Annotated in this window: 101 protein-coding genes (2 of these 101 only partly in view); 42 read left to right on the top strand and 59 right to left on the bottom strand. The window is 72.9% G+C overall.

The genetic code is table 11. The annotated features are described in order from the left end of the window. Window positions 1-32, bottom strand: the beginning of a protein-coding gene (locus tag C6W10_RS12440; protein ID WP_107258206.1) for an MOSC domain-containing protein. Its footprint begins 811 nt before the window's first position; the window shows 32 of its 843 coding nt (coding positions 1-32); it begins with the start codon at window positions 30-32; its stop codon lies beyond the left edge, outside the window. A 73-nt stretch (window positions 33-105) separates the two neighbouring features. Beyond that, a complete protein-coding gene (locus C6W10_RS12435) occupies window positions 106-939 on the bottom strand; it encodes a class I SAM-dependent methyltransferase (RefSeq protein ID WP_107258205.1) in 834 nt (277 codons plus the stop codon). 67 nt (window positions 940-1,006) lie between these two features. Here C6W10_RS12435 and C6W10_RS12430 point away from each other — a divergent pair, with 67 nt between their 5' ends. From C6W10_RS12430 to C6W10_RS12390, 8 genes are all read left to right on the top strand, one after another. After that, the gene (locus tag C6W10_RS12430; protein WP_107258204.1) at window positions 1,007-1,873 is read left to right on the top strand and encodes a MurR/RpiR family transcriptional regulator; all 867 of its coding nucleotides are present in this window, start codon (window positions 1,007-1,009) and stop codon (window positions 1,871-1,873) included. 82 nt (window positions 1,874-1,955) lie between these two features. After that, complete coding sequence (gene hutU / locus C6W10_RS12425) at window positions 1,956-3,605, top strand: urocanate hydratase (protein ID WP_107258203.1); 1,650 nt, start codon at window positions 1,956-1,958, stop codon at window positions 3,603-3,605. Between the two features lie 6 nt (window positions 3,606-3,611). Next, the gene (locus C6W10_RS12420; RefSeq protein WP_234361724.1) at window positions 3,612-4,829 is read left to right on the top strand and encodes an allantoate amidohydrolase; all 1,218 of its coding nucleotides are present in this window, start codon (window positions 3,612-3,614) and stop codon (window positions 4,827-4,829) included. Next, complete coding sequence (locus C6W10_RS12415) at window positions 4,826-6,169, top strand: formimidoylglutamate deiminase (RefSeq protein ID WP_107258201.1); 1,344 nt, start codon at window positions 4,826-4,828, stop codon at window positions 6,167-6,169. The genes C6W10_RS12420 and C6W10_RS12415 overlap by 4 nt, the downstream gene beginning before the upstream one ends. Beyond that, window positions 6,166-7,338, top strand: a complete 1,173-nt coding sequence (hutI, locus tag C6W10_RS12410; protein ID WP_107258200.1) for an imidazolonepropionase — start codon at window positions 6,166-6,168, stop codon at window positions 7,336-7,338. The genes C6W10_RS12415 and hutI overlap by 4 nt, the downstream gene beginning before the upstream one ends. After that, a complete protein-coding gene (gene hutH / locus C6W10_RS12405; RefSeq protein ID WP_107258199.1) occupies window positions 7,326-8,879 on the top strand; it encodes a histidine ammonia-lyase in 1,554 nt (517 codons plus the stop codon). The genes hutI and hutH overlap by 13 nt, the downstream gene beginning before the upstream one ends. 86 nt (window positions 8,880-8,965) lie before the next feature. Further along, window positions 8,966-9,241 (top strand): DUF4190 domain-containing protein, encoded by a 276-nt coding sequence (locus tag C6W10_RS12400; RefSeq protein WP_107267904.1) that lies wholly within the window; start codon window positions 8,966-8,968, stop codon window positions 9,239-9,241. Window positions 9,242-9,504: 263 nt separating this feature from the next. Continuing rightward, entirely contained in the window at window positions 9,505-10,020 is a 516-nt protein-coding gene (locus C6W10_RS12390; protein ID WP_107258196.1) for a CGNR zinc finger domain-containing protein, read from the top strand. A 70-nt stretch (window positions 10,021-10,090) separates the two neighbouring features. Here the strand turns inward: C6W10_RS12390 and C6W10_RS12385 are convergent, their stop codons facing one another. Both C6W10_RS12385 and C6W10_RS12380 read right to left on the bottom strand, forming a co-directional pair. Further along, entirely contained in the window at window positions 10,091-11,116 is a 1,026-nt protein-coding gene (locus C6W10_RS12385; protein WP_107258195.1) for a DUF6346 domain-containing protein, read from the bottom strand. Between the two features lie 10 nt (window positions 11,117-11,126). Further along, window positions 11,127-17,513, bottom strand: coding sequence for an RHS repeat-associated core domain-containing protein (locus C6W10_RS12380; protein WP_159104562.1), 6,387 nt, complete (start codon window positions 17,511-17,513; stop codon window positions 11,127-11,129). A gap of 337 nt (window positions 17,514-17,850) precedes the next feature. On the opposite strand from C6W10_RS12380, the gene C6W10_RS12370 reads away from it, so the two are divergent. After that, window positions 17,851-21,624 carry a ricin-type beta-trefoil lectin domain protein gene (locus C6W10_RS12370; RefSeq protein WP_159104561.1) on the top strand — a complete coding sequence of 1,258 codons (3,774 nt, stop codon included), beginning with the start codon at window positions 17,851-17,853 and terminating at the stop codon, window positions 21,622-21,624. 92 nt (window positions 21,625-21,716) lie between these two features. Here the strand turns inward: C6W10_RS12370 and C6W10_RS12365 are convergent, their stop codons facing one another. After that, complete coding sequence (locus tag C6W10_RS12365) at window positions 21,717-22,460, bottom strand: helix-turn-helix domain-containing protein (RefSeq protein WP_107258191.1); 744 nt, start codon at window positions 22,458-22,460, stop codon at window positions 21,717-21,719. A 63-nt stretch (window positions 22,461-22,523) separates the two neighbouring features. Here C6W10_RS12365 and C6W10_RS12360 point away from each other — a divergent pair, with 63 nt between their 5' ends. Continuing rightward, the gene (locus C6W10_RS12360; RefSeq protein ID WP_107258190.1) at window positions 22,524-23,105 is read left to right on the top strand and encodes a TIGR03086 family metal-binding protein; all 582 of its coding nucleotides are present in this window, start codon (window positions 22,524-22,526) and stop codon (window positions 23,103-23,105) included. A 304-nt stretch (window positions 23,106-23,409) separates the two neighbouring features. Continuing rightward, complete coding sequence (locus C6W10_RS12355) at window positions 23,410-25,017, top strand: ABC-F family ATP-binding cassette domain-containing protein (protein WP_107258189.1); 1,608 nt, start codon at window positions 23,410-23,412, stop codon at window positions 25,015-25,017. A 37-nt stretch (window positions 25,018-25,054) separates the two neighbouring features. Here the strand turns inward: C6W10_RS12355 and rdgB are convergent, their stop codons facing one another. The 7 genes from rdgB to C6W10_RS12320 all read right to left on the bottom strand — a co-directional run bounded on the left by rdgB (window position 25,055) and on the right by C6W10_RS12320 (window position 30,296). Continuing rightward, window positions 25,055-25,681 (bottom strand): RdgB/HAM1 family non-canonical purine NTP pyrophosphatase, encoded by a 627-nt coding sequence (rdgB, locus tag C6W10_RS12350; protein WP_107258188.1) that lies wholly within the window; start codon window positions 25,679-25,681, stop codon window positions 25,055-25,057. Next, window positions 25,678-26,406, bottom strand: coding sequence for a ribonuclease PH (gene rph, locus C6W10_RS12345; protein ID WP_107258187.1), 729 nt, complete (start codon window positions 26,404-26,406; stop codon window positions 25,678-25,680). The genes rdgB and rph overlap by 4 nt, the downstream gene beginning before the upstream one ends. Window positions 26,407-26,493: 87 nt before the next feature. Beyond that, window positions 26,494-26,940: a hypothetical protein gene (locus tag C6W10_RS12340; protein ID WP_107258186.1), complete on the bottom strand. Its 447-nt coding sequence runs from the start codon at window positions 26,938-26,940 to the stop codon at window positions 26,494-26,496. A gap of 321 nt (window positions 26,941-27,261) precedes the next feature. After that, on the bottom strand, window positions 27,262-28,008 hold the full coding sequence (locus C6W10_RS12335) for an MBL fold metallo-hydrolase (protein ID WP_107258185.1): 747 nt from the start codon (window positions 28,006-28,008) through the stop codon (window positions 27,262-27,264). Between the two features lie 407 nt (window positions 28,009-28,415). After that, window positions 28,416-29,381: a PLP-dependent cysteine synthase family protein gene (locus C6W10_RS12330; protein ID WP_107258184.1), complete on the bottom strand. Its 966-nt coding sequence runs from the start codon at window positions 29,379-29,381 to the stop codon at window positions 28,416-28,418. Between the two features lie 10 nt (window positions 29,382-29,391). Beyond that, window positions 29,392-29,739, bottom strand: coding sequence for a MoaD/ThiS family protein (locus tag C6W10_RS12325; RefSeq protein ID WP_107258183.1), 348 nt, complete (start codon window positions 29,737-29,739; stop codon window positions 29,392-29,394). Window positions 29,740-29,807: 68 nt separating this feature from the next. Continuing rightward, entirely contained in the window at window positions 29,808-30,296 is a 489-nt protein-coding gene (locus C6W10_RS12320) for a Mov34/MPN/PAD-1 family protein (protein ID WP_107258182.1), read from the bottom strand. Between the two features lie 215 nt (window positions 30,297-30,511). On the opposite strand from C6W10_RS12320, the gene C6W10_RS12315 reads away from it, so the two are divergent. After that, on the top strand, window positions 30,512-31,372 hold the full coding sequence (locus C6W10_RS12315) for an aldo/keto reductase (protein WP_107258181.1): 861 nt from the start codon (window positions 30,512-30,514) through the stop codon (window positions 31,370-31,372). 110 nt (window positions 31,373-31,482) lie between these two features. Here C6W10_RS12315 and C6W10_RS12310 read toward each other — a convergent pair whose 3' ends face one another. From C6W10_RS12310 to C6W10_RS12300, 3 genes are all read right to left on the bottom strand, one after another. Continuing rightward, window positions 31,483-32,019, bottom strand: coding sequence for a DUF2017 domain-containing protein (locus tag C6W10_RS12310; protein WP_199853341.1), 537 nt, complete (start codon window positions 32,017-32,019; stop codon window positions 31,483-31,485). Continuing rightward, the gene (gene clpS / locus C6W10_RS12305) at window positions 31,995-32,285 is read right to left on the bottom strand and encodes an ATP-dependent Clp protease adapter ClpS (protein WP_107258180.1); all 291 of its coding nucleotides are present in this window, start codon (window positions 32,283-32,285) and stop codon (window positions 31,995-31,997) included. The genes C6W10_RS12310 and clpS overlap by 25 nt, the downstream gene beginning before the upstream one ends. A 70-nt stretch (window positions 32,286-32,355) precedes the next feature. After that, window positions 32,356-33,912 carry a hypothetical protein gene (locus C6W10_RS12300; protein WP_159104560.1) on the bottom strand — a complete coding sequence of 519 codons (1,557 nt, stop codon included), beginning with the start codon at window positions 33,910-33,912 and terminating at the stop codon, window positions 32,356-32,358. A 225-nt stretch (window positions 33,913-34,137) separates the two neighbouring features. On the opposite strand from C6W10_RS12300, the gene C6W10_RS12295 reads away from it, so the two are divergent. Genes C6W10_RS12295 through C6W10_RS12285 form a run of 3 tightly spaced genes read left to right on the top strand, consistent with a single transcriptional unit; the run spans window position 34,138 to window position 38,733 of the window. Next, window positions 34,138-36,816, top strand: a complete 2,679-nt coding sequence (locus C6W10_RS12295) for a LuxR C-terminal-related transcriptional regulator (protein ID WP_107258178.1) — start codon at window positions 34,138-34,140, stop codon at window positions 36,814-36,816. A 40-nt stretch (window positions 36,817-36,856) separates the two neighbouring features. Next, the gene (locus tag C6W10_RS12290; protein WP_107263889.1) at window positions 36,857-38,155 is read left to right on the top strand and encodes a nicotinate phosphoribosyltransferase; all 1,299 of its coding nucleotides are present in this window, start codon (window positions 36,857-36,859) and stop codon (window positions 38,153-38,155) included. A 2-nt stretch (window positions 38,156-38,157) separates the two neighbouring features. Continuing rightward, a complete protein-coding gene (locus tag C6W10_RS12285; RefSeq protein ID WP_107258177.1) occupies window positions 38,158-38,733 on the top strand; it encodes an isochorismatase family protein in 576 nt (191 codons plus the stop codon). 157 nt (window positions 38,734-38,890) lie between these two features. Here the strand turns inward: C6W10_RS12285 and ctaD are convergent, their stop codons facing one another. The 4 genes from ctaD to eda form a co-directional block, all read right to left on the bottom strand. Continuing rightward, window positions 38,891-40,651 (bottom strand): cytochrome c oxidase subunit I, encoded by a 1,761-nt coding sequence (gene ctaD / locus C6W10_RS12280; RefSeq protein ID WP_107258176.1) that lies wholly within the window; start codon window positions 40,649-40,651, stop codon window positions 38,891-38,893. Window positions 40,652-40,842: 191 nt separating this feature from the next. Next, a complete protein-coding gene (locus tag C6W10_RS12275) occupies window positions 40,843-41,949 on the bottom strand; it encodes an FAD-dependent monooxygenase (RefSeq protein WP_107258175.1) in 1,107 nt (368 codons plus the stop codon). 223 nt (window positions 41,950-42,172) lie between these two features. Continuing rightward, the gene (locus C6W10_RS12270; RefSeq protein ID WP_107258174.1) at window positions 42,173-43,270 is read right to left on the bottom strand and encodes a sugar kinase; all 1,098 of its coding nucleotides are present in this window, start codon (window positions 43,268-43,270) and stop codon (window positions 42,173-42,175) included. A gap of 68 nt (window positions 43,271-43,338) precedes the next feature. Beyond that, window positions 43,339-43,998, bottom strand: coding sequence for a bifunctional 4-hydroxy-2-oxoglutarate aldolase/2-dehydro-3-deoxy-phosphogluconate aldolase (eda, locus tag C6W10_RS12265; RefSeq protein ID WP_107258173.1), 660 nt, complete (start codon window positions 43,996-43,998; stop codon window positions 43,339-43,341). A 54-nt stretch (window positions 43,999-44,052) separates the two neighbouring features. On the opposite strand from eda, the gene C6W10_RS12260 reads away from it, so the two are divergent. Then, window positions 44,053-44,859, top strand: coding sequence for an IclR family transcriptional regulator (locus tag C6W10_RS12260; RefSeq protein ID WP_107258172.1), 807 nt, complete (start codon window positions 44,053-44,055; stop codon window positions 44,857-44,859). A gap of 219 nt (window positions 44,860-45,078) precedes the next feature. Further along, window positions 45,079-46,227, top strand: coding sequence for a cellulose binding domain-containing protein (locus C6W10_RS12255; RefSeq protein ID WP_107258171.1), 1,149 nt, complete (start codon window positions 45,079-45,081; stop codon window positions 46,225-46,227). 118 nt (window positions 46,228-46,345) lie between these two features. On the opposite strand, the gene C6W10_RS12250 is transcribed toward C6W10_RS12255, so the two are convergent. Both C6W10_RS12250 and C6W10_RS12245 read right to left on the bottom strand, forming a co-directional pair. Then, the gene (locus C6W10_RS12250; protein ID WP_107258170.1) at window positions 46,346-47,347 is read right to left on the bottom strand and encodes a hypothetical protein; all 1,002 of its coding nucleotides are present in this window, start codon (window positions 47,345-47,347) and stop codon (window positions 46,346-46,348) included. A gap of 199 nt (window positions 47,348-47,546) precedes the next feature. Next, window positions 47,547-48,335 (bottom strand): aldo/keto reductase, encoded by a 789-nt coding sequence (locus C6W10_RS12245; RefSeq protein ID WP_107258169.1) that lies wholly within the window; start codon window positions 48,333-48,335, stop codon window positions 47,547-47,549. 76 nt (window positions 48,336-48,411) lie between these two features. Here C6W10_RS12245 and C6W10_RS12240 point away from each other — a divergent pair, with 76 nt between their 5' ends. From C6W10_RS12240 to C6W10_RS12230, 3 genes are all read left to right on the top strand, one after another. Beyond that, window positions 48,412-49,521 carry a DNA polymerase ligase N-terminal domain-containing protein gene (locus C6W10_RS12240; RefSeq protein WP_107263888.1) on the top strand — a complete coding sequence of 370 codons (1,110 nt, stop codon included), beginning with the start codon at window positions 48,412-48,414 and terminating at the stop codon, window positions 49,519-49,521. Between the two features lie 71 nt (window positions 49,522-49,592). Next, complete coding sequence (locus tag C6W10_RS12235; RefSeq protein ID WP_107258168.1) at window positions 49,593-50,795, top strand: threonine synthase; 1,203 nt, start codon at window positions 49,593-49,595, stop codon at window positions 50,793-50,795. A 92-nt stretch (window positions 50,796-50,887) separates the two neighbouring features. After that, on the top strand, window positions 50,888-52,309 hold the full coding sequence (locus tag C6W10_RS12230) for a hypothetical protein (RefSeq protein WP_369938680.1): 1,422 nt from the start codon (window positions 50,888-50,890) through the stop codon (window positions 52,307-52,309). A gap of 16 nt (window positions 52,310-52,325) precedes the next feature. On the opposite strand, the gene C6W10_RS12225 is transcribed toward C6W10_RS12230, so the two are convergent. Together C6W10_RS12225 and C6W10_RS12220 are read right to left on the bottom strand one after the other, a co-directional pair. Continuing rightward, entirely contained in the window at window positions 52,326-52,718 is a 393-nt protein-coding gene (locus tag C6W10_RS12225; protein WP_107258167.1) for a cupin domain-containing protein, read from the bottom strand. Window positions 52,719-53,214: 496 nt separating this feature from the next. Then, window positions 53,215-53,652: a hypothetical protein gene (locus C6W10_RS12220; protein ID WP_107258166.1), complete on the bottom strand. Its 438-nt coding sequence runs from the start codon at window positions 53,650-53,652 to the stop codon at window positions 53,215-53,217. A gap of 258 nt (window positions 53,653-53,910) precedes the next feature. Between C6W10_RS12220 and C6W10_RS12215 the strand changes: the two genes are divergently transcribed. After that, a complete protein-coding gene (locus C6W10_RS12215) occupies window positions 53,911-54,366 on the top strand; it encodes a fibronectin type III domain-containing protein (RefSeq protein WP_159104559.1) in 456 nt (151 codons plus the stop codon). A gap of 76 nt (window positions 54,367-54,442) precedes the next feature. Continuing rightward, window positions 54,443-55,414, top strand: coding sequence for an NAD-dependent protein deacetylase (locus C6W10_RS12210; protein ID WP_107258164.1), 972 nt, complete (start codon window positions 54,443-54,445; stop codon window positions 55,412-55,414). Here the strand turns inward: C6W10_RS12210 and C6W10_RS12205 are convergent. The 4 genes from C6W10_RS12205 to C6W10_RS12190 form a co-directional block, all read right to left on the bottom strand. Continuing rightward, the gene (locus tag C6W10_RS12205) at window positions 55,324-55,926 is read right to left on the bottom strand and encodes a GNAT family N-acetyltransferase (RefSeq protein WP_107258163.1); all 603 of its coding nucleotides are present in this window, start codon (window positions 55,924-55,926) and stop codon (window positions 55,324-55,326) included. The genes C6W10_RS12210 and C6W10_RS12205 overlap by 91 nt on opposite strands. A gap of 79 nt (window positions 55,927-56,005) precedes the next feature. Further along, entirely contained in the window at window positions 56,006-56,929 is a 924-nt protein-coding gene (locus C6W10_RS12200; RefSeq protein ID WP_107258162.1) for a DMT family transporter, read from the bottom strand. 250 nt (window positions 56,930-57,179) lie between these two features. Then, window positions 57,180-57,470, bottom strand: coding sequence for an iron-sulfur cluster assembly accessory protein (locus tag C6W10_RS12195; RefSeq protein WP_101370005.1), 291 nt, complete (start codon window positions 57,468-57,470; stop codon window positions 57,180-57,182). 325 nt (window positions 57,471-57,795) lie between these two features. Beyond that, complete coding sequence (locus tag C6W10_RS12190) at window positions 57,796-58,881, bottom strand: NAD(P)-binding domain-containing protein (protein WP_107263886.1); 1,086 nt, start codon at window positions 58,879-58,881, stop codon at window positions 57,796-57,798. 82 nt (window positions 58,882-58,963) lie between these two features. Between C6W10_RS12190 and C6W10_RS12185 the strand changes: the two genes are divergently transcribed. From C6W10_RS12185 to C6W10_RS12165, 5 genes are all read left to right on the top strand, one after another. Further along, window positions 58,964-60,268, top strand: a complete 1,305-nt coding sequence (locus tag C6W10_RS12185) for a phospholipase D-like domain-containing protein (RefSeq protein ID WP_234361722.1) — start codon at window positions 58,964-58,966, stop codon at window positions 60,266-60,268. A gap of 106 nt (window positions 60,269-60,374) precedes the next feature. Next, complete coding sequence (gene aceB / locus C6W10_RS12180) at window positions 60,375-61,955, top strand: malate synthase A (protein ID WP_107258161.1); 1,581 nt, start codon at window positions 60,375-60,377, stop codon at window positions 61,953-61,955. A 49-nt stretch (window positions 61,956-62,004) separates the two neighbouring features. After that, window positions 62,005-63,471 (top strand): FAD-linked oxidase C-terminal domain-containing protein, encoded by a 1,467-nt coding sequence (locus tag C6W10_RS12175; protein ID WP_107258160.1) that lies wholly within the window; start codon window positions 62,005-62,007, stop codon window positions 63,469-63,471. A 3-nt stretch (window positions 63,472-63,474) separates the two neighbouring features. Continuing rightward, window positions 63,475-64,797, top strand: coding sequence for an FAD-binding oxidoreductase (locus C6W10_RS12170; protein WP_234361721.1), 1,323 nt, complete (start codon window positions 63,475-63,477; stop codon window positions 64,795-64,797). Further along, window positions 64,797-66,305: a (Fe-S)-binding protein gene (locus C6W10_RS12165; protein WP_159104558.1), complete on the top strand. Its 1,509-nt coding sequence runs from the start codon at window positions 64,797-64,799 to the stop codon at window positions 66,303-66,305. Before C6W10_RS12170 ends, C6W10_RS12165 begins: the two co-directional genes overlap by 1 nt. 263 nt (window positions 66,306-66,568) lie before the next feature. On the opposite strand, the gene C6W10_RS12160 is transcribed toward C6W10_RS12165, so the two are convergent. The 3 genes from C6W10_RS12160 to C6W10_RS12150 all read right to left on the bottom strand — a co-directional run bounded on the left by C6W10_RS12160 (window position 66,569) and on the right by C6W10_RS12150 (window position 71,026). After that, window positions 66,569-68,503, bottom strand: coding sequence for a hypothetical protein (locus tag C6W10_RS12160; RefSeq protein ID WP_107258159.1), 1,935 nt, complete (start codon window positions 68,501-68,503; stop codon window positions 66,569-66,571). Window positions 68,504-68,753: 250 nt separating this feature from the next. After that, window positions 68,754-69,389 carry a pyridoxamine 5'-phosphate oxidase family protein gene (locus C6W10_RS12155; RefSeq protein WP_107258158.1) on the bottom strand — a complete coding sequence of 212 codons (636 nt, stop codon included), beginning with the start codon at window positions 69,387-69,389 and terminating at the stop codon, window positions 68,754-68,756. 128 nt (window positions 69,390-69,517) lie between these two features. Beyond that, window positions 69,518-71,026 carry an Nramp family divalent metal transporter gene (locus C6W10_RS12150; RefSeq protein WP_107258157.1) on the bottom strand — a complete coding sequence of 503 codons (1,509 nt, stop codon included), beginning with the start codon at window positions 71,024-71,026 and terminating at the stop codon, window positions 69,518-69,520. 306 nt (window positions 71,027-71,332) lie between these two features. Here C6W10_RS12150 and C6W10_RS12145 point away from each other — a divergent pair, with 306 nt between their 5' ends. Further along, complete coding sequence (locus C6W10_RS12145) at window positions 71,333-73,780, top strand: hypothetical protein (protein ID WP_107258156.1); 2,448 nt, start codon at window positions 71,333-71,335, stop codon at window positions 73,778-73,780. A 35-nt stretch (window positions 73,781-73,815) separates the two neighbouring features. Here the strand turns inward: C6W10_RS12145 and C6W10_RS12140 are convergent, their stop codons facing one another. Beyond that, window positions 73,816-74,148 carry a nuclear transport factor 2 family protein gene (locus tag C6W10_RS12140; protein ID WP_107258155.1) on the bottom strand — a complete coding sequence of 111 codons (333 nt, stop codon included), beginning with the start codon at window positions 74,146-74,148 and terminating at the stop codon, window positions 73,816-73,818. 107 nt (window positions 74,149-74,255) lie between these two features. Then, window positions 74,256-75,218, bottom strand: coding sequence for a hypothetical protein (locus C6W10_RS12135; protein ID WP_159104557.1), 963 nt, complete (start codon window positions 75,216-75,218; stop codon window positions 74,256-74,258). A 234-nt stretch (window positions 75,219-75,452) separates the two neighbouring features. On the opposite strand from C6W10_RS12135, the gene C6W10_RS12130 reads away from it, so the two are divergent. After that, on the top strand, window positions 75,453-78,392 hold the full coding sequence (locus C6W10_RS12130; RefSeq protein WP_159104556.1) for a tetratricopeptide repeat protein: 2,940 nt from the start codon (window positions 75,453-75,455) through the stop codon (window positions 78,390-78,392). 16 nt (window positions 78,393-78,408) lie between these two features. Here C6W10_RS12130 and C6W10_RS12125 read toward each other — a convergent pair whose 3' ends face one another. Next, the gene (locus C6W10_RS12125) at window positions 78,409-79,119 is read right to left on the bottom strand and encodes a response regulator (protein ID WP_369931426.1); all 711 of its coding nucleotides are present in this window, start codon (window positions 79,117-79,119) and stop codon (window positions 78,409-78,411) included. Continuing rightward, a complete protein-coding gene (locus C6W10_RS38485; protein WP_234361720.1) occupies window positions 79,098-80,564 on the bottom strand; it encodes a sensor histidine kinase in 1,467 nt (488 codons plus the stop codon). Before C6W10_RS38485 ends, C6W10_RS12125 begins: the two co-directional genes overlap by 22 nt. A 130-nt stretch (window positions 80,565-80,694) precedes the next feature. On the opposite strand from C6W10_RS38485, the gene C6W10_RS12115 reads away from it, so the two are divergent. From C6W10_RS12115 to C6W10_RS12095, 5 genes are all read left to right on the top strand, one after another. Beyond that, window positions 80,695-81,594, top strand: coding sequence for an ABC transporter ATP-binding protein (locus tag C6W10_RS12115; protein ID WP_107258152.1), 900 nt, complete (start codon window positions 80,695-80,697; stop codon window positions 81,592-81,594). Beyond that, a complete protein-coding gene (locus C6W10_RS12110) occupies window positions 81,591-82,415 on the top strand; it encodes an ABC transporter permease (RefSeq protein ID WP_107258151.1) in 825 nt (274 codons plus the stop codon). Before C6W10_RS12115 ends, C6W10_RS12110 begins: the two co-directional genes overlap by 4 nt. Before the next feature lies 1 nt (window position 82,416). Next, a complete protein-coding gene (locus C6W10_RS12105; protein ID WP_234359473.1) occupies window positions 82,417-83,190 on the top strand; it encodes a hypothetical protein in 774 nt (257 codons plus the stop codon). Between the two features lie 98 nt (window positions 83,191-83,288). Beyond that, on the top strand, window positions 83,289-84,521 hold the full coding sequence (locus C6W10_RS12100) for a serine hydrolase (protein WP_107258150.1): 1,233 nt from the start codon (window positions 83,289-83,291) through the stop codon (window positions 84,519-84,521). Between the two features lie 94 nt (window positions 84,522-84,615). Beyond that, on the top strand, window positions 84,616-85,248 hold the full coding sequence (locus C6W10_RS12095) for a hypothetical protein (RefSeq protein ID WP_234359474.1): 633 nt from the start codon (window positions 84,616-84,618) through the stop codon (window positions 85,246-85,248). A 62-nt stretch (window positions 85,249-85,310) separates the two neighbouring features. Here the strand turns inward: C6W10_RS12095 and C6W10_RS12090 are convergent, their stop codons facing one another. From C6W10_RS12090 to C6W10_RS12075, 3 genes are all read right to left on the bottom strand, one after another. Continuing rightward, complete coding sequence (locus tag C6W10_RS12090; RefSeq protein WP_107258149.1) at window positions 85,311-86,483, bottom strand: hypothetical protein; 1,173 nt, start codon at window positions 86,481-86,483, stop codon at window positions 85,311-85,313. A 1,037-nt stretch (window positions 86,484-87,520) separates the two neighbouring features. Further along, complete coding sequence (locus tag C6W10_RS12080; protein WP_107258147.1) at window positions 87,521-87,877, bottom strand: MazG-like family protein; 357 nt, start codon at window positions 87,875-87,877, stop codon at window positions 87,521-87,523. A gap of 92 nt (window positions 87,878-87,969) precedes the next feature. After that, window positions 87,970-88,452 (bottom strand): hypothetical protein, encoded by a 483-nt coding sequence (locus tag C6W10_RS12075; protein WP_159079312.1) that lies wholly within the window; start codon window positions 88,450-88,452, stop codon window positions 87,970-87,972. Window positions 88,453-89,093: 641 nt separating this feature from the next. Between C6W10_RS12075 and C6W10_RS12070 the strand changes: the two genes are divergently transcribed. Next, window positions 89,094-89,630 carry a roadblock/LC7 domain-containing protein gene (locus C6W10_RS12070; protein WP_107258145.1) on the top strand — a complete coding sequence of 179 codons (537 nt, stop codon included), beginning with the start codon at window positions 89,094-89,096 and terminating at the stop codon, window positions 89,628-89,630. Window positions 89,631-89,742: 112 nt separating this feature from the next. Here the strand turns inward: C6W10_RS12070 and groEL are convergent, their stop codons facing one another. The 3 genes from groEL to C6W10_RS12055 are packed head-to-tail and all read right to left on the bottom strand — an operon-like array spanning window position 89,743 to window position 93,958. Continuing rightward, entirely contained in the window at window positions 89,743-92,103 is a 2,361-nt protein-coding gene (gene groEL / locus C6W10_RS12065) for a chaperonin GroEL (RefSeq protein WP_107258144.1), read from the bottom strand. Next, window positions 92,093-92,584: a hypothetical protein gene (locus tag C6W10_RS12060; protein WP_159104555.1), complete on the bottom strand. Its 492-nt coding sequence runs from the start codon at window positions 92,582-92,584 to the stop codon at window positions 92,093-92,095. The genes groEL and C6W10_RS12060 overlap by 11 nt, the downstream gene beginning before the upstream one ends. Window positions 92,585-92,641: 57 nt before the next feature. After that, window positions 92,642-93,958, bottom strand: coding sequence for an MFS transporter (locus C6W10_RS12055; protein ID WP_107258142.1), 1,317 nt, complete (start codon window positions 93,956-93,958; stop codon window positions 92,642-92,644). 200 nt (window positions 93,959-94,158) lie between these two features. Between C6W10_RS12055 and C6W10_RS12050 the strand changes: the two genes are divergently transcribed. Continuing rightward, entirely contained in the window at window positions 94,159-95,115 is a 957-nt protein-coding gene (locus C6W10_RS12050; RefSeq protein ID WP_234361897.1) for a GlxA family transcriptional regulator, read from the top strand. Between the two features lie 55 nt (window positions 95,116-95,170). Here C6W10_RS12050 and C6W10_RS12045 read toward each other — a convergent pair whose 3' ends face one another. The 4 genes from C6W10_RS12045 to C6W10_RS12030 form a co-directional block, all read right to left on the bottom strand. Next, window positions 95,171-96,742 carry a PQQ-dependent sugar dehydrogenase gene (locus C6W10_RS12045; RefSeq protein ID WP_159104554.1) on the bottom strand — a complete coding sequence of 524 codons (1,572 nt, stop codon included), beginning with the start codon at window positions 96,740-96,742 and terminating at the stop codon, window positions 95,171-95,173. 89 nt (window positions 96,743-96,831) lie between these two features. Continuing rightward, the gene (locus C6W10_RS12040) at window positions 96,832-97,302 is read right to left on the bottom strand and encodes a hypothetical protein (protein WP_107258140.1); all 471 of its coding nucleotides are present in this window, start codon (window positions 97,300-97,302) and stop codon (window positions 96,832-96,834) included. A gap of 89 nt (window positions 97,303-97,391) precedes the next feature. After that, window positions 97,392-99,353 carry a VWA domain-containing protein gene (locus C6W10_RS12035; RefSeq protein ID WP_107258139.1) on the bottom strand — a complete coding sequence of 654 codons (1,962 nt, stop codon included), beginning with the start codon at window positions 99,351-99,353 and terminating at the stop codon, window positions 97,392-97,394. 2 nt (window positions 99,354-99,355) lie between these two features. Further along, on the bottom strand, window positions 99,356-100,873 hold the full coding sequence (locus tag C6W10_RS12030; RefSeq protein ID WP_107258138.1) for a sigma 54-interacting transcriptional regulator: 1,518 nt from the start codon (window positions 100,871-100,873) through the stop codon (window positions 99,356-99,358). Window positions 100,874-100,991: 118 nt separating this feature from the next. On the opposite strand from C6W10_RS12030, the gene C6W10_RS37970 reads away from it, so the two are divergent. Further along, window positions 100,992-101,159 (top strand): hypothetical protein, encoded by a 168-nt coding sequence (locus tag C6W10_RS37970; RefSeq protein WP_199853342.1) that lies wholly within the window; start codon window positions 100,992-100,994, stop codon window positions 101,157-101,159. A gap of 30 nt (window positions 101,160-101,189) precedes the next feature. On the opposite strand, the gene C6W10_RS12025 is transcribed toward C6W10_RS37970, so the two are convergent. The 5 genes from C6W10_RS12025 to C6W10_RS12010 all read right to left on the bottom strand — a co-directional run bounded on the left by C6W10_RS12025 (window position 101,190) and on the right by C6W10_RS12010 (window position 104,238). Then, a complete protein-coding gene (locus C6W10_RS12025) occupies window positions 101,190-102,275 on the bottom strand; it encodes a hypothetical protein (RefSeq protein ID WP_107258137.1) in 1,086 nt (361 codons plus the stop codon). 251 nt (window positions 102,276-102,526) lie between these two features. Next, window positions 102,527-102,700 (bottom strand): hypothetical protein, encoded by a 174-nt coding sequence (locus tag C6W10_RS37250; RefSeq protein WP_159104553.1) that lies wholly within the window; start codon window positions 102,698-102,700, stop codon window positions 102,527-102,529. Continuing rightward, complete coding sequence (locus C6W10_RS12020; protein WP_107258136.1) at window positions 102,697-103,056, bottom strand: DUF6036 family nucleotidyltransferase; 360 nt, start codon at window positions 103,054-103,056, stop codon at window positions 102,697-102,699. The genes C6W10_RS37250 and C6W10_RS12020 overlap by 4 nt, the downstream gene beginning before the upstream one ends. Then, complete coding sequence (locus C6W10_RS12015) at window positions 103,053-103,445, bottom strand: hypothetical protein (RefSeq protein WP_107258135.1); 393 nt, start codon at window positions 103,443-103,445, stop codon at window positions 103,053-103,055. The genes C6W10_RS12020 and C6W10_RS12015 overlap by 4 nt, the downstream gene beginning before the upstream one ends. A gap of 91 nt (window positions 103,446-103,536) precedes the next feature. Continuing rightward, complete coding sequence (locus tag C6W10_RS12010; protein ID WP_107258134.1) at window positions 103,537-104,238, bottom strand: class I SAM-dependent methyltransferase; 702 nt, start codon at window positions 104,236-104,238, stop codon at window positions 103,537-103,539. A 158-nt stretch (window positions 104,239-104,396) separates the two neighbouring features. Between C6W10_RS12010 and C6W10_RS12005 the strand changes: the two genes are divergently transcribed. Then, window positions 104,397-104,939: an AAA family ATPase gene (locus C6W10_RS12005; protein WP_107258133.1), complete on the top strand. Its 543-nt coding sequence runs from the start codon at window positions 104,397-104,399 to the stop codon at window positions 104,937-104,939. Window positions 104,940-105,043: 104 nt separating this feature from the next. On the opposite strand, the gene C6W10_RS12000 is transcribed toward C6W10_RS12005, so the two are convergent. Beyond that, a complete protein-coding gene (locus C6W10_RS12000; RefSeq protein WP_159104552.1) occupies window positions 105,044-105,262 on the bottom strand; it encodes a hypothetical protein in 219 nt (72 codons plus the stop codon). A gap of 154 nt (window positions 105,263-105,416) precedes the next feature. After that, window positions 105,417-105,656: a hypothetical protein gene (locus C6W10_RS37245; RefSeq protein ID WP_159079315.1), complete on the bottom strand. Its 240-nt coding sequence runs from the start codon at window positions 105,654-105,656 to the stop codon at window positions 105,417-105,419. A gap of 222 nt (window positions 105,657-105,878) precedes the next feature. Between C6W10_RS37245 and C6W10_RS11995 the strand changes: the two genes are divergently transcribed. Together C6W10_RS11995 and C6W10_RS11990 are read left to right on the top strand one after the other, a co-directional pair. Then, window positions 105,879-106,682, top strand: a complete 804-nt coding sequence (locus tag C6W10_RS11995) for a helix-turn-helix transcriptional regulator (RefSeq protein WP_107258131.1) — start codon at window positions 105,879-105,881, stop codon at window positions 106,680-106,682. Then, window positions 106,673-106,861 carry a DUF397 domain-containing protein gene (locus C6W10_RS11990; protein WP_107258130.1) on the top strand — a complete coding sequence of 63 codons (189 nt, stop codon included), beginning with the start codon at window positions 106,673-106,675 and terminating at the stop codon, window positions 106,859-106,861. The genes C6W10_RS11995 and C6W10_RS11990 overlap by 10 nt, the downstream gene beginning before the upstream one ends. A gap of 1 nt (window position 106,862) precedes the next feature. On the opposite strand, the gene C6W10_RS11985 is transcribed toward C6W10_RS11990, so the two are convergent. Continuing rightward, window positions 106,863-107,615: an N-acetyltransferase gene (locus C6W10_RS11985; protein WP_199853916.1), complete on the bottom strand. Its 753-nt coding sequence runs from the start codon at window positions 107,613-107,615 to the stop codon at window positions 106,863-106,865. 121 nt (window positions 107,616-107,736) lie between these two features. Between C6W10_RS11985 and C6W10_RS37965 the strand changes: the two genes are divergently transcribed. Continuing rightward, window positions 107,737-108,657, top strand: coding sequence for a peptidylprolyl isomerase (locus C6W10_RS37965; protein WP_234361719.1), 921 nt, complete (start codon window positions 107,737-107,739; stop codon window positions 108,655-108,657). Window positions 108,658-108,731: 74 nt separating this feature from the next. Here C6W10_RS37965 and C6W10_RS11975 read toward each other — a convergent pair whose 3' ends face one another. From C6W10_RS11975 to C6W10_RS11960, 4 genes are all read right to left on the bottom strand, one after another. Beyond that, entirely contained in the window at window positions 108,732-110,015 is a 1,284-nt protein-coding gene (locus C6W10_RS11975) for a sialidase family protein (RefSeq protein ID WP_107258128.1), read from the bottom strand. A 26-nt stretch (window positions 110,016-110,041) separates the two neighbouring features. Continuing rightward, window positions 110,042-110,599 (bottom strand): SigE family RNA polymerase sigma factor, encoded by a 558-nt coding sequence (locus tag C6W10_RS11970; protein WP_107258127.1) that lies wholly within the window; start codon window positions 110,597-110,599, stop codon window positions 110,042-110,044. Between the two features lie 67 nt (window positions 110,600-110,666). Further along, a complete protein-coding gene (locus tag C6W10_RS11965) occupies window positions 110,667-111,329 on the bottom strand; it encodes a response regulator transcription factor (RefSeq protein ID WP_107258126.1) in 663 nt (220 codons plus the stop codon). Beyond that, window positions 111,326-112,693 (bottom strand): sensor histidine kinase, encoded by a 1,368-nt coding sequence (locus C6W10_RS11960; RefSeq protein ID WP_107263879.1) that lies wholly within the window; start codon window positions 112,691-112,693, stop codon window positions 111,326-111,328. The genes C6W10_RS11965 and C6W10_RS11960 overlap by 4 nt, the downstream gene beginning before the upstream one ends. A 120-nt stretch (window positions 112,694-112,813) precedes the next feature. Here C6W10_RS11960 and C6W10_RS11955 point away from each other — a divergent pair, with 120 nt between their 5' ends. Further along, window positions 112,814-113,680, top strand: a complete 867-nt coding sequence (locus C6W10_RS11955; protein ID WP_107258125.1) for a class I SAM-dependent methyltransferase — start codon at window positions 112,814-112,816, stop codon at window positions 113,678-113,680. Between the two features lie 10 nt (window positions 113,681-113,690). On the opposite strand, the gene C6W10_RS11950 is transcribed toward C6W10_RS11955, so the two are convergent. The 3 genes from C6W10_RS11950 to C6W10_RS11940 form a co-directional block, all read right to left on the bottom strand. Next, window positions 113,691-114,563, bottom strand: coding sequence for a metallophosphoesterase (locus tag C6W10_RS11950; protein WP_107258124.1), 873 nt, complete (start codon window positions 114,561-114,563; stop codon window positions 113,691-113,693). A gap of 44 nt (window positions 114,564-114,607) precedes the next feature. Beyond that, entirely contained in the window at window positions 114,608-115,006 is a 399-nt protein-coding gene (locus tag C6W10_RS11945) for a cold-shock protein (RefSeq protein ID WP_107263878.1), read from the bottom strand. 158 nt (window positions 115,007-115,164) lie between these two features. Further along, a protein-coding gene (locus C6W10_RS11940; protein ID WP_107258123.1) for an ABC transporter permease crosses the window boundary here: on the bottom strand, window positions 115,165-115,343 show its end. Its footprint extends 610 nt past the window's final position; the window shows 179 of its 789 coding nt (coding positions 611-789); its start codon lies beyond the right edge, outside the window — the gene reads right to left on this strand; it ends in the stop codon at window positions 115,165-115,167.

The following is a 115,343-nucleotide window of genomic DNA, read 5'->3' as shown; positions in this document are numbered from 1 at the left end:
ACCGGGTACGTGTGCACGGAGACCAGCCGCATGGCGTTCACCCTGCCACAGCGCTCCCGGCGGCCGGTGTCTCGGGCCGTCCGCCCGGAGGGCGGGAGCCGGCCGTCACCAGGCGATGCCGATCCCGTCGCCCGGGTACCAGTGCTGGGCCGGGGTCTCCCGGTAGGCGAGGAACCGGCGGCCGGTCTTCTCGGCGTGTTCGGCGAGCACGTTGGTCACCGTGACGTTGTCGGTGAGCAGCCGGGCCCCGGGGGCCAGCTTCGCGGAGACGGCCTGGAACTCCCGGCGTTCGTGCCCGGTGCTGTGGTTGCTGTCGTGCAGGAAGAGGTCGACCGGGCGGTCCAGGGCCCTGATCGAGGCGAGCGAGTCGCCGATCACCAGGTCGACCACGCTGGCCCACGGCTCGGCCCTGGCCAGGTAACCGGCCTCCGGGTTGATGTCCAGCGAGGTGACCCGGCCGGGCTCGCCGTCGGCGGCGTTGCGCAGCAGGGCCGAGGCGAGCACGCAGGTGCCGAGCCCCTTGTCGACCCCGGTCTCGACGATGTGCCTCGGTCGGGTGGCCCGGACGATCGCGTACCAGCCGATCCGGCGGGCGTACCGGACGCGCCGGTCGGCCAGGCCGCGCCGGCCCGCGGCGGCGGTGGCCTGCTGGATGTGCCGCCGCAGCGGCTCGTCCTGCTCGATCTCGGTGAGGTACGTCCGCACCTGCTTGACCGGCACGTCGCAGGTCACGCTGACGAACCAGGCGAGGTGTTCCCGGCTGAGCTTGGTCAGGTCGTAGGTGTAGTTGTGGTGCTCGCGGGAGGTGAGCAGCCACCTGGCCGAGACGCTGATCACCCGGGCGTCGTGCCTGGCCACCCGCATGAGCCGCTTGGGGAACGCCGCAACCGGGGCGAGGCGGGTGCGGGCGATCGCACGCCGGAAATTCGTACCGTCCACCCGGCGGGTTTCCCCACTTCGGGGTCTCCCATTGCCCTCTGAATTGTTTTATGCATAGAGTCTTCCTGTGAATGACAGTGCTGTCATCGGGGCGTCGCCGACGGACCGCGTGCTCGACCTCTTCCAGGGCATCCGGCTCACCCCGACGCAGCGCCGGATCGCGCACAGCCTGGTCCAACACGCCGCCTCCGCCGCCTATCTCTCCGCGGCCGAGGTCGCCGAACTGGCCAAGGTCAGCCAGCCCTCGGTGACCCGGTTCGCCATGGCGCTGGGCTACGACGGCTACCCGGCGCTGCGCCGCCGACTCCGGGAGATCGCCGCCGTCGGCACCGGCCGGCTCGATCCCGGAGTCCCGGCCGGCAACGAGGCGCAGCGGGCGATCCGCGCCGAGGCCGACAACCTGGACCGGCTCGCCGAGCAGCTCGCCGACCGGGACGCGGTGACCGCCGCCGGTACGCTGCTGGCCGGCAGCCGCCCGCTGGTCGTACTCGGGCTGCGCGCCGCCGCCCCGCTCGCCGGCTACTTCGCGTACTTCGCGGCGAAGGTGCATCCGGACGTACGGGTCCTCGACTCCGGCGGGACGCTGCTCACCGACCGGCTGGAGCAGGCCCGGGCGGCCGGGGCGGGCGCACTGCTCGGCATCGTGCTGCCCCGCTACCCCCGGGAGTCGCTGGAGGCGCTCCGGGAGGCCCGCGCGGCCGGGATGTCGGTGGTGGTGATCACCGATTCGGCGGTCAGCCCGGCCGCCGAGTACGCCGACATCGTGCTGCCGGCCGCGGTCGGCGCCCAGCTCGTCTTCGACCTGCACACCGCCCCGATGGCGCTGTCGATGGTGTTGCTCCAGGCGATCTGCGACGCCGCACCCGCCGACGCGCAGCGCCGGCTGGAGGAGTTCGAGCAGTCCGCCGCCCGCCGCCAGTTGTTCGTCGGATAGCCACCGACAGTTCACCAATCCGACCCCACCGCCCCGCACCGCAGAGCAGCATCGAACCGTTCCCACCGCAGGAGGAGTTGCCATGCCCGAGCCGATCCGCGCCGCCCGCGGCACCACCCGGACCGCCGTCGGGTGGCCGCAGGAGGCGGCGCTGCGGATGCTGATGAACAACCTCGACCCGGAGGTGGCCGAACGCCCCGACGACCTGGTCGTCTACGGCGGGACCGGCCGGGCGGCCCGGGACTGGCCGTCGTACCACGCGCTGGTCCGCACGCTCGGCTCGCTCGCCGACGACGAGACCATGCTGGTGCAGTCGGGCCGGCCGGTCGGGGTGCTCCGGACCCACGAGTGGGCGCCCCGGGTGCTGATCGCCAACTCGAACCTGGTCGGCGACTGGGCGAACTGGCCCGAGTTCCGCCGCCTCGAAGAGCTCGGCCTGACCATGTACGGCCAGATGACCGCCGGCTCCTGGATCTACATCGGCACCCAGGGCATCCTCCAGGGCACCTACGAGACCTTCGCCGCCGTGGCGACCAAGCGGTTCGGGGGCACGCTGGCCGGCACCCTGACCCTGACCGCCGGCTGTGGCGGGATGGGCGGCGCGCAGCCGCTCGCGGTCACCATGAACGGCGGCGCCTGCCTGGTCGTCGACGTCGACCCGGAGCGACTGGCCCGCCGGGTCGCCACCCGCTATCTCGACACCGTGGCCGGCTCGCTCGACGAGGCGGTCGACCAGGTGCTCGCCGCCAAGCGGGAGCGGCGGGCGCTCTCGGTCGGGGTGGTCGGCAACGCCGCGACCGTCTTCCCCGAGCTGCTCCGCCGGGGCGTCGAGATCGACGTCGTCACCGACCAGACCAGCGCGCACGACCCGCTCTCGTACGTCCCGGACGGGGTGGAGCTGGCCGACGCCGCCGAACTGGCCCGGACGAAGCCGGCCGAGTACACCGAGCGGGCCCGGGCCGCCATGGTCAAGCACGTCGCCGCGATGGTCGGCTTCCTCGACGGCGGCGCCGAGGTCTTCGACTACGGCAACTCGATCCGGGGCGAGGCGCAGCTCGGCGGGTACGACCGGGCGTTCGCGTTCCCCGGCTTCGTGCCGGCGTACATCCGGCCGCTCTTCAGCGAGGGCAGGGGGCCGTTCCGCTGGGCGGCGCTCAGCGGCGACCCGGCCGACATCGCCGCCACCGACCGGGCGGTGCTCGACCTCTTCCCCGAGAACGAGTCGCTGGCCCGGTGGATCCGGCTGGCCGGCGAGCGGGTCGCCTTCCAGGGCCTGCCGGCCCGGATCTGCTGGCTCGGCCACGGCGAGCGGGACCGGGCCGGGGTCCGGTTCAACGAGATGGTGGCCAGCGGCGAGCTGACCGCCCCGGTGGTGATCGGCCGGGACCACCTGGACGCCGGCTCGGTCGCCTCCCCCTACCGGGAGACCGAGGCGATGGCCGACGGCTCCGACGCGATCGCCGACTGGCCGCTGCTGAACGCGCTGGTCAACACCGCCAGCGGCGCCTCCTGGGTGAGCATCCACCACGGCGGCGGGGTCGGCATCGGCCGCTCCATCCACGCCGGGCAGGTCTGCGTCGCCGACGGCAGCCCGCTGGCCGGGCAGAAGATCGAGCGGGTGTTGCGCAACGACCCGGCGATGGGCGTACTCCGGCACGTCGACGCCGGCTATCCGGAGGCGGCTGCGGCCGCCGCCCGGGGCGATCTGCGCATCCCGATGGCCGAAGGGTAGGCGGCGTTGACGTCGAACCCGTTCCCCGTGCACACCTGGTTTCCCCGGCTCTGGGCGGAGATCGCCCCGATCGGCCGCGACCCGGGCACCGGCGGCTACCTCCGGTACGGCTTCACCGACCCGGTACGCGAGCTGGAGCGGTGGTTCCGCGGCGTCGCCGAGGCCGACGGGGCGCACGCGATCGAGCCGGACGGCAACGGCAACCTGATCGCCTGGTACGGGCCGCCGCCCGAGCGGGGCGACGCCGTCCTGCTCGGCAGCCACTTCGACTCCGTCCCGTACGGCGGTGGCTACGACGGCCCGCTCGGCATCGTCAGCGCCCTGCTGGCGATCCGGGCACTCCGACACGAGGGCCGGGAGTTCCGCCGGCCGGTCGGGGTGGTGGCGTTCGCCGAGGAGGAGGGCTCGCGATTCGGCGTACCCTGTCTCGGCTCCCGGCTGCTCACCGGGGCGCTCGACCCGGCGCGGGCGGCGGCGCTGACCGACTCCGCCGGGGTCAGCCTGGCCGAGGCGATGGGCGGCCGGCCGGCGGGGGCCCGGCCGGAGCTGCTGGGCCGGATCGGCGCCTTCGTCGAGCTGCACGTCGAGCAGGGCCGGGCGCTGGTCGACCTCGGCGCGCCGGTCGGGGTGGCCAGCGGGATCTGGCCGCACGGCCGCTGGCGGCTCGACTTCGACGGCGAGGCCAACCACGCCGGCACCACCCGGATGGCCGACCGGCGCGACCCGATGCTCACCTACGCCTTCACGGTGCTGGCCGCCAACAAGGAGGCCCGGCTGCGCGGCGCGCACGCCACGGTCGGCCGGGTCGAGGTGGAGCCGAACGCCACCAACGCGATCCCGGCCCGGGTCCGCGGTTGGCTGGACGCCCGGGCCGCCGACGCCGGCACCCTGGAGGCACTGGTCGAGGGGGTACGCGCCAAGGCCGCCGACCGGGCCAGCCGGGACGGTACGAACCTGACGGTCACCCGGGAGTCGCTCAGCCCGCCGGTCGAGTTCGACGGCGGACTGGTCAAGGCGTTCCGGCTCGCCGAGGGCGTACCGGTGCTGCCGACCGCCGCCGGGCACGACGCCGGGATCCTGGCCGAGCACGTGCCGACCGCGATGCTCTTCGTGCGGAACCCGACCGGGGTGTCGCACTCCCCCGCCGAGGCGGCCGAGGACGACGACTGCGCCGAGGGCGTACGCCGGCTGGCCGACCTGCTCGCCCAGTTGGCCGCCGGATGACCGGCTCCGATCCGGCGCGCTACCACGCCGAGTACGCCTGGTTGCCGGACCGCCCCGAGCCCGACGCCGAGGTGCTGATCGAGGTGCTCGACGGCCGGTTCGGCGCGGTCACGCCCGGGGTGCCGGTGCCGCCGCCGGACGCCCGCCGGCTGCCCGGGCTGACCCTGCCGGGGCTGGCCAACGCGCACTCGCACGCCTTCCACCGGGCGCTGCGCGGGCGCGGCCACGGCGGCCGGGGCGACTTCTGGACCTGGCGGGACACCATGTACGCGGTCGCCGACCGGCTCGACCCGGAGCGCTACCTCGCACTGGCCCGGGCCACGTACGCCGAGATGGCGCTCGCCGGCATCACCTGCGTCGGCGAGTTCCACTACCTGCACCACGCCCCGGGCGGCGTCCCGTACGCCGACCCGAACGTGCTGGGCGCGGCGCTGGTCGAGGCCGCCGCCCAGGCGGGGGTCCGGCTCACCCTGCTGGACACCTGCTATCTGACCGCCACAGTGGACGGTCAGCCGCTGGCCGGGCCGCAACGGCGGTTCGGCGACGGCGACGCGGCGCGCTGGGCCGGGCGGGTCGCCGAGTTCACCCCGGCCGGCGGGCACGCCCGGCTCGGTGCGGCGATCCACTCGGTCCGGGCGGTCCCGGCCGACCAGCTCGCCGAGGTGGCCGGCTGGGCCCGGGACCGGGCCGCCCCGCTGCACCTGCACCTCTCGGAGCAGCCGGCCGAGAACGAGGCGTGCCTGGCGTACCACGGGAAGAGCCCGACCGCGCTGCTGGCCGAGGCCGGCGTGCTCGGCCCGGCCACCACGGCGGTGCACGCCACCCACCTGTCCGAACCGGACGTCGGGGTGCTCGGGTCCAGCGGTACCGGGGTCTGCGCCTGCCCGACCACCGAGCGGGAGCTGGCCGACGGGGTGGGGCCGTTCCGGAGGCTGGCCGACGAGGGAGTCGCGATCAGCCTCGGCAGCGACAGCCACGCCGTGCTGGATCTCTTCGAGGAGGCCCGGGCGGTGGAGCTGAACCTGCGGCTGGCCACCCTGACCCGGGGCCACTTCACCCCGGCCGAGCTGCTGCGCGCCGCGACCGAGACCGGGCACGCCGCGCTGGGCTGGCCGGACGCCGGCACCCTGGCGACCGGCGACCGGGCCGACCTGGTCACCGTCCGGCTGGACAGTGCCCGGACCGCCGGGGTGCCGCCGGTCGGGGTCTTCTTCGCGGCCGGCGCGGCCGACGTGACCGACGTGCTGACCGACGGCCGGCCGGTGGTGCGGGAGAGCCGGCACGTCCGGCTCGACGTGCCGGCCGAACTGTCGGCGGCGATCGCGGCGGTGACGCCGTGAACCTGCTGATCGACAACATCGGGGAACTGGTCACCAACACCGGGATCGGCGAGGGCGGGCCGCTCTGCATCCGCCGCAAGGCGGCGCTGCTGGTCGAGGAGGGCGAGGTGGCCTGGATCGGCCCGGCCCGCTACGCCCCGGCCGCCGACCGGCGGATCGACGCCGACGGCCGGGCTGTGCTGCCGGGGTTCGTGGACAGCCACGCCCACCTGGTCTTCGCCGGGGACCGGGCCACCGAGTTCGCCGCCCGGATGGCCGGCGAGCCGTACACCGGGGGCGGGATCCGGACCACCGTCGCCGCCACCCGGGCCGCCGACGACGGCCGGCTCCGGGAGACCGTCGGGCGGCTGCGCGCCGAGGCGGTCCGGCAGGGCACCACCACGATCGAGATCAAGAGCGGGTACGGCCTCACCGTCGCCGACGAGGCCCGCTCGCTGCGGATCGCCGCCGAGTTCACCGCCGAGACGACGTTCCTCGGTGCGCACGTGGTGCCGCCGGAGTACGCCGACCGCCCGGACGACTACGTCGGACTGGTCTGTGGGCCGATGCTCCGGGCCGCGCTGCCGTACGCGAAGTGGATCGACGTCTTCTGCGAGCGGGGTGCCTTCGACGCCGACCACGCGCGGGCGATCCTCACCGTCGGGCAGGCCGCCGGGCTGGGGGTGCGGGTGCACGCCAACCAGCTCGGTCCCGGGCCGGGGGTGCAGCTCGGGGTGGAGCTGGGCGCGGCCAGCGTCGACCACTGCACCCATTTGTCCGATGTGGACGTGGAGATGCTGGCGATGTCGGAGACGGTGGCGACGCTGCTGCCCGGCGCCGAGTTCTCCACCCGGTCGCCGTACCCGGACGCGCGGCGGCTGCTCGACGCGGGGGTGACGGTGGCGCTGGCGACGGACTGCAACCCGGGGTCGTCGTACACCTCGTCGATGCCGTTCTGCGTGGCGCTCGCGGTCCGGGAGATGGGCATGACCCCGGCGGAGGCGGTCTGGGCGGCCACCGCCGGTGGCGCGCGGGCCCTGCGCCGCGCGGACGCCGGGGTGCTCCGGCCGGGGGTACCGGCCGACCTGAGCATCCTCGACGCGCCTTCCTATCTGCACCTGGCCTACCGGCCCGGTGTTCCACTGATCAGCCAGGTCCTGCACAACGGAGTACCGCAATGTCAACAGTGACCCGACCCGTCGTCACCGTCCAGCCCACCGGGATATCCCCGGCCGACGTGCTGGCGGTGGCCCGCGGGACCGCCACGGTCGTCCTCGGTCCCTCCACACTGGACGCCATGGCGGCCAGCCGGGCGATCGTGGACCGGATCGAGCAGACCGGCCGCCCGGTCTACGGCGTCTCGACCGGGTTCGGCGCGCTCGCCAACACCTTCGTCACGCCGGATCGGCGGGCCGAGTTGCAGCACGCGCTGATCCGCTCGCACGCCGCCGGGGTGGGCGCCCCGATGCCCCGCGAGGTGGTCCGGGCGATGATGCTGCTGCGGATCCGCTCGCTCGCGCTCGGCCACTCCGGGGTACGCCCCGAGCTGGCGCAGGCGCTCGCGGACCTGCTCAACGCCGACATCACCCCGTGGGTGCCGGAACACGGCTCGCTCGGCGCCTCCGGCGACCTCGCCCCGCTGGCGCACTGCGCGCTGGTGCTGCTCGGCGAGGGCTGGGTTGTCGGCCCGGACGGCAGCCGGCAGGACGCGGCGGCGGCGCTGCGTGCCGCCGGGCTGCGCCCGGTGACGCTCGCCGCCAAGGAGGGGTTGGCGCTGGTCAACGGCACCGACGGAATGCTCGGGATGCTGCTGTTGGCGGTCGCCGACGCCGGTCACCTCTTCACCATGGCGGACGTGACGGCGGCACTCGCCATCGAGGCGATGCTCGGCTCGGAGCGCCCGTTCCTGCCGGAGCTGCACGCGATCCGCCCGCATCCGGGGCAGGCGCTCTCGGCGGCCAACATCCACCGGCTGCTCCAGGGCTCGTCCATTATGGACTCGCATCGGGACGACCTGTCGCACGCCGTGCAGGACGCGTACTCGATGCGCTGTGCCCCGCAGGTCGCCGGGGCGGCCCGGGACACCCTCGCCTTCGTCGACCAGGTCGCCGGCCGGGAACTGCGCTCGGTGGTGGACAACCCGGTGGTACTGCCGGACGGCCGGGTCGAGTCGACCGGCAACTTCCACGGCGCCCCGCTCGGCTTCGCCGCCGACTTCCTGGCCATCGCCGCCGCCGAGGTCGGGGCGATCGCCGAACGCCGGGTCGACCGGCTGCTCGACGTCACCCGGTCCCGGGAACTGCCGGCATTCCTCTCCCCCGACGCCGGGGTCAACTCCGGGCTGATGATCGCCCAGTACACCGCCGCCGGCATCGTGGCGGAGAACCGGCGGCTCGCCGCGCCCGCCTCGGTCGACTCGCTGCCGACCAGCGGCATGCAGGAGGACCACGTCTCGATGGGCTGGGCGGCGGCCAAGAAGCTGCGTACGGTGCTGGAGAACCTGACCAGCCTGCTCGCGGTGGAGCTGATCGCCGGGGTACGCGGATTGCAGTTGCGGGCCCCGCTCACCCCGTCCCCGGCCGGCCGGGCGGCGCTGGCGGCGTTGCGGGAGGCCGTCGGCGAGCCGGGGCCGGACATCTTCCTCGCCCCGGCGATGGAGGCGGCCCGTGCGGTGGTCGCCGGTCCCGAGCTGCGGGCGGCGATCGAGGCGGAGGTCGGACCCCTGGGGTAGAAGAGCGGCATCCGCCGGCCGCCGGGCGTTATCGATCGCACCGTCCTGGGTAAGTCCGGTGTGGACATCCACATCGAGGAGGAGAGATGGCAGCGCAAACCACGGGCGGGGCGGCCGAGCAGGCCGGCGGGGCGGTTCGCGGCACCAATGTGATGGCGATCCTCTCCCTGGTCTTCGCCTTCATCTTCGCACCACTGGGCATCGTCTTCGGCGTCGTCGCGAAGCGGCAGATCCAGCAGACCGGCGAGCAGGGCAGCGGACTCGCGAAGGCGGGCTTCTGGCTCGGCATCGTCTTCACCGCACTCACCGTGCTCTGGTTCGTCCTCATCGTCGTCGTCGCGGGAGCCTCGAACGGAAGTTGAGCACAGCGCGGAGAACGCGGGGTGGTTCGTCCGGTCCGGTCGCGGGTCGGAGGACCACCCCGCTCCTTCGGCCCACCGCGAAGGTACGGCCGGCTGCCCGGGTCGCCAGCGCCGACGGTCGTGCCGTCCCGGGCAGCAGGCGCCACATCCCGCAGTGGCACGACTGGTAGCTCACGATCCCGTCACTGGTCCGGTGACGTGACCGGGTCTGCCAGTGGTGCCCGTTCTCGTCGCTCATGGTCCGAGCCTGCTGTAATGGCGTTGTGCATCTCAACCCTTACGGGCAGGACGCGGTACGACTCGCCGCCGACCTGGCCAACCAGCGCCCCCACTCCCTGCCCGACCTGGTACGCCGGTGCGCCGCCGCCGGGCTGGTGCTCGACATGCCGGTCGGGGAAGCGGACCTGGCCGTGGCGCTGGAACTGGTCGACCAGTGGACCGAGATCGTCGACGCCACCGATCCGACGCAGCGGGCCGCCCTGGTCAACCGGCTGCTGGCGGCCGCTTCGGCGTACCCCCGACTCACCGACCACGGCGGCACCGGATGGCACCTGCACTACCGCGACGACGGCGTACCGCTCGGCACGGTGCTGCGGGCCCTGGTCAGCGTCGGTACCGCCCTGCACCTCGCCGGGCGCGGCATGTCCCGGCTCGGCCGCTGCGCCGCCGACGACTGCCGGACCATCTACGTCGACACCTCCCGGGGCGGCCGGCAGCGCTACTGCTCGCCCCGCTGCGCCAACCGGGACGCCGTCCGCCGGCACCGGAGCAGCCGATAGGTCGGGCCGGTCGGGGAGCACCGGCTCGACGCCGTCCGGGACCGCACGCTTGCGCTGGCGCTGCCGGGCGTCAGAGGAACGTCGAGAGCAGCCAGCACAGCCCGACATTGAGTGCGACCACCGCGAGCAGAAACCGCCAGCCGGACCTCGGGAACGAGTCCTCCGCCGCGTCGGTGCCGGCGGGGTCCGCTGCCTCGACCCGTAGCACGCCGGAGGCGGTGGCGTCGGCCGGGGCTTCGTACTCGGCGACCGTCTCGATGCCGTCGAGTACGGTCACCGTCGCGGTGACCCCGCCGATCACGGCGCCGTCCGGGAGCAGAGCGGACACCGCCACCCGGTGCTGTCCCGGCGCCACCGGAAAGCGGTGGGTGGACCAGTTGAGGACGTCGAGGTCGGTGCCGTCGACCGACAGCCTCGGGCGGCTCTGTTCGTAGATTGGAGCGAGCGGATCCGGGTACCAGAAACGGATCAGCAGCGAACCGGTTCCCGGGGCCATCCTGGCCAACGGCTCGTACGGCGAGTCGACGGGTGACGGTTCAGGCGGCGGCGACTGCGGAGTCTGCGACTGCGGAGTCCGCTCCGCGCCGGGTGACCGCCTGCCGAACCAGCGCAGGGCACGGGTCGGGCCGAGCAGACCGATCAACAGGGCGGTGCCGCCGACAAACGCGGTGATCGCCAGCACCGCCAGCGACAGCAGTGTGGCGGCCCAGGCGAGAAGGCCGAGGAGCAGGTTACGGCCTTCCTGGGTGAACGAGCAGTCGTCCGGCTCCGTCCGGGAGCAGTAGCCGACCAGGGTGGGGGGCCGGTCCCGGTCCTCGGGGGTGACGATCGACGGGCCGACGACCGACGACACGGTACGCCCGTCCGACAGGGTGACGGTGACCTCGCAGTCCCACCAGTAGCCGAGTCCAGCGGTGCTGACCGGACCGACCCGGTCGCACGCGCCGACCTGGGCGGTGCCGGTCACCCGCTCGCCGGAGACACGGGGAGGCTCCCCGGCGTACAGGTTTCGTACGCCGAGGAGCATCCCGCAGACGACCAGACCGACGACGTAGACGACGATCGCGGCGAGGAGCGCCTGCCCGCGTGTCCGCACCGGACCGACGTTACCCTCGGGCGTTTCCGAGGAACCCGTTGAGCCCGTTCCACGGGTTGAACTCGCCCAACTTTCCGAAGTCGTCGGCGTTTCCGGGCAGATAGCCACCGACCACACCACCGACGACCATGGAGTTCGGATCCGACGAGAGCACGTTCCTGGTGAATCCGGGAGACTTCCTGGTCGGAGCGAGCTTCGCCGATAGTTTGTTCAGGTCCCTCCGCATGGTGACAGCACGCTTCAGCTCGGACGGAGTGAACTGTTGCTTGACCTCCTTGAGCATGGCCCTCCCGGAGGGCAGGACCTTTCCTCGGCCGGCCTTCTCCCAACTACCGCTGACGACGCGTGACGCCCCGAGTTTGCCTGCCGTCTTGGCGACACCCGCCTTCACGATTCCGCCTACCAGGCTGGTGGCTCCCGCACCGACCGCGCCCATGATGGCCCCGACACCCGTGTTCAACAGAACCTTTCCGAGGCTGTCGCCCTTGAGATAGGAGGACAGGCCCGAGCCGACCGCACCCGCGGCGGCGCCGCAGGCCAGCGTCGCCGTTCCGAGCGTCACCGCCGTGCAGGTCAGGCCGACGGCGACACCGGCGATGACCCCGACGAGGTCCGGGTGCTTCTTCGCCCAGCGGACGCTTGCGTCCCAGCCGCCCTTGGCCTTGCAGAGAAGGTTGCACTTCTTCTTCTTCGGCGGCGAGCCCTTGTCGTCGCCACCGCCACCACCGCTCCGCTTCGGCGGACGAGGCGGAGCCTTCCAACCGTTGGCCGCGTTGTTGGTGGCGTTCTTGGTGGCGGTCGGCGACCTGTCGATGTTCTTCGGACCGCAGTTGTACTTCGCACACGGCGTCTGGCTGTCGTACGCGTTGGTGCCGCCGGGATCGGACCGGTTCACCGGATCGTCGCCCGCGTACGTGTAGCCGCCGATCTGGTTCGGGTCCTCCGTGTTCAACAGCGGGTCGACGCTGACGAACCGCCCCGCCGCCGGATCGTAGTGCCGGGCACCGAGCACGGTCAGCCCGGTCGTCGAGTCGGTCGGCTTGCCGAGGAAGCCCCGGCTGTTCGGCCAACTGGTCGGGGCCGTCCCGCGCGGTGCGCCGTACGGGGTGAACGCCCGCCACCTCGGGTTGGTGCCGTTGTTGTCCAGGGTCAGCGTGGCGGTACCCAGCCGGTCGTTGATCAGATAGCTGTACGCCCCGGCGGTCGTGCCGCTGCGGACGCAGGTGGTGCCGTCCGCCCCGGAGTAGTAGCGCCGGCCGCTGACCGTGCCGTTGGCCGTGTTGAGCGTCAGCTCCTGGCCGGGCAGGTAGAGGACGGCGTTCTTCTCCTTCAGGTTGCGCTGGATCAGCAGTTCGCCGTCGGCGTCGTAGACGTAGCTGGCATCGACGGTGCTTCCGGTGCGGACCTGGGCGAGCCGGCCGTCGATGCTCCAGTCGAGGGTCTGCGTGCCGCGCTCCGGCGTGGTCCGGCCGATGGTGTTGCCGAGGACGTCGTACTGGAAGGTCCGGGTGGTGGTGCCGGCCGGGCCGGTGGTCTGCTCGGAGCGGAGGGCGTGCGGCTGGCTGCCGCCGGCCGCCGGGTAGCTGTACGTCGTGGTGGTGTCGCCACCGCCGGCCAGCCCGTGCTGGACCTGACCGGTCCGGTCACCGACGTCGTTGTACGTCCAGCTCGTCCAGTACGGGTTGATCCCGCCGACGGTGGCGTTGCTGCCGCCGCCGGAGAGGTCGACCGCGCAGGCGTCGGTCGCCGTCCACGCGGTGCTGAGCCGGCCGAGCAGGTCGTAGCGGAAGCACTGGGTCTCCTGCTGTGCCCCGGAGTTGCGGGCGTCGGTGACCCGGGTGACCTTGCCGGCCGCGTTGTGCTTGTAGACGACGTCGTTCATCCGCGAGTTGCCGGTGCCGTTGCGGTCGACGTACGTGTTGACCAGGCGCTTGCTGTGCTCGTCGTAGACGTAGGTCGTCCAGGCGGTGTTGGTGGTGCCGAAGCCGAACTTGCTCTGCGACACCTGCCCGAACGCGTTGTACCTGGTGGAGTCGACGTAGTTGCCGAGCGAGCTGCCGACTCCCGAGGGCAGGTCGAGGGCGGTGTAGGTGTGGTTCACCGTCTCCGCCGGCAGGCCACCACCGGCCGGGAAGATCGACTTCTTCAGCAGCCCGTTGGTCGGGCTGTACTCCCGGCCGAAGCTGTAGGTGCCGGCCAGGGTGCCGTTGGCCGGATCGGCCGGGATGGTGACGTTGACCCCGACCTCCTCGCCCCAGACGTTGTAGCCGGTCGGGGCGGTGACGTACGCCTTTCCGTTGTCGTAGCTGGTCGAGCTGGCCACCTCGCCGATGCCGTTGGTGATGGTGGTCGAGTCGTAGGTCCAGGTCGCTATGGGTGGGGCCGCCGCGCTGGTGCCGTCGTACTCGCCGGTCTGCCGGTCCAGCGCGTCGTAGGTGGTGGTGACGGTCCGGCCGAGCGGGTTCTTCGCCGAGGTGACGTTGCCGTTCGCGTCGTAGCCCAGCTCACTGGTGCCGGAGTCCGGGTCCGTCTTCCGTACCGCCCGGCCCCGCAGGTCGAAGGTCGTGGTCCAGGAGTTGCCGTCGTCGTCGGTGACCCGGTCCTGGTTGCCCCGGCGGTCGTACCGGTAGCTGATCCTCACCGGGTTGCCGCCGCTGACCACCGAGCCGCTGACGGTGGGAACCGCCCGGTAGCTCAACCGCTCGACGGTTCGACCGCGGCCGTCCGCCACCTCGGTCGTCGGGGTGCCACCCTCGGGCGGGATGGTGGTGATCCGGTCCCCGCCGTAGATCGACCGGGTCTGCCACTTCGTCTGACCCTTCGACCTCGACACGATCAGCGTCTTGCGGCCCACCCCGTCGTAGCTGATCAGATCCTGGTTCGGGATCTGCTGGTCCTTGCCGACCATGTTCAGCATGGTGGTGTTCGGCGTGCTGGAGCTGTCGTGGTACTCGTTGTTCGCCATCCGCAGCCAGCCACGCGAGTCGTAGAACGAGTCGGTGACCAGCCGACCCCCGACCGGGGTCGACGTCTGCTTCTGCCTCGGCCGGGCCATCGCGTCGAAGAACTCCACCTCGACCCGGTAGGACCCGTCGTCGTTCAGGGCCGAGGTGGTGACGGTCGACGGAACCGAGTTCGAGACCGCGTACGCGTACTTCTCGTTCGCGCCCTCGCTGAGGCTGCGACCGGGCAGCCACACCCCGACCAGCCGGCCCAGCGCGTCGTACCGCTGGGTCGTCTTCCGCTCGTTCTCGTCGACCTCCTCGACCTCCAGGCCACGGGTCGGTTCGAGGGTGGTCCGGGTGACGTGCCCCATCGGCCTGGTGGCCTTCACCCCCGTGGTCAGGCCGTTGGTCATCGTGTACTCGGTGATGGTCTTGTTGCCGTTCGCGTCGAACGACTCCACCGACCGGCCGTAGTCGTCGTTCTTCGTCCGGGCGGCGACGACGTAGCCGCCCTCGGTGTAGTGCTGGACGACGTTGACGGTTCCGACGGTCGGCGCCGGCTGCGGCCAGGTGGTGGCGTAGGTCGGGGTGTCGAAGAACGCCCGGGTGCTGGAGATGACGTCCGCCGGACGGCTCACCGAGGCGGGCGCGGTCTGCCCGTTGATCCCGGACCCGCCGCAGGGCAGCGCGAACGTCTCGGTCTGGGCGACCTTGTCGACGATGTGCGCCGTCGTGTTCGTCGGCGCGTAGGTGGTCACCGCGCAGGTGGCCTGGCTCGGCTGGCTGACGTCCCCGTGGTCGTACGTCACGGTCGGCAGGCCGGTCGAGGTGTGGTAGGTGGTGTCGACCCGGGTGGTCCGCCAGGTGGTGGGGCTGGTCGAGGTGATCGCCGTGGTGGTCCTCGTCGACGCGGTACGCACCATCTGCGCGGTCAGGTCGCCGACCGACCGCTTCCGGGTCGCGGTCGCCGGGCTGACCCAGTGGTCGGTGACCGTGCTGTCGTGCACGGCGCCACCGTCACCGTCGTACCGGACGACCTGCCGGACCGAACCGGCCAGGTGCCTGTTGTCCGGCACCTCGACCGCCGCTCCCGGCACGGTCACCGCGGTGGAGAGCTTCACCTTCGCGCTGCGGCGGCCGTTGTTCGGCAGCCGGTCGCCGTCCATGCCCCGGTAGTAGATCTCCTCGGTCAGCGTCTTCTGGTCGACGCCGGCACCCGTCCGGGTCTGCACCCGGCCGAAGCCCCGCCACTGCCCGTAGCTGCGGTGCTTGTCCTTGACCACCTCGCTGTCGTCGTACGCCCACGCGCCGCCGTCGAGGTAGTCGTACCTCGTGTAGACGGGTGTGCCGCCGCCGGTGGTGTCCTGGTCGGTGACCTCGGCGACCACGTACTTGTGGAACCAGTCGCGGGTCGGGTTCTCCTCGCCCTCCTTGGTCCAGTAGACCGGGTAGCAGAGCTTGGTGTTGCTCTCCGGCGCCAGGGTGACCGGTGCGGCGCACTCGGTGCGGTAGCCGATCCCGACCACCTCGCCGGTCTCGGTGGTGATGGTCGAGATCCGGTTGTGGTTCATCGCCGGGGCGCCGTCGAGTCCGTCGGCCCGGTTCGGCAGCTTGGTCGGCTCGAAGGTGACCGGGGGCAGGGCGACCGCGCTCGCGCCGGTGCCGCCGGTGTGCTGGATCGACGAGAGCCAGAGAGCCGGGGTGGTGCCGTCGCCCGGCGCCGGGAAGGTGTGGGTCAGCGTGTGGGTGTCCACTGTGGTGTAGCCGGTGCCGTTGTTGACCTGGGTGACGATGCCGGTGAGGCGCAGCCGGGTCCAGAAGGTGACCGAGTGCATGTAGCAGTCACCGGTGGACTTGCAGTTCAGGTCGTACGGGGTGTCCGGCCACTTGCTCTTGTTCTTGTCGATGTTGGCCGGGGCGCAGACCGTCGCCGACTCCACGCACCGCTCGGAGTAGCTGAAGTCGACCCGGGCCGGGGCACGGCCGGTGTACGGGTTCGGGTCACGCAGCCCGTAGTCGATGTGGTCGAGGTATCCGCCCCGGATGTACTTGACCGGCGTGAAGCCCTTGTTCGGCCCGTAGTAGCCGGCCTCGGTGCCGTAGTAGTACGCGATCGCGTTCCTGTCCGGGTCGACGACGTAGTCGAGGTTCCACTTCCAGGCCATCTCGCAGTGCGAGTTGGCGAAGCCGGTCGACTTGTAGCAGGGGTCGCCGGAGCGGGGGTGGTAAACCCGTTGCGTCCAGGTCGAGTTCGTGACGGGGTTGTTGCCGCTGTGCCCGGGGAGCTTGTTCTTCCCGAAGAAGTACTGGGTACCGTCCTGTGTGGTGATCTTCCAGTGCTCGCCGCCGTGGCTGCCGTTGTCGGCACCGGGCAGCAACTCGACCCGGGCGCCGTTGTCGCTGGAGAGCCGCCACTTGGTCGGCACCGTCGCGTCGTAGACCAGGTCGCCGGAGCCGGCGCCGAAGGAGACGCTGACGATCGGGCCGGCCCAGCACGAGTCGTTGGTCTTCGGCGCCGCCGAGTCCTCGGAACATGTCCGGTAAGTCCGTTCCACCGCCCCCGGTGAATAGTCCCACCCGTCGCCGATCGCCGATGACTGGTTGTTGGTGGAGACCTGCTGCCCGTCGACCGACTGGGACGAGTAGCCCAACTCGACCGACGGCGCCAGGTCACCCGGCACCGGCGGCAGGTCGACCGGATAGCTGTAGCCGAAGTCGCCCGAGCTGCCGCCGGCCGTCCACGAGCCGGACGGCTTGAGCGGGGTTGCGCCGTAGTCGCCGGTGTCCCCGGCCGCTCCGGCCGCCACCGCGAAGACGGCGGTCGAGGCGGTCGGCGAGGTCCGGTCGGCACGCTGGCCGGCCGGCAGCGCCAGCACCGCGCTGAGCTGGCCGTCCTCCCAGCGGGTGGACAGCGGGGTGCGCACCCGGCAGGCCGGCTCGGCCGGGGTGGTCGCCGCACACGCCGGCAACGAGACCAGGCGCAGCCGGCGGGCCCAGTCACCGCCGTACGCCCCGACGATGCTCGACGGATCGACCCAGACCCGCACCTGGCCGGGCTTGCCGGCGCTCCCGCTGGGAGTGGCCTGGAGCAGCAGGCCGTCGATGCCGGCGCGCTGGGCGGTCGCCCGGTCCGCCAGGGTCAGCCGCAGCGCCGACGGGCCGTCCGGGGTCGCCTTCGCCACGCGTACCGGCAACGTGCCGGCGGCCACCGCGGCGTCCGGGCCGGCGGAGCGGCCGGCGGTGCCGGGGGCGTCACCCAGCTCGACCGTCGCGGTGCCACCTGCCGGCCAACCGACCTGTGGCGGCACCCAGCGCTCGCCGAAGTTCGGCGTCCGCTTCGGCGCCGGTGGCATCGGGGTGCCCCGGACGCTGGACCAACGCTGTTCGGCCGGCGGAGCGGCCGCGGCGGGGCCCGGGGGCAGTACCGCCAGGCCCAGCGTGGTCAGCAGCACCAGGCCGACGCCGGAGCCGACGTACCGCCGCTGCGATCGGTGCGGACGTCTGGCGGCCGGAAACCCGCTGCGTCCGGCTCTGCTGTGTCGATAGTGGATGGTTGACAAGAATCGATCGACTGGGCGCTGGACTGCTTTCGTCATCCTGACGACCCCCGTGGTCTGCGATGCGGTGGCCGGACTCTACCGCTCAGAAATCCAAATACGTAACTCTCGACTTTTCCCCGACGGAGTCATATTGTGCGGCCCGCAGGGTCCACATCGTCCTGTCACATTTGTTGCCCTATTCGGACAGACGGCCGTAATCGATTTATGTCGGCACGCAACGGGGGATCGAATGGCTCACCATGCCTTCAAACGACGACTTCTTCGACCAGGAACCGTAGCGGCGCTGGCTCTGCTGCTGGCCGCCTCCGGGACGGTGGCGCTCGTACCGGCCGCCGCACGGGCGGAGCCCGCACCGGCCCGCCCCGCGAACCGGATCGACCGGCTCGGCGACTCGGACCGCGCCGCCGCCGAGGCGAGACTGACCGGCCGGTCGGTCGAGGTCGGCTCGGCGACCACGGCCAGCTCCCGCACCGTCGCCAACCCGGACGGCACGTTCACCATGGACGTGAGCCCGCGACCCACCCGGGTCAAGCGGGACGGTGGCTGGGTGGCGCTCGACCCGACCCTGCGCCGCAACCCGGACGGCAGCTACAGCCCGGCCGCCGCCCCGTACGACCTGGTGCTCTCCGGCGGCGGCACCGACCCGTTCGCGCTGGTCAGCAATGGTGACAGCAAGCTGGGCCTACGGTTCCCGTCCCGGCTGCCGGCGCCGACGGTCTCCGGCGCGACCGCGACCTACCCGGCCGTGCTGCCCGGGGTCGACCTGGTGGTCACCGCCAACGAGCAGGGCGGCTTCGCGCACGCGCTGGTGATCAAGAACGCGGCCGCCGCCGCCGACCCGGCGGTACGGAACCTCACCCTCCCGCTCGTCACCCGCAACGCCACGGTCCGCACCATGCCGGACGGCGGCCTGGCCGCCGAGGACCAGTACGGCCGGACCGTGTTCAGCGCCCCGACCCCGGAGATCTGGGACTCCAGCGTCCCGACCGGCGAACAGGCCGCCGCGACCGGCAGCCCGCAGCGCTCCACCCCCACCGAGGCCAGCCCGGCGGCGAAACGCGCCACGGTCACCACCCGGGTCACCGGTGACGCGCTCACGCTCTCGCCGGACCCGGCCCTGCTCGGCGATCCGGACGTGCGCTACCCGCTCTATCTGGACCCGGCGTGGAACGCGAACTCGACCGCACCGGCCCGCAACGCCTGGACGTACGTCGACAGTGCCCGCAAGGACAACTCGTACTGGAACAACTCGGGGCGGGCCCGGTCCGGTTACAACGGCTGGGAGTCGCCGTACTACGTCGGCCGGTCGTACTTCCAGTTCCCGATGTCGAGCGCGCTCTGGGGCGCCAACATCATCAGCGCGACGCTACAGACCAAGTCGGTCTGGTCGGCCAACAACAGCAACGACTTCACCTTCAAGATCTTCCGGGTGGGTGTGATCAACAGCTCGACCACCTGGAACAAGCAACCCACCCGGTACGAGCAGATCGACTCCCAGAAGCTCGCCGGCAACTGGCGCAGCGACGGCAGCGAGAACCCGAAGCAGCACGACTTCAACGTGCTCGCGCTGATCCGCAGCGCCGCCGCCGGCAAGTGGCCCACCGCCACCCTCGGCCTGATCAACAACCACGAGGGCGACAAGTACGCCTGGCGCAAGTTCCAGAACAACCCGACCATCGCCATCACGTTCAACTCGATCCCGCGCACCCCGGACCGGTACGCCACCAGTCCCTCGGTGCCGTGCAACAGCAACCCGGTCGGGCAGATCGGCAACACCTCGGTGACCTTCTCGGCCAACCTCTCCGACCCGGACGGCACCCAGACGCAGCTCGAAGGCCAGTTCAGCGTCGTCAACGAGACCACCGGGGCCACGGTCGCCTCGCCCAAGGTCACGGTCAGCAACAACAAGGTCGCCTCGGTCACCCTGCCCGCCAGCCAGTTCAGCAACGGGCAGCGGTACGCCTGGAACGTCCGGGCGTACGACGGCAAGGACACCAGCCCGGCGACCCCGACCTGCCGGTTCGTCTTCAACAGCGCGCAGCCGGCGCCGCCGACGGTGACCTCCACGACGTACCCGGACGGGACCACCGGGGCACCGGTCGGCACCCCCGGCACCTTCACCCTGACCCCGCCCGCCGGCAGCGACGCGCCGATCAGCTACGTCTACAGCCTGAACACCCCACCGCCGGCGACCGTGCCACAGTCCTACGGCCCGTTCCGGGGCGGCACCCTGCTGCCGGCCCAACCGGCGAACGCACCCACCAGCGTCACCATCACCCCCCGCCGGTTCGGCCCGAACATCCTGTACGTCTACGCCATCAACGGCGCCGGCAACCCCGGCCCGGTCAGCAGCTACCGGTTCAGCACCGACGCACCGAGCACGCCCGCCCCGCCGGGTGACTTCACCGGGGACGGCCGCCCCGACCACATCGCGATCGGCACCGTCTACCGCCCCGGCGCCTGGCTGTACGCCGCCGCGGACGGCACCGGGAAGCTGGCCGCCGCGGTCCAGGTCGGCCTGGACGGCCCCGGCGGCGCCGGCAGCACCGGCGCGCTCACCGACTGGACCGGCGCCAAGGCCAGCCCGCTGGACCTCAACGGCGACGGCGCACAGGATCTGCTGGTACGGCTGCCGCGCAGCGACGCCGACGGCAACGTGCACGTGTTGCCCGGCAACGGAGACGGCAGTTCCTTCGACCCGGTCGACCGGATCCGGATCCAGCTCCCCCGGATCGACGGCGAGGCCGGCAACCAGACCGTCGACCAGATCGTCGCCTCGCCCTGGCCCAGCATCACCGGCTCGCCGCTGCCGGACCTGTACGTGATCGTCGGGGACGTCCTCTACCTCTACCCACCGGGCTTCCCGCCCGGGGCGTACGACGCGCCGATCCTGCTCAGCACCGGCTGGACCGGCCGGACCATCACCGCCGCCGCCGCCGGGGCCGACCCGGCGCTCTTCGCCCGGACCAACGGCACCGGCCGACTGGAGCTGCTCACCGGGAACACCGCCACCGGCACCCCGGCCGGGGTCACCGGCGGCCCGGTCACCGTCTACGCCACCAGCGGCTTCGACTCGGCGTCCACCCCGGCGATCGACGGCACCGACGTCAACCGTGACGGCCGGCCGGACCTCTGGACCAACCGGGGCAACAGCTCCATCGACGGCCGGCTGAACACCGGCAGCAACACCCTGGCCGCGGCGGTGGCCAACCCGACCGGCGGCAAGGGTCTGCTCCGCTCGGCGGTCGCCGGCAGCTTCTGCCTGGACAACAAGAACGGCGGCACGGCCGACCGCAACATCATCTGGGCGTACGCGTGCAACGCCGGACCCCCGGCGCAGATCTGGCAGGTCGTCGACGACGGCAGCATCCGGATCGCCGGCAAGTGCCTGGACGTGACCGGCAACGGCACCGCGAACAAGACCCTGGTGCAGCTCTACACCTGCGCCGGCACCAGCGGACAGCGCTGGCAGCCCGGCGCGAACGGGTCGCTGGTGAATCCCTCCTCCGGCCGCTGCCTGGACGCGCCGACGCCGGTCGGCAACGGCGCGCAGATGTACATCCACGACTGCCACGGCGGACAGAACCAGGACTGGCGGCTCGACGAGAGCGGGGTCGGCCTGATCCGGTCGGCGTTCGCCGGCAAGTGCCTGGACAACGACCGGGGCGTCCTGGCGAACACCAACAAGGTGCAGATCTACGACTGCAACAGCGGCTCGTCGCAGATCTGGGCGATCCTCGGCGACGGCCGGGTCCGGATCGGCGGGACGTACTGCCTCGACGTCGCCAGCTATGCCACCGCCAACAACTCGCCCGTGCACCTCTACGCCTGCCAGGCGGGGGCGGCCACCAACCAGGAATGGCGGATCGGACCCAACTTCAGCCTGGTCAACCCGGTCTCGGGGCGGTGCCTCGACGTACCGGGATCCAACACCACCAACGGGACGGCGTTGCAGATCCACGACTGCAACGGCTCCAACGCCCAGCGCTGGATGCCGTCCTGACGCTGAGGCCAGGCCGACACCGGTCGGGCGGGTCCGGGGCGTACCCGGGCCGGCCCGGCCGGTCGGCATCGTGCCGGTCGACATCGTGCCGCCTAGTACCGCTGCGCGTAGCGGGTCGGCGGCTCGCCGAACATCTTCCGGAAGTCGCGGGCGAAGTGCGGCTGGTCGGCGTACCCGAGTTCGGCGGCGAGCGCGGCCCAGTCGACCGGCTCACCCCGGCCGAGCCGCTCGGTCACCTCGCGCAGCCGGTAGCGCCGGATCACCCACTTCGGCCCGACACCGACGTACTCGGCGAAGAGCCGCTGCAACCCGCGCACGCTCATCCCGAGGTCCTCGGCGAGTACGTCCACCCGGTCGATTCCCGGATCGGCGGCGATCCGCGTGACGATCTCCGCCACCTCCTCCGCCCGGGGGTCGGGCTCGGGCAGCCGGCGGCGCAGGTACTCCTCCACCGTCGACACGTCGAGCGGATCGGGCAGGTCACCCGGAAAGACCTCTCCGGCCTCGATCGACCGGTCCGTGATCGTCGAGACCGGCGCGCCCAGGAAGGGTCGGAAGCAGCCCGGCCGGAACGCCACCCCGAAGACCCGGTCGACGCCGGCCAGCACCCTGACCTGGTGTCCGCTGCTGACTCCGGTCACGATCCCCCGGCCGTCGCGGAACGTCAGGTGCACGTTCGGGTACGGCACGATCAACTGCCGGTACGGCTCGGCGTAGTCCCAGGAGACGATCCAGTAGCGCTCGACGTACCGGGCGAGGTCGGCCGAGGGGGTCGCGGAGGCGTGCCGCTGGTGTCTCGCCCACGCCCCGCCGAGTTCGCGTACGTCCCTCGCCACGTCCGCCAGGCTATGTCGCGTTCGTTCAAGACGGCCGCCGGACCTCGTGGTTTGCTTGCCGGCATGCCTGACGCACCGTTCGTGGCCCGGGCGGCCGCACCGCTGACCGAGATCATCCGCCACGTCAAGCCCGACCAGCTCGACAACGCCACCCCGTGCGCCGAGTACGACGTCCGGAGGCTGGTCAACCACCTCCTCTTCTGGGGTCCGTCGCTGGAGGGCGCCGGGCGGAAGGAGACCGTACCGCCGCCGGCCGGCAGCGAGACGGAGCTGGACCTGACCACTGGCGACTGGGCGGCCGAGCTGACGGCACAGCTGGAGCGGATCGCGGCCACCTGGGCCGAGCCGGCCGCCTGGGACGGCACCACCCACATGGGCGGCCCGACCGAGCTGCCGGCGGCGCTGGTCGGCGGGATGATCGTGACCGAGCTGGTGGTGCACGCCTGGGACCTGGCGCGGGCGACCGGGCAGCACCCGGGCTGGGACGACGACCTGCTCGGGTACGTGCACGACGAGGTGGTGAAGACCGCCGAGCAGGGCCGGCAGATGGGGGTCTACGGCCCCGAGGTGGCGGTCCCGGCCACCGCGCCGACCCTGGACCGGATCCTCGGAATCGTCGGCCGGGACCCCGGCTGGAACGGCTGAGCACGGTACTGGCGAACCTCGTCCCGCCGGTCACCCTGCTGGGCGGACCGACCACCCCCCGTCGAGGACTGCCTGAGAGTCCGCAACCTGCCTGAACCTCCTCGACCTGCCCGATCGACCGTTTCCGACCGGTCTGTCGCGGCGTCGGCGACCGTGCCGGCCGCGGCAGACCCGGAAATCCGTTGCGGGGCCGGGCCGGCCGCGGATATGTTCGAGGTGATGTGAGCCGCTGACACCTTCCCGCGCCCGCGCCCGAGGCACTGCCCGGCGGGCGAAAGGCTCGATCCTTCCCGGTGGTGTCGCGATGTCCCAGTCAGCCCTGCTCGCCAACGACCTCGTCCGTACCCTCGGTAGCCGACGGGTGCTCGACGGTGTCTCCCTCACCGCCGCACCCGGGCACCGGATCGGTTTGATCGGTGAGAACGGTGCCGGCAAGTCGACCCTGCTCCGGCTGCTCGCCGGGGCGGACGAGCCGGACGGCGGCAGCGTCGTCCGCCCGCCCGACCTCGGCTTCCTGCACCAGGAGATGCCGTTCGAGCCGACGTCGACGATCACCGACGTACTCGACGACGCCCTGCGGGAGGCCCGCGAGGACCTCGCCGAACTCGACCGGCTCAGCCAGGCACTGGCGGACACCGCGGAGGACGCTCCCGGCTATCCGGAGCTGCTCACCGAGTACGGGGAACGGCTCGACCGCGCCGAGCAGCACGCGGCCTGGGACGCCGACCGGCGCGCCGGGATCGTTCTCGCCGGGCTCGGCCTCGGCGAGCTGCCGCACGACCGCACCCTCGCCTCGCTCTCCGGCGGGCAGCGCGGCCGGCTCGCCCTGGCGGCGCTGCTGGTCCGGCGCCCCGCCGCGCTGCTGCTCGACGAGCCCACCAACCACCTCGACGACACCGCCGCCACCTTCCTGGAGGAGCAGCTCCGCGAGCTGCCCGGAGTCGTGGTGCTGGCCAGTCACGACCGGGCGTTCCTGGACGCGGTCTGCACCGACCTGATCGACCTCGACCCGGCCGTCGAGGGCCCGACCCGGTACGGCGGCAACTACACCGCCTACCAGGCGGAGAAGCGGGCCGAGCGGGAACGCTGGCAGCGGCGCTTCGAGGAGGAGCAGGAGGAGCTCGCCGAACTGCGGCACTCGGTCTCGGTGACCGCACACCAGGTCGCACCCGGCCGAGCGAAGCGGGACAGCGAGAAGATGGGCTACGGCCACACCACCGGGCGGGTGCAGCAGCAGATCTCCCGACGGGTACGCAACGCCACCCGTCGCCTCGACGAACTGGAACGCGACCAGGTCCGCAAGCCGCCGGAACCGCTGCGGTTCCGGGCCACCGGGCTGGCCAGCAAGTCCCCGGACGGGATCCTGCTGTCGCTGCGGGACGTCCGGGTGCCTGGCCGGCTCGCCCTCGACCGCCTCGACGTGCAGGCCAGCGACCGGCTGCTGGTCACCGGGCCGAACGGTGCCGGCAAGTCCACCCTGCTCGCGGTGCTGGCCGGCCGGCTGGAGGCCGAGGGCGAGGTGAACCGGCGCAGCGGGCTGACCGTGGGACTGCTGACCCAGGACACGGTCTTCGACCGGCCGGACCGTACCGTCCGGGACACCTACCAGCAGCTGCTCGGACCCCGGCGGGCCGAGGCCGTACCGCTGCGTTCGCTCGGCCTGCTCGCCCCGCGCGACCTGGCGCGGCCGGTCGGGGAACTCTCGGTCGGCCAGCGCCGCCGGCTCGCGCTGGCGTTGCTGGTGGCCGACCCGCCCGAGTTGCTGCTGCTCGACGAGCCGACCAACCACCTCTCGCCCCGGCTCGCCGACGAACTGGAGGAGGCGATGGGTGGCGGTCCGGGCGCGATCGTGGTGGCCAGCCACGACCGGTGGCTGCGCTCCCGCTGGCCGGGCCGGGAACTCCGGCTCTGACCGGCCCGGACCCGCGCCGTCGGGACGGGATCCCCCGCTACGGGCGGTTCGGTTCCGGCGGCAGCACCTTGGCGATCACCTTCGCCAGCGCCCGCAGCGCCTTGCCCCGGTGGCTGATCGCGTCCTTCTCCTCCGGGGAGAGTTCGGCGTTCGTCCGGTCCTGCCCGTCGGCGAGGAAGATCGGGTCGTAGCCGAAGCCGCCCTCGCCGCGGGGTGCCCGCAGCAGCCGTCCGGTCTGCCGGCCGTCGACCAGATGCTCCTTGCCGCCGGGCAGCACCAGGGCCGCCGCGCAGACGAAGGCGGCGCCCCGGTGCTCGTCCGGTACGTCCGCGATCTGCGCGAGCACCAGGTCCAGGTTGGCCCGGTCGTCGCCGTGCCGGCCGGACCAGCGGGCGCTGAACACCCCGGGCATGCCGTTCAGGGCGTCCACCGCCAGCCCGGAGTCGTCGGCGATCGTCGGCAGGTTGCTCCACTTGACGCCTTCGCGCGCCTTGAGCAGCGCGTTCTCCCCGAAGGTCAGCCCGGTCTCCGGGACCTCCTGGTACTGCGCGACGTCGGCCAGCCCGACGAGCTGGATGCGCTGCGCACCGAGGGCGTGGTCGAGGATCCGCTGGAGTTCGGTCAGCTTCTTGGCGTTCCGGGTCGCCAGCAGCACCCTGGTCATTCGGCCAGCGCCTTCCGCTGGGCGTCGGTCAACTCGGCGCAGCCGAGCACACCGAGGTCGAGCAGCGCGTCGAGCTGCTCGCGGGCGAAGACGCCGGCCTCGCCGGTCCCCTGCACCTCGACGAAGTCCCCGGTGCCGGTGCACACCACGTTCATGTCCACCTCGGCCGCCACGTCCTCAAGGTAGTTCAGGTCGAGTCGCGGCTCACCCTCCACCACGCCGACGCTGACCGCCGCCACCGACCGGTGCATCACCTTCGCCGGCTTGCCGGCCAACGCCTTCCGCTCGGCCAGCCAGTTCACCGCGTCGTGCAGCGCGACGTACGCGCCGGTGATCGCGGCGGTCCGGGTGCCGCCGTCGGCCTGCAACACGTCACAGTCCAGCACGATCGAGTTCTCGCCGAGCGCCTTCAGGTCGATGCAGGCCCGCAGGCTCCGGCCGACCAGTCGGGAGATCTCGTGGGTACGGCCGCCGATCTTGCCTCGGACGCTCTCCCGGTCCGAGCGGGTGGTGGTGGAGCGGGGCAGCATCGAGTATTCGGCGGTGACCCAGCCCAGGCCGGAGCCCTTGCGCCAGCGTGGCACCCCCTCGGTGACACTCGCCGTGCAGAGCACCCGGGTGTCACCGAACTCGACGAGGACGGATCCCTCCGGATGGATGCTCCAGCGTCGGGTCAGGCTCACCGGTCGAAGTTGGTCGGGCCGCCGCCCGTCAGGTCGCGCCATCCCCGCAGCCTATGTGCTCGCCCGATCGCCCCGCCCGAGGGTGCCCCGGGCGTCCGCGTTGCGGCCCGCCGGGGCGTACCCGCCGGCTCAGTCGGCCGAGGCCGTGGTGCGGAGCAGCCATTCCCGGTCACCGGCGTCCTGGCCGTCGGCACCCTTCCAGAACGCGTCCACGTCGACGCGCCAGCCGTTGCCCCGCCAGGTGAAGCGGCACAGCTCGGGGTCGGGCGCGGCCGCCCAACCCAGGCATGATTTGACGTGGTTCCGGTCGGCCGGGGCGTCGTTGTCGTGCAGCCACTCGTAGATCGCGCCCGCCGGGTCGAGCGGACAGACCGCGTCCCTACAGATGAGGTAGTACTCGGTGAAGGCGTTGGTGGTGCCGGCGTGCTCCCGGATCCGGGTGTCCTGGAAGCCCCTCGGGCCGCCGATCTCCTCGAGCAGGCGCTTGTGCCCGGCCAACTCCTGGCGCGGCTGCCACCAGCCCCCGTAGAGGGCACCGCCACAGCAGAGCAGCGCCACCAGGGAGAGCAGGACCACCGCGACGAGGAAACCCCGGCGCTTCTTCGGCCGCGCCGCGCCGGGATGGCCGGGCCAGCCCGGGCCGGGATAGCCGGGCGGTCCCGCCGGATAGGGACCGGGAGCGGCCGGGTAGGCAGCGGGAGGCGGGCCGGCGGGGGGCGGCGGGTAGGGGCCGGCGGGGGGCGGGGGGTAGGGGCCGGCGGGCGGGACCGATGGAAATCCGCCGGGCGGGGTCGGCTGCCCTGGGAAACCGGACGGGGGTTGACCGGACGGAGGGTGCGCCATCCGAGGAATGCTAGGCGTCCGGCGCGCCGTCCGGGGGGCGGTGCGGCCCGAGGGCTAGAGGTCGTAACGGGCGCCGGGGCGGACGACCTCGACCGGGCCGGCGAAGGCGCCCAGCGCCGCCTCGTGGGTCACCGCCTCGCTTCCCCAGGCGGCGACCAGATGGGTGAGCAGCAGCTTGCCCACCTCCGCCTTGGCGGCGATCTCGCCCGCCTCCCGCCCGGTCAGGTGCAGGTCGGGCGGGTTCTCCACCCCGTCCAGGTAACTCGCCTCGCAGAGGAACAGGTCGGCGCGGTGGGCCAGCCGGAGCAGGGACTCGCAGGGTGCGGTGTCCGACGAGTAGCAGAGGGACCGGCCACCGTGCTCCAGCCGCACCCCGTAGGTCTCCACCGGATGGTTGACCCGGTCGACGGTCACCGCGAACGGGCCGATCGGGAACGTGCCGGGTTGCAGGCCGTAGAAGGTGTAGACGTCGTCGAGCAGCCCCTCGTCCAGGCTGTACGCGTTGGCGAGCCGGTCCGGCGCACCGCTCGGGGCGTAGACCGGCAGCGCCGGATAGGGGCCGTCCGGTGCGTACCGTCGCACCACGATGTACGGGACCGCGTCGAGGATGTGGTCCCCGTGCAGGTGGGTCAGCAGGATCGCGTCGACCGCCTTCAGCCCGGCATAGCGTTGCAGCGCGGAGAGCGAGCCCGAGCCGAAGTCGAGCAGCAACCGGAAGCCGTCGGCCTCGACCAGATAGGCCGAACAGGCCGCTTCGGGGCCCGGGAAACTCCCCGCGCAGCCGAGAATGGTCAATCGCATCAGGTCGCCCCGCCATTACTGATGGTCACGGACAGCCCGCCGACCAACGCGTGAACGATCAATGCCGGAAGGTCTGTCACGGTGCGCAGCCTACGCCGCGACACCTGGGCACAAGAAAGATCTGGGTGCAGTTGTCGCCAACGTGACAACCGGTCTGGGCGACCCGGCCCGGTACGGGTTAGACGCCGCAAACGGCCCGACCGTTACGTTCCGTCACCTTAGGTGGGCATGTCGGTATCCCGTTCCCGCCGGCCCGGAACCACCCTCGGTGACCGCCGATCAGCCGGAGCACCAGCGGTGGAGACGGTCGCCGGCAGCCCGCGCCGACCATCGGGGTACGCCAGCGGGCCGGGATCCCGCCGGCCGGGTCGGGTCGGTGCCCGCGCCCGGCCGGACGGGACTGCCGGTCAGGCCCAGAGCTGGCCGTCCAGGGCTTCCTCGGCGTCGGCCAGAGTGCCGCCGTAGGCACCGGTCGACAGGTATTTCCAGCCGCCGTCGGCGACCACGAACGCGACGTCGGCGCGGCGGCCGGCCTTGACCGCCTCGTGCGCCACGGCGAGCGCGGCGTGCAGGATCGCTCCGGTGGAGAAGCCGGCGAAGATCCCCTCCACCTCCACGAGCTGCCGGGTACGCAGCACCGCGTCCCGGGTACCGACCGAGAAGCGCCGGGTCAGCACGCTGGGGTCGTAGAGCTCCGGGACGTAGCCCTCGTCGATGTTGCGCAGCCCGTAGACCAGTTCGCCGTACCGAGGCTCGGCGGCGACGATCTCGATCTCGTCGACCTTCTCCCGCAGGTAGCGCCCGGTCCCCATCAGGGTGCCGGTGGTGCCGAGCCCGGCCACGAAGTGCGTGATGGTGGGCAGGTCGTGCAGCAGCTCCGGACCGGTGGTCTCGTAGTGCGCCTGCGCGTTGCCGGCGTTGCCGTACTGGTAGAGCATCACCCAGTCCGGGTGCTCGGCGGCGATCTGCTTGGCGGTCGCCACCGCCTGGTTGGAGCCGCCGGCGGCCGGCGAGAAGATGATCTCGGCACCGTACATCCGGAGCAGTTGGATCCGCTCCGCCGAGACGTTCTCCGGCATCACGCAGACCAGCCGGTAACCGCGCAGCTTCGCCACCATCGCCAGCGAGATGCCGGTGTTCCCACTGGTCGGTTCGAGGATGGTGTCACCGGGCCGGAGCCGCCCGGCCCGCTCGGCCTCGCGGACCATGAACATCGCCGGCCGGTCCTTGACGCTGCCGGTCGGGTTCCGGTCCTCCAGCTTCGCCCAGAGCCGCACCGGCGGTGCCCCGTCGGGCACCGTCGGCGACAGGCGGGGCAGCCCCACCAGCGGAGTACCGCCGCACGCGTCGAGCAGGCTCTCGTACCGCGTCATGGCGGCCGCCTCAGCGCGCGGCGGACGCGGCCGGCACCGACGTGCCGTGCCCGATGATCGCGGCTGCCGCCGCGAAGCCGAACGCGCCGCCGGCCACGGCCGGCAGGATGGTGACGGTGTCCCCGTCGGAGAGCTTGGCGTCCAGCGCGCCGAGGAACCGGACGTCCTCGTCGTTGACGTAGACGTTGACGAAGCGGTGCAGGGCGCCCTGCTCGGTGACCAGCCGGCCGCGCAGGCCGGAGTACTTGCCGTCCAGGTCGGACAGGAGGTCGTTGAGCGAGTCGCCGGACCCCTCGACGACCTTGGCGCCGCCGGTGTAGCTGCGCAGGATGGTGGGAATGCGAACCTCGATGGCCATGACTGATGTGCTCCTTGAAACGACGGAGTTGGGGAACGGACTACGAAACGGCTGCTGAGCTGCGGAAGTCAGCGGCCGGAACACTCGTAGTCGACCGTCGCCGGGCTCTGCCCGAACATGTACGACTGCACGGCGTTCGGGTCCACCGTGGCGTCGACGACCCGGATCGGCTCCTCGGTCACCACCCCGTCCACGATCCGGAACGAACGGATCTCCTCGGCCTCCGGGTCACGGGTGGAGACCAGCAGATAGTGCGCCCCCGGCTCTCCGGCGAAGGAGATGTCGGTGCGGGACGGATAGGCCTCGGTCGCGGTGTGCGAGTGGTAGATCACCACCGGCTCCTCGTCGCGATCGTCCATCTCCCGCCAGACCCGCAACTGCTCCATCGAGTCGAACTCGTAGAACGTCATGGACCGCGCGGCGTTCACCATCGGGATGTGCCGGATCGGGGTGTCGGCGCCGGCCGGGCCGGCGACCACGCCGCACGCCTCGTCGGGGTGGTCCCGGCGGGCGTGCGCGACGATCGCCTCGACTATCGACCGGTCGATGCTCAGCACAGGCCCAGCCTACCGCCTGTCGGGCCGGCCGGGAGCGGTCGATCTCGGCCGGCGGGAGTGGCCGACCTCACGTGACCCCGCCGGGCGGGCGGTGCCAGCCTGTGACAGAAAGAGTGGATCGGAGATCCGGGCGCCGGGCGGCACGGACACCCGGCGGTGGGAAACGTCCCGGCGCCGGGCCGCCGGCCGGGTGCCCGAGTGGAGGAGACAGTGCGATGAACTCACGACGTATCGGCAACACCGAGGTGAGCGCCATCGGTCTGGGCGGCATGCCGATGTCGATCGAGGGACGGCCGGACGAGGAGCGCTCGATCCGGACCATCCACGCCGCGCTGGACGCCGGCGTGACCCTGATCGACACCGCCGACGCCTACCACCTGCACGCCGACGAGGTGGGGCACAACGAGTCGCTGATCGCCCGGGCGCTGGCCAGCTACGGCGGGGACACCTCCGGGGTACTGGTCGCCACCAAGGGCGGCCACCTGCGACCAGGCGACGGCAGCTGGACCCGGAACAGCTCGCCGGAATACCTCCGGAGCGCCTGCGAGGCGTCGTGCAAGCGGCTCGGGGTGGAGGCGATCGGGCTCTACCAGCACCACCGCCCCGACCCCCGGGTGCCGTACGCCGACTCGATCGGCGCGATCCGGGACCTGGTCGACGCCGGCAAGGTACGGATGGCCGGCATCTCCAACGCCAACCCCGAGCAGATCCGGCAGGCCCGGGAGATCCTCGGCGACCGGCTGGTGTCGGTGCAGAACCAGTACTCCCCGGCGTTCCGCAGCTCGGAGCCGGAGTTGGCGCTCTGCGACGAGCTGGGACTGGCCTTCCTGCCCTGGTCCCCGCTGGGCGGGATCTCCCGGGCCGGCGAGCTGGGCAGCCGGTTCGCGCCGTTCGCCGAGGTCGCCGCCGCCCGGGGCGTCAGCCCGCAGCAGGTCTGCCTGGCCTGGCTGCTGGCCAGGTCGCCGCGGGTGATCCCGATCCCCGGATCGAGCCGGCCGGAGACGATCCGGGACTCGGTGGCCGCCACCGAACTCCAGCTCGACGAGGACGAGCTGGCGGTTCTCGACCGGGCCTGACCGCCCAGGCCGGGCCGTCCGGCGCACCGGGCGGCCCGGACCGCAGCGGGCCGGTCCGCGGTCGACGCGGGGTCCCGCCGTCGGGCGGGGCCCCACACCCGGTCGGGCGGTCAGTCGGCGAGCCTGCCGTCGACGAGCGCCGTGAGCAGCGACTCCTGGAGATAACCCAGGTAGGCGTAGATGGAGAGCTGGAAGACCCGGGTCGAGGTCGGGTCGTGCAGCACCGCGTCGTCCAGCTCGTCGCCGAGGTCGGTGTCGGCGGAGATGCCCAGGCGTACCCCCATCGCCAGCCGGGCGTCGTTGAGGGCCCGCAGCCACGCCTCGGCCGCCTCCGCGTCGAGGCGTACCTCGCCGCCGCTGGGCGGGGGGAGCGCCGCGAGTACCGCACCCGCCTGGTCGATCTTGCCGGTCTTCAGATCGCCCTCGGTGTACTGCCGGAACTCGGCCGAGTCGCCCGGGTTCTCCGGATAGGTGTCGGGGAACAGCCGCCCGACAACCGGGTCGGAGTGGTCGAATCCGTCGGTGAGCAGGCCGACCACCTCGGAGGCGACCTTGCGGAGCACCCGGACCTCGTCGGCGGCGAACGTGGCGACGCAGTGCTCGCCCTGGCGGCGAAACGTACTCACGCCCGGTCCACCGTCGCCCACAGCCCGTACGCGTGCAGCTGGGACGCGTCGTGCTCCATCCGCTCGCGGGCGCCGCTGGACACCACCGCCTTGCCCTTGTTGTGCACGTCGAGCATCAGCTTCTCGGCCTTCTCGTGGCTGTAGCCGAAGAGTTTCTGGAACACCCAGGTCACGTATGACATCAGGTTGACCGGGTCGTCCCAGACGATCGTCACCCATGCCCCGTCGGCGACCGGCACCTCTTCGGTGTCCGGCGCGTGGACCGGTGCAACCTGTGGAGCCGCCATGCCCCCCATCGTGCCACCGTCGGCGGCGAACCGAGGAACCGGAACGCCGCCGGCCGCGAACCGGCTCGGTTCAGGCGAGCAGACGACCGTGCCGGACCGCCTCGGTCAGCACCTCGGTGAGCGAGTCGGCGACCGCCTCGAACCGCCGGGACACCTCGCGGCACAGCTCCACCTCGGTCTCCCGCAGCGCCCGCCCGAGCCAGGACCGGGCGTGGATCGGATCCGCCCGGCAGGGGTTGCGCCAGTACTGGTAGCAGCCGCCGGAGAGGCCGACGCCGAGCGGCGGCAGGATGGCTCCGGCCGTACCGCCGGGATAGCCGGCGAGCGCGTTGACCGCGCCCAGCCCGTACACCGTCTCGACCTCGCCGCTCTCCCGGATCAGGAGTACCCGGTCGAAGTCCCGGGCGGCCCGCTCGGCGGCGAGCCCCCAGCCGACCGCGGCGGCGGCGCGCAGCCGTACGCCCTCGTCCGGCACCTCGCCGAAGACCCGGGCGAGCGACTCGTCGAGCATCTTGTCGACGCCCGCGTCGCAGGCCGCCACCACCTCCAGGGACAGCGCCTCGACCTCCCGGTCGAGCAGGGCGGGCAGCCCCGGCACGCCGGTACCGCCGACCACCTCGCGCACGCAGCGCAGGTGGATGGCGGCGATCTCCAGCGCGATGTCCCGGCGGAGCTGGTACGCGAGTTCCCGGGAGCGCCGCTCCAACCGGTCGGCCCAGTCCGAGGTCCGGGCGGTCGGCGCGACCGGGACCGTCCGGGTGGCCCCGGGCACGACCGGCGGGCTGAGGCTGGCCCGGCGCAGCCCCTCGCTGCTGGCCCAGTCGACCAGGGCCCGGCGCAGGTAGGCGGTGTCGGCGGCGACCGGGTCGAGGTCGATCCAGTCGACTCCGGCGAGCGCGGGCACCGCCGCGACCAGCGTGGCCCGGCGGGCGGTGAGCCAGCTCTCCGCCGACTCGTCGTCCTCGGCCGGCGGCTCCGCGCCGTCCACCGGAGCGGTGGCGACTTCCGGCGGGACAGCGGTGGAGGTTTCCGGGCCGGCGGGCCAGCCGGGGTCGGCGCCCGGGGTGCCGACCAGGAAGACGGCGGCCTCCTCCGCCACCTCGGCGAGCAGGTCCAGTTCGGCGGCGGCGACCGGGCGGTCGTCCGGGAGTACGTAGAGCAGCGCGCCGCCCCGGCGCACGGCGTCGCGGACCACCCGGACGCCGGCCACACCGAGCGTGCCGGTGTCCGGCGCGTCGACCAGGGTGAAGTGCCGCAGCAGTGGGTCGGGCACGGTCAGCTCGACCCGGCGCGGCGGGCGGGCCAGGGCCGGACCCGCGCCGACCGGCGCCGGCCGGTACTCCCGGGAGGAGCGCAGCCCGGGCACGTAGGCGGCGCCGCCGACGGACGGCCCGTGGTCGACCACCAGGAAGCTGCCCGCCGGCACCCGCAGCGGCGGCGCGGCGGCGCCGAGCAGTCCGGCGAGGACGGCCCGGCGGTCCTCGGCGGACGGCCCGATCGTGATCACCGCGAGCGGTTCGTCGGGCGGGGCCTCGACCAGCGCCGGTTCGTCGCCCGCGCCTCGGCGGGGTGGCCGGGCGCCGGGCGGGCCCGGCGGTCCGGAGACGGGGAGCGACCGGAACTCCATCGCCGTCTGCACCTCCCAGCCGGCCGGAACGTTCCGGCCGGGCACCGCTGCCGTCGGCCTGCCCGGACCGGTGGTACCGGCCGAGGTCCGCCGAATATCGGAACGCTACGTGTCGATGCCCGTACGCTACGAGCACCAACGATACTCATGGATGCCCGGTCGGCTACTCAAATTCATTCAGTCACCAGGCGCGCGCGGATGGCACCCGGTCTATATGCTGCCCCGATGGGGCGGTGGAGCTTCGTTGGTCGTACGGATGAACTCAACCGGTTGGTGAGCGCCGCCACCAGCCCGGGCAGCCGAGGCATCTTCTTCAGCGGCATCGCCGGGGTCGGCAAGAGCCGCCTGCTCAGCGAAGGTCTGGCCGAACTGCCCGGACACGGCTGCGCCGTCTGGTCCGCCTCCGCCAACATCGCCACCGCCGGGATCCCGTTCGGCGGGCTCGCCCAGGTGCTCCCGGCCGACCAGCCCGCCGGCCTCTCCCCGGCCGGCATCATGCGCTGGGCCGTCGACGCGCTGCACCAGCAGGCGGCGGGGCGGCGGATCGTGATCGGCATCGACGACGCGCACCTGCTCGACCCCTCCTCGGCCGCCCTGGTCTATCTGATCGCCCGCTCCGACAACGCGACGGTGCTCGGCACGCTGCGCAGCGGCGAGCCGGTGCCGCTGCCGATCCGCGCACTCTGGACCGACGACCTGGTCGACCACGCCGAGCTGGCGCCGCTGGACCCGGGCGACAGCAAGGAGCTGCTCACCGCGATGCTCGGCGATCCGGTGGACGGGCCGTCGGCGGACCGGCTCTACCGGCTCTCCGCCGGCAACGCCCTGATGCTCCGGGAGCTGATCATCGCGGCGCACGCCAGCGACGAACTGACCCGGACCTACGGCGTCTGGCAGTGGACCGGCCGCAGCCAGCTCTCGCCCAGCCTCGACGAGCTGATCGACGCCCGGATCGGCCAGCTCGACCCGGGCGTACGCGCGGTGGTCGAACTGGTCGCGATGGGCGAGCCGATCGGGCTGGCCCTGCTGCACCGGGCGACCGACAGCTCCAGCGTGGAGACCGCCGAGGAGCGCGGCCTGATCCGGGTCGACGTGCACGACCGCCGCTCGAACGTCCGGCTGGCCCATCCGCTCTACGGCGAGGTGGTCCGGCGACGCTGCCCGGTCACCCGGGCCCGCCGGCTCAACGCCCACCTCGCCGAGCTGGTCGAGCGGGCCGGCAACCGGCGCCGCGACGACCTGCTCCGGGTGGCGGTCTGGCGGCTCGACTCCGGCACCGCGCAGGATCCGGCCCTGCTGCTGCGGGCCGGTGGGCAGGCGTTCAGCCAGTTCGACGTACCGCTCGCCGCCAGGCTGGCCCGGGCCGCGTTGGAGGCCGGCGGTGGCTACCAGGCCGCCGAACTGCTGGCCACGATCCTGATGTTCGGCGACCAGGCGGAGGAGGCGATCCGGGTACTCGACTCGGTCGCCGACCAGATCTCCTCCGACGAGCGGCGCAGCCGGTGGCTGACCGTACGCGGGATGGTCTCGTACTGGGGGCTCAACCGGGAGTCCACCGTGGCCGAGATCGCGGCTGACGCCCAGCGGCTGACCGACCCGGCCGACCGGGCCCGGGTGGTGGCCTTCGAGGCGATCATGCGGCTGCACCGGCTGGAGTGTGCCGAGGCGCTGCGGCTGAGCCGCTCCGTACTGGACCGCCCGGCCGCCTCGGTGGCCGCCCGGGGCCTGGCCCGGTGCACGATCGCGCACCTACAGGCCGCCCGGGGCGAGTTGACGCTCAGCGGCCGGGCCGTCGACGGGGTGGCCGCCGAGGCGGCGCAGTGGCGCACCGAGATGCCCTACCTGCAACTCGCGCTGGAGCTGGCCCGGGGTACCCGGCTGGCGCTCGCCGGTGACCTGGCCGGGATCGACGCGATCGTCGCCGCCGAGTTCGCCGACCTGGCCGACGCGGGCGACTTCCGGCTCGGCTCCGGCTACCTCTCCATCCTGCGCGCCCAGGCGGCCCGGCTGCGCGGCCAGACCGGCGAGGCGCTGCGGACCAGCCTCGGCGCCTGTGCCGTCCTCGCCACCAGCCGGGTCTTCGCCGGGCTGGCGCACGCGGAACGGGCCCAGGCGGCGGCGATGCGCGGCGACGTCGACTCGGCGGTCGAGGCGATGGCCGAGTCCGACCGGTCGCAGACGTCCGGGATGGCCGTGCTCTACCCCTGGCTCGAACAGGCCCGGGCCACCGTGCAGGCCGCCACCGGCGACCTCGCCAGCGCGGTCGGCACGCTCCGCGAGCTGGTCAACCGGCTCCAGGCGGACGGTTTCGCCGGGCACGAGGTGCTGGCCCTGCACGATCTGGTCCGGTTCGGCCGGGCCGACATCGAGGTCGGCGAGCCGACCGTCACCGGCCGGCGGCGTACGGTGGCCCAGCGGCTGACCGAGCTGAGCGAGGCGGTGGACGGCCCGCTGCCGGCGCTGATGGCCCGACACGCCCGGGCCGAGTACGGCCACTCCGGCGACCAGCTGCTCGCCGTCGCGGAGGGCTTCGCCGAACTCGACCTCAACGTCTTCGCCGCCGAGGCGACCAGCCGGGCGGTGACCCGACTGCGGGCGGCCCGGTCGAACCGGTCGCACGAGGCGAACCTGCGGCTCGCCGGGCTGCTCCGCCGCTGCGACGTGCTCCGCACCCCCGCGCTGTCGGTGCGCCAGCCGGCGCTGACCGACCGGGAACGACAGATCGCCCGGCTGGCCGCCCGGGGCCTGGCCAGCCGGAACATCGCCGAGCAGCTCTACATCTCGACCCGGACCGTGGAGAACCATCTCCAGCGGGTCTACAACAAGCTCGGCGTGGCCGGTCGGGGCGAGCTGTGGCCCGCGTTGAAGGCGATCCCGGAGCAGGAGGGCGAGCCGGACCGTTGACCGGCGACGGGCGGCGACCCGACACGCTTAGGCTGACGTGGTGCACAGTTCCCGCCCCGCGCTGCTCACCGACCACTACGAGCTGACCATGGTCAGCGCCGCCCTCCGGGACGGCACCGCCGACCGGCACTGCGTCTTCGAGGTCTTCACCCGCCGGCTGCCTACCGGCCGCCGCTACGGGGTGGTCGCCGGTACCGCCCGGCTGGTCGACCTGCTGGCGGACTTCCGGTTCGACGAGGCGGACGTCGCCTTCCTCCGGGACACCGGGGTGGTCGACGACCCGACCGCGCGGTGGCTGTCGAGTTACCGGTTCAGCGGTGACATCGACGGCTACGCCGAGGGCGAACTCTATTTCCCCGGCTCGCCGATCCTGACCGTCTCCGGCACCTTCGCCGAGTGCGTACTGCTGGAGACGCTGACGCTCTCGGTGCTCAACCACGACTCGGCGATCGCGGCGGCGGCGGCCCGGATGGTGACCGCGGCGCGCGGCCGTACGCTGATCGAGATGGGTGCCCGGCGGGCCAACGAGGAGGCGGCGGTGGCCGCGGCCCGGGCCAGCTACCTGGCCGGGTTCGGCTACACCTCCAACCTGGCCGCCGGGCAGCGCTACCGGATCCCGACCGCCGGCACCGCCGCGCACGCCTTCACGCTGCTGCACGACGACGAGCCGACCGCGTTCGCCTCGCAGGTCGCGGCGCAGGGCAAGAGCACCACGCTGCTGGTCGACACCTACGACATCGCCCAGGGCATCCGGAACGCGATCGCGGTCGCCGGGCCCGACCTGCGGGCGGTACGGATCGACTCCGGCGACCTCGCGGTGCTGGCCCAGCACTCGCGGGAACTCCTCGACTCGCTCGGCGCCACCGAGACGAAGATCATCGTTTCCGGTGACCTCGACGAGTACGCCATCGCCGCGCTCGCCGCCGAACCGGTCGACATGTACGGCGCCGGCACCGCCGTGGTGACCGGCTCCGGCGCACCCACCGCCGGGCTGGTCTACAAGCTGGTCGAGGTGGAGGGCCGCTCGGTGGTGAAGCGCTCCGAGCACAAGGCGACCGTCGGCGGGCGCAAGGTGGCCGTCCGGCGGCACAAGCCCAGCGGTACGGCGACCGAGGAGGTCGTCGTCTCGCAGGGCGTACCCGAGCCGCGGCCCGGCGACCGGGCGTTGCAGCGGCGGTACGTCACCGGCGGCGAGCCGCAGCCGCTGCCGAGTCTCACCGAGTCGCGGGAGCACCTGCGGCAGTGCCTGATCTCCATCCCCTGGGAGGGACTCAAGCTCTCGGCGGGCGACCCGACCATCCCGGTCACCGTCGTCCCCGCCGACCAGCCGGAAGGGTAGCCATGAGCCGAGCACTGATCATCGTCGACGTGCAGAACGACTTCTGCGAGGGCGGGTCCCTCGCGGTGGCCGGCGGCGCCTCGGTGGCGGCCGGGATCTCCCGGCTGCTCGCCGCCGAGCCGGACCGCTGGGAGCACGTGGTGGCGACCAAGGACTACCACGTGGATCCGGGCGCGCACTTCGCCGACGTCCCCGACTACGCCGACTCCTGGCCCCGGCACTGCGTGGTCGGCACCGAAGGCGCCCGGTTCCATCCGGAGCTGGCCACCGACCGGGTCGAGGCGGTGTTCCACAAGGGCGAGTTCGCGGCGGCGTACTCCGGCTTCGAGGGGACGACCGAGGGGTCCGAGGGGCTGGCCGACTGGCTCCGGCAGCGCTCGGTCGACCGGGTCGAGGTGGTCGGGATCGCCACCGACCACTGTGTCCGGGCCACCGCGCTGGACGCCGCCCGGGAGGGCTTCGCCACCACCGTACTGCTCGACCTGACCGCCGGGGTCGACGCGGGGACCACCGACGCGGCGCTGGCCATGCTCCGGGATGCCGGCGTGGCCCTGCGCGGCACGCCGGTGGTGAAGTGAGCCGGAGAGCCTGAGGCAGGCGCCGCAGCCCGCGCTGCGGCGCCTGCGGCCCGGCCCCGAGCGGCGCGCCCGGCCTCTCCGACCGGGGGAAACGTTCGCGGCCGGTACCCGGAGGAGTTCCCCCGGGTACCGGCCGCGAGATCGAAAGCCGGCTGGACTACTTCTGGTCGATGTTGCTGGCGGTGTCCTCGGTGTAACTGGCGCCGTGGTCGGACTCGCTGGTCAGCGGCTTGGCGCCACCCTCGGGTGGGCCGGCCAGCGACTGCCCACCGGCGGCCAGTTCCGGGAACTTCGCGTCGAAGGCGGGCCGCTCGGAGCGGATCCGGGGCATCCGGTCGAAGTTGCGCAGCGGCGGCGGCGAGCTGGTGGCCCACTCCAGGGAGTTGCCGTGACCCCACGGGTCGTCGACCTCCACCACCGGACCGGCCTTGTACGACTTCCAGACGTTGTAGAGGAACGGCAGCGTCGAGATGCCGGTGATGAACGACCCGATCGTGGAGACCATGTTCAGCGTGGTGAAGCCGTCCAGCGGCTGGTAGTCGGCGTACCGCCGGGGCATGCCCTCGTTGCCGAGCCAGTGCTGCACCAGGAACGTGGTGTGGAAGCCGATGAAGGTCAGCCAGAAGTGCACCTTGCCGAGGCGCTCGTCCAGCATCCGGCCGAACATCTTCGGGAACCAGAAGTAGATGCCGGCGTAGACGGCGAAGACGATGGTGCCGAAGAGCACGTAGTGGAAGTGCGCCACCACGAAGTAGGAGTCCGAGACGTGGAAGTCGAGCGGCGGGCTGGCCAGCAGTACGCCGGTGAGGCCACCGAAGAGGAAGGTGACCATGAAGCCGATCGACCAGAGCATCGGGGTCTCGAAGCTGATCTGGCCCCGCCACATCGTGCCGATCCAGTTGAAGAACTTCATGCCGGTCGGCACCGCGATCAGGAAGCTCAGGAACGAGAAGAACGGCAGCAGCACCTGGCCGGTGGCGAACATGTGGTGCGCCCACACGCTCATCGAGAGCGCGGCGATCGCGATGGTGGCGCCGACCAGGCCCTTGTAGCCGAAGATCGGCTTGCGGGAGAAGACCGGGATGACCTCGCTGACGATGCCGAAGAACGGCAGCGCGACGATGTAGACCTCGGGGTGCCCGAAGAACCAGAAGAGGTGCTGCCAGAGCATCGGGCCGCCGGTGGCGGCGTCGAAGACGTGCGCGCCGATGATCCGGTCCGCGGCGAGTGCGAAGAGGGCCGCGGCGAGCAGCGGGAAGACCATGATCACCAGAAGGCTGGTGACCAGGATGTTCCAGGTGAAGATCGGCATCCGGAACATCGTCATGCCGGGCGCCCGCAGCGTCAGGATCGTGGTGATCATGTTGACGCCACCGAGGATCGTGCCCAGGCCGGAGATGGCCAGACCCATGATCCACATGTTCGCGCCGACCCCGGGCGAGTGCTCGACGTTGCTCAGCGGGGTGTACGCGAACCAGCCGAAGTCGGCCGCGCCGCCGGGGGTGAGGAAGCCACCCATCGCCAGCGTGCCGCCGAAGAGATAGAGCCAGTACGCGAAGCTGTTCAGTCGGGGGAACGACACGTCCGGCGCGCCGATCTGGATCGGCACCACGAAGTTCGCGAACGCGAAGACGATCGGCGTCGCGAAGAAGAGCAGCATGATCGTGCCGTGCATGGTGAAGAGCTGGTTGTACTGCTCCGGCGACAGGAACTGGAGTCCCGGCCGGGCCAGCTCGGCGCGCATCAGCAGCGCCATCAGGCCACCGATCATGAAGAACGCGAACGCGGTGACCATATACATGATCCCGATCTGCTTCGCGTCCGTCGTACGCAGCAGCCGCGTGAGTGCCGAGCCCTTGACCGGCTGGCGGACCGGCCACGGCCGGGTCACGATCGGCTTGGGTGCGACGGTGGTCACGAGTGGCCTCCGGTTCTCGTTAGTCCCACTCGGCACGCGCTGTTGATCTGCGAGCCGTACCTCGCAGGCAGAATAGTCCCCGCCAGCGGCGGGTCCCTCCTCGGGTACGCCCCGACCCGCCGACACCGTCCCACCAGGCCGCTCGTCGCCGGTCGCTGCGCCACCCTCCGTACCCCTGGGTCGGGGGACCGTCACGCGGGGTCGACGAGGAGCCGGTAGTGCTCCTGGAAGATCCGGTTGCCCCGCACCCGCAACAGCGGGTCGCGCAGCGGCGGGGGTACGTTCCGGGTCCGGTCCCGGTCGCGGGTCCGGTCCAGCACCCACTTGATCCGGGGGCGGCGCCGGTTCTCGTAGCCGTACAGCGCCTCGGGCACGCTCGCCGACCGGCGCAGCGACCGGGCCAGCACCAGCGCGTCCTCGCACGCCATCGCCGCGCCCTGGCCCAGCGTCGGCGCGGTGGCGTGTGCGGCGTCACCGACCAGCACCACCCGGCCCCGGGACCACGCGCCCAACTCCACCTCGTCGGTCCGGGCCGCCCGCACCTGGTCCATCGCCTCCAGGATCGCCGGCACCGGGCCGCCGTAGCCGCCGAAGAGTTCCCGTACCCGGGCCAGCGGATCGGCCGGCGGAGCGGTGCCCACCTCGTCGGCGTAGCAGTGCAGCCGGCCGCCGCCCATCGGCACGGCCACGAATCCGGCCCGCTCGCCGAGCAGCCCGGTCCACTCGGTCAACGGCGGCCCGCCGCTGACCACGGCGGAATAGCCGACATGCCCCGTCGGACGGGCCGGGCCGCCGAGCGCGGCCAGCGCGCGGACCGTCGAGCGCCGCCCGTCGGCACCGACCACCAGGTCGTACTCCGCCCGGCTGCCGTCGCCGAAGGTGACCGTGACGGCCTCCCGGTGCAGCTCCAGGGCCTGGATCTCGGTGTCGTACCTCACCTCGCCGCCGGCCCCGCTCAGCAGTACCCGGTGCAGGTCGGACCCGGGCAGCGCCCGGCTCTCGCCCACGCCCGACCAGAGTTTGTCGAGGTCGACCTCGCAGAGTTCCCGGCCGTCGGCGTCGAGGAACCGCTGGCAGCGGATGACCTGGCCGAGCGGTCGCACCGGATCGTCCAGGCCCATCTCCCGCAGCGCCCGTTCGGCGTTGCCGGGCAGGTAGAGACCGACCTCGGGGGCGCCCGTCCCGGACGTCCGCTCGGTCACCTCCGGCCGGAATCCGGCGAGCCGGAGGGTACGCGCGACCGCGAGGCCGGCGATCCCCGCGCCGACGACGAGAACGCGCAGGTGGGATGCGGCCATCTGGTGACGCCTCCGGAGGGATCGGCACGCGTTGAAGGCAAGACACTACTCCGCGCTATCACCCCAACGGAAGATCCGATCGGATGTCCCCAGGTCACGGCCGGGTCACCGGGATCGGCCGCAGGATCGGCGGCATCCACCCGATGACCAGGCGATCCCGCCGTCGGACGATGCCGGGTCACCGGCCGAGCCAGCCGCCCCGGCCTCCGGGGCGGTCACCGCCTCACCGCTGTACCCGGGCACCCGCCCCCCGGACGAGCGCCTCGACCTCCTTCAGGCTGGCCATCGAGGTGTCGCCGGGGGTGGTCATCGCCAGCGCGCCGTGCGCCGCGCCGTACTCCACCGCGCTGGCCAGGTCGCCGCCGGTCAGCAGCCGGTAGATCAGCCCGGAGGCGAAACTGTCGCCGCCGCCGACCCGGTCGAGGATCTCCAGGTTCGCCCGGTGGGTCGCCTGCACGAAACCGCTGCCGGCGGACCAGGCGATCGCGCCCCAGTCGTTGACGGTCGCGCTGCGTACCGTGCGCAGCGTCGTCGCCACCACCTGGAAGTTGTCGTACTCCTTGGTGACCGCCTCGATCATCCGCTGGAAGTTCGCCACCTCCAGCTCGGTGAGGGACTCGTCGGTGTCGGGCACCCCGAAGCCGAGCGAGGCGGTGAAGTCCTCCTCGTTGCCGATCATCACGTCGACGTACCGGGCGAGCCGCCGGTTCACCTCCTGCGCCCGGGCCTGGCCGCCGACCGCCTTCCAGAGGCTGGGCCGGTAGTTCAGGTCGTACGAGATCAAGGTGCCGTTGCGGCGGGCGGCGGTCATCGCGGCCTCGATGGTCTCCGGGGCGATCTCGGAGAGCGCCGCGTAGATGCCTCCGGTGTGCAGCCAGCGCACGCCGAGGGTGCCGAAGAGGTGGTCCCAGTCGACGTCGTCCGGGCGGAGCTGGCTGGCCGCGGTGTGGCCCCGGTCCGAGGTGCCGACGGCGCCGCGCACCCCGAAGCCCCGCTCGGTGAAGTTGAGCCCGTTGCGGACGCTGCGGCCGATGCCGTCGTAGGGCACCCACTTGACGAACGAGGTGTCCACCCCGCCGGTGAGGATCAGGTCCTCCAGCAGCCGTCCCACCTCGTTGTCGGCGAACGCGCTGACCAGGGCGGTACGCAGCCCGAAGCAGCGGCGCAGCCCACGCGCCACGTTGTACTCGCCGCCGCCCTCGAAGGCCCGGAACGTCCGCGCGGTGCGTACCCGGCCCTCACCCGGGTCGAGCCGGAGCATCACCTCGCCGAGCGAGACCAGGTCGAAGCGGCAGTCGTCGGCGGGACGGAGCGTCAGCATGGGCGGACCTTTCGGGCGGGCCGGGCGGCGCGGGAACGGCGGTGTCGAACGGGTGCGGGAGTGGGGTGTCAGCCGGCGGGGCGGCTGGCCGCGACGGCGGCGGCGGTCAGCCGGGTGACCTCGTCCCAGCGACCCTCGGCGAGCAGGGCGGGGGCGACCATCCAGGTGCCGCCGACCGCGAGCACGGCGGGCAGCGCGAGATAGTCGGCGAGGTTGCCGGTGTTGACCCCGCCGGTCGGGACGAACCGGACCGACCGGAACGGGGCGGCCAGCGCCTTGACCATGCCGACCCCGCCGAGCTGCTCGGCCGGGAAGAACTTGACCGTGTCGAGGCCGGCGTCCAGCGCCATCTGGATCTCGGTGGCGGTGGCGGCGCCGGGAAAGACCGGCAGGCCACGCTCCTGGCAGTGCCGGACCACCGACGGCGAGAAGCCGGGGCTGACCACGAACCGGGCGCCCGCGTCGGCGGCCTGGTCGACCTGGGCCGGCGTGAGCACGGTGCCGGCACCCACCAGCAGGTCGGGTCGCTCCGCCATCAGCCGGATGGCCTCGGCCGCGGCCGCCGTCCGGAAGGTCACCTCGATGGCCCGCAGGCCGCCCTCGGTGAGCGCGGCGGCCAGCGCCGGCGCCGAGGCCGCGTCCTCCAGGACCACGACCGGCAGGATCCGGGTCGCGGCGATCGTTTCGGTTACACCGGCAGTCTGTTCATCATCTTGAACGCTGGTCACGTATGCGACCCTACTGTGCTCCCCGGCACTGTCAAGCCGGCTAGAGTGGCCGCCATGACGACGGGTACGACCAGCGGCGCCGGGCTGGCGGCGGTCGAGGCGTTCCAGCCGGTGAAGTCGGCCGGCCGCACCCTCGACGTGCTGGAGGCGCTGGCCGAGGCGCCGCAGCGCCGCTCGCTGGTCGAGCTGGCCCGGGCACTGGGCATTCCCAAGAGCAGCCTGCACGGCCTGCTGCGCACGATGATCCAGCGTGGCTGGGTGGAGGCGGACGCCACCGGCACCCGGTTCGGGCTGGGCGTACGCGCCCTCCAGGTCGGTGCCGCCTACCTGGAGGCGGACGACGCCACCGGCCTGCTGGCCGGGGTACTCGACGACCTCGCCGGCCAGTTCGGCGAGACCGTGCACCTGGGCCGGCTGGACGGTCCGCACGTGGTCTACCTGGCCAAGCGCGAGTCGGTGCACCGGCTGCGGCTCTACAGCGCGATCGGCCGGCACCTGCCGGCGCACGCGACCGCGCTCGGCAAGGTGCTGCTCGCGCAGCGCACCGACGAGGCGGTGGACCGGCTGCTGAGCTGGCCGCTGCCGGCGCTGACCCGGCACACCGTCACCGACCCGGAGCTGCTGCACGCGGAGCTGGCCAGGGTGCGGGACCGGGGCTACGCGGTGGACCGCGAGGAGAACACCGAGGGCATCGTCTGCTTCGCGATGGCGGTGCCGCTGCACTCCCCGGCCATGGACGCGATCAGCCTCTCCGTGCCGGCGACCAGGCTGGACGCGCAGAGCGAGGAACGGATCGTCGCCGCGCTGCACGCCGCGGTCCGACAGGTGCGGGCGGCCCGCAGCCTGCTGGCCGGCGCCTGACCTTTCCCGGTACGCCGTTCAGCCCGGCGACGCAACCGCCATAACCGGCTCATCGGCATGAACAACCCCGGCCGACGCTCCCCCGGTTGCTTTCCGATTTCAAGCATGTAAATGTGTCCCTAGCTGCCATGGGAGCGCTCCCCCCGCACCACCCTGCCGCACGCCCGGTACCACGCGGCACCGCACCACTCCACGGACACCCCACCCCCAAGGAGCATCATGAGACGTTCCGTCCCCGTCTTCGCGGCCGTCGCCGGCCTGCTGGCCAGCGCCGCCATCGCCGTACTCAGCGCCGCCGGCCCGGCACAGGCCGACGTCCAGATCTGCGAGCAGTACGGCTCGACCACCATCCAGGGCAGGTACGTGGTCCAGAACAACCGCTGGGGCACCACCGCCCAGCAGTGCATCAACGTCACCGACACCGGGTTCTCCATCACCCGGCAGGACGGCCAGGGCAGCACCAGCGGCGCGCCGGTGTCGTACCCGTCGGTCTTCCTCGGCTGCCACTACACCAACTGCTCGCCCGGGACCAACCTGCCGATGCAGGTGAGCCAGATCAGCAGCGCGAGCAGCAGCATCAACTACAACTTCGTCAGCGGCGCCACCTACAACGCCTCGTACGACATCTGGCTGGACCCGACCCCGAAGCGGGACGGCGTCAACCAGATGGAGATCATGATCTGGTTCAACCGGCAGGGCTCGATCCAGCCGATCGGTTCCTCGGTCGGCACCGCCACCGTCGGCGGGCGCACCTGGGACGTGTGGCGCGGCAACAACGGCGGCAACAACGTCATCTCGTACCTCGCGCCGTCCCCGATCACCAGCTGGAACTTCAGCGTGCTGGACTTCATCAACGACGTCCGCAACCGGGGTGCCATCACCAACTCGTGGTACCTGACCAGCATCCAGGCCGGCTTCGAGCCGTGGATCGGCGGCACCGGCCTCGCGGTGAACTCGTTCTCCGCGTCGGTGAACGGCGGTGGCAACCCGCAGCCGACCGGCCAGCCGACCGGGCAGCCGAGCAACCCGCCGACCAACCCGCCGGGCGGCAGCTCCTGCCGGGTCGCCTACACGGCGAACACCTGGAACAACGGGTACAGCGCGTCGGTCACCATCACCAACACCGGCTCCAGCGCCATCAACAACTGGTCGCTGACCTACAACCTGCCCTCCGGGCAGCAGGTCGGCAACGCCTGGAACGCCACCGTCACGCAGAGCGGATCGGCGGTGACCGCCCGGAACATCAGTTGGAACGGCAACATCCCGCCGGGCGGCACGGCCTCCTTCGGCTACCAGGGCTCGTACAGCGGCACGTACTCGTCGCCGACCTCGTTCAGCCTGAACGGCTCCCCGTGTAGCCGGGCCTGACCCGTCCCTGACGCACTCCCATCCGGCTCCGGCCGGGCCGGCACAGCTCCGATCGGCGCTCCCGCCACCCGCGAACAGGGGTGGCGGGAGTGTCCGGTCCGGCGCCCGGTCGACCGGCTCAGCGGGCGGCGAGCCCCGGGCCGAGTTCGAGGCGTTGCCCGGGAAGCTGCCGCTGCACCGTGCGGGCGTCGGCGAAGACCACCCGGCTCAGGTCGTGCCCGCCGGGGTCGCCGGCCAGCACCCCCGGCACCGCCGAGAGCATCGCCGAGCCGGCCGGCGGCACCGTCGGCAGCGCCACCGGCTGCCCCGGAGGCAACACCGGTGCCAGGGCGCGGAACACCCCGCGTACCCGGTCGGCGCGGTAGTCGGCCGGATCGTCCGTCGCCCGGAGCAGCGCGCCGCCGTGCCGCAGCGGCCGTACCTCGGCGAAGGCGCCGGTCGCGGCGAGCCGTTCCGCCCCGCCCAGCTCGGCGACCAACTCCCGGGGGCAGACCGTCACCCACTCGTAGCCGCGCAGGTGGATACGGCTCTGCTCGGCCGAGGACTCCGCGGAGCGGCCGAGCGCCGCGTCCAGCATCGTCGCCGGGGAGAGCAGGCCGGCGTTGACCACGATCTCGCCGTACGCCGGATCCGTCGCGTCGCCGACCAGCCGGGTCAGCTCGACCAGGGCCGGCAGCACCAGCGGCAGTCCACCGGACCGCCCCTCGAAGCCGATCGAGATCTGTAGCCGGACGTGCCGCCGGCCGGCGAACCGGGCCAGGAAGACGTCCAGCTCGGAGGCGATCGCGGTCGGCGCGACGTCGAACCACCGGGCCGAGAGCTGGGCGCAGTCGGCGGTGATCCCGTCCACCCAGCGCGCCGGCCGGCGCCGCCGCCCGCGCCCGGTGGCGTCCTGCTCGAACGCGGTCAGCGAGGTGACCGGCGCGGCGGCGCCGGCCGGCTGGACGAACGGCAACAGCAACCGGCACACCTCGTCGTGCCACCAGCGGGCCAGCGATCCCAACCAGTTCGGGTCCTCGGCCCGGTCGAGATAGAGCAGCCAGGTGACGAAGTCCGGCTCCGGCCCGTTCTCCTCCGGCCCGGGGTGACCGAGGCCGCCGCCGAGCAGTTGGTCGTACATCCCGCGCACCTTCCCCTCGCACCGCCACGGCCAGGTCGACGGCCCCGTGGGCCGGACGGCGCGGTACGCGCGGTGCCCCGGCTGGCGGTTGCCGGCCAGGGTAGCCGCTCGGCGACCCGACGGCGCGACGGCCAGCGCCTCGGCGGGACGCGACGGCTCAGCGGTCTGCCGGACGCGACGGCCTGCCGGACGCGACGGCTCAGCGGCCCATCGCGTCCAGCTGGCGCAGCTCGCTCTCGTCCAGCGCGAAGCCGAAGAGGTCGAAGTTCTCCCGGATCCGGGCCGGCGTACCCGACTTCGGGATCACCACCACGCCGTGGTCGATGTGCCAGCGCAGCACCACCTGCCCCGGGGTGACACCGTGCGACCGGGCGATCTCTGCGAGTACGGGGTCGTCCAGGTCGGTCGTCTTCAACGGGCTGTACCCCTCCAGCACCACGCCCCGCTCCCGGTGCTCGTCGAGCCGGCGCGGGTCGTGCAGCGCCGGACCCCAGCGGATCTGGTTCACCGCCGGAGCCTCCTCGGTCGCCTCGATCAGCATGTCGAGCTGGCCGGTGCTGTAGTTGCTCACCCCGACCGTACGGACCAGTCCCTCGTCCCGGACCGCCAGCAGCTCCCGCCAGCTCGCGATGCTGGCCCGGTCCTGCGAGGGCGGCCAGTGGATCAGCCAGAGGTCGACGTACCCGGTGTCCAGGGCGGCGAGGCTGGCCGCGATGGTCTCCCGCTCCCGCCCCGCCTGCTCCGGCGGAAGCTTGGTGGTGACGAAGATGTCCTCCCGGGGCACTCCGCTGTCCCGGATCGCCCGGCCCACCTCGTCCTCGTTGCCGTACATGGTGGCGGTGTCGAGGTGCCGGTAGCCGACGTCCAGCGCCTCCCGGACGGCGTCGTACGCGCGGCGACCGTGCAACTGCCAGGTGCCGAAGCCGAGCATCGGCATCCGGACCTCGCTCGGCAACAGGACGGTGGGCTGGTCGATCGCAGACGTCATGGTGGTTTTTCTACCCGGGTACGCCCTGGGCATGCATCCCGGGCGTCCGGGGCCGGATCGGCGGAGAATGGCCGGCATGGGTGACCGGCTGGACGAGTACCGGCGCAGGCGCGACCGGGCGCGCACCCCGGAACCGGTGCCGGAGCCGGAGCCGGACGCGGAGCCGACCGCCGTGCGGGCCGGGAACCGGTTCGTCATCCAGCAGCACCACGCCCGGGCGCTGCACTGGGACCTGCGGCTGGAGCGGGACGGGGTGCTCGCCTCCTGGGCGGTGCCGCGCGGGCTGCCGCGCGAGCCCGGACGCAGCCACCTCGCGGTGCACACCGAGGACCACCCGCTGGAGTATCTCGAATTCTCCGGCGAGATCCCGGCCGGCGAGTACGGCGGCGGCCGGATGACCGTCTTCGACCGGGGCGCCTACACCTGCGAGAAGTGGCGCGACGACGAGGTGCTGGTGGTGCTGCGCGGCGGGCGGGTCTCCGGCCGCTACGTGCTGTTCCGGGCGGCCCGGGGCGGCGGGTCGGACCGGGCCGGCGCCCGGGGCGGCACCGGGCGCGGCGAGCGGGACTGGATGGTCCGCCGGCTCGACCCGGCGCCGCCGGGCTGGCAGTCGATGCCGGACCGGGTCCGCCCGATGCTCGCCGCGACCGCGGCGAAGCTGCCCGCCGACGACGCGGAGTGGGGTTACGAGATGCGCTGGGACGGCCTGCGGGCCATCGGGTACGTCTCCGGCGGCCGGCTCCGGCTCCGCTCCGCCGACGACGACGACCTCGGCTCGGCGTACCCGCAGTTGCGGGAGCTGGCCGAGCGGCTGGCTCCCACCGAGGCGGTACTCGACGGCGAGCTGGTCGACTTCGACCGGGCCGGCCGGGTACGCCGGGCGGCGCCCCGCCCGGGCGGCCAGCGCAGCCCGGGGCGGGACGGCAGCCAGTACCTGATCTTCGATCTGCTCTGGCTGGAGGGGACGAGCTGCCTCGACCTGCCGTACGCCCAGCGCCGGGAACTCCTCGACGGCCTGGCTCTCGCCGGCCCGCACTGGCAGACGCCGCCGTACTTCCCCGGCGGTGGCCGGTACGCCCTCGACGCCAGCCGCGAGCAGGGGCTGGCCGGCGTGCTGGCCAAGCGGCTCGACGCCGGCTACCTGCCGGGGCGGCGCGGCCGGCAGTGGCTCGCCGTCGACAACTGAACACGCGGCCGTTACCACCCGGGCGGCGGCCCGGGAGGGATCATGGAACGACCGAGCTACCGGAGGCCGCCGTGTACCTGACGCACCTGCACTGCCCGCGCTGCGACGCCGAACACGCCGCGGACCGCCCGCAGAACCTCTGCTCGTGCGGCTCACCGCTGCTGGCCCGGTACGACCTCGCCGAGGTGCGCGGCGCGGTCGACCCGGCCGCGCTGGCGAGGCGTCCGGCCGACCTGTGGCGCTACCGGGAACTGCTGCCGGTCGCCGAGGACCGACACGTCACCACCTTCGGCGAGGGCTGGACGCCGCTGCTGCCGGCGCCCCGGTACGGCGAGTCGGTCGGCGTACCGGAGCTGCTGGTCAAGGACGAGGGGCTGGTGCCGACCGGCTCGTTCAAGGCCCGTGGTGCGGCGGTCGGGGTGTCCCGGGCGCGTGAGCTGGGCATCCGGCACGTGGCGATGCCGACCAACGGGAACGCGGGTGCCGCCTGGGCCACCTACGCCGCCCGGGCCGGGCTGCGGGCCACCATCGCCATGCCGCTCGGCGCCCCCACCATCACCCGCCGGGAGTGCGTGGCCGCCGGTGCCGAGCTGCACCTCATCGACGGCCTGATCAGCGACGCCGGCCGGTACGTCGCAGCGTTGATCGCCGAGGCGGCCGGCTCACCGGACGGCGGGATATTCGACGTGAGCACCCTCAAGGAGCCGTACCGGCTGGAGGGGAAGAAGACCATGGGGTACGAGATCGTCGAGCAGCTCGGCTGGCAGGTGCCGGACGTCATCGTCTATCCGACCGGCGGCGGGGTGGGGCTGATCGGCATCCACAAGGCACTGCACGAGATGCGGGAACTCGGCTGGATCGGCGAGACCCTGCCCCGGCTGGTCGCCGTACAGTCCACCGGCTGCGCCCCGATCGTGCGCGCCTTCGGCGCCGGTGCCAACCGGGCCGAGCCGTGGGCCGACGCCTGGACGATCGCCTTCGGCATCAACGTGCCGGCGCCGCTCGGCGACGAACTCATCCTCGACGCGCTCCGGGACACCTCCGGCACGGCGGTCGCCGTCGACGACGAGGCGATCCTCGCCGACCTGCACGACTTCGGCGCCCGGGAGGGGCTGCTGCTCTGCCCGGAGGGCGCCGCCTGCCTCACCGCCGTCCGGCAACTGCGGGCCGGCGGCTGGCTCCGCGCCGACGAGCGGGTGGTGGTGCTGAACACCGGCGCGGGACTGAAATATCCGGAGACCGTCGACGTGGACAGCCTGCCGGTGGTGGGCTGAGGTCGACGGCGCACCGGACGCCTGGATCGGCGGCGGCGGGGTGGACCGAAATTTGACAACGACGGCGTACCGGTACCAGGCGTTGAGTGGTTATGTCCCACGCCGCGAAGCATGTCCGGGCCACCGGACCGAGCGAACCAGTTGACGTACCGGAGCATCTCGACGCGGCCGACGCGGAGACCTGGCGGGGCGCGGCGGCGATCCTGGCCGCCAACTGGACCGGCACCCACACGGTGCCGTCCCGGACCCTCTATCCGCACCAGTGGAGCTGGGACGCCGGGTTCATCAGCATCGGGCTGGCCCACGTGGCGCCGGACCGGGCCTGGCGCGACCTGCGCAGCCTCTTCGCCGCGCAGTGGCCGGACGGGCGGGTGCCGCACATCGTCTTCGACCCGGGGGTCACCGAGCGGGACTACTTCCCCGGTCCGAGTTTCTGGAGCGGCGGCCCGCCCGGTCCCGACGGCGGCCCGGGACACGGCGGCGGCGCCGCAGGGAACGGCGTCGAGCCGGCCAGGCCGACCAGCGGGATTGTCCAGCCACCGGTACACGCGCTCGGCGCCTGGCAGGTCTACCGGCACGCGCCGGACGAGCGGGCCGTCGCGGAACTGCGCTGGCTCTATCCCCGACTCGTCGCCCAGCAGGAATACCTGGCCACCGCCCGGGACGTCGGCGGTGCCGGGGTCGCCGCCATCGTGCACCCGTGGGAGTCCGGGCTCGACAACAGCCCGGCCTGGGACGAGGCGCTCGCCGCCGTACCGGTGGCGGTGGAGGTGCTGCGCCGGTACGCCCGGCGGGACAACCAGGTGGTCTCCTCCGACCACCGCCCCACCGACGACGACTACGCCCGCTACCTGAGCGTCGCGCTGTCGTACCGGGAGGGCGGTTACCAGGACGCGGCCCTGGCGGCACGGCATCCCTTCCTGGTCGAGTGCCCCGGCTTCAACGCGCTGCGCGGCGCGGCCGAACTGGCGCTGGTCCGGATCGCCGAGCTGGTCGGTGCCGACCCGGCACTGCACCGGGACCGGGGCGCCGCGATCACCCGACGCCTGGTGGAGCGGCTCTTCGTCCCGGAGACCGGGATGTTCCACGCCCTGGACGTCCGGACCGGACGGCACAGTCCGGCCCGGTGCGTCAACGGACTCCTGCCGCTGGTCCTGCCGGAGTTGCCGGCCGGCCAGGTGGCGAGCCTGGTGGCCGAGCTGGAGTCGGCCCGGTTCGGGGTCGATCCCCGGATGCCGGTACCCAGCTACGACCGCTCCGCCGTCGACTTCGACCCGTTCCGGTACTGGCGCGGCCCGGTCTGGTTCAACATCAACTGGCTGCTCCGGGCCGGGCTGCGTACGCACCGCCGGGACGATCTCGCCGACACGCTGCGCCGGGGCCTGCTCGACCTGGCCCGCCGCTCCGGCTACTACGAGTACTTCCACCCGGACAGCGGTGCCGGGATCGGCTCTCCGGCGTTCAGTTGGACGGCCGCGCTCACCCTGGACCTTCTCGCGGATCCGGTCGGGTGAGGCGGCCGTACCCCGGTCAGCTCGTCGGCGGCTCGTCCTTGCCGGCCTCCTCCATCGCGTCGGCCTCCTCCTTGGTGTGGTGCACCGCCTGGTCGGCGTGCTCCGGCGGGCCGTAGATGGTGTAGAGCACCAGCGGGTTCGGGCCGGTGTTGACGAAGTTGTGCTTACGTCCGGCCGGTACGACCACCAGGTCGCCCTGGGTCACCTTGCGGGTCTGGCCGCTGACCCGGGCCTCTCCGGTACCGCTGACGAACGTGAGGATCTGGTCGATGTCCTCGTGCACCTCTTCGCCGATCTCGCCGCCCGGCGCGATCGTCATGATGACCAACTGGGTGTGCTTGCCGGTCCACAACACCCGGCGGAAGTCCGGGCTCTCCTCGGCGACGGTAGCGATAGTGAAGTGCTCCATGGCCCCTTCCTTACCCAGGAAGCGGGGCGTTGATTCCGGGCTTTCTGGGACTGTTGTGGCCGCTGGGGCCGTCCCTGACCCGCCCGGGTGACTCCTACCAGTTCCGCCGGGGCGCCGGGTTTGCTTCCGGGGAGGGTGGGAAACCCCACATGTAGCCGGAACGCCCCCGAACGAGGCGGACCGGTCGAGCCAGGTCCTCGCCGGCGTACCGCCGTTGGGCTGCGCGGGCGGGAGACGGCCAGAGCGCGGCGACGCCACGTGCCACCGGCGGCGCCGCGCGCTCGTGGTCGGCGCCGGTTCGACCGCGCCCCACACTCGACCACCGGACCGGATCCTGTTCCGGCGGCATCTCGTGCGTCGCAGGGCGGGCCGGTCCCCGCAGCGCCGGGCCGCGCCGCGGGGACCGGGGGCCAGGCGCTTCCGCCTGGCCCGGGACGCCCGGCCGGTGGCGCGCCGGCCGGGCATCCGTGTGTGGCGGTTCAGGAGGATGTGCGGTTCAGGAGGAGACGTGCAGGTGGAAGGCGCGGTCGGCGGGCACGCCGGAGCTGTTCCAGGTCTGCACGAAGACCCCGGCCGGGATGCCGGCCCGACCGACCACGGCGATCTCGCCGGGCGGTGACGCGCCGACGCTGCCGGTCAGCCCGATGGTGGCGGTGAAGGCCGAGGAGGCCACGTTCTGGATGAAGACCACCTGGTACTGGCCGACCGCGAGCCGGGTGGACGAGACGGCACCGAAGCCCCGGGCGAGGGTGCCGTTCGCGTTCACCACGGCGAAGTGGCCCTGGGCGGTGGCCGGCAGTCCGGCGAGGGTGGCGGGTACGGCCGCGACGCCGATCCCGTCCTCCTCGATGCCCTCGGCGGGTGGTTGTTCGTCGATGGCGACGGCGGGCTGTTCGTCGGTCGCGGCGTGCTTGGCCTCGCTGCTTTCGGACATGGTGGTACTCCTTGCTGGTCGGACCGTTCCCGGCCCGTCGACGAGGGATCGCGGGCGTGGCCACGGCGAGTGGTGACCCCGGCCCCAGGGCGGTACCTGCCCGCACCTGACATTACTCTCCGTCAACATATGACCACACTTAGTACGCCTGTCCGATCGAGGACAGCGGCCCTGGACAGGCGAGGAGTCGACATAGTTTGATGAATGTCGATCCCTGTCGGCGCTGTGAGCGGCCGTACCCGCAGAGAGGCTCTCGTCATGCCCGGACGCAAGCTGCCCGCCCTGCTGCACGCCGCCCTGCTCGCCCTGGCCCTCGCCCTGGCCCTGCTGGCCCTGCCCGCCGCCCCCGCCCAGGCCGACCCGCTGATCCCGCTGCCGCCGCCCGGCCAACCCGTGGCCACCGACGTCACCCCGACCGGCGCGACACTGACCTGGACGCGGCCAGCCGGCCCGGTCTTCCGCTATTCGATGCAGCGGCTGGTGGACGGCGAGTGGCAGGGCTTCTCCTCGATGCCGTTCAACACCGTCACCTTCGTCGCGCTGACCCCGGACACCGAGTACACCGTGGCGGTCCGGGCCGCCGCGCTGGTCGGCTCGGGTTACACGATGAGTCCGCTCTCGGAGCCGCTCACCTTCCGCACTCCGCCGGCCGAGCCCCCGCCCGGCGGACACGGCACCAGCGCCCCCGGCACCGGCGACGCCGTCCTGCGGTGACCCGCCTCACCGCCGCCGGTCCGCACGTCCGGGGCACCCGTTAGCCGCGGCGGCACGGTCGAGGCAGCATGGAGGGGTGCAGAACCGCAGCGCCGAACGCTACGCCCTACTGGCGCGACTCCTGGCCGGCGGCGACGTCGTGGTGCTCAGCGGCGCCGGCCTGTCGACCGACTCCGGCATCCCGGACTACCGGGGGCCGAGCGGGGCGCTGCGCCGGCACACCCCGATGACGTACCAGACCTTCGTCGGCGACTCGCTGGCCCGGCGCCGGTACTGGGCGCGCAGCCACCTCGGCTGGCGGACGATCGCCCGGGCCGCGCCGAACGCCGGGCACCGGGCGGTCGCCGAACTCGATCGGCGCGGGCTGCTGGCCGGCATCCTCACCCAGAACGTCGACGGCCTGCACCAGGCGGGCGGGGCCCGCTCCGTGGTCGAACTGCACGGCAGCCTGGCCCGGGTGACCTGCCTGGGCTGTGGCGAGAACACCGACCGCGAGACGCTGGACCAGCGGCTGCGGGCCGCCAACCCCCGGTTCGCGGCCCGCGCCGACACCGTCAACCCCGACGGTGACGTCGAGCTGCCGGACGAACTGGTCGAGGGCTTCCGGACCGTCGACTGCCAGGCGTGCCCCGGCGGCATGCTCAAGCCGGACGTGGTCTTCTTCGGCGAGTCCGTGCCACCGGACCGGGTCCGGACCTGCTTCGACCTGGTCGAGCGGGCCCGGCTGCTGCTGGTGCTCGGCTCCTCCCTGACGGTGATGTCCGGGCGCCGGTTCGTGATCCGGGCGGCGAAGCGCGACATCCCGGTGGTGATCGTCAACCAGGGACCGACCCGGGGCGACGACTACGCCGAGCTGACCGTCGACGCGCCGCTCGGTGAGGTGCTGCCGGAGTTGGTCCGGCTGGCCGGCCCGGCCCGCGTCACCGCTGCGGCGGGCGCGACCCCGCACCGCACCGGTCAGCCGCGTCCCGGCACCGTCCCGGGCGGGGAGGAGCCGGGTCGCACCGGGTCGGCCCCGCTCAGCGGTGCCGGCACCGTCAGCCGGTAACCCCGCATCCGGTACGGCCCGATGCGCGGATCGTCCGGCCGGCGGCAGCCGTCGTCCAGCCAGCCGTTGCGGGCGTAGAAGCGGCGGGCCCGCTCGTTGAAGTCCCAGACGAAGAGCCGGGCCGAGACGACCCCGGCCGCCCGCCACCGGTCGACGCAGCGGCCGAGCAGCCGCCCGGCGATCCCCCGACCCCACAGCTCGGGATCGACGTGGATCTTGTAGAGCTCGTCGGTCGTACCGGGGGACGGGTCCGGATGCGAGACCGGACCGGCGAGGGTGAAGCCGACCACCCGATCGCCGCGCACCGCGCAGCAGCCGTCGACCTCCGGCGCGGCGAGCATCGCGGCGTAGTAGCTGTCCCGGCGACCCCGCAGCACCGCCGCCGACGCGGCCAGCTCCGTCTCGGGGCGGACCGCCCGCTGGTACGCGGCACGGCTGCGCAGGTGCAGCTCCAGCACCGCGTCGGTGTCGGCCGGCGTGGCGGGGCGAAGCTCGATCGGCGGCTCGGTCATCCGGCGTCCCCCTCCCCCGTCCCCTGCCCGGCGAGATCCCGGAGCGGGGACGGGGGCGGTGGACGTCCGGTCCGCGACTCTACGCCGCCGCGACCGGTGACCGGGCGGCCAGCACCACGGCCGTGCCGAGCAGCGCCGCGCCGAGCAGCCCGGCCGGGCCGAGCCGGTCCCCGAGCAGCAGCGCGGCGAGCAGCGCACCGACCAGCGGTTCCAGCAGTGCCAACAGGGCCGCGGTGCCGGGCCGGACGGTACGCAGCCCCCGGAAGTAGAGCAGGTACGCCACCGCGGTCGGCCCGGTGCCCAGCGCGATCAGCAGTCCGAGGGCGGCGGGACCGGGCTGGAAGCCGAGCCCCACCGTGCCGGCGGCCAGTGGTGCCACCAGCAGCCCGCCGAGGGTGAAGCCGTACCCGGTGCCGGCGAGTTCGTCGAGTCCCGGTACCGGCCTGGCGCCGACCAGGGTGATCGCGGCGAACCCGGCGGCGGAGACCAGCGCGAGCAGCGCGCTGGAGAGGACCGCGAGTGCCCCGAAGCCACCGGCCGGCAGCCCGACCAGCAGCACCAGCCCGGCCACCGCGAGCCCGCAGGTGGCGGCGGTCTCCCGGTCGACCCGCCGCCGGCCGGTGACCGCCTCGGCGGCGAGCACCAGCAGCGGTGCGGCGCCGATGGTGACCAGGGTGGCGAGGCTGACCGAGGTCAGCGACACCGCGCCGAAGTAACAGACCTGGTAGAGCGCGGCCAGTACCCCGAAGACGGCGACCCGGGTCCAGGCCGCCCGACCGCGCGGCGGGCGACGTCCGGTGAGGGTGAGGAAGGCGACGATCAGGGTCCCGCCGACGGCGAGCCGGTATCCGGCGACCGCGACCGGGGAGAGCCCGGTGTGCTGACCCAGCAGGCTGCCGGTGATGCCACCGGTGCCCCAGAGCGTGCCGGAGATGACCAGAAACCACAGGCCGGTATTGGACCGGCGACGCACGGCGACGAGCGGTGCGGAAGAGGTGTGCATGAGGGTTCGCGCTCCTGCGACGAGAGGGAAAGTGGTCGCGGAAGCGGGGCGAGCCCAGGATCACCCGAGAACGGACAGCGCATCGGCCGGTTCGGCACGATGCGCTGGGGTTGTCGCCCCGCTCAGGAGCGCGGGGGCGGGGTGATGGGGAAGCAACGATGCACGGGTGGACTGTACCGGACCGGGACCGGGCCTCCCGCCGTCGATCCCAGCCGGCGGGAGGCCCGACCCGTGGGTCGCGGTGCCGACGTCAGGTCGTCGGACCCTGCTCCGCGAAGCCGAACTGCACCGCGCCCTGCGCGTCGACGGCGGCGTCCAGGGCCTTGTCGTCGAGGATCTGCGCGGCCTGCGGGTCGAGGAAGACCCGGGCTCCGTCGCTGTCCACCACCTGGTCGCCCTGGGCGGGGCTCTCCGCCAGGGTGAGGTTGAGCGAGCCGGCGGAGAGGTCGCTGGCGATGCGCAGGCCGGCGCCCTCCGGCACCTCCTGCTGCGCGGTCAGGTCGCGGATCACGAGTACGGCGTTCTCGGTCATGGTGAGCATGCGGACTCCTCGTGGATTTTCGTGAGCTCGGCCCGTGCACCCGTCCGGCGGGCGTGCCCCGGGCACCCGCGTGCGGCCAACTGGGCCTTGCGACGCGGCGGCCATCGGTCATGTAGCCAGCCCGTTCGTCTGGTCCACACCCTGCGGCGGACCGGGCTGACGCCTGGGTACGGCCGGTGCACGTCGCGCCGAGCCCCAGCCCGGGGCGACAGGCCGTACTTGCCCTACGTTGCCGCTTCCAACCCGATTCGTCAAATGCGGTGAGCCGTCCGGCGGGGCGTGTTAGGGGGTCCCCGGCACCGGTCAGGCGGGACGTTTCAGCAGGTCAGCGCGGTGTTCCGGCGGGGGTCGACGCGCGGTCGAGCAGTTGCCGGATCTCCCGTACGGCGCTGCGGCCGGCCCGGTTCGCCCCGATGGTGCTCGCCGACGGTCCGTACCCGATCAGGTGCACCCGGTCGTCGGCGACCACCCGCGTCCCGTCCATCACGATTCCGCCGCCCGGCCCGCGCAGTTTCAGCGGGGCGAGATGGTCGAGTACGGCCCGGAAGCCGGTGCACCAGAGGATGACGTCGGCGGCGAAGCTGCTGCCGTCGGGCCAGACGACGCCGTCCGGGGTGATCCGGGCGAACATCGGCAGCCGGTGCAGCAGGCCCCGCGCCCGCATCCGGCGCAGTTGCTCCGTCCACACCAGACCAGTGGCCGCGACGACGCTGGCCGGCGGCAGCCCGGCGCGGACCCGGGCGTCGACCCGGGCCACGGCGGCGCGGCCCCATTCCGGGGTGTACTCGCCGTCGAGGATCACCGGCGGCCGGCGGGTGACCCAGCGGGTCTCGGCGGCGACCGTGGCGACCTCGTCGAGCAGTTGGAGGGCGGAGGTGCCGCCGCCGACCACCACCACCCGGCGGCCGGCGAACTCGGCCGGTCCCCGGTAGTCGGCGGTGTGCAACTGCCGGCCGGCGAAGGATTCCTGGCCGGGGTAGTACGGCCAGAACGGGCGCCGCCAGGTGCCGGTCGCGTTGACCAGTGCCCGGGTGCGCCACCGCCCGGCGTCGGTGTGCACGTCGAGCCGGCCGTCGTCCCGGTCGTGCACCGCGGTCACGTTCACCGGGCGGTGCACCGGAAGGCCGAACTCCCGCTCGTACGCGGCGAAGTAGCCGGCGACCACCTCGGCGGCCGGCCGGTCCGGGTCGACGTCGCCGAGCGGCCGGCCGGGCAGGTCGTGCACGCCGTGTACGGCGGACATCCGCAGCGTCGGCCAGCGGTCCCGCCAGGCGCCGCCCGGTCCGGCGCCGCCGTCGAGCAGCACGTAGCCGGTCTCCGGCGCGAATCCGCTCCGGCCGAGGAAGTAGCCGGCGGAGAGTCCCGCCTGCCCGGCCCCGATCACCACCACGTCCACGTCGCGCCCGCTCATCTTCGGCACAACGGTGCCGGGCAACGGATCCGTACCGGGAACGGAGGTTCCGTCGGTCACAATCTGGTGCCATCATCTAGCCATGCGGATACGTAAATTTTCGCCACGGTTGGCGGCTCGGTCGGCACTCGTCTTCATCGTCGCCGCCGGCACGCTCCCGGTGCTGGGCGCCGGACCGGCCAGCGCCGCCGAGCCGGACCCGACGATGAACGACGCCGTCTTCAACCGGCCGACCGGCTCGGCCGCCCAGCAGAACGCGATCTTCATGCAGCTCGCCCGGATCATCGACCGGGTACCGGCCGGCGGCGAGATCCAGATGTCCTGGTTCGGCTTCGGCGTCACCGACGTCACCGACTCGGAGACCACCCCCGACCTGCCCGGACGCCTGCTCAACGCGCACCGGCGCGGGGTCCGGGTCAAAATCATCCTCGACCACGAGCAGGTGAGCCAGCGGCCGTACCAGCGGCTGCTGCCGGTGCTCGGCAGCAACGACACCGCCGGGTCGTACATCGTGCACTGCGCCGACAAGTTCCCGAGCGCCGACCGGGGCTGCATCGGCACCCGGCGGATCGACTACACCGACTCGTCGGTCACCGCCTACAACCACAACAAGTTCCTGACCGCGTCGAGCATCGTGCTCAACAACGGTTCCACGGTGTCCAACGTGGTCTTCCAGGGCTCGGCGAACCTCGGCTGGTGGGACGCGAACGAGGCGTACAACAACGGGCTCACCTTCAGCGACGCCACGACGTACCAGGCGTACCGGCAGTACTTCGCGGACCTGCGGTCGTACCGCTACAACTCGGCCGGGAACAACAACTACTACTGGGGCACCCCGACCGGCACCACGTACCGGGCGTACTTCTTCCCCCGGCGGGAGCGCTCCGGGCAGCCGGTCAGCGACCCGGCCACCGACACCATCGTCAGCGTCCTCGACTCGGTCGCCTCCTGCTCCTACGACGACAACGGCACCCGCCGGCAGACCGACGTACGGGTCAACATGTTCTCGTTCAACCGACCCGAGGTGGCCAAGAAGCTCACCGCGCTGCGCAACGCCGGCTGCTGGGTCGACGTCGTCTACAACGAGGCCAACGCCGGGGTGCTGAGCGCGCTCGGCAGCAACGTCCAGCTCACCCAGTGCAACTACAACGTCGGGCCGGGCCGGGACATCCGGACACACAACAAATACATGATCATCGACGGCGCGTACGACGACGACATCGTGCCCCGGGTCTTCACCGGCAGCCACAACTACAACGTCTCCGCGCTCCGCCAGGCCGACGAGGCGATGCTGCGGGTGATGGGCCGGGGCATCCACGACGACTACCTCAGCGACTTCTGGCACGTCCGGGACACCTGCCGGGCCAACGGCGGCGCGATCCGCTGAGCCGGTACGCCGCCGCGATCCCCGTGATCCGGCAGCGGTCGGGCCGGGCCGGAACGCCCGGAGCGCCGTAGGCTGATCACGGGGATCACCTAGGAGGAGGACAGCGATGAAGCTGCCGCAGGGCGTCCAGGTCACCGGACCGATGAACGACCGCTACCAGGAGATACTCACTGGCGAGGCGCTCGACTTCGTCGCCCGGCTGCACCGGTCGTTCGACGGCCGCCGCCGGGAACTGCTGGCCCGCCGCGACGAGCGGGCGGCGGCGCTGGCGGCGGGCGGCACCCTCGACTTCCTGCCCGAGACCGCCGACATCCGGGCCGGCGACTGGCGGGTCGCCGAGCCGGCACCCGGGCTGGTCGACCGGCGGGTCGAGATCACCGGGCCGACCGACGCCAAGATGACCATCAACGCCCTCAACTCCGGGGCGAAGGTCTGGCTCGCCGACCACGAGGACGCCAACACCCCGCTCTGGCAGAACGTGATCGAGGGGCAGCTCAACCTTCGGGACGCGATCGCCCGCAAGCTGGAACTGCACACCCCGGAGGGGAAGCACTACCGGCTGCGCGACGGCGAGCTGGCCACCATCGTGGTCCGGCCGCGCGGCTGGCACCTGCCGGAGAAGCACATCCTGGTCGACGGCGAGCGCACCTCCGGCAGCCTGGTCGACTTCGGCCTCTACTTCTTCCACTGCGCCCGGCCGCAGCTCGACGCCGGCAGCGGCCCCTACTTCTACCTGCCCAAACTGGAGAGCCACCTGGAGGCGCGGCTCTGGAACGACGTCTTCGCCGCCGCCCAGGAGTGGCTCGGCATCCCGCACGGCACGATCCGGGCCACCGTGCTGATCGAGACCTTCCCGGCCGCCTTCGAGATGGACGAGATCCTCTACGAGCTGCGCGAGCACTCGGCCGGGCTGAACGCCGGCCGCTGGGACTACATGTTCAGCGTGATCAAGAAGTTCCGTACCCGGAGCGCCGACTTCCTGCTGCCGGACCGGAACGCGGTGACGATGACCGCGCCGTTCATGCGGGCGTACACCGAACTGCTGGTCCGGACCTGTCACCGGCGCGGCGCGCACGCCATCGGCGGGATGGCCGCCTTCATCCCCAGCCGGCGCGACCCGCAGGTCAACGAGACCGCGCTGGCCAAGGTCCGCGACGACAAGACCCGGGAGGCGAACGACGGCTTCGACGGCTCCTGGGTCGCCCACCCCGACCTGGTGCCGATCTGCCGCGAGGTCTTCGACCGGGTGCTCGGCGACCGGCCGCACCAGCTCGACCGCACCCGCGAGGAGGTACGGGTCAGCGCCGCCGACCTGCTCGACGTGGCGGCCACCCCCGGCGCGCCGACCGAGGCGGGACTGCGCAACGACATCAGCGTCGGCATCCAATATTTGGCGAGCTGGCTGGCCGGCTCGGGAGCGGTCGCCATCTTCAACCTGATGGAGGACGCGGCGACCGCCGAGATCTCCCGCTCCCAGGTCTGGCAGTGGCTGCACAACGACGTCACGCTGGAGGGCGGTGCCCGGGTCACCCGGGAGCTGGTCGAACGGATCGCCGACGAGGAGATCGCCAAGCTCGGCGACGACCCCGGCCGGTACGCCGAGGCACGTGCCCTGTTCATGGAGGTCGCCGTGGCGGACGAGTTCGTCGACTTCCTCACCCTGCCCGCGTACGAGCGGATGCCGTGACCGGAAACGAACGGATGCCCTGACCGGGGCGGAGACCGGAGGTCGACGGATGGCCCGAGCCGAGATCGAGAGGGTGGCCGTCGAACTGCGTGCCGTCCTCGGTGAGCAGCAGGTGATCGACGACCGGGCCCGGCTGCGGACCTACGAGTGCGACGGGCTCGCCCAGTATCGCGTGGTGCCGGCGCTGGTGGTGCTGCCCCGGACCGCCCAGGAATGCGCCCAGGTGGTCCGGGCCTGTGTGGCCGCGCGGGTGCCGTTCGTGGCCCGGGGCTCCGGCACCGGGCTCTCCGGCGGTGCCCTGCCGCACGCCGACGGGGTGCTGATCGTCACCTCCCAACTGCGCGCCATCCGGGAGGTGTCGCCGGCCGACGAACGGGCCGTGGTCGAGCCGGGCGTGATCAACCTGGCGGTCACCCGGGCCGCCACCCCGTACGGCTACTACTACGCCCCCGACCCGTCCAGCCAGCAGATCTGCTCGATCGGCGGGAACGTGGCGGAGAACTCCGGCGGGGCACACTGCCTGAAGTACGGCTTCACCACGAACCACGTACTCGGACTACAGGTGGTCACCCCGGACGGCGACCTCGTCCGGCTCGGCGGGGCGGCACCGGACAACCCCGGTTACGACCTCGTCGGCGCCTTCGTCGGCTCGGAGGGCACCCTCGGGATCGCCACCGAGGTCACCGTACGGCTGGTCCGGCTGCCGGAGTCGGTGCGTACCCTGCTCGCCGCCTTCGCCAGCACCGACGCCGCCGGGGCGGCGACCTCGGCGATCATCGCCGCCGGGGTGGTGCCGGCGGCGGTGGAGATGATGGACGCGCTCGCCATCGAGGCGGCCGAGGCGGCGGTGCACTGCGGCTACCCGGCCGGTGCGGGCGCGGTGCTGATCGTCGAGCTGGACGGCCCGGCCGCCGAGGTCGAGGCGCAGTTCGCCGAGGTGACGCGGCTCTGCCGGGCCAACGCCGCGTTCGAGATCCGGATCGCCGCCGACGACGCCGAGCGGGCACTCTTCTGGAAGGGTCGCAAGTCGGCCTTCGCCGCCGTCGGCCGGATCAGCCCGGACTACATCGTGCAGGACGGGGTGATCCCGCGTACCGCCCTGCCGGAGGTGCTGCGCCGGATCGGCGAACTCGCCGCCGAACGCGGCATCCGGGTGGCGAACGTCTTCCACGCCGGGGACGGCAACCTGCATCCGCTGGTCCTCTTCGACGACGCGGTCGACGGGCAGGCCGAACGGGCCGAGGAACTCTCCGGCGCCATCCTCGACCTCTGCGTCACGTACGGCGGGTCGATCACCGGGGAGCACGGCGTCGGGATGGACAAGGCGAAGTACCTGCCCCGGATGTACACCGACGACGACCTGGACACCATGCAGTTGCTGCGCTGCGCCTTCGACCCGCGCTCGCTGGCCAACCCCGGCAAGATCTTCCCCACTCCCCGGCTCTGCGGCGAGGTGCCCGGCCGGCGCAGGGGGGCGCACCCGCTCCAGGAGGCCGGTCTCGCGGAGGTGTTCTGACCCATGCCCCAGCAGCTCGACACCACGGCCAGCGAGATGGACACGCTCCGGGCCGCGATCGCCGAAGCCGTCGACGACGAGCCGGTTGCCGGCGGCGCGGGCTTCGAGGTGGTCCGGCCGGCCGGGCCGGCGGACGCGGTCGGCGGGGTACCCGCGCGGATCGTCGCGGCGCCCGGATCGACCGCGCAGGCGGCGGCGCTGCTGCGGGCCGCCGCCGGCCTCGGGCTCAGCGTGGTCTTCCGGGGCGCCGGCAGCAGGTCGGACTGGGGCAACCCGCCGCGCAGCCTCGACCTGCTGGTGCAGACCCGTCGGCTCACCGGCGTGGTCGAGCACGCCGCCGGTGACCTGATCGTGGTGGTCCGGGCCGGCACCCCGCTGACCGAACTCCGCGACGCGCTCGCCCCGGCCGGTCAGCAGCTCGGGCTCGACGACCCGAGCGGCGGCGCCAGCGTCGGCGGGATGGTCGCGGTGAACGGCAGCGGGCCGCGCCGGATGCTCTACGGCACCGTCCGGGACCTGCTGATCGGGGTCACCCTGGTCCGCGCCGACGGGGTGGTGGCGCACGCCGGGGGCAAGGTGGTGAAGAACGTCGCCGGCTACGACCTGGGCAAGCTCGTCACCGGGGCGTACGGCACCCTCGGCCTGGTCACCGAGTGCGTGTTCCGGCTGCACCCGGTGCCGGCCGCCCGGGCGTACCTCCGCTGCCGCACGCCCGGCGCCGGGGCGCCCGCCGTCGAGCGGGTCCGCCGGCTGCTCGGCACCGTGCTCGGGGCCCAACTGGTGCCGAGCGCCCTGGAGGTCGACGCGCCACCCGACGGCGGTTACGAGACGGTGCTGCTGTTGGAGGGAACCCCCGCCGGGGTGGCCGGCCGGGCCGAGGCCGCCGCCCGGCTGCTCGGCGCCGAAGCGGTACCCGAGACGGAGCCGCCGCCCTGGTGGTCGCGGTATCCGTGGCAGCCCGGCGACACCGGGCTCAAGCTCACGGCGGTGCTCTCCGGGGTACCCGACCTGCTGGCCGCGGCTCGGGCGACGGCCGACCGGCACGACGTGCCGATCGGGGTACGCGGCTCGGCCGGCACCGGGGTGCTCTACGCCGGACTGCCGGCGGAGGCCCGACCGGAGCGGGTGGCCCGGGTCGTCGAGGAGCTGCGCGGCGCGGCCACCGAGGCCGGCGGACACGCCGTGGTGCTGACCGCGCCGGACCCGGTCCGGGCCCGGGTCGACCTCTGGGGCCCGGTGGAGGGACTGGAGCTGATGCGCCGGGTCAAGCAGCGGTTCGATCCCGACGCGCGGCTCGCGCCCGGACGCTTCGTGGGAGGAATCTGATGCCGTCACCCGACCCGCTCCCGCCCGGCGCGCCGTCGCCCGAGCCGCTCGCATCCGACCCGCCGTCGCCCGAGCCGCTCGCTTCCGACCCGCTTCCGCCCGGCCCGCCGTCGCCCGGCGGTACTCGGCCGGCCAGCGCGCCCCGGGACGTCCTCGGGCTGCTCGGGCCGACCTCCGGCGAGCCGGCCTTCGACGCGCACCGGCCACCCCCGGCCGACCTCGTCGCCGACTGTGTGCACTGTGGATTCTGCCTGCCCACCTGCCCCACGTACGTGTTGTGGGGCGAGGAGATGGACTCGCCCCGGGGGCGGATCCACCTGATGCGGCAGGGCCTGGAGGGCGAACCGCTGGGCGAGGCGATGGTGGGGCACTTCGACGCCTGCCTCGGCTGCATGGCCTGCGTCACGGCCTGCCCCTCGGGGGTACGCTACGACACCCTGATCGAGCGCACCCGGCAGCAGGTGGAGCGCCGGCACCGCCGGCCGGTCCGGGAACGGGCGCTCCGGGCGGCGGTCTTCGCACTCTTCCCGTACCCGAAGCGGCTGCGGTTGCTGCGCGGGCCGCTGCGGGCGTACCAGGCCAGCGGGTTGCGCGCCCTGGTGGCCGGGAGCGGGCTGCTGCCCCGGCTGGCGCCGACGCTGGCCGCCCTGGAGTCGTTGGCTCCCCGGCTGACCCGGGCACCCAAGCCCCCGGACCGGGTGCCCGCGTACGGGCGACGCCGGGCGGTGGTGGGAATGCTGACCGGGTGCGTGCAGAGCGCCTTCTTCCCCGGCGTGAACGCGGCCACCGCCCGGGTGCTGGCCGCCGAGGGCTGCGAGGTGGTGCTCAATCCCGGCCGGCAGGGCTGCTGCGGCGCGTTGAGTGTGCACAATGGACGCGAGGAGGAGGCGCGCCGGTTCGCCCGGGACCTGATCGACGCCTTCGCCGACACCGGCATCGACTACTTCGTGGTCAACGCGGCCGGCTGCGGCTCGTCGCTGAAGGAGTACGGCGACCTGCTCGCCGACGACCCGGCGTACGCGCGGCGGGCCGCCGGGTTCGCCGCCCGGGTACGCGACCTCTCCGAACTCCTCGTCGAACTCGGCCCGGTCGCCCGCCGGCACCCGTTGCCGGTCAGCGTCGCCTATCACGACGCCTGCCATCTGGGGCACGCCCAGGGGATCCGCAGTCAGCCCCGGGAGCTGCTCCGGGCGATCCCCGAGCTGGAGTTGCGGGAGATCGCCGACCCGGAGCTGTGCTGCGGCTCGGCCGGGGTGTGGAACATCCTCAACCCGGAGCCGGCGGCCCGGCTCGGCGAGCGCAAGGCCCGGGACGTACTCGACACCGGGGCGCGGCTGCTGGTGACCGCCAACCCGGGCTGCCTGATGCAGATCACCGCCGCGCTCCCCCGGGTGGGCGGCGCGACCTCAGCCCGATCCGGCGGAGGCGCCGGGATCGCCCTGGCGCACACGGCGCAGGTGCTGGACGCCTCCATCCGGCGGCTCCCGGTCGAGCGGCTGCTGAACTGAGCTGACCCCGGCCGCACCGGCCCAGGTCGGACGGCGCGGCCCCCAGGCCGCCGTGCGGTTACGGCTCGCCAGGCCGCCGTGCGGTTACGGCTTCCGGGCCGCCGTGCGGTTACGGCTTCCAGGCCGCCGTGCGGTTACGGCTTCCGGGCCGCCGTGCGGTTACGGCTTTCGGGCCGCCGTGCGGTTGCGGCGGGGTGGCGTGCCGATGCGTCCTCCTCGGCCCGGCGGATCTGCCGGCCCCGCCGGACGGAGCGGCGCGTCGGTCAGCTCGACCGGGGCGGTACCGGGTCGACGACCCGGGCGACCCGGCGCAGTCCCCGGGCCGCGAAGCGCCGCCCCCGGGCCGCTGTCCCGGCGAGGATCCGGGACGGGGCGGACTGTGGCGGCACCGGCGACCGCAGTACCCGGTCGGCGCTCTGCTCGCCGTTCACCTCGGCGAGATAGTCCGCGAAGACGGCCCGCCAGAGCACCCGGTGCATCAGCCGCTCGTCACCCGGCCCGCCCCGCCCGGCGACCAGCCGGTGCCAGGCGGCGGCGACGGCGGCCGGCCGGTGCGCGTCGGCCCAGGACTCCTGATCGGCCACCACCGCGGTGATGAGGTCCCGGTCCGGGGCGGTGCCGAGCCGTGGCGCGTAGACCGGCGGCACCAGGCCGGGCGGACGGGCATAATACGGCTCGCCCCGCCACTGTGGAATGAGCCGCTCGGTGACCGCCCGGTGCAACGCGTTGTCGCGCCGCTGCGACGGGGTGATCCCGAAGGCCGCCCGGACGAACTCGGGAACCAGCAACGGGATGATGGTGCCGGTCCGGTCGGCGGCGGTCCCCCACCGGCGGACCCGCTCCGACACGAGGAAATAGTCGAGGACCTTGGCGTCGCTCAGCCCGGCGGTGAACGCCGCCGCCAGGGTGCGGTGCAGCTGTGCCGTCGAGGTGGCCCGGGCCGCGGCCGAGAGCCCCGACTTGCGGACCACCCGGCCCGCCAGCCGGTCGGTGAAGGCGTCGAGCCGGTCCGGGTACGCCAGCCGGGAGATCTCGACGTGGTCCGGTGGGTAGTAGTGGCCGTGTGCGATCCCTCCGGCGGCGCCGCTGACGGTGAGGTAGCTCGCCGGAACGAACCGGCTCGGCGCGGCCGACGGCAGGTAGCTCTCCGGCCGGAGTCCCTCCTGCACCCGGTGCCAGGCCAGCACGTTCGGCAGTACCGGGGCGGTCATCGCCAGGCCGTGGGTCTGGGCCGGGCCGCCCGGCTTCGGACGGTCGATCCGGTGGCTGACCCGCCTGGCCAGCTCGCCCGGCAGTACCGCGACGAGCCGTTCCGCGACGTCGGCCTCGCCCGGCTCGGCGGCGTTGGTGTGGAACTGCACCTCCAGGCCGGCGGTGAGCGCCGCCGCCGCGCACAGCCGGGAGTCGCGGCCGCCGCTGAGTCCGATGTTCACCTTGCCCGACCAGAGCGGGTCGAGTGCGAGCATCGCACCGCGCAACGCCTCCGCCACCTCGTCGACCCGGTCGGCCGAGAGCGCGTCGCCGCCGCCGTCCGCCGCCCAGGTCGCGAGCGCGTCGATCCGGCTCCGGACCGGGGCCGATCCGGTCGCGTCGTAGTCGATGGTCGTCCCGCCCGGTACGGCGAAGACGTTGCTGAACGGCGTCCGGTCGCCCTGGAACCAGCCGGTGGCCGCGAAGGTGCGCCAGCCGTCCCGGTCCGGCTCGGCGCGTATCCCGGCGAACCGGCACGCGGCGGCCGGCCGGTTGGACCAGACCCAGCCGCCGGGGAAGCGGAGTTGGTAGAGCCGGCCGAGCCCGACCGCGTCGGTGTGCAGCCGCAGCCGGCCCTGTCCGGGGGCCAGTGACGCCAGCACGAACGGTGCGGCCAGCTCCAGCACGGAGCGCGGACGGTCGGCCAGCGCCCTGGCCAGCGGCACCGCCGCCCGCTCCGCCGGGACGCCGCCGACCACCCGTCGGTGGTCGACCGGCAGGTAGAGCGTGGCGACCGCCAGGTCCGGCTCCTGCTGCCAGGCGGGCCAGCGCCACGGTGACGGCGCCACGTCCCAGATGTGCAGCCCGAGCCGACCGACGTCCATGCCGCAGCGGCGCGTTCCCTCGGGCCAGATCGTCGCGTAGTGGCCGGTCATCCGGTCGATTCTGGACGGCAGATCGGCCGCCGCCTCGTCGCGATCGAATGCGTAGGCCAGGAGTAGCTGCACGAAGAGGCTCCCACAAGACGAGATCGCCGCGACTCGGAACAGCGCGGTGATGGCCCGCCATCATTACACGCGGCGACCACTGTGGAGGGGCCGTCCGGACATTCATCCCAATTTCAGGATCCGAACCGCGAGATCAATTATCGTTCGCCCACTCGGACGGAATGGGAAAAGCGCGGAAAATTGCTCCGGACCGCCGGGGTGGGATCTTCCGGTACCGTTCCCGGGACCGATCGTCCGCCGGAGGTACGGGTCAGCCCTGGTAGAGCTGGCGGGCGTACTCGGGGCCGAAGTAGCGCTCCAGTTCCTCCAGCGACTGCTCGGTCCGCTGGACCCGCTTGATGATCTGCGGCTGGGGCGGCAGCGCCTCCGGGTGCCAGCTCTCCGGATGCCACAGTAACGACCGCATGAACGCCCTGGCACAGTGGAAGAAGATCTGTTCGATCTCGACCACCAGCGCCAGGATCGGACGGTGCCCCTTGACGATCATCTGGTCGAAGAACGGCGCCTCCCGGACCAGCCGGGCCCGGCCGTTGATCCGCAGCGTCTCGCCCCGGCCGGGAATCAGATAGACCAGTCCGACGTGCGGGTTCGCCAGGATGTTGCGGAAACCGTCCGCGCGCCGGTTTCCCGGGCGTTCCGGAATGGCGATCGTGGTGTCGTCGAGCACCAGGGTGAAGCCGGGCGGGTCGCCCTTGGGCGAGACGTCGCAGTTGCCGGCGGGGTCGGCCGTGGCCACCAGGCAGAACGGCGAGGCGGCGAGCCACTCGCGGTCGATCTCGTGCAGTCGTACCCGCTCCTTGGTCACCGCCAGGGGTTTCGGCTCGCCGAGCAGCTCGCGCAGCTCCGCCTCGGACGTGATCTCGACCAGACCGGCCGGTGCGACCATCTCGACCTCCCCGTCAGATGCCGCCCTCCAAGCTACGCGCATGTCACCTCGGCGGTAAACGGGTTTCGGGGAGGGCACGTCCGCCGAACGCGGCCGGTCCCTCCCCGACGGTCAACTCCGCCGACGGCTCAGAACGTGATCAGCGGGTCACCGACGAAGTCGGCGATGAAGTTGACGAAGAAGAAGCCGAAGAACAGTACGTTCAGCACCAGCAGTACGTAGTGCCAGGGGCGCGGCCGGGCCGGTCGGGGCAGCCGGCTGTTCAGATAGATCAGCAGGAACGGATAGAGCAGCGCGCCGAGGTTGGACATGTTCGCCGACCACTGCACCAGGTTGACCGGCACCGCCAGGTGCAGCACCACCGAGATGACCACGAGCAGCAGCAGCATGAACGGGTAGTAGAACTTGCGCGGGTCGCCCTCCAGCAGCCGGCGCAGCCGGGGACTGGTCGCGTGCGCGGCGTCGGTGCTGACCCGCACCATTCCCTCGAAGATGCCGAGCTGGGTGCTGAACAGCACCAGTACGCCGATCAGCAGCATGCCGTAGAACATCAGCGGCCCGTAGTCGGGTTCCAGGGCGGTGGCCACGAAGGTCGGTACGTTGGACGCGGTCGGCGCCTCGCCGGAGAGCTGCACCGCCTGCGCCATCAGGATGGTGGGGAGCAGCATGCCGAGCATCGCGCCGACGAAGAAGACCCCCCACATGTCGATAAGCAGCAGCCGGTACCAGCGCCGCCACCGGGCCGCGTTCGTCGGGTCGTCCGGGAAGGTGACCCCGTTGGCCAGCAGTTCCCGGCGGTCGCCGCGCAGCCCCGAGATGTAGCCGGTGCGGAAGCCCATCCCGTAGCCCTTGTCCCGGTAGTGGCCCATCACATACCAGTTGAGCCCGGAGACGAGTGCGGTGAAGCCGGCCAGCCCGCCGAGCTGGGTCGCGGTGATCCCCTCCGGTGGCGCGGCCGGGGTGACGAAGCCCCGGATCCCCTCCCACCAGATGTCCCAGGGCACCACGAAGAGCGCCACCAGCAACAGGGCGAGCAGGATGACGCTGACCATCACCCAGTTGGCGAGTTCGAGGGCCCGGCTGATCCGCTTCGCCCCGGCGGCGATCAGGAAGACCAGCACCAGCAGCGCGATCGCCCAGAGTCGGGGCTCCTCCGCCCCGGCCGGCGGGGCCTCGCCGTGCACCAGCGCGTACATGCCCTGGCCGGCCGAGGCCGCCCACCCCCCGGCGATGAACGCGAAGATCACCAGGAACACCGACACCGGCACCCAGAGCAGGTAACCGGGCGGCACCCGCCCCCAGCCGACCACCGGAGCCTCGCCGGTGGCCATCACGTACCGGGAGCACTCGATGTTGTAGAAGGTCTGCAACACCGCCGAGATCAGGATGACCCAGCCGACGCCGACGAAGCCGAACTGGCCGACCGCCTGCGGGCCGAGCAGCCACTCGCCGCTGCCGATCGAGATGCCCAGCGCGATCAGGCTGGGACCGAGGGCGTACTTGACCAGCTCGCGGGGGCCGAGCCTGCGGACCTTGAAGACCTCTTCGGGCTCGGGCAGGTCGGCCACCGCGAGCGGGGGACGGCTGGCGCCGAGTGGATAGGAGTGGACATCCGGGACCTCTGTTGCTTCCGCCATGAGATGCCTCCTTGGGAAGATCCCCCCGGGCATCAATCGTCATCCATCGGAAACCAGTACGCAATGATTGATCTCCATCAGCGCCCGGCCGGCGGCGGACCCACGACCCGGCACCGGGATCCCGGTTGCACCCGATCGGGTCGGCGACGGTGCCGTGTCGGGGAACCGACCGGAACCGTTGACCAGACCGGAGCACGGTTGAGGTGTCAGGTTCCGTTCCCGTTCCGGGTGCCCCGAGGTTCGCCGGCCAGGCCGGCGAGCGGGCGCACCACCTGCCGCGGACCCTAGAAACCCAGGTGGTACGCCATGCCGCTGCAGCGCTACGACACGTCCCCGATCCCGCGTCCGTCCGGGCTCGTCCCGCCGGCCGCCGACCTGACCGGGATCACCGAACTCCGGTTGCACGGGGTGGGCGGGACGACGCCGGAAGACCTGCTCGCCGACGCGGCGCCGCAGCACGTCTCCGGTGACCGGATCGCCGGCTTCTACCGCACCGCCGACCTGCCCGGCCGGCACGTCGAGGCGTACTCCTGGGGTGGGATGACCTCACGCAGCGGCGCCCGGGTGCTCTGGCTGCTGCTCTTCCCGTTCGCGCTGGCGAACGTGGCCGGCTGGATGTGCAGCCCGCAGACCCACCGCCGGCCGGCGCTGTTCCGGCTGCACCGGGCCGCGGTCCGCTGGGCGGCCCTCGGCCTGACCCTCAACCTGCTGCTCGTCGCCGCGATGACCGGGATGGAACTGCTCGGCTACCAGTGCGGCGGGCAGTCCGGCTGCGCCGACGACGCCTGGCCGGTACGCCTGCTGCACGACCCGCTGCTCGCCGGTCACCCGGCCCGGCGGATCCTGGCCGGCGCCCTGGTGCCGCTCGCCATGGTGGTCCTGCTGGCGGTTCTCGCGTTACGCACGATCAGCCGCTACGAGGCGGCCAGCCCCGGTGCGCCCGCCACCGGCCCGGCCAGCACCGAGGGGGCGACGGCCGGACCGTCGACCGCCGAACCGGGGCCGAAGGTCCGGGGTGCGGCGCGCTGCGGGATCGGGCTGGGCGATCCGGGCTTCTGGGACGGCCGGCGCGGCGCACTGGAACAGGGCTACCTGCACATCGCCGCCGGGCTCGCCTTCGTCGCGCTTGTGCTCGGGCACACCGTACGGGAGACGGCACGGCTGGCCGGGGCGCCGGTACACGCCCCGGTGCTGGCCCGGGTGGCGCTGGCACTCGCCGTACTCGTCCTGGTCGGTGCGCTGGTCTTCGTGGCCGCGCAACGCTGCCCGGCACCCGTCGCGGCGGTACTGCTCGGTGCGGCCGGTTCGGCGGTCTGCTGCGCCGGCTGGTTCGCCGCCGTGCAGCCGGCGTACCCGCAGTCGTTCGGCTACCTGCCCGGCATGCGCGCGGTGGCCGGACTGACCCTCGGCGGGGTACTCGGCACCCTGCTGCTGGTGCTCGCGGCCGTGCTGCCCGGCGGCTGGCGCCGGGGCACCTTCGTGATCTTCGGTCCGTTCGTCGCGCTCACCCTCAGCGTCTTCGCGCTCAACGTGGTGCTGATCAGCCTGATGACCCGGATCGCCGCCGTCACCGCCGAGGTGTCGACCCGGGTGCACCTGCCGGACGCGCCGCCCGAGCAGGTCGAGTTGTATCTCTATCCGGTCCTCGGCCGGCTGGTCCACTACCTGACCCTCTTCCCGCTGGCGCTGATCCTGCTCTTCGCCGCCTACGAGCTGGTCAGCTACTGGCGGGCCGGGGCGGACCGGGCCGAGCGGGAACGGATCCGGGCGTGGTACCGGGAGCACTCGCCCCGGCCGCAGACCGAGCCGCGCTGGCAGCGCAGCTCCCTCACCGACGAGGCCCGCCGGCGGCAGCGCACCGTCCGGCTCTGGCAGGCGATGCTCGGCCGGGGCTGGGAGGCACGGATCGCCCGGGCCCGCCGGTTCGCCCGGATGCCGCACGACGTCGACAAGCTGCTCACCGCCATCGCGGCGATCGGCACGGTCCTGCTGGTCGTGCTCCAGGTGCGGTACTGGGTCTTCGGCAAGCTGCCCTGGGGGACACAGTGGACCTTCACCCTCGGCAGCTACCTGGCGGCCGGCATCCCCGTCCTGATCATCCTGGTACTCCGCCGGGGCTGGCGGGACCTGCACAGCCGGCGCCGGATCGGGGTGCTCTGGGACGTACTCACCTTCTGGCCGCGCGCCTACCACCCGCTGGCGCCGCCGTCGTACGCCGAGCGGGCCGTTCCGGAGTTGCAGCAGCGGCTGTGGCGGATCCACGACAGCGGCGGGCGGGTGGTGCTGGCCGCGCACAGCCAGGGCACCGTACTGGCCGCCGCCGCGCTGCTACAGCGGGACAACCGGCCGGACGACGACGTGGTCGCCCTGGTCACCTTCGGCTCGCCACTGTCCACACTCTACGGCTGGGCCTTCCCCGCCTACTTCGGCGAACGGGTGCTGGGCCGGCTCGCCCCGACCGGCGGCGCTCCCGGGGTGGCGCTGCACGCCTGGCGGAACTTCTACTACCGGACCGACTACATCGGCGGCCGGATCTTCACCGCCGGACGGCCACCGGCCGAGGTCGACGTGGAGCTGCCCGACCCGGTCAGCAACTGGTACGTGCACGGGCAGCCGGCCCCGGCGGCGGCCCGGCACTCCGGGTACTGGGTCGACCCCGCCGTCTGGCGGGCCGTGGACGACCTCGCCGAGGCGGTCGGCGCGGTACGCCGGGTGCCCCGGCAGGGCCGGTCCGCGCTGCACGAGGAGGCCTAACCAGCAGGAGGCACAGCCAGGAGGCACAGCCCGGATCAGGGGGCGATGCGGAGCCGCCGGATCGCCGTGTCGTCGTACTCCTCGAAGCGGAAGCGGAGCCCGGCGAAGGGGCTGCCCGGGAAGTCGCCGGTGATGGTGGCGGTCACCACCGTCCCGGCCGGGGTCGGCGCGACGTCGGTGATCTCGTAGCTGACCAGTGGCACCGCAGCGCGCCAGCGGCGGATCTCGGCGACGCCGTGGTAGGTCTGCCCCTCGTCCTCGACCACGGCGTCCTCCGCGAACAGCCCGAGGTACGCCTCGGTGTCCGGCCGTGAGGCGTACTCGAAGTATCGCCGGATGATCTCGGGTGTGGGGTTTCCGCTGGTCATGCTGCCCCTCCTGACGCGGACGGCCGGCGGATGCCGGACATCGCCGATCCTGCACCACGGCTACGACAGCCACCGTCGGTATCCGCGGATCCACGGTCGGTCGGCCGTCACCGTCGGGTCTGCCGCGAGTACGCCAGCGCCGCCACCGTCAGCCCCAGCCCCCAGAGCAGGTACGCCGGCATCGAGACCCAGAAGAACCAGAGCGGGTACGTCCCGTCGCCCGGATCCCAGCTCCCGGTGACGGTCTCCACCGCCAACTGCCCGGTGCCGACGCCGAAGTAGACGACCAGCAGCAGGCCGAGCCCGAAACCCGGACCGAGCAGCAGCCAGCGGGGCACCGGCCGCCCGCCCCGCAGCGGCACCCAGCGCGGGAAGACCCGCCCCCAGGAGTGCGCCAGAGCCAGCGGCAGCAGTACTCCGGCGAGCAGGAACCCGACCTCGAAGGCGAGTACGGCCGGCCCGTCGGCGAACGGGATCTCCGCCGTTCCGGCGGCGTACTGCGCGGCGAGCCGGGCCAGGCACCCGGCCACCGCCAGATACGCCGCCGCGAAGGCCCACCGGGGCGTACCGGCGATGCGGCCGCCGAAGAGCGGGCGGTCGCCCCGGACCCGTCGCCGGTACCCGTTGGTGGCGACCGCCAGCAGCACCCCGCCGGTCAGACAGCCGAGCCGGCCGGCGATCCCGGCCGGGTCGACGGTGAGACCCAGCCCGGGGATGAGCACGGCGACGACGTCCAGCAGGAGCAGCGGGCAGAGCGTCACCAGCGCCGCGCTCACCCCCCAGCCCGCCCCGGCCAGCGGCCACCGCCAGCGGTCCGCCCGATGGAGCGCGACCGCCAGCGGTGCCGCCGCGCCGACCAGGGCGACCGCGCCCCAGCCGGCGACCGGGAAGAGATCGGTACCCAGCGGCGGGAACTCCGGCGCGTCACCCGACGCCCAGTGGACCCGCAACCCCCCGTACCCGATCGCCCAGAGCAGCACCGCGCACGGTGCCCAGGCCGGCGCGGTCCGGCCCGGCCAGCCCCGCCGTCGCCGTGCCCGTACGTCGATTCCGTGCCGCTCCCCGGTCATGTCCCCAGCCTCGCCGCCGCCGGTCCCGGCCGGATCCCCCACGCGACGGGCCGGCCTCCCCCGTCGGAGGGACGCCGGGTCGGCGGCGGAACCACTGGTGCGGCAGGGACGGCAGCACCCCAACGAGGCAGGCGAGAACGGGCATTCCGGGCCGCAGCCGTTACCACGATCTCTAGCCTGGAGGTGCGGATTCGTCACGAAAGGGGACCGAACCGAGAACCATCGGTGGCCGAGATGCCTCATCGAGCAAGAAGAACGTCGCACGGTATCCAACGGTCCGAGCAGTGGGAGCAGCCAGCGCCCCGGCGGATCGGCAGAGAATCCCGGGCCGCGCCCGCCGCGCTGCCGATGCCCCGGCCCGGCCGGGCCCTCGGCTGGCAACTCCTCAGCACCGGAGCCCTGCTCGCCGCGCTGGTCTGGATCGGCCGGGCGCACCTGCGGGCCGGCCGCCCCGACACCTGGCTGCTCAGCCCGCTCGACGGTCTCGCGATCACCATCGGCGGCGACGGGCCGCACCCGATGCGGCACCGGCTCGGACTGCTCGTGCTGGCCGTGGTCTGCTTCGCCGCCTGGCGGCACCGCCGCCGGGTCCGGCTCGCCTACCGGCCCGGACCGGTCGACGTGCACGAGTTCACCGACGCCACCCCGGACCGCAGTGCCCCGGTCGACGACCTGAAGAGCCAGTTCTGCCAGCGGCTCTCCGAGACGCACATCTATCCGCCGTACGCCGGACCCGCCGACCCGCCGCCGGAGACCTTCCTCGACGTGGCCAGCGGGGTCGACCCGCGCAGCGGCAACCCGCTGGTCATGCTGCTCCAGATGCTGCCCCGGCTCTGGCCGAAGATCGGCTACCGGGTGACCGGGGTGTTGCAGGTACGCGCCCAGGAGCCCTGCTACGGCGTCTGCGCCACCGTCACCTCGTTCCTCGGCGGCGGCCGCAGCGCGATGACCACCCAATGGGGCGGCACCTGGGAGGAGGCGACCCGGCGGACCGCGTACTGGGTGCTGGCCACGATCCTGCCGGTGACCCGGCTCGGCCGGGCCGCCCCGTGGCGCAACTGGTGCGGTCGGGAACTGCCGGCGGCGCTCTTCGCCGCCTACAACAAGGGCAAGGAGTTGCAGGACCGGCGGCAGTTCGACGAGGCGCTCCGCTACTACGGCGTGGCGCTCGGGCTCGACCCGTTCAACGCCGACCTGCGGGTGATGGTGGCCAGCGTGCAGGAGGAGATGGGACTCTTCCTGGACGCGCTCGACACGTACCAGTCGGCACTGGTGCTGCGCGAGCAGGGCGGCTGGTACGACGACCACATCTGGACCACCCGCGCCGACCGGCTCCGCGACCTGCCCCGGCACCTGCTCGGTACGCTGCGCCACCTGCGCCGCCGCCCGGATTCGATCAAGCTGCGCTACCAGTACGCCTGCACCCTCGCCTACACCGAGCGGACCGTGCACCAGTGGTTCAAGCAGGACGGGATCGGCGACCGGGAGAAGGTGCGCCGGCAGATGCGACAACGCCTGGAGAAGGCGTTCGTCGACCGGTACTGGCCGGTGGTGGTGACCTTCGCCGACGCGCCCGGCGAGCCGGCCGCCAAGGAGTGGCTGCGCCGGGTGCTGCGGGAGTTTCCCGAGGCGACCCGGGTGGTGTTCCAGATCGCCGCCGCCCAGGAGCTGTACCGGCTGCGCGAGGACACCGTGCTCGCCTGGTTCGTTCGGGCCAGCCGCTCCGAGGTGACCCACTCGGCGCTGCTGCTGCTCCGGGACGTCTGGGCGCCGCTGCGGCTGGCCCGGGCGTGGCACGACTGGGCCGCCACCGGCTGGCAGCCGGTGCACCGGCCCGGCACGTCCGGGACCGACGGGCCGGCGCACCAACCCGCCGCGCCCGGAATCGACGGGCCGTCCGCCGACGGCGGGGAGCCGCCCGAACCGGTCGGACCCTTCGACGACGGGGGCTGCCTCGCCGGCTGGTGGCGGCGCGGCCCGCGCACCCGGGCCCGGGCGCTGAGCCGGGAGTGGCCGTGCGGCGGGGTACTGCTGGACCGGGCCATCCGGCGGGCCCAGCGCCGCCGGTGGCCGAGGCGCCCGCTGCGGTCGTTCGACTTCTACAACGCGGCCTGCACCTACGCCTTCGCGCTGAAGGGGTACTTCCCGGAGTTGGAGCGGTCCGCCCCGGCGTACCTCTCGGCGGCCGGCCGGGCGCTCTGGCGGGGCCGCCGGCTGATCGCCGACGCGCTGCCGCTGGCGTACCCGCCCCGCTGGCACCGCCGGCCGGCCACCCCGCCGCTCGCCCCGGCCGGTCCGGTGGCCCCGGAGCCGACCCCGACCCCGCACCCGCTGCCGCCACCGGTGGCGCCGCTGGTGGCGAAGGCCGTGGAGCAGCTCCGGGCCGCGCTGGCCTGCGCCGAGAGCGGGGTCGCCGCCGACCGGCTGCGGCGGTGGATCCTGAGCAGCGAACCCGATCTCGCGCCGCTGCGCCGGTTGCAGGACTTCGGGTACTTCGAGGAGGAGGTGTACCCGAGCCTCAAGGTGGTGCTGCCGCGCCCGGACAAGGTGATCAACTCCCGGATGTCGGCGTACGCCAAGGAGTTGCTCCGGCAGGGTGCCGTACTCCTCGAACAGACCTGGCACGACCGGGCCCTGCCACCCCGGACCGCCGACCCGCACCAGCTGATCCGCTGGCTCGACCTGGACGCGGAGACCTGGGACACGCTCTGCCGGATCGCCCTGGACCACGCCCGGTACTGGCGGGACCGGGCCGAGTTCATCCGGCTGCTGCGCGAGGCGGTCGACCCGATCCGGCTCGCCGAGGCCCGGTTCCCGCCGGCGATCCCGCGCTACGACGACCTCTGCCTCGCCGGCGCCGACCGGCTGGTCGGGGACGGCAGCCGGACCGAGGAGAACATCGAGCGGCTGGCCCGGCACAACATCGCGCTGGTGGACCGCCGGCTCAACGCCATCTACCAGACCGTCGCCGAGCACGCCGGGGACGGCAGCCTGCGCGCCCGGCGCCGGCTGGCCGAGCTGGACTACCGGGGCGAGCCGCTGCGCGGTGACGAGGCGCAGAGCATCTGCACCCGCCAGGCGGGGCGGTGGCACCAGGTCGCCGAGCGGATGCGCGAGACCGGCCCGGTGGTCGACACCAGCGGCCTGGAGCCGCTGCGCCCACGGGACCGCTGACCCGTCGCCCGCACAGTCAGACCAGCTCGGCGTCGTGCACGAGCAGGGCCACCTGGACCCGGTTGGTCAACTCCAGCTTGGTCAGCAGCCGGGAGACGTACGCCTTCACGGTCGCGACGCTCATGAAGAGCGCGGCGGAGATCTCGGCGTTGGACCAGCCCCGGCCGATCGCGACCGCGACCTCCCGCTCCCGGGCGCTGAGCGCGTCGAGCAGCCGTACCGCGCGCTCCCGCCGCAGGTCGGCGTCGCGCCGGGCGGTCGTACCCGCGCCGGTCACGTGTGCGATCAGCTTTCGGGTGACCGTCGGGGAGAGCGTCGCCTCGCCGGCCGCGACCCGGCCGATCGCCGCGACGATCTCGGCCGGCGGGGTGTCCTTGAGCAGGAAGCCGCTGGCCCCGGCCCGCAGCGCCCGCAGCACGTACTCGTCGACGTCGAAGGTGGTCAGCACCAGGACCTCCGGCGGCTGCGGCAGCCGGCGCAGCGCCTCGGTGGCGGCCAGCCCGTCCATCCGGGGCATCCGGATGTCCATCAGCACCACGTCGGGGCGGTGTGCGGCGACCGCCGCCAGCACCCCGCTGCCGTCGGCCACCTCGCCGACCACCCGCAGCTCCGGCACCCCGCCGAGGATCATCGACAGCCCGGCCCGGACCAGCGCGTCGTCGTCGACGATCAGCACCCGTACCGGCCCGGCAACCTCCTGCCCGCTCACGCCGGCCACGGTAGCCAGGCCGCCAGCCGGAAGTCACCCGAGTCGGTACGCCCGTGCTCCAGCCACCCGCCGAGCAGCGCGGTACGTTCGCCGAGTCCGACCAGCCCGGTGCCGGTACCCGGGATCAGCGGCAGGGCCGACTGGCCGACCGGCCACGGGTTGCGTACCTCGACGCTGAGCCCCAGCCCCGGCCGGCCCCGCGCGGTCACCAGCACACTCGCCCCCGGGGCGTGCTTGCGGGCGTTGGTCAGCCCCTCCTGCACGATCCGGTACGCCCCCCGCCCGACCCCGGCCGGCGCGGTCTCCGTCGAGGTCAACTCGGTACGCAGGTCCACCCGCATCCCCGCCTCCCGGGACTCGGCCACCAGCGCCGGCAGGTCGTCCAGGGTCGGCTGCGGCCGCTCGGGTGCCCGGTCCGGCCCGACCGGTGGCCCCGACCGCCCGGTCACCGGCACCGGCGGGTACGGCGGGTCCGGTGGGTACGCCTTCGGCCCGGACCCCCAGCCGCCGGAGATCGGCGCCGGCTCGACCGCCCGCTCCCGCTCTCCCCCGACCACCTGCTCCGCTCCGAGCACCTGCTCAGCTCCGCCCACCTGCTCCGCCCCGCCCACCTGCTCCGTCCCGCCCTCCGGCGGGTCCTCCCGGAGCACACTGATCACCTCGCGCAGGTCCTGCAACGCCTGGTGCGCGCTGGTCCGGATCACCCCGGCCGCCCGGGCGATCTCCTCCGGCGGCGCGTCGGGGCGGAACTCCAGCGCCCCGGCGTGCAGGCTGAGCAGCGAGATCCGGTGCGCGAGTACGTCGTGCATCTCGCCCGCGATCCGGGTCCGCTCCAGCCGCCGGGCCGCCTCGACCCGCAACCGCTGTTCCGCCTCGGCCCGGTACGCCCGGTCCCGCCAGGAGAGCACGAGCTGCCGCCGGGCCCGGATGAACATCCCCCAGGCCAGCACCGAGGCGGTCAGGACCACGCTGAGCACCATCCCCACCCACGGCCCGTCGGACGGGTCGGGATTGCGGTACTCGTAGAGCACCGCGGCCCCGAGGTGTGCCACCAGCAGCGGGCCGGCCACCGAGAGCGGCCGGTGCACCACCAGGGTCAGCAGGATGATCAGGATGGCGATCCCGGACGGGGTGGAGAAGAGCGCCACCGGCAGGGCGGCGGCGGCGAGCGCGACCGGCCAGCGGCGGCGTACCCAGAGCGCGAGGCAGAGCGCGGTGGTCAGTACGGCGTCGATCGCGACCGCGAGTCCCGAGTCGGCCCGGTCCGCCACCAGGGCCGGCTGCGGTCGCATCACGTCCCAGAACGCGGCGAACGCGTAGCCGGAGGCGATCAGGAAGCAGAGCGTGTCGACGACCCAGTCCCGGGTCGACCGGCGCGGCCGGCGCCGGCCGGTGGCCGGGTCGGCGGTCAGGGCGGCCGGCAGCAGCCAGGGATGCTCCGGCCGAGCCGCCACACCAGTCATCAGCCAACTGTACGAACCGGCGCCGGGACCGGACACCAACCAAAGTCGACGTCCGGAAGTAGCCGAAGGTCGCCGGGGATGGACTCCGGGCCGCAGCGCCCGGCCGGCCGGACCCGGCAGGCTCGACCGCATGATCAGTGTCGAACACCTGACGAAACGGTACGGCCGGCACACCGTCGTCGACGACGTCTCGTTCCGCTGCGAACCGGGCACGGTGACCGGGTTCCTCGGCCCGAACGGTGCCGGCAAGTCCACCACCATGCGGATGATCTGCGGATTCACCCCGCCGAGTGCCGGCACCGCCACCGTCGAGTCGGTCGACTACCGCCGGCTGCCGAACCCGGGGCGCCGGGTCGGGCTGCTGCTCGACGCCGGTGCCCAGCACCCGGGGCGGACCGGGCTGGAGACGCTGATCCTCTCGGCCCGCACCATCGGGGTCTCCCGGCGCCGGGTCGACGAGTGCCTCGACCAGGTCGGGTTGAACGCGGTCGCCGCCCGGCGGCGGGTCCGGGCGTACTCCTTGGGGATGCGTCAGCGGCTCGGCCTGGCGCAGGCGCTGCTCGGCGACCCCCGGGTGTTGATCCTGGACGAGCCGGCGAACGGCCTCGACCCGGAGGGGATCTTCTGGATGCGCGGCCTGCTGCGCGACTTCGCCGACCGGGGCGGAACCGTGCTGCTCTCCTCGCACCTGCTCCGCGAGGTCGAGGCGGTGGCCGACCGGCTGGTGGTGATCGGCGGCGGCCGGGTGGTGGCGCAGGGCAGCAAGGACGAACTGCTGGCCGACGCGGGCGCGCTGGTCCGGGCCCGGGACCCGGAGGCGCTGCGCGCCGCCCTGGACCGGGCCGGGCTGCCGGTGCGGTCCGGCACCGACGGCGGGCTGCTGGTCGGGGCCGATCCCGGCGCCGTCGGGCAGGCCGCCGCCGACTCCGGCGTGGCGCTGCTGGAACTCCGGCCGGCGGAGAGCGCCGGCCTGGAGCAGATCTTCCTGACCCTGACCGCTGGCGACTCCGTCCGGGAGGCCGTGAAATGACCACCGACACCACTGGGCGCACCGACACCAGGTCCGCCGGCCCGGCGGACCGACCCGGCGGGTACGACAGCGTCGGCCGGCCGACGCTGCTCCGGTTGACCCTGGTCGAGCTGCGCAAACTCGCCGACACCCGGGCCGGCTACTGGCTGCTGATCACCATCGGCCTGATCGCGGCGATCATCGTGGCCGTGCTGCTCTTCACCGCTCCCGACCCCGACCAGCGGTTCGAGTACTTCTTCGCGCTCTCCCAGATCCCGGTCGGCATCCTGCTGCCGATCCTCGGCATCCTGCTGGTGACCACCGAGTTCTCCCAGCGCACCGTGCTGACCACCTTCGCGCTGGTGCCGCAGCGGCACCGGGTGGTCGTCGCCAAGCTCGGCGCCGGGGTGGTCGCGGCGCTGATCTCCGTACTGGCCAGCCTGGCGACGGCCGCCCTCGGTACCGTGATCGCCGGGCTGACCGGCGACGGCGGCTCCTGGTCCACCGACCTGTCGGCGTTCGTCGGCGCGGCGGTCTTCCAGACGGTCAACGTGCTGCTCGGCATCGCGTTCGGCCTGCTGTTCCAGAGCACCCCGCTGGCCATCGTGCTCTCCCTGGTACTGCCGATCGCCTGGTCCATGCTCGGCGGGATGATCGAGCGGCTGCGCTCCGCCGCCGAGTGGCTGGACACCGGGCTCACGACGGCCGCCCTGGTCGAGCCGCCGGACCCCGGACACCTGGACGGCGGGCAGTGGGCCCGGCTCGGCGTCTCGGTCGCGGTCTGGGTACTGCTGCCGCTGCTCGCCGGGCTGATCCGGACGGTACGCCGGGAGGTGTCCTGAGGTGACCGCCGAGGCGACCCCGCCGGACCGTACCCGGGCGTCCCTGCCCGGCGAGCCGATCGTGGTGGCCGAGCCGGCCAGCCTGGTGGCGCTGGTCTGGATCCTCTTCCCGCCGCTCGGCGCCGCCCTGCTCTGGCTGGTACAGGCCTCGGCGGGCTGGGTGGCGTCACTGCGCTGGATGCCGATGCGCGGCCCGTTCATGCTGATCGACGCGGTCGACGAGCCCTGGGCCACCGGCGGCGCGCTGCTCCTCGGCACGCTCGGCGGACTGCTGGTGGCCGGGATCGCCGCCGCCGAGCGGCTGACCGTCACCGTCGCCCGGGACGGGGTGACGCTGGTCCGGGGCACCGCCACCCGGCGGGTCGGCCGGGCCGAGATCACCGGGGCGTTCCGGGAGGGGAAGCGGCTCGTCCTGCTCGGGCCCGCCGCCGAGGAACTCGCCCGGGAGTCGTCGGACCTCTCGGCCGACCGGCTCCGGGCCGCCTTCGAGGCGCACGGCTACCGCTGGTACCCCGACGGCGACCCGTACCGGGCGGAGTTCCGGCGCTGGGCCGATGCCGACCCGGAGCTTCCTGCCGGAGCGAACTCGCTGCTCAAGGCGCGGCAGCGGGCGTTGGACAGCGGCGACAAGGCGGATGTGGCCGAGTTGCGGGTCGAGCTGACCCGGCTCGGCGTGGTGGTCCGGGACGAGGGCAAGCGGCAGTACTGGCGCCGGACCCGGCCGCCCGGAGCGCACCCGGACGGGTCGGCCGGTCGGCCGGTGGGGCCCGGCTGACCCGGTGGCCGGACGTACCGGCCCGGGTGCGGGGTGTGCCGGGACCGACAGTCGACGGTCGTTGCCGCCCTTTCCGGGGCGGCAGTATGGTTCGGCGAATGAGCCTCCAGCGCAGCGTCGACCCTGACCAGGTCGGCTTCGACCCGGCGAGGCTGGCCCGGGTCGACGAGCACTTCGCCCGGTACGTCGACGCGGGGCAGTTGGCCGGCTGGCAGATCGTGGTGACCCGGCGGGGCGAGATCGCGCACTCTTCGACCTACGGGATGCGGGACCGCGAGGCGGGGCTGCCGGTCGAGTCCGACACCCTCTGGCGGATCTACTCGATGACCAAGCCGGTCACCTCGGTCGCCGCGATGATCCTCTGGGAGGAGGGCCGGCTCCAGCTCACCGACGAGATCAGCCGCTGGCTGCCGGAGTTCGCCGACGTCCGGGTCTACGACCGGGGGTCCGCCCTGAAGCCCTACACGGTGCCGGCGGTCGAGCCGATCCGGGTCTGGCACCTGCTCACCCACACCGCCGGGCTGACCTACGGCTTCCTACAGACCTCGGTGGTCGACGGGCTCTACCGGGCCGCCGGATTCGACCTCTATCCCCCGCCGGGCTTCGACCTGGCCAGCGCCACCGAGGGCCTGGCCCGGCTGCCGCTGCTCTTCCAGCCCGGCACGGCCTGGGGCTACTCGGTCGCCACCGACGTGCTCGGCCGGCTGGTCGAGGTGGTCTCCGGCCAGTCGCTGGACGCCTTCTTCACCGACCGCATCCTCGGCCCGCTGGGCATGACCGACACCGGCTGGTGGGCCGAGGGCGCCGACGCGGACCGGCTGGCCGCCTGCTACGCCGCGCACCCCGGCACCGGCCAGGCGATCCGGTACGACCAGGTCGGCGCGCTGGCGCTCAAGAAGCCGCCGCTGCTCTCCGGCGGTGGTGGGCTGCTCTCCACGGCGGCCGACTACCACCGGTTCACCCAGTTCCTGCTGCGCGGCGGCGAGCTGGACGGGGTACGCCTGCTCGCGCCGCGTACGGTCCGGTTCATGACCCGCAACCACCTGCCGGAGGGGCAGGACCTGGGGCGGCTCTCCACCGGCGGCTTCGCCGAGACGTCCTTCGACGGGATCGGCTTCGGGCTCGGCTTCGCGGTGGTACTCGATCCGGTGCCGAGCCGCACCCCGAGCAACGCGGGCGAGTACTACTGGGGCGGCATGGCGAGTACGGCGTTCTGGGTCGACCCGGTCGACGAGGTCACCGCGCTGCTCTTCACCCAGCTCGTCCCCTCCAGCACCTATCCGCTCCGGGCCGAACTGCGTCAGCTCGTCTACGCGGCCCTGGTCGACTGACCCGGGCCGCCGGCCGGTTCGGTGCGCCGCCGCCCGGCCGGCGGGGCTGGCGCGGCAGGGGTAGCGTGTTGATCGCATCCGGGGGAGGTTCGCCATGGCGATGAGGGCGAAGCGGGTGAGTCTGCTCGACATCGGACTCGACTCGTCGTTCGACGCGGCGATGACGTTCGTGCAGTCCACCTTGCAGAACATCAACGCCGAGCACCAGCAGCCGATCGTCGACATCGACTTCGTCCGCTCCCGCGACCCGGACACGGTGCTGACCGCCTTCACCGCCTCCTGCGACGTACTGCACGTGATGGCGCACGGCGACCACAGCAGTACCCCGACCTTCGCCAGCAGCGACGGCCGGACGAAGATCTCGCTGGAGGCGCTGGGCGAGGAGGCGGCCGCCCGGGGGCGGGGCATCTCGGCGCACGCGATCCTCGCCGACGGCTGCCGCACCGGCACCGGCGCCTGGCAGAAGGCGGTCCGGGACTGCCTCCAGGACGAGGTCACCTACATCGGCACCTCGGCACAGATCGGCTGGCACGAGAGCGGCGTCTTCTGCTCCGCCTTCTACGGCGCGCTGTTCCGGAACCGGGGCCGGGGGATGACCCCGGCCGAGCAGGCGCAGGACGCGGCCGAGCGGGCGATCGAGGCGTACACGCTGCTCACCGACCGGCACTGCCCGTTCCGGGTGCTCACGCTGAGCCCGAGCCGCTGGGCCCGGATGGCGCTGGCCTGATCTCCGGACGCCCGGCGCCACCGAATGTCCAGGGGGTCCACCGTCGGGCAGATCTCCGCAGGTCAGGCCGCTGATCGGGGGGTCGTCGCCCGGGAGAACCGGGTCGACCCGCCGGGCCGGCGCCCTGCCGGTGCGGGCAGCCGGGAGGTGCTCGGCGGTGCGATCGCCTGCTGCCAGTGGTTCAACATCGGCAGCAGGTCCCAGCCCACCTCGCGCCGCCGGGACGCGGCGGCGACACAGCGGGCCCGCCAGCTCCACTCGTTGAGCTGATTGGCCGGCCCGGTCAGCTCGGCGCGCAGGTCGAGCAGGACGTCGACGGAGTGCCGGAACGCGGTGCGGCTCCGCTCGCCGTCCGGCCGGTCCAGCAGCCAGCCCAGGCCCCGGCCGGCACAGGTGGCGCAGTCGCAGTGCCACATCCCGTTGTCGGGGTGGCGGCGCATGGTGGCCTCGATCTCCGGCAGCGGCGCGTACGACAGGCACTGCCGGACCACCGCCGACGGCCGGGGCACCCCGGTGGGTGGGCCGGAGCCGGCGGGCCGGCGCGGATCGAGCCGGCGCAGCGCGGGTTCGGTGCCGATCGCCACCGCGGTCACTCCGGAGCAGAGCACCCCGAGCACCGGCAGGTCGGCCCGGAGCACCAGCACCGGCACCCCGCAGCCGAGCAACTGGAGCAGCCCGCGCACCGTACTGGCCGGGGTGAACGGGTTCGCCGACTCCTCCACCACGACCGCCACCGGTACGCCGACCGCCGCCACGTAGCGGAGCAGGGTCTGCCGGGCGATCCGGTCGGCGAGCCAGGACGGGTGCATCGGCAGCAGCGCGATGGCGTCACCGAGCCGGGCGGCCCGTTCGAGGATCCCGGCCAGGCCGGCGCTGTCGTCCCGGTCCAGGTAACCGGAGTCGGTGAGTACCGGAAGTCCGAGGTCCCGCTGGCAGTCGATCCAGCGCGGGTCGAAGGGCGCGGCGGCGGGCAACCGGCCGTCGCCGGCGTACCGGGCCGCGTCGAGCAGCACGGGACGGCGGTAGTGGTCGACCTCCCGCAGGTGCCGTGCCCGGCCCAGGCAACCGCGCAGGTTGCCCCGGTCGGCGGTGACGACCAGGCCGCCGCCACTCCGGTCGGCCACCTCGGCCGCCAGGGTGACCTGGCTGGTCCGGCAGTGCAGCAGCAGGCTGCGGTCGAGATCCCCGATCCGCCGCCCTGTGCCACCCGATCGCCCGTCAAGGTCCCGCGCCACGAACCCTCACCCCGCTGATCGTCGTCAAGACATTGATCACCATGAGTGCTTAAATGGTAACTCGACGCAACCGAGTGGGGTAACGGGGTGCGATTCCTTTGGCAGATCGCGGAAAGTGGCTTGGCCACCGCGACCGGTTCCGGTAACGGAACCTCACGCCGCCCGGCCGGACACGCAACTCCGCGTCGACAGGTGACTCTCACCCGTCGACGTGGGCCCACCTCTCGAATCTGGGAAAGATATCGAGCCGCGAGACGCTCTGCGCGACCAGCCGGACGGCGGTCGGCTCAGAGCACCATCTCTCGCCAGCCCGGGCGCCCACCTAGCCAGGCGTCCGCGAGGATGCGCGCGGACGCCTCACCGGGGCACTGCTGCACCTTCGAGCGCCCTTGGGCGCCCCCGACCTGGGCCTCGACTTCCCATCGCTGCCCATCCGTACGAATGTAGACGTCGCGCCGTGCGCGCGGACCCCGATCGCCGTTCCACCAGTGCCGCTCGACTCTCACCCAATCACGGTATAGCACGGACGGACCTGCTGGATATCCTCAATAACCAAACCTTGACCTCCCGGTTATCGTCCGCGCTCCGCGAACGCCCGGCGGCCCCGGTCCGATCCGGTTGCCGAACCGTCGGACCGGGCACCCGGACATCGACCGGAACGGGGATGTCCGATTCGGGGGGCGGGGTGCCGGGGCGTCACCGGGAAGGCGGCTACCGGGCGCGGATCTCGATCGAAGGTCCGGGCCGGCCGGTGCCGTGCTCGGCGTACCCGGCGGAGAACCGCAGGTGGCGGAGGGATCGGCACCGGGGCGGGCTGGGCCGGCCGTCAACTACGGGGGAAGGTGACGGTCGGGCTGCGGGCACCCGCCCCGGGGCCTGTCCGGGGTCGGCCGACGACGACGTCACGCCGGTGGCCGACCCTCCACCGGTCCGCCGCCACGTCGGCGGAGGGCGGCCCGCCGGCGTCGGGTCGCGCGGCGGACCGACCAGGGAAGCATGTCGTCGTCCCGGACCCCGATGTCGGACAATCCGTCCGCTCAGCCCGAAACCGCCGACGGCCCCGACCCGGCACCGCGCCCGGACGTCTCCCGAAGCCGGTCCCGCACCCGGGCGGCCCGGGCGTCCAGCACCTGCCGGGCGTCGAGGTCCAGACTCTCGATGGCGACCAGGGCGCTGAGCGCGACGTCGGCCAGCTCGGCGGCCACGTCGTCGAGGCTGTGCGTGACGCCCTTGCGCGGATTCTGGCCGGTCAGCCCGATCCAGGCCCCGGCCGCCTCGCCGGCCTCCTCGGTGACCTTGAGGATCCGGCAGGTCAGCTCGGCCCGGTCGGTTCCGTTCGCCCGGTCCAGCCAGGCACGTGCGGCGCGGACCGTCGCCCAGGTGGGGTCGCTCACCGCCCCACGGTAGCGGTGCCGCCCGGCCGCACCCGGGCACCGCCGCCCGGCCCGCCGGCTCGACCGTGCCGGGGACCGTCAGGGCGGGGCCGTCATCCGTCGGTCGTGCGGAGGATCTCGGTACGCCCCACCGGCGCCGGCCAGACCTGCAACAGATAGTCCTCCGGCCGGTCGGCGACGGGCCGGCCCAGGCAGGGGTGCCGTCCCCGGGCGTGCACCCGGACCCGATAGCTGCCCGCCCCCCGGAAGCTGATCCGGGGGAAGTCGGTACCGCCGCCGCGCGCCGACCGGACGTGCGACTGGCCGACCGCCGTCCGGTACGAGATCTCGACCGCGTCGTCCCAGCCGGCCGTCTCCGCCGCCGGCCGTTCGACGTGCAGCTCGACGGTGAGGTTGGCCCAGCCGCCACCGCAGCCGGTACGCACCAGCAGCGCCCCCTCGGTCACCCCGACCAGGCCGTTGTCCCGGGTGTTCGCCTGCCAGTGCCAGCGTGGCGGCGGGTCGGGATCGGTCAGGCAGAAGAAGGACCGGGCGACGCGTACGACCCCGGCGCAGACCCACGTCGCGTCGGTCACCCGGTATTCGAGCAGCGACCCCGCCCCGAGCGGTATCAAGGTCGCTCACCCGTTCCACGTCGGGCGGTGATGGGCAACACCGCGCTTCTCCCCGCGTCAGCGCATCGGACAGTTGTGTTCGTGAATGTCCTCCCTTGCACTCTGACACAGCGCCTCGATGCCGTCCACTCGCATCCGGCGATGACCTGGGAAGCGCACGTGCATTTGCGGTTTGCAGACGCCACGTGCAGTCACACTCCGTTTTGGTCACTGTGCGCAGTGGCGCGGTGCGTAGAACGACCCCCCATGCCGCGCAACATCGGTCGTATCGCCCTGTTCCATCGCGGACGGGTCAACAGTAAGTTAGCTGCACAGACAAATACCTGTCTCGCGAGATGCAACTTGCACCAAGGCATGCCACTCTCCCCGGAGGAGCAACTCGCGCGTCAGACCGGCCGCCGCCCACCTCGCCGTTCAGCGGTGACGGCACTACGGGCAGTGACGTTCACACCAAGAATGGAGGCGCTGTCAGTGGCGAACCACCAGCCGATCAGGCCGCTGAGCTCCCGCGCGGGCAAGGAATCCGTCCGTCCTGCTGCTCCGGCCTGCCCCCAGGTTGACCTCGCATCCGTGTGCCACCCGCGACCGGCCGAGGAGCGGTGATGACCGTGACGCAGTTCCAGGACGCCAGAGGGGACCTGTTCGACAGCCCGCTGCCCCGGCGTTCTCCAGGGGCCCAACTGGACAGTGGCGGCGAGGAAGACCTCCCCGAGGGCGCTCTCGACCAACTCGGTGCCGGCACCGCCGGCCGGCACCGTCCCGGCCAGTCGGCCCTGCACGCCGAGTTGGGCGTGCTCCGGGACCGGGTGCCCGGGGTACGCGGCGCCGTCCTCGCGGGCATCGATGGGCGACTGCTCGGACACGACCTCACCGCCGGCCCCGAGCCGCTCGACCTCGCCGCGCTCGCGGCGACCACGTTCGGGCTCGGTCGGCAGTGCGGCATGACACTCCAACAGGGTCCGCTGCGCGAACTGACGGTCCACAGCCACCAGGGCTACTTCACGGTGTACGGGGTGAGCGACCACGTCCTGCTCGCCGTCCTCGGCGACGACCGGTTGAACGTGTCGTGGCTGCACCTGGAGGCCGGACCGGTCGCCGAACGGATCGCTGACCTGCTGCACGTCGGCGGCACCACGTAGCAGCATGGGCTGGGGCCGGCGTCGGGTTCGCCCGACGCCGGCCACCCGCCAACCCCGCCAACTCCACTCCACCCGCCGGAGCGCGGTCCGTCCCGCCGGACAGCCCGGCGGGTCAGCCGATCATCAGGTAGCGGGTCACCACCCCGGCCGCGGCGGTGACCGCCTGGCGCAGCGTCGCGGCGGCGTCCACGATGCCGGCGTCCAGCGCGGTGACGTACGAGCCGCCGACCACGTCGAAGGTGACCCCCGGGCCACGGCGGCGCAGGTCGGCCGGCCCGGCGGCCGGGTTCCGCCCGGCGTTGCGCATCAACTCCTCGTACGGCGCGGCCAGCGCGTCGACCACCACCGCGTAGCCGAGCGCCTCGTCGCCGCCGCGCGGCACCCGGGGACCGATCCGCCCGGCGACGGTCAGCAGCGCCGCCCCGCCACCGGGTACGAGTCCCCACTCGACGGCCGCCTTCGCGTTGCGTACCGCGTCGTCGATCTGCCGTTTGCGCTTCTTGAGCTGCCCCTCGGTGGACTCGCCGACCCGGATCACCGCCACCCCGCCGCCCAGCCGGGCCAGCCGCTCCCGCAGCAGCTCCCGATCGTGCCCGTCCGGGCGCCGGGCCAGCTCCGCCCGCAGCCCCCGCACCCGGCGCCGGGCCAGGTCCGGGTCGCCGGCCCCGTCCACCAGGGTGGTGTCCCGGCGGGTGGTGATCACCTTGCGGGCGCCGCCCAGCACCTGGCCGGTGGCGGCGGCGAGCCCACCCTCGGCGTCGCCGACCACCTGCGCCCCGGTGAGCAGCGCCAGGTCCGCCATCATGGTGCACCGCTCCTCGTCCGGCCAGGGCAGCCGCACCGCCACCGCGTCGAGGGTGTGCCGCATCTTCCCGACGATCAGCGCGGTGAGGGCGGCGTCCCGGATGTCCCGGGCGAAGACCGCCAGCGGCCGGCCGGAGCGGCCGACCTCGTCCAGCAGCGGCTGCAACTCCGGTACCCCGGAGAGCCGCTGGTCGACGATGAGGATCGACGGGTCGTCGAGTACCGCCTCCGCCTCCTCCGGATCGGTCACGAAGTACGGCGAGACGTGCCCGGCCGGCACCCGGATGCCCCGGGTGAGTTCGAGTTCGAGGCCGAAGAGGTTGCTCTCCTCGACGATCACCACGCCGTCCTTGCCGACCCGCTCCATCGCGGTGGCCAGCAGGTCGCCGACCACCTCGTCGCCGGAGGCGATCGTGGAGACCATCTGGAGCTGTTCCTTCGTCTCCACCGGCACGGCCAGGTCGCCCAGTTCGGCGAGTACCGCCAGCGCGGCGGACTCGATCCCCCGGCACAGCGCCACCGGGTTGGCGCCGGCCCGCAGTGCCACCGAGGCACCGTCCAGCATGGCCTGGGCGAGTACCACCGTGGTGGTGGCGCCGTCGCCGACCCGGTGCCGTACCCCCTCGACCAGTTCCCGGACGTAGCTGGCGCCGATCGCGTCCCGGCTGTCGTACGCGGTGAAGAGCCGCACCACGCTCGCCGCGTCGGCCAGTTCGTGGTACGCCCCGGAGGCGTCCTCGACCAGCACCCGCCGGCCGAGCGGCCCGAAGGTGCGCCGCACCAGGTCGGCGCCGGCCCGGAAGCCCCGGGCGACGATCGCCTGGTGCCGGTTGTAGTTGCTCGGCCGGGGCACCGCCGCGGCGCTCGCCTCGACCGCCCCGCCCGGCCGGTTCTCGCCGCTCCCCGGCGGGTCGGCCGTCGGCGGGACGGTGGCGAGATAGATGTGCGGCTCGGCGTTGTAGGCGCTCCACTTCGGCTTCTGGTCCGGCCGGCGGCGGACCACCCCGTCGTGCACGTACCGGAACAGCTCGTCGACGCCGACCCGCCCGTCGCCGTCCAGGTCGGCACCGCCGGTGGCCAGCCCCTCCAGCAGTACGTCGGTGAAGATCGAGCCACGGGGTGCGGACTCGACCAGCCCGTCGGACTCGAAGGCGTACTCGTAGCTGTCGCAGGCGCTGATCACCACGTACCCCCGGCCGACCTGGCCGTCCAGCGCACCCTGCGGCGCCGCCTTGAAGCCCTCGGCGAACGCACCGGCGAAGCAGCAGTCCAGCACCAGGACCTTGGCGGCGGCCCGGCACGCCTCCAGTTGCTCGTTGACGAAGGAGCGGGAGATGGCGGTGCTGGCCGGTCGGGTCCGCACGGTGTTGGCGGCGGCGAAGTAGAGCCGGTGGAACGGGTCGACGATGCCGTGGCAGGAGAAGTAGAGCAGGACGAGGTCGTCGTTGACCCGGTCGGTGAGCAGGTCCTCGATCTCCCGGCGTACCTCCTGTTCGGCGGCGTCCTGCAAGGTACGGACGGTGAAGTTGCCGACCGACGGATCCTCCAGCACCGCCGCCAGCCGTTCCACGTCCTGCTCGGGGGCGCGGAGCTGGTCCAGCGACGGGTCGTCGTACTCGCCGACCGCGACCAGCAGCGCGTAACGGCCGGTCGGCGGGTTAATCGGCACCGGAGGAGCCGGTACCGCTCTGTGTCGGTGGCACGCCGAGCCACTCGACCACCATCTGCTCGGTGTCCTCGCCGGGGGCGCTGATCGTCAGGGTGCGTCGTCCGTCCCGCAGGACGATCCGGCGGGCGGCGCCGCGCTCCAGGAAGGCGACGGCGACCTGGGCCAGCGCCGCGACGGTGGTGGCCGAGAAGAGGCCGGTGACCACGAGTTCGGCGAGTGATCCGGCGGCGCCGCCCTTGCGGACGGCCGGGCCGGTGCCGCCGTAGCCGCCGCCGGGCAGGTCGCCGAGGTCGGGCGGGGAGTCCGGTTCCTGCGGCGAGGGGTCGGGCGGGACCGGCGGATCGTCGACACCGGGCCGGACGACGTGCAGGATCGTCCGGGTGTGCAGCTCCCGAGCCAGCGCGGAGGCGGATTCGGCGTCGCCGCGCGTGCTACCGGGGACCGGCCCGGAAACCACCAGAGTGAGCACACCACCATTCATAGAGTAATGGTGTCGTAACAATAAGTAACCGCATGTCGGGTTGCCGACACTCTCCCGTCAGCCTGCCGACACCGGCGCCCCGGCTCGGTCGGCCAGCGGGGTGGCGGGCGGGGCGGGCGCGTCCGGCCCGGCGGTTCCGGCGGGACGGCGGCGCAGCAGCATCGAGAAGACCGCGGCGGCGGCACAGAGCGCCCCGGCGACGTACCAGGCCAGGGTGTAGCTGCCGAGCTGGTCCCGGATCAGCCCCGCGCCGGTCGCCGCGACCGCCGCGCCGACCTGGTGGGCGGCGAAGACCCAGCCGAACACCACGGCACCGGCGGTCCCGAAGTACTCCCGGCAGAGCGCGACCGTCGGCGGCACGGTGGCCACCCAGTCCAGCCCGTAGAAGATCACGAAGACCAGCATGCTCGGCCGGGCCGAGTCGCCGAAGAGGCTCGGCAGCACCAGCAGCGACAGCCCGCGCAGCGCGTAGTAGCCGGCGAGGAGTACCCGGCTGTCGAACCGGTCGGTGAGCCAGCCCGACGCGATGGTGCCGGCGATGTCGAAGAGCCCGACCAGGGCGAGCAGGCCGGCGGCGGCGGTCTCGGTCATCCCGTGGTCGTGCGCGGCCGGGATGAAGTGCGTGCCGACCAGCCCGTTCGTCGAGGCGCCGCAGATCGCGAAGCCGCCGGCGAGCAGCCAGAACGCCGGGGTCCGGGCGGCGGTGCGCAGCGCACGGATCGCCCGGGACGCTGCCCCGCCGGTCCGGGCCGGCGGGGGCACGACCTCGGTGGCACCGTAGGGCGGCAGGCCCAGATCCGCCGGGTGGTCGCGCAGCAGCCACCCCACCAGGGGTACGACGGCCAGCGCCGACCCGGCCACCACCAGCGCGGCAGCCCGCCACCCGTACGCCTCGACCAGGTTCGCCAGCAGTGGCAGGAAGACGAGTTGTCCGGCGGCACCTCCGGCGGTGAGTACCCCGGTGACCAGTCCCCGGCGCCGGACGAACCACCGCCCGGTCACGGTGGCCACGAAGGCGAGCGCCATCGACCCGGTACCCAGCCCGACGAGTACGCCCCAGCAGAGGATCAGTTCGGCGCTGGTCCGCATGAAGACGGTCAACCCGCTGCCGGCGGCGACCAGGGTCAGCGCGGCGGCGACCACCCGCCGGATGCCGAACCGGTCCATCAGGGCGGCGGCGAACGGTGCGGTCAGTCCGAAGAGCAGCAGGTTGACCGAGACCGCGGCCGAGATGGTCGCCAGTGGCCAGCCGAACTCCTGGTGCAGCGGGTGCAGCAGTACGGACGGCGTGGCCCGGAACCCGGCGGCGCCGACCAGCGCGACGAAGGCGACGGCGGCGACCACCCAGGCGGGGTGCAGGCGGCGGGAACTCACCCGACGAGTCTGCGGGCCGGCGGGGACCCGGACGAGTGGCCGGACAGCCAGGATGCGCAAGAATTGGGCCAACACGACGGGAGAGCGGAGCAGCGGTGACCACCAGCACACCAGCGGGTCCCCCGGTGGAGAGCGTCCCGAGCCCGGACGGGCCCGGTCCGGGCCGGCCCGGCCAACCACGGAGGCCGACGCCGCACCGGGTGGTGGTGCTCGCCCTGGACGGGGTGGTCGGGCTCGACCTCGGCACCCCGGCCCAGGTCTTCGGCACCGCCCGGGACGCCGACGGCGAGCCGCTCTACACCGTCACCACCTGCACCGTCGGCGGCCGGCCGGTGCGCAGCACCGCCGGGTTCCGGGTGCTGCCCGACCACGGGCTGGAGATCCTGGCCGACGCCGACACCATCGTGCTGCCCGGCATCCACGACGGCCCGCCGCTGGTCGACGGGACCGTCGACCCGGAGATCCGGGAGGCGCTGCGCGAGGCGCACGACCGGGGCGTACGGATCATGTCGATCTGCACCGGCGCCTTCGTACTCGCCGCCGCCGGGCTGCTGGACGACCGGCCGGCCACCACGCACTGGGCGTACGCCAACCGGTTCCGCCGGTTCCACCCGAGGGTACGGCTCGATCCCGAGGTGCTCTTCGTCGACGACGGTGACCTGCTCAGCTCGGCCGGGGTGGCGGCCGGCCTGGACCTGTGCCTGCACGTGATCCGGACCGACCACGGCAGTCGGGTCGCCAACCGGTCGGCCCGGCGCTGCGTGGTGCCGTCGTGGCGGGACGGCGGGCAGGCCCAGTACATCGAACGGCCGCTGCCGGAGGTGGCGGCGGCCGGCACCGGACGGACCAGGGAATGGATCCAGCACCGGCTGCACGAGCCGCTGACCCTGCCGCGGATGGCCGCGCACGCCAGCATGAGCGTCCGGACCTTCACCCGGCGGTTCCGCGAGGAGACCGGACTCAGCCCGGCACAGTGGCTGCTGCGGCAGCGCACCGAGCATGCCCGGCTGCTGCTCGAGACCACCGACCTCGGCGTCGACCAGGTGGCCCGGCGGTCCGGCTTCGGCACCGCCGCCGCGCTGCGGCAGCAGTTGCACCAGCGGATCGGGGTACCGCCGACCGCCTACCGGCGTACCTTCCGAGCACCCAGCGGGTGAGGAAGGGCCCCCGCGGATCGTGCTCCGTCGTAGCGGGGGCCCTTCCGCACACACCTCAGGCGCAGGTGTTGCCGTTCAGGGTGAAGGCGGTCGGCGCCGGGTTCGGGCCGGTGTTCGAGGCGAGGAAGCTGAACTGGACCGTGCCGCCCGGCGGGATGTTCGCGTTCCAGTTGGCGTTCTGCGCGGTCACCACCGCGCCGGACTGGCTGCCCCGGGCGTTGTAGAACGAGCCGGCGCGCTGCGCGCCGGGCCAGGTCCAGCTCACCGTCCAGCCGCTGACCGGCTGGGTGCCGGTGTTGGTGACGGTCACGGTGGCGTTGAAGCCGGTCCCCCACTGCTGGTCGACCCGGTAGGCGATCCGGCAGGCGGCCGGCGGGGCGGTGGTGCCGAACTCGATCCTGTGCAGCTGGCCCGGCAGGTCGTTGACCAGGTACAGCTCGCCGTTGGCGTCCTGGCCGAGGCTGGTCGGCTGGATGGTCAGCTCGGTCAGCGCCCGGGTGGCGTACGCCCCGCCGGGGGTGGCCGGGGGCCGGACCACGAACGCCGTACCGGAGCAGTAGTCGGTGGCCAGGTAGGTGCCGGCGGCGATGTCGGCGTACTCCTCACCCCGGTAGACGTACCCGCCGATCACGGCGCAGCCGTCGGTCGAGGTGCGGTACGAGTAGATCGGCTCGACGTACTGCGCGCCGGCCTGGCAGCGGTCGGGGTCGAAGACCTGCGGTCCCTCCCGGCAGGACCAGCCGAGGTTGGCGCCGGCCTGGTTCGCCCGCAGGTGGTCGATCTCCTCGAAGGTGCCCTGCCCGACGTCGGCGATCCAGAGCGAGCCGTCCCCGCCGAGGTCGTGCGAGAACTTCCACGGGTTGCGCAGCCCGTACGTCCAGATCTCCGGCCGGGCATTGGCGGTGCCGACGAACGGGTTGTCCGCCGGTACGCAGTACGGCCGCCCGTCGCAGGAGCGGCTCACGTCCAGCCGGAGGATCTTGCCGAGCAGGGTGTTGAGGTTCTGCCCCGAGTTGAGTACGTCGTCGGAGCCGCCGCCGTCGCCGATGCTCCAGTAGAGGTGGCCGTCCGGGCCGAAGGCGACGTGCCCGCCGTTGTGGTTGGAGTACTCGGCGTGTGGCTGGGTCAGGATCATCTGCTCGCCGGCCGGCGGGATCGGCGTCTGGCCGGCGGTGGCGAGGGTGAACCGGGAGAGCGTGACGGTGCCCTCCGGCAGTGCGGTGTAGCTGACGTAGAGAGTCCGGCTCTGGCTGAAGTTCGGCGTGGTGACCAGGCCGAGCAGCCCGCGCTCGTTGCCGGAGGTGTCGACCCGGTCCCGGATGTCGAGCAGCGGGTCGGCGGCCAGCCCGGTGTCCGGGTGGTAGACCCGGATCGTCCCCTGCTTCTCGGCGATCAGCAGCCGGCCGCTGCCGTCGTCGGGGGCGAAGATCGCGGTCGGCCGCTGGAGTCCGAAGGCGACCTGGGTGGTGCTGACGGTGAGCTGGTCCAGGGGTGGCACCGCGGCCGCCGCCGCGCGCTCCGGGGCGGGCTGGCCGGCGGCGGGCGGCGCGCCGAAGGCGACGAGCGGGGCGATCAGGGCGGTCACGCCGACCAGGCAGAGCCGCCCGACGGATTGACGTCGCAGCATATTCACTCCCATCGGTTAACAGGAAGGTAATGCTGCGGACGGTGCCTAGATCACCACGTCCCGGATGATGGGAACGCTCCCACGCGCAACTACCGCAGATCCGTACGCATGGCGCGCAACTGTTCGAGGTGCGCCGGCAGGTGGAGCCGGCCGTGGATGTCGAGCATCCGTCCCCACGGCAGCGACTCCTCGATGTGCAGCTCGAAGCCCTCCCGCAGGTGCGAGTCGACCGGCGTCTCCGCCTCCGGCCCCAACCGGTCCACCAGGGCGCAGAGCCGCTCGCTGGTGGACCGCAGCCGCTCGGCCAGCTCGGGCAGCCCGCCGTCGCGCGGCACCATCGCGTCCACCTGCGGCCGCAGCGTCGACTGCCCGTCGTAGTACGCCCACGGCGAGCCGGCCAGCACCGCCTCGGTCGCCTCGATCAGCAACTCGTCGTTGGCGGCGAGGTGCACCAGCACCTCCTCCACGGCCAACTCCCCCGGCGGCGGTGGCCCGAAGGAGCCCCCGTCGACCTCGGCGAGCAGGTCCGCGTACGCCCGGCGCAGCTCGGCCGTCTCCACCCGACCGAGTCTAGGAAGAGTTCGCCCGACCTGCCCGGTTATCGCCCGACCGCCCCGAACGGTCCGCCCGGGAACCGGGCCACCGGTGCTCAGCGACCGCGCCGGCCGCGCCGGGCCCGCAGGTAGTCGGAGACGACGTACTCCCCCAGGTCGTCCAGTTCCGGGGTGAAGACCCGGCCGCCGCAGCGCCGCGCCACCGCGTCCACGAACCGGCGCAGCCCCGGATCCTCGCCGAGCATGAAGAGGTTCATCGTGGCGCCGTACCGGGTCAGCTTGTCCACCTCGGCGACCGTCAACTGGATCGTCTCCGGCAGCGACGGCCAGTTGAAGACCCCGCCGCCGAGCTCCGGATCGAGGTGCGCGGTCGGCTCGCCGTCGGTGACCACCAGCACCACCGGCTCGGAGCCGGGGTGCCGGCGCAGGTGCCGGCCGGCCAGCATCAGCGCGTGTTGCAGGTTGGTGCCCTGCACCATCTCCGGCTCCACCCCGGCCAGCTCCTGCTGGGTCAGCGGCATCGCCTCCCGGCCGAAGCCGATGATCTGCAACGCGTCCTGCGGGAAGCGGGTGGCGACCAGGTGCGACAGCGCCAGCGCGGTCTGCTTCATCGGCCCCCAGCGCCCCTCCGAGATCATCGAGAAGGAGAGGTCGACACAGAGCGCCACCGCCGCCGAGGCACGCCGCTCGGTCTCCACCACCTCGAAGTCCTCGACCGCCAGCGCCACCGGCACCCCGGCACCGCCGCGCCGGACCGCCCGGGCGAGCGTACGCACCACGTCGAGCGGCTGCTCGTCGCCGTACTCCCAGGGGCGGGAGGCACCGGTCACCTCACCGGCGGCACCGGCCGAGCGCAGGTCGTGCTGCCCCCGCCGGCCGCCGGAGAGTTCGGCGAAGATCCGGCGCAGCGCCGTACCGCCGAGCCGGCGCAGTGCCTTCGGGCTCAGGGTCAGCCCGTCGGCGCCCCGGGTCACCCAGCCCTGCCGGCGCAGTTCCCGCTCCAGTTCACGCAGCCGGCGTACGTCGTCGGCGGCGTCCCGGCCCAGGTTGCGCTGCACCGACTCCACGTCGATGTCGTCCAGGGTCGCCCCCGGATGCTCCTGGCCGAGCTGGTCCAGCAGGTCGTCCAGGTCGGCGATCTCGCCGAGCGCCCCGGCCGCCTCGCCGTAGCCGAGCGGCTGGTCGCCGCGGACCCGCTCCCGGCGGTCCCAGGCCAGGTCGGGGCGGAGCGAGCGCAGGTTGGCGTCGAGTGCGGAGAGCTGCCCGGCCAGCTCCGGGCCGAGCGAGGACTCCATCAGCCGGGACAGCTCCTCGCGCTGGGCCGGGGAGAGCGAGCGCATCAGCCGTTCCCCGGCGGCGGCCCGCCGGGCCAGCGCGTCGACCAGCTCCTCGACCGTCTCCGGGTTCTCCGGGAAGAACTCGCCGTGCTGCCGCATGAACTCGGCGAACACGTCGGTGGTCTCCTCGCCCCGGTCGTGCCGGGCCAGCAGGTCGTTGAGGTCGCGCAGCATCTCGGCGAGCTGGCGCTGCGCGGCCGGGTTCGCGGCACCCTGCATCGCGTCCCGCAGCCCGCTGAACCGCTGCTCCAGCACGTCCCGGCGCAGCCCGTCCAGAATCTGCTGGTAGGCGGCCCGGGCCTCGTCACTGGCCCACTCGTAGCCGGAGAGTTCCTCGACCGCCCGCGCCGTTGACGAGGGCAGGTTGTCCAACACCGCCTCGGCGAACCGGGCGTCGTCGTCGTCCCGGCCGCGCAGCTCGTCGCGCTCGGCGGCGAGCGCCTGGTCGAGCAGGGCCCGGGCCCGGGTCACCGCGCCGTCCAGGTCACCCCGGCGCAGCGCCTCGCGGCGCATCCGCCGGGCCCGGGCGACCAGGTCCTCCAGGCCGCCCCGGCCCTGCGGGCCGCGCCGGAGCAGGTTGCGCAGCGCCTCGCGCAGGCTGCCGCCGGCCAGCACCTCGGCGCCGACCGAGTCGACCGCCGCCCGCACGTCGTAGGGCGGGGCGAGCGGGTCGGGGCCGCCGCGCCAGGAGCCGTACCGGAAGCGGTTTCCGCCGGCCACGATCAGGCCCAGTCGTCATCGCGGGCCGACCGCTCGCCGGGGCCTCGGCCACCGTCGGGGCTGCGCCCGCCGTATCGGGTACGGCCCTCGTCGGTGACGTCCTTGGCGAGCCGCCGGGTCAGGTGCAGCCCTTCGAGTACGAACTCGATCCCGGCCGCCGCCTCGGCCGGGGTGGGTGCGTCGCCGAGCCCGAGCCGGTCCAGCGCCTTGGCCAGCCCCGGTACGGTGCCGACCTGCCGGAGCAGCTCGGTCGGGCCGACCAGCTCGCCGGTCTCGATGATCGCGCCGTCGGCGACCAGCGCGGTGAAGCCGGAGACGTCCAGCCCGGCCAGCCGGGCCCGGAAGGTGTCGGCGGTGGCGGTCCGGAGCAGGTGACCGAGGATCTCGATCTCCCGGCCCTCCTCGCCGCTCTCGAACTCGACCTTGCCGCGCAGGGTGCTGGTCACCGAGACCGCGTCGCCGACCCGGGCCACCGGTTCGGTGTCGGCCGGGGCGGCGGGCTGCCCGTCCGGGCCGCCGGCGCCGAGCAGGCCGGCCCGGCGCAGCGCGGCGGCCGAGACGGTCTCGGCGGCGGCGATGGCGAACCGGGCCGAGACACCGGAGCGCGGGTCGACGGCCGGGGACTCCCGCACCGCCCGGGCGAACCGGGCCAGCACCTCCAGCACGTGCTCCGGCACCGCCGCGACCAGCGAAGCCTCCTGCCGGATCAGCGCCAGCTCCAGCTCCAGGTCGAGCGGGTAGTGGGTACGGATCTCGGCGCCGAACCGGTCCTTGAGCGGGGTGATGATCCGCCCCCGGTTGGTGTAGTCCTCGGGGTTGGCGCTCGCCACCAGCAGCAGGTCCAGCGGCAGCCGGAGCTGGTAGCCGCGTACCTGGATGTCCCGCTCCTCCAGCACGTTGAGCAGGGCGACCTGGATCCGTTCGGCCAGGTCGGGCAGCTCGTTGACGGCGAAGATGCCCCGGTTGGTCCGGGGTACCAGCCCGAAGTGGATCGTCTCCGGGTCGCCGAGGGTACGCCCCTGGGCCACCCGGATCGGGTCCACGTCGCCGATCAGGTCGCCGACGCTGGTGTCCGGGGTGGCGAGCTTCTCGCCGTACCGCATCGAGCGGTGCAGCCAGCCGATCGGCAGCTCGTCGCCGGCCTCCTCCACGGCCCGGCGGGAGGCCGGAGTCAGCGGGTGCAGCGGGTGCTCGTTCAGCTCGGAGCCACGGATCACCGGGGTCCACTCGTCGAGGAGCTGGCCCAGGGCGCGGATCAGTCGGGTCTTGCCCTGGCCGCGCTCGCCGAGCAGCACCATGTCGTGCCCGGCCAGCAGGGCCCGCTCGACCTCGGGGAGCACGGTCTCGTCGTAGCCGACGATGCCGGGGAAGCGGGGTTCGCCGGACCGGAGCCGGGCCAGCAGGTTGTCCCGGAGTTCCTGCTTGACCGTCCGGTACCGGTGCCCGGCGGCGCGCAGTGCGCCGAGGGTGCCGGGAAGCTTGGCCGGCGGGGTCGGTGGGACCTGGGAAATTTCCGTCACGCACCTACGCTAGCTCTCGATCGTGGCGATCGCGGTGCGCGAAGGGACCGGTCAAGATCCAGCCGGTACCGTCAAGATCCGAGCGGTACCGGCGGATCCGCGAGAACGGGGAGGATGAATGAGTACACCGAGTGAAACCGGGACGAAGCTCGGCATTGCGATCGGCCTGGGGGTCTCCTTCGGCGTGCTCCTCGGCCTCCTGATCGACAACATCGGGCTGGGGATCGCGTTCGGCGTGCTCGGCGGTGTGATCGTCGGCACGTTCCGCTCCCGCCCGAAGGACTGACCCGGAGCACTGACCCGAACCACTGATCGGTCAGCAGCGGGGGCAGCCGCCCCGGCGGCGCAGGTGGTAGGCGAGGGTGGCGGCGCCGAGCGCGACACCCCAGACCGGCCAGAGCAGCATCGGGACGACCATCAGGGTGCTGTCGCGCAACTCGTCGAGGAGTTCCGGCTGCCCGTAGAGGGCCAGGCCGGCGGCGGTGATCGCGACCGCGACCCCGGTGGCGGGGACGACGGCGAGCGTGATCGGCACCCGCCTGCCGGCCAACCCGATCATCCAGCGCGGGAACCGCTCGCCCCACCGCTGCACCAGGCCGAGGGTGAGCACCGCACCGACCAGCCCGAACGCGGCCAGCCCGGCGCCGGCCCAGACCAGACCGGTCCGGTGCATCTCGCGCAGGAACTCGTCGGTGATGCCGAGCGGGATGCCGACCGCCCAGGCGAGCCGGACGACCGCGTACAGCACCGGGATCACCGCCGCCACCCCGACCGCCCGGCGCCCCCAGCGGGCCGCCGACTCCGCCGAGGTCCACCCCTCGGCCCCCGGCCGGCGCCCGCACCGGCCACAGGCTCCGGCGGTACGGAACTGCCAGGACAGTATCGTCCGGGCCAGCAGCAGCCCGGCGGCGACCGAGAACACCTTGTAGCCGAGCGCGAGGGTGAAGAGTTCGGAGTACTCCACCGGTGGCCAGCCGAACGGCAGCCCGCCGATCAGCATCGGCGCGTACCCGAGATAGGTGAGCACCTGCACGTCCGGCACGACCAGCAGCAGTCCGGCCACCACCAGCCAGCCGTAGCCGAGCAGCACGAGCCGGGCCGCGCCGCGCAGGCGTACCGCGTGCGGACCGGTCATGGCGAGCGCGGTGACCGCCGCGCCGAGCAGCAGCACCGCGAAGACCGGCGCCCCGACCTTGGCCGGTACCCGCCAGAGCAGGCTGCCGGAGCCGTCCGGGTCGGCGGCGCCGAACGGGTAGCCGCGACCGGTGACGCTCCACACCAGCGCGAGCAGGCCGAACAGCGCGGTCGCGCCGACGGCCAGCCAGCCGACCCGGTGCCGGTGCTGGTACGGCTCCGGCGCGGTCCGGGTGGCCGTCCGGTCGATCGGTTCGGTACGGGGCATCGTCGTTGCCTCCTCGACGTGTCGGGCCGGCGAACCTGCCGCGCCCGCTTCCCCACACCATCCGCGCTCGCGGCGGCGCAGACCTCACGTCCCGGAGTGAGCCGGTTCCCCTCGCAGAGGGAGAGGCTTGACCTCAACCAACAGGGCGTACCTCTCCGGGCAGCCCGGCACGGGCGCCGGCGCGTACGGCGCCCGGTTCGACGCGGCTTCAGCCCACTGAACCGGCCCATTTCTGCCGGCGCACGGCGCAGCTACTGCTCGTCGAACACGTCATCAAGAACCAGCCTCGCCCGGCCCGGAACCTCTTCCTCGGGAAAAATCTCCCCGCATAGCCTGAGTACCTGCTCGGCGCTGGTCAGCCCGAGGCGCTCGACCAGGAATCGAATGTCTTCGGCGTCCCGACGCCGCGCCGCAAGCACTTTCATGCCAGAAGATGCTCGGGAGACGCCGCCGCAACCCGCAGCCCAGGGTGATCGAAGACACGAGGAGCCGTCGCATCGCCGCCGGGCGCTACATAAGCACTCGCCTGCTCGTTGAGCCACCAGTGCGGAAGGCCCAGTTCGTCGGCGACCGCTCGGGCCTCGTCGAGCACTATGCCATGCGGCTGGAACACGGCGTCGATGTCACGGGTCGCCCGACGGGCATCGTAGGCCAGGGCCATGGCCGCGCCACCGAAAACGTAAAGATCTGCGATCACCCCACGCCGGGCCAGCCGATCTCCCAGCCGGCGAAAGGCATCCTCGATCGCGGCGCGGTCCAACAGCGGGTCGGCGGCGCTCACGCGACGTTCAGCTCGTGGGCGGCAACATAGACACCGCGACGTCGGAACGCGGCTGGTGCGTGCACCATCGCATCGACCCGAGCCGCACGGGTATTGAAGGGGAACCAGAACCGCCGCAACGAACGGGACTCAACCCACTGCGGCGCACCACGTCCGTCTTTCGCCGACAGATGCTCCGCCAGAGCCGCGAGAAACACGTCCCAGTGTTCGTCGCCGGTGGGAACCGGTTCCGCACTCAACAGATCTGTCCGCGAGTCAACGGGTTCCCAGCGGTACTCCTCCAGGAACTCCGCCACGAGCCGCCACCGTCGCGCCTCGTCGGCCCCCGCAAGCAGTGCCCCGAGGCGCTCCAGCGTCAGGGGCTCGTACGGCGAAACACGATCTGTCACAGCTCTGACGCTAATACAAGGTCGGCGAGAACGGCGCCCAGCTCTGGCGGTCAATCGAAGCCTGGTTTCGATCCTGCTCTCGGTCGCTGAGTCAGTCGACAAGATCCTTCGTCGACGCCGGCTTGGTGGCCTCGAAGAGGGCGACGCAGCCGCGTACGGTGAGCTGGATGTCGGTGAAGCGCTGGTCGAGTTGCCAGCGCAGCCCGGCCAGGTCGTCGTCGGTGTTGTGGAAGATCCCCCGCGCGTTGTAGAGCCTCATCAGCCGCCGTGCGGTCGCGTTGACCGGCACCCCCGAGGCGAGGATCGTGCTGCCGAAGATCCGACCGCCGGGGCGGAGCGCCGCAGCCGCGTTGTCGAAGACGGCGGCCTTCTCCGACCAGGAGCCGGGCAGGCAGTGCAGCAGGAAGTTCGCCCCGACCGAGTCGTGGTGGCCGCTGCGGAGCTTGCCGTCGTCGAAGGGAATCGGCTGGAGCACGTCGGCCTGCACCACCGCCGGGCGGTAGCGGGCCACCCGGGCCGCGCTGACCCGCAGCACGGTCGGGTTGAGGTCGACCAGGGTCAGTTCGGGGGTCGCGGTCGGGAAGCGGCACCGGTCCAGGAAGTACGCGGTGCCGGCGCCGAACTCCACGTGCCGAGCGCCGATGTTGCGCTGGTAGTTGTCCAGCATGTGCCGCTTGGCGCACCGCCAGACGAGTCGGCAGGAGAAGCCCAGAACGAACGTGTCGTAGCCGGCGAGCACCAGCCGGTTGTAGACGGCCTGGCCGGCGATGACCTCCTCGGGCGGCGGTGGCACGGCGGCGTTCCTCCCACGTATTGCCTGGTTACTGCCTCGCACTCCCAGCTAACCGGCTCGCGGACGGCCTGACCAGCCCGAAGTCGCGGTTGTTCACCCACTGCCGAACCGGATTCGCGGGCGTCCTACCTGGTCATGGTGTAGCTTCGTCCCCCGAGATGATCGATCTGTCGTCCGCCGTCGTCGTGCTGACCGGGGCCATGGCCGCCGGCAAGTCCACGGTGGCACAACGCCTCGCCGAGCGGCTGCCCCGGGCGGCGCACGTCCGGGGCGACCTCTTCCGCCGCATGATCGTGTCGGGTCGCCGCGGCTTCACACCCGAGGAGACGGACGAGGCGGCGGCGCAACTCCGGCTGCGGTACCAGCTCGCGGCGGCGACCGCCGACGGCTACGCCCGGGCCGGCTTCACCGCCGTACTCCAGGATGTCGTCCTCGGCCCCGTCTGGGCCGACTACCTGGACCTGGTCGCCACCCGCCCGCGCTACGCGGTCGTGCTCGTGCCGCGCCCGGAGGTGATCCATCGGCGTGAGCGGGGCCGGGCCAAGCGGGGCTACGGCGAGTGGACGGTCGAGTCGCTCGACTCGGCGGTACGCGACGACACTCCCCGGTTGGGCCTCTGGCTGGACAACTCCGACCAGACGCCGGACGAGACAGTCGACGAGATCCTGGCCAAGCTGTCCCTCGCCCGACTGCCCGACTGACCGGAACGCCCGGGTCGGCTCGGCCGCCGATCCGGGCGGCGGGTCCGGCGGGCACACGGACCGGCAGCGCTACCTCATTCGCGAGACTTCGGAGACCTCCCGGTTCACGACCGGCCCGCACGTCGGCGACCCCGGGCCAACGACCAGCCGGCCGGAACGCAGACACAGACGCAGAGCAGCACGACCACGAGCCGGACCACGCGCTCGGCGGTACCGTCGACGCCGGTCAGCAGCGGTACTCCCACCGCCACGGCGATGAAGAACGGCAGCAGGGTGGCGAGCCAGAGGTTCGCCGTACGCATGTCGAGTTTCTTGGGTTGCACGGCAACTCCAGGGAACGGGCCGCCACAGGGGCGGCAAGGGGTTGACGTGCCGTTCCCAGTTACGGCCGAGCCCTAACCTGCGTCAGATCCTCGGTGGACATTTGCGGGTCGAGACGAACCGCCGGCTCCGGCCGGTCGGCGCGCACCGGCTCGGTCACCGTCGAACCCGCGTCGGCACGTTCAGGTCACGCAGGTAGCCACCACGGTTCGCCGGGCGTACCCGGCCGCGCACCGACGGTCTCGGCGAGGGCGGCTGCGGCATCGGCGGCTCCGCCGTCGGCACGGTCGGCGGAAGGGTGCCGAGACAACCCCACGGGTGCCCGCACCGGCAGTACCGCCAGAGCCGTCGCCAGTCCCGGCGGTGGATTCTCGGCGTACGTCGAAACCAGCTCACAGCTACCTCCTCGGCTTGGATGCGGGGGCCGCCTCGGGCGGGGAAGGGAGACCGACGGCCCCCGCGCGGTTCCGCCCGTCCTTTCCGAGGCCATGGCTCCGAGCGGTTCCGCTAGTGACACTCTGCTGTGGATGGCACTACGCTGAGGAGCTTCTCGATCGGTACGACCCGTGCGTATCCGCGTTTATCCCGCCTGTACGCCCTTCGTCATGGAGGAGTCATATGGAACGGTCTCCGATGCTCGAACACTTCGCCGAGGAGCTGCGGCTCGCCCGGTCCGCCGCGAGCATGTCCCAGACGGCGCTGGCCGAGGCGATCAACTACTCCCAGCCGATGGTCGCCAAGGTGGAGAGCTGCGAACGCCGACCAAGCCTCGACTTCGCCCGGCGCTGCGACACGGTCTTCAACACCGACGGCCGCTTCGTACGGATCCAGAAGCGGATCAGCCGGGAGATCGTCGTGCAGTACTTCCGGGAGTGGGCCGGCGTCGAGCAGGAAGCCAAAGCGCTGCGGTCATTCGAGCCGGCCTACGTGCCGGGGCTGTTGCAGACCGAGGCATATTCCCGGGCGGTCTTCTCCGGGCCAGGGCTGCTCTCAGGCGAGGAAATCGAGGAGCAGGTGACCACCCGGTTGGACCGGCAGGAAATCCTGGCTCGGCCGAAGCCGCCCCTGCTCACCTTCGTCCTGGACGAGTTCGTGCTCCGCCGGGAGATCGGTGACCGGACAGTGATGCGGGAACAACTGCTGCACCTGGTCAAAGTTGGCACCACCGTGCCACAGGTAAGGATCCACGTGGTTCCGGCCTCGGTCGGGTCATACGCCGGGCTGGACGGCCCGTTCGTGCTCGCCACCCCGCCGGCTGGCGAACCGGCCGTCTACTTCGAGGGGCACTGGCACGGCCACATGGACGACCGGTCGGACTTCGTGCGTCATATGATCGATATTTGGGAGACCATCCGCAGCGTGGCGCTGCCGCAGCAGCAGTCGCTCGACCTGATCGCAGAGGTGGCCGAGACATGGACCTGACCGGAGCCCGCTGGCGCAGAAGCAGCCGAAGCAACAGCAGCGGCGGCAACTGTGTGGAGGTCGCCGACAATCTGGCCGGCGTCGTCGCGGTGCGGGACAGCAAGGACCCGGGTGGACCGGCGCTGACCTTCGGGCCGGACGCCTGGCGGGCCTTCGTCGGAGACCTGTCCCGGCGATAGCTCAGGTGCGGTGGCGTACCCAGACGTTGGGTTCGACGTAGACGGCGTAGTCGTGGGCGAGGGCGCAGCGTACCGGCACCAGCCCGCCGGGGATCTCGATGTCGCCGTCGCGGTCGAAGGGCAGCCCGGTCCACTCCCGCCACTGGGCCAATGACCCGGCCACCGTCATCGACGCCGGGGCGACCTTCTCGATCGTGCCGCCGGCCCGGACGTGCACCCGCAGCCACGGGTCGGTCGGCAGGCCGTCGTCGCGCCGCTGACGGATGTAGTCGCTCATCGGCAGCTGCGGATGCAGGTGCTTGGCCGTCGGGCGGACCGGGGCGAGCAGCACCTCGTGGCCCTGCCGGCCGGCCGCGTCGCGCAGCGCGGCGACCATGCGATGCGAGAGGCCACGGCCGAGGTAGTCGACGTCGATCGTGATCTCCAACGCGCTGGCGATGGTCGGTACGTTCCCCCGGCGCAGGTCGTTGAACGCCCACACCAGTACCACGTCCCAGCCCTGCGCCGGCATCTCCTCCCGGCCCCGCAGGGTGGCGTTGAACGGGACGGCGAACCCTCGCGCGACGACCCGGTCGCCGTCGGTGGCCACCACGCAGTACTCCGGGAACTCCCCGGGCACCCGCAGGTGCAGTGCGCTCGCGATCAGGTCCTCGCTGCTGAAGACCGGCCAGGTGTCGGTGATCTCGTAGATCCGGCCCGTCAGCTCGGGCCGCTGCGCGAGCGTGGTGATCTGGATGGCGTCGAGGTCTGTCACGACCGGGCATACTGCCATGACCAGGCAATTCGGGCCAGGAATTTGGCCGGCACGCCGACCTCCGACGAGTCCCCGCCGGACGACCCGGGTGATAATCGACCCCGATCGGTAGGCTGACCCGGTGAGCCAGCCCCCCGCCGAACCCCCGCCGTCCGGGCAACCACCGTACGGGCCGCCACCACAAGGACCGTACGGGCAAGCGCCGCAGCCGCCGTACGGGCCGCCGCCCGGCGCGATGCCCCCGGGTGGCGTCCCGCCCGGTGCGCCGTACCAGACGCAGGCGCAACCGGCACGCGGCCGGCGCCCGCTGGTGATCGGCCTGGTCGCCGCGGCCGTGGCGATCGTGCTCTGCCTCGGCGTCGGCTGCGCCGGCCTGGTGGTCTACTACGTGCAGCTCGGCAACGACAGTGGCTCGGAGGCGGGCGGCGACGGCCCGGGAGCCACGCCGAGCCCGGGGACGCGCACCGCGTCGGCGCAGTGCGCGGGCAGCATCACCCCGGCGCACGACCAGACCAGGGCGGTCGGGCTGCCCGACTTCGACGCGGCACCCCGGACCGGCACCGCCACGATGCGGCTGAGCACCAACCTCGGCGAGATCGCGATCAGCATGGACCGGTCCCGCACGCCGTGCACGGTGGCGAGCTTCCAGCACCTCGCCGGGCAGAAGTTCTTCGACGGCAGCCGGTGCCACCGGCTCGTCACGGAGGGGATCTTCGTGCTCCAGTGCGGCGACCCGAGCGGCACCGGGATGGGCGGGCCGGACTACAGGTTCGCCGACGAGAACCTGAGCGGCGCGCAGTACGGCCGGGGGGTGGTGGCGATGGCGAACACCGGCGAGCCGGGCACCAACGGCAGCCAGTTCTTCATCATCTTCCAGGACAGTACGAGCGGGCTCCAGCCCCTCTACACCCCGTTCGGCACCGTCACCACCGGTCTCGACGTGGTGGACCGGGTCGCCGCCGGTGGCCACGACAACTCCATCTCCGCCGGTGGCGGGGCGCCGAAGGTCGGGATCACCATCCAGACCCTCGCCGTGAACTGACTGACCCGACCCAACGGCACACCCCCGCCCCCGCTTTCCGGAACAGCCGGGGCGGGGACGGGGGTGCGGTGTGCTCAGCGCCGGTTCAGCGGTACCCAGGTCCAGCCGTCGGCCGAGCCGTAGCTGACGTCGCCGTCGCCCCGGGCGTAGAGCCAGCCGTCCCGGGCCCGCAGCACCGGACTGAACATCCGGGGCAGCCCCGGCAGTTCGACCTGCTGGTAGCCCTCCCCGCCCCGCCGGGCGGCCCAGAACCGGTACGTGCTGATCGAGTCGCCCCGACCCTCGGTCGCCTGGTAGACGACGTGGCTGCCGTCCGGGGTGACGAACGACCCCGGATCGGCCGGCTCGAACGGGATCTGGTCGGCGCCGGGTCGCCGCTGCCAGCCCCCGGCCGAGGTGTGCCGGTAGACGGCCCGGCGCTGCGCGTCGGTGACGACGGCGTAGTCGACCCCGTCCGGGCCGACCGAGATCTGCACCAGTGGACAACTCTCGGCTCCGCAGGCCGACATCTCCGCGAAGGTGTGACTGGACCAGCTCCGCCCGCCGTCGGTACTCGTCGCGACCGCCGGCCGGGCCGACTCCCGGTCGAAGCCCGGCGCCCAGAGCCGACCGTTCGACTCCGCGATCACCTGCCGGTCGACCAGGATCTGCGCAGGCTGTTCGGCCAGCGGCGAGACCCGGTTCGTGACCGGGTCGAAGGCGTGCACCCGGCACGGCTCCGAGCCGGGGGTCGCCGTACCGTCGGGTTCGGCGTCCGGGTCGGGTCGGCAGACGGCGAAGCTGCCGGGTGCCACCGCCGGCACCGTCGGGCCGGTACCGGTGGGCTGCCAGCTCCGCCCGCCGTCCCGGCTGGCCTCCAGCGTCCACCGCCCGCCCCCCGGCGGGGCCGGCGGCCGGTCGACGAGCAGCAGGTCGGGTCCGAGCACCAGCGCCTCGGCGAACTGGGCCGGCGCACCGCGCTCGGTCCAGGTCCGCCCGCCGTCGTCCGAGCCGACGAGCTGCCAGACGGTCTTGCAGGGCCCGCCCGAGCAGGTCGACAGCGCCAGGTAGAGATGCTGCGAGTCGGCAGCCCGCATCCACTGGATCCGCCCCGGATGCGGCAACACCCCGGGCGTACCGGTCGCCGCCGCGCCCGCCACCCGGTCGTCGACCGGCGCCGGGCCCGCACCGCTGCCGGGCAGCGCCACCACCGAGGCGGCGGCGACCGCGCAGGCGGTCACGGCGAGCGCCGCGCCGGCCATCGCGGTACGACGTCGCCGCAGTCGACGCCGGCCGGCCGCGAACACCTCGTCGGCGAGCAACCGGGTGGGCGGTGGTGCCTGCGCCGCGTCCTCGAAGAGTTCGCGCAGGTCGGTCATCTCGTCGTCTCCTCTTCTCCACTCGGTCACGTCTCTGACTCCGTCACCGAGACCAGCCTCCGCGCGGGTACGGCGTCGCCGAGCACCCGGCGCAGCGTGGCGAGGCCCCGGGCGGTCTGGCTCTTCACCGTCCCCTCCGAGCAACCCAGCACCGCCGCCGTCTCGGCGACGTCGAGCTGGTGGTAGTAACGGCAGATCAGCGTCACCCGCTGCCGGGGCGGCACCTCCCGGAGTGCCCGGGCGAAGACCACCCGCCGGGTGACGCTCTCGGCGTCGTCGTCCGGCCCGGCCCACTCGGGCGGCTCGGCAACCGCCCGTTCCCGGCGCCGCCACACCCGGCGGGTCTCCGCCAGGTACGACCGGACCAGGCAGGTACGCACGAACGCGTCCAGCGCCTGCTGGTCGCGTACCCGGTGCCACGCCGACGCGAGCCGGATGAACGCGGCCTGGGCCAGGTCGTCGGCCCAGTGCCAGTCCCCGCACATCAGGTACGCCGACCGCCGGACCACGTCCCGCCGCGCCGCGAAGTACTCGCTGAACTGGCGTCGATCCTCGTCGCGTCGATCCTCGTCGTCGCTTCGCATCCCGCTCCTCTCACCGGATAGGTGCGCACCGGATCCGGGGCGGGTTGCGCGTGGGAGCGGAGAATTTTCAGCCGTTCGACGACGGCACCACGAAACCCGCCTCGTACGCGGCGATCACCGCCTGGGTGCGGTCCCGGGCACCGAGCTTGGCCAGTACGTTGCCGACGTGCGTCTTGACGGTCTCGACGCCGAGTACCAGCTCGGTGGCGATCTCCGAATTGGAGAGTCCGGTCGCCATCAGCCGCAGCACCTCGCCCTCCCGCTCGGTCAGCCGGGCCCGATCGAGCCGGTCGCCGGCCGGGTTGCCGGGGGCGTACGCCGCGACGAGTCGGCGCAGTGCCGCCGGGAAGAGCAGCGACTCGCCCTTGGCGACCACCCTGATCGCGTCCACCACCTCGGCCGGGCGGGCCCGCTTCAGCAGGAAGCCGTGCGCGCCGGCCCGGAGCGCCTGGTAGACGTACTCGTCGTTCTCGAACGTGGTGACCACCAGGATCCGGGGCGGTTCGGCCGAGGTGGCGAGCAGGTGCCGGGTGGCCTGGATGCCGTCGATGGCCGGCATCCGGACGTCCATCAGCACCACGTCGGGCCGCAGCTTGCCGACCAGCGGCGGCACCTCGGCCCCGTCGGCGGCCTCGCCGACGACGGTCAGGTCCGGCTGCGCGTCGACGATGGCCCGCAGGCCGACCCGGATCAGCTCCTCGTCGTCGACGATCAGCACCCTGATGGTCATGTCCGCTCCGTTCCGCTGGTCATGTCCGCTCCGTTCCCGGGCCGCCCGTCCGTCGTGGTCGGCAGCCAGACCGCGATCCGCCAGTCGCCGTCCTCCGGACCGGCGCTGACCCGGCCGCCGAGCAGGACCACCCGCTCCCGGATGCCGGCCAGCCCGCGCCCCCGCCGCTGTCCCGGCGGGCGTCCCGGGCCGAGGCGGGTCCGGGCCGTCCCGGCCGGCTCGTCGAGCGCGTTGACCAGCTCGATCTCCAGGGCGTCGTCCCGGGCCGCGACGCGCAGGGTCACCGGTCGCCGGCCGGCGTGCCGGGCCGCGTTCGTCAGTCCCTCCTGGACGATCCGGTAGCCCTCCCGGGCCACCACCGCCGGCACCGCGCCGAGGTCGCCGGCCAGCTCGACGGTGACCGCGAGCCCGGTCGCCCGGGTGTCGGCGACGAGCCGGTCCAGCTCGTCGAGGGTACGCTGCGGCGCCCGGCCGCCGTCCCCCGCCGGGCCGTCGTCTTCCATCGGTCCGGCGCCGCCGGACCGTTCGGCGTCGCCCTCGCGGAGCAGTCCGAGTACGTGGTCCAGGTCGGTCATCGCCGCCCGGCCGGTCTCCTCGATCGCCCGCAGCGCCCGCCGGACGAACTCCCGGTCGGTCTCCAGCACCTCTCCGGCGGCCGCCGCCTGGAGGGTGGCGACGGTGAGCGCGTGACCGACCGAGTCGTGCAGTTCCCGGGCCAACCGGTTCCGTTCGGCGAGCCGGCTGGCCTGCCGCTCCAGCGCGGCGATCCGCTCGGTCTGGGAGGGGCCGAGCAGCACCGGCGCCATCAGCCTGGCCAGGGCGCCGAGTCCGGCGACGGCGTAGCCGAGCAGCACCAGCAGGCCGACGCCGACGAGGCTGAGCCAGCCCCGGTGCCAGTCGCCGAGCGGACCGATCTGCAACCCGTCGATCGCCTCGGTGCCGATGCCGAGCTGCACGAAGAGGAAGAGCAGCGCCATCGGCAGGGCCGCGATCAGCGCGAACCCGACCAGGCCGCCGGAGACCAGGTGGACAGCGATCCAGAGGGCGCAGCGCAGCCGGGTCTCCCGGTCGATCCCGCCGTCGGCGGCCGGCTCGGAAAGCTCGACGTCGAGCAGGGTACGTGCGGCGGCGATCTCCAGCGCCCGGGTACCGCGCAGGAAGAGGGGTACGGCGGCGATCGCCGCCGCCACCGCGACCAGCAGCAGTACGGCCGCCCGGGGTACCTCGTCGGTGCGCAGCATCTCGACGAAGACCGTGACGAGCAGCAGGTACGGCAACAGCAGCACCCCGCCGAGCAGCAGGAAGACCCCTCGGCGGTAGGTGGCGCCGCTGGTCAGCGGTGCCAGGGCGGCCCGGATCGTCACCCGGCCCATTCTGCCCGGCGAAGGCTCGCCGGGTCGTACCGGGCCAGTCCGATAAGCACGGAAACTCCGATTTTGCGGACTACTAGCAAAAGTATCGTCATAAAGGACAGAATTCCCCGCATGGCTGTTGGAGAGTTCCAGACGCAGGTCGTCCGGCGTGCCCGGGGGATCAGCGCCGCCCTCAGCACACCGCCGTACGTGAAACCCGGGCACTTCTACTCGCCGGCCACCTCGCTGGCCGACCGGGCCACCGCGATCGGCTGGCGTGAACTGACCCCGGTCGGCGTCGACCTGCGAGAACGGGACCAGCTCGGACTGGCCGCCGAACTCGGCCCGCTGATGCGCGAACTCCCCAGCGACCGCTGGCACGACCACAACGGGATGTACGGCCGCGCCGACGCCGCCGTACTGCACGCGATGCTCCGGCATCACCGGCCGGCCCGGCTGATCGAGGTCGGCTCCGGGTACTCCACCGCGGTCGCCCTTGACGTCGCCGAGCGGTACCTGCCGGACCTGCGGATCACCTGCGTCGAACCGCATCCGGAGCGGCTGCGCTCCCGGCTGCGTCCCGGTGACCGGGTCGACCTGATCCAGCGCCGGGTCCAGGACGTCGAACGGTCCAGTTTCGCCCGGCTCGACTCCGGCGACATCCTCCTGATCGACTCGACACACGTGGCCAAGGCCGGCTCGGACGTCGTCTGGCTGCTGCTGCACGTCCTGCCGACGCTGCGTCCCGGGGTGATCGTGCACGTCCACGACATCCACTGGCCGTTCGAATATCCGGAGCGGTGGCTCCGGGAGGGCCGGGACTGGACCGAGGTCTATCTGCTGCGGGCCTTCCTCACCGACAACGCGGCGTGGCGGGTACTCCTCTTCACCTCGTGGCTCTGGTCCCGCCACCCGGAGGCGCTACCGGCGGAATTCCGCGGGTTGCCGACCGGCGCGTTCTGGATGCGCCGGGCCGAGCAACCGACCGGCACCGCCTGACGGCTCCTCCTCACCAGACGAGGTCGGCGTCCCGTTCCGCCCGGTCGACCGGCAGGATCGGCCGGGGGCCGCGCGGCGGTCTCGGCCGGCGCTGCCACTCCCGGGGATAGCCGAGCGACACCTCGTCGAAGCGGACCCCGTCGAACCAGTTCGCCCTCGGGATGTGCAGGTGCCCGTAGACCACGGCGGCGGCCCGGTAGCGCCGGTGCCAGTCGGCGGTGTGCACGGTGCCGCACCACTGCGCGAAGACCGGATAGCGCAGGATGTCGGTGACCTCCCGGACCAGCGGGAAGTGGTTGACCAGCACCGTCCGGGTCTCCGGCGCCAACTCGGCCAGCCGGCCCTCGGTGAGCGCGAGCCGGGCCGCACACCACTCCTCCCGGCTCGGGTACGGGTCGGGATGCAGGAAGAACTCGTCGGTGCAGACCACCCCGGCCTCGTGCGCCAGCGCCAGACCGTCCTCCTTGGTCTGCGCGCCCGCCGGCCGGAAGGTGTAGTCGTAGAGCAGGAAGAGCGGCACCACGGTGACCGGCCCGTCCGGCCCCTCCCACACCGGGTACGGATCCTCCGGGGTGATCACCCCGATCCGCCGGCACATCTCGACCAGCAGCTCGTAGCGGGCGACGCCGCGCAACTGCACCGTGTCCTGCCGGGGCGTCCACAGCTCGTGGTTGCCGGGCACCCAGACCACCGTGGAGAAGCGTTCCTTCAGCAGCCGCAGCGCCCAGTAGATCTCCTCGACCCGGTCGGCGACGTCGCCGGCCACCAGCAGCCAGTCGTCGTCCGAGTCCGGCCGGAAACCCTCGACCAGTTTGCGGTTCTCCGGATAACCGACGTGCAGGTCGCTGACGGCCAGCAGGGCACCGGTACGCGAGGGGGCCACCGCGCGATCCTATCGGGCCGAGGTGCGGGACCGATCGACCGCGCTCAGGACTCGACCCAGCCGTGCGACCGGGCCAGCCCCACCAGGTGCTGCCGGATCGCGCCGATCTGGGTCCCGGTCAGCGACGGTACCTTCTCGATCAACAGCTCGGTGATCTCACCGCTGAACTCGGCTCCGGAGAGTACGTCGCACAGCTCGTCGTCGCCGGCCGCCCGGCTCGGGCGCGGCTTGACCACCGGCCGGTCGGTGATCCGGATGGCGGCCGCCTTCAGCCCCCGCTCCCCCTGCTCGACCTCGTATTCCAGCCGCATCCCCGGCTGGATCAGGTGCTTGTCCTCGCCGAAGTCGTTGGCGTGCACGAAGACGTCCTCACCTCCGCTGTCGGGGGCGATGAACCCGTAACCACGCACCTCGTCGAACCTGAGCAACTTCCCGGACGCCACGACAACCACCGCCACCCTCGCCTGACCGACCACCGAGCACACGGGGTCGCCCCGGCTCGGCACCACCCGCCGGACCGGCCGGGCCACCCCTGGCGACACACTAGCGAGCGGGCGGCCGGCGAGCAGCCCCGCGCCCGCGCCGCCCGCACCCGCTCCGGTCACGACGTGATCGCCCGCGCCCACGGTACGACGAGCCGCTCGACCGCCACGACCAGATAGAACAGCAGCGCACCCATCAGCGCCAGCAGGGTCAGCGCGGCGAACGCGAGCGGGGTGTCGGCGGAGTTCCCGGAGCTGACGATGACCGCGCCGAGCCCCCGGTCGGGGTTGACCACCT

The sequence above is a fragment of the Plantactinospora sp. BB1 genome (genome assembly GCF_003030385.1).
Classification (GTDB): domain Bacteria; phylum Actinomycetota; class Actinomycetes; order Mycobacteriales; family Micromonosporaceae; genus Plantactinospora.
Note: the sequence above shows the minus strand (reverse complement) of the source record. Positions and strands in the feature narration are given on the sequence as shown.

Bases quoted from the DNA above. Each gene is read 5' to 3' on its own strand.
- C6W10_RS12190 (WP_107263886.1), bottom strand. From the start codon at position 58,881: ATGAGCGGGCGCGACGTGGACGTGGTGGTGATCGGGGCCGGGCAGGCG.
- C6W10_RS12070 (WP_107258145.1), top strand. From the start codon at position 89,094: ATGACCGTGACGCAGTTCCAGGACGCCAGAGGGGACCTGTTCGACAGC.
- C6W10_RS12175 (WP_107258160.1), top strand. From the start codon at position 62,005: ATGGCCCGAGCCGAGATCGAGAGGGTGGCCGTCGAACTGCGTGCCGTC.
- C6W10_RS12005 (WP_107258133.1), top strand. From the start codon at position 104,397: ATGATCGATCTGTCGTCCGCCGTCGTCGTGCTGACCGGGGCCATGGCC.
- C6W10_RS12140 (WP_107258155.1), bottom strand. From the start codon at position 74,148: ATGACCAGCGGAAACCCCACACCCGAGATCATCCGGCGATACTTCGAG.
- C6W10_RS12415 (WP_107258201.1), top strand. From the start codon at position 4,826: ATGACCGGCTCCGATCCGGCGCGCTACCACGCCGAGTACGCCTGGTTG.
- C6W10_RS12110 (WP_107258151.1), top strand. From the start codon at position 81,591: ATGACCACCGACACCACTGGGCGCACCGACACCAGGTCCGCCGGCCCG.
- C6W10_RS38485 (WP_234361720.1), bottom strand. From the start codon at position 80,564: ATGACTGGTGTGGCGGCTCGGCCGGAGCATCCCTGGCTGCTGCCGGCC.
- clpS (WP_107258180.1), bottom strand. From the start codon at position 32,285: ATGGCGGCTCCACAGGTTGCACCGGTCCACGCGCCGGACACCGAAGAG.
- C6W10_RS12250 (WP_107258170.1), bottom strand. From the start codon at position 47,347: ATGTACGACCAACTGCTCGGCGGCGGCCTCGGTCACCCCGGGCCGGAG.
- C6W10_RS12215 (WP_159104559.1), top strand. From the start codon at position 53,911: ATGCCCGGACGCAAGCTGCCCGCCCTGCTGCACGCCGCCCTGCTCGCC.
- hutU (WP_107258203.1), top strand. From the start codon at position 1,956: ATGCCCGAGCCGATCCGCGCCGCCCGCGGCACCACCCGGACCGCCGTC.
- C6W10_RS12330 (WP_107258184.1), bottom strand. From the start codon at position 29,381: ATGACGCGGTACGAGAGCCTGCTCGACGCGTGCGGCGGTACTCCGCTG.
- rdgB (WP_107258188.1), bottom strand. From the start codon at position 25,681: ATGACCAGGGTGCTGCTGGCGACCCGGAACGCCAAGAAGCTGACCGAA.
- C6W10_RS12220 (WP_107258166.1), bottom strand. From the start codon at position 53,652: ATGTCCGAAAGCAGCGAGGCCAAGCACGCCGCGACCGACGAACAGCCC.
- C6W10_RS12145 (WP_107258156.1), top strand. From the start codon at position 71,333: ATGCCGCTGCAGCGCTACGACACGTCCCCGATCCCGCGTCCGTCCGGG.
- C6W10_RS11990 (WP_107258130.1), top strand. From the start codon at position 106,673: ATGGACCTGACCGGAGCCCGCTGGCGCAGAAGCAGCCGAAGCAACAGC.
- C6W10_RS12245 (WP_107258169.1), bottom strand. From the start codon at position 48,335: ATGACGTCTGCGATCGACCAGCCCACCGTCCTGTTGCCGAGCGAGGTC.
- C6W10_RS12300 (WP_159104560.1), bottom strand. From the start codon at position 33,912: ATGGAGTTCCGGTCGCTCCCCGTCTCCGGACCGCCGGGCCCGCCCGGC.
- C6W10_RS12360 (WP_107258190.1), top strand. From the start codon at position 22,524: ATGCCTGACGCACCGTTCGTGGCCCGGGCGGCCGCACCGCTGACCGAG.
- C6W10_RS12370 (WP_159104561.1), top strand. From the start codon at position 17,851: ATGGCTCACCATGCCTTCAAACGACGACTTCTTCGACCAGGAACCGTA.
- C6W10_RS12165 (WP_159104558.1), top strand. From the start codon at position 64,797: ATGCCGTCACCCGACCCGCTCCCGCCCGGCGCGCCGTCGCCCGAGCCG.
- C6W10_RS37250 (WP_159104553.1), bottom strand. From the start codon at position 102,700: ATGAAAGTGCTTGCGGCGCGGCGTCGGGACGCCGAAGACATTCGATTC.
- C6W10_RS37970 (WP_199853342.1), top strand. From the start codon at position 100,992: ATGAGTACACCGAGTGAAACCGGGACGAAGCTCGGCATTGCGATCGGC.
- C6W10_RS12155 (WP_107258158.1), bottom strand. From the start codon at position 69,389: ATGGTCGCACCGGCCGGTCTGGTCGAGATCACGTCCGAGGCGGAGCTG.
- C6W10_RS12240 (WP_107263888.1), top strand. From the start codon at position 48,412: ATGGGTGACCGGCTGGACGAGTACCGGCGCAGGCGCGACCGGGCGCGC.
- C6W10_RS12295 (WP_107258178.1), top strand. From the start codon at position 34,138: ATGGGGCGGTGGAGCTTCGTTGGTCGTACGGATGAACTCAACCGGTTG.
- rph (WP_107258187.1), bottom strand. From the start codon at position 26,406: ATGGCGCGACCTGACGGGCGGCGGCCCGACCAACTTCGACCGGTGAGC.
- C6W10_RS12185 (WP_234361722.1), top strand. From the start codon at position 58,964: ATGCGGATACGTAAATTTTCGCCACGGTTGGCGGCTCGGTCGGCACTC.
- C6W10_RS12150 (WP_107258157.1), bottom strand. From the start codon at position 71,026: ATGGCGGAAGCAACAGAGGTCCCGGATGTCCACTCCTATCCACTCGGC.
- C6W10_RS12315 (WP_107258181.1), top strand. From the start codon at position 30,512: ATGAACTCACGACGTATCGGCAACACCGAGGTGAGCGCCATCGGTCTG.
- C6W10_RS11965 (WP_107258126.1), bottom strand. From the start codon at position 111,329: ATGACCATCAGGGTGCTGATCGTCGACGACGAGGAGCTGATCCGGGTC.
- C6W10_RS12325 (WP_107258183.1), bottom strand. From the start codon at position 29,739: ATGGCCATCGAGGTTCGCATTCCCACCATCCTGCGCAGCTACACCGGC.
- C6W10_RS12195 (WP_101370005.1), bottom strand. From the start codon at position 57,470: ATGCTCACCATGACCGAGAACGCCGTACTCGTGATCCGCGACCTGACC.
- C6W10_RS12100 (WP_107258150.1), top strand. From the start codon at position 83,289: ATGAGCCTCCAGCGCAGCGTCGACCCTGACCAGGTCGGCTTCGACCCG.
- C6W10_RS12285 (WP_107258177.1), top strand. From the start codon at position 38,158: ATGAGCCGAGCACTGATCATCGTCGACGTGCAGAACGACTTCTGCGAG.
- C6W10_RS12225 (WP_107258167.1), bottom strand. From the start codon at position 52,718: ATGGAGCACTTCACTATCGCTACCGTCGCCGAGGAGAGCCCGGACTTC.
- C6W10_RS12115 (WP_107258152.1), top strand. From the start codon at position 80,695: ATGATCAGTGTCGAACACCTGACGAAACGGTACGGCCGGCACACCGTC.
- C6W10_RS12230 (WP_369938680.1), top strand. From the start codon at position 50,888: ATGTCCCACGCCGCGAAGCATGTCCGGGCCACCGGACCGAGCGAACCA.
- C6W10_RS12135 (WP_159104557.1), bottom strand. From the start codon at position 75,218: ATGACCGGGGAGCGGCACGGAATCGACGTACGGGCACGGCGACGGCGG.
- C6W10_RS12130 (WP_159104556.1), top strand. From the start codon at position 75,453: ATGCCTCATCGAGCAAGAAGAACGTCGCACGGTATCCAACGGTCCGAG.
- C6W10_RS12355 (WP_107258189.1), top strand. From the start codon at position 23,410: ATGTCCCAGTCAGCCCTGCTCGCCAACGACCTCGTCCGTACCCTCGGT.
- C6W10_RS12170 (WP_234361721.1), top strand. From the start codon at position 63,475: ATGCCCCAGCAGCTCGACACCACGGCCAGCGAGATGGACACGCTCCGG.
- C6W10_RS12260 (WP_107258172.1), top strand. From the start codon at position 44,053: ATGACGACGGGTACGACCAGCGGCGCCGGGCTGGCGGCGGTCGAGGCG.
- C6W10_RS12270 (WP_107258174.1), bottom strand. From the start codon at position 43,270: ATGCTGACGCTCCGTCCCGCCGACGACTGCCGCTTCGACCTGGTCTCG.
- C6W10_RS12205 (WP_107258163.1), bottom strand. From the start codon at position 55,926: ATGACCGAGCCGCCGATCGAGCTTCGCCCCGCCACGCCGGCCGACACC.
- aceB (WP_107258161.1), top strand. From the start codon at position 60,375: ATGAAGCTGCCGCAGGGCGTCCAGGTCACCGGACCGATGAACGACCGC.
- C6W10_RS12095 (WP_234359474.1), top strand. From the start codon at position 84,616: ATGGCGATGAGGGCGAAGCGGGTGAGTCTGCTCGACATCGGACTCGAC.
- C6W10_RS12335 (WP_107258185.1), bottom strand. From the start codon at position 28,008: ATGCGATTGACCATTCTCGGCTGCGCGGGGAGTTTCCCGGGCCCCGAA.
- C6W10_RS11955 (WP_107258125.1), top strand. From the start codon at position 112,814: ATGGCTGTTGGAGAGTTCCAGACGCAGGTCGTCCGGCGTGCCCGGGGG.
- C6W10_RS12060 (WP_159104555.1), bottom strand. From the start codon at position 92,584: ATGAATGGTGGTGTGCTCACTCTGGTGGTTTCCGGGCCGGTCCCCGGT.
- C6W10_RS11970 (WP_107258127.1), bottom strand. From the start codon at position 110,599: ATGCGAAGCGACGACGAGGATCGACGCGACGAGGATCGACGCCAGTTC.
- C6W10_RS12025 (WP_107258137.1), bottom strand. From the start codon at position 102,275: ATGCCCCGTACCGAACCGATCGACCGGACGGCCACCCGGACCGCGCCG.
- C6W10_RS11975 (WP_107258128.1), bottom strand. From the start codon at position 110,015: ATGACCGACCTGCGCGAACTCTTCGAGGACGCGGCGCAGGCACCACCG.
- C6W10_RS12200 (WP_107258162.1), bottom strand. From the start codon at position 56,929: ATGCACACCTCTTCCGCACCGCTCGTCGCCGTGCGTCGCCGGTCCAAT.
- C6W10_RS12255 (WP_107258171.1), top strand. From the start codon at position 45,079: ATGAGACGTTCCGTCCCCGTCTTCGCGGCCGTCGCCGGCCTGCTGGCC.
- C6W10_RS12400 (WP_107267904.1), top strand. From the start codon at position 8,966: ATGGCAGCGCAAACCACGGGCGGGGCGGCCGAGCAGGCCGGCGGGGCG.
- C6W10_RS11995 (WP_107258131.1), top strand. From the start codon at position 105,879: ATGGAACGGTCTCCGATGCTCGAACACTTCGCCGAGGAGCTGCGGCTC.
- C6W10_RS12275 (WP_107258175.1), bottom strand. From the start codon at position 41,949: ATGGCCGCATCCCACCTGCGCGTTCTCGTCGTCGGCGCGGGGATCGCC.
- hutH (WP_107258199.1), top strand. From the start codon at position 7,326: ATGTCAACAGTGACCCGACCCGTCGTCACCGTCCAGCCCACCGGGATA.
- C6W10_RS12045 (WP_159104554.1), bottom strand. From the start codon at position 96,742: ATGCTGCGACGTCAATCCGTCGGGCGGCTCTGCCTGGTCGGCGTGACC.